Genomic DNA, 112,364 nt, shown 5'->3' on the forward strand with positions numbered 1-112,364 from the left:
CACGCCAACCGCGCCCGTCTGCTTTCCGACGGCTGGGAGGCCTGGTCGCGCGTGGTGCTGGACGACCTGGCGAAAGCCCACCCCGACCTGCCCGCCAAGGTGAAGCGCATCGACCTCATGCGCTATGGCCATGCGATGAGCATCCCCGTGCCGGGCCTGCGCGGCAGCGCGGCCCTGCAGGCCTTGTCACGCCCGGCCGGGCGGGTGCACTTCGCGCACAGCGATCTGTCGGCGTATTCGGTGTTCGAGGAAGCGTTCTTCCACGGCACGCGTGTCGGGAAGCGTCTCGCTGTCTAAGCCGCGCCGCGCATCAGCGCCTCGATCTCATCGGCCTGGACCGGCACACCGCGGCTGATCAGCTCACAGCCGTCTGCGGTGACCACCGCGTCGTCTTCGATGCGGATGCCGAGGTGCCAGTAGCGCTCGGGCACGCCCTCGGCCGGGCGCACGTAGAGGCCCGGCTCCAGCGTCACCACCATGCCGGGTTCGAGCTTGCGCGACGGGTGCTTGACCACACGGCCGCCCAGGTAGTCGGGCTGCTCGAACGGGGCTTCGTTGCGGGCGAGGTAGTCGCCGGTGTCGTGCACGTCGCGCCCGAGCCAGTGGCCGGTGCCGTGCATGTAGAACTGTCGGTAGCGGGCGTGTTCGATCACGTCGTCGAGCGTGCCGTGCCGGTCGTGGCTCAAGAGGCCGGTGTCGAGCAGGCCCTGGGCCAGCACACGCACCGCGGCGTGGTGGGCCTCGCGGTGGCGCAGGCCCGGCCGCGTGGCGGCAGCGGCGGCTTCCTGGGCGGCGACGACGATGTCGTACAGCTCGCGCTGCGGGGCGCTGTAGCGGCCACTGGCGGGGAAGGTGCGCGTCACGTCGCTCGCATAGCCCTCGACCTCGCAGCCTGCGTCGATCAGGCACAGCTCGCCCGCCTGCAGGCGGGCCGGGCCGGCGCTGTGGTGCAGCACGCAGGCGTTGGGCCCTGCTGCCACGATGGAGGGGTAGGCCGGCCCCGCCGCGCCGTGGCGGCGGAATTCGTGCAGCAGCTCGGCCTCGATCTCGTATTCGGCCACGCTGCCGGCCGGGTCGGCGCGGAAGCGTGCGGCACAGAAGCGCATCGCGCGCAGGTGGGCGCCGGCCGAGATGCTGGCGGCACGGCGCATCAGCGCGAGCTCGTCGTCGCGCTTGACGAGGCGCATCTCGTCGAGCAGCGCGGCGAGGTCGCGGTGCGCGGCAGGGGGTTCATGGCCGAAGTGCGAATGCGCCCGCACCTCGTCCAGCCAGCCCTCCAGGCGCTGCGCCAGTGCGCCGCCCCCGCCGAAGATCGTCCACACCGTGGGCGCGTGGTTGAGCAGCTCGGGCAGGCGCTTGTCGAGTTGCGCGTTGGGAAACGCGGCGTCGACGCCCAGGGTGTCGCGCGCCGCGTCGGGCCCGAGGCGCACGCCGGTCCACACCTCCTGCTCGGCGTGCTTTTCGCGGCAGAAGAGCTCGCAGCGGCCGTCGGCCTGCAGCACCAGCGTGGCATCCGGCTCGTCGAAGCCGGTGAGGTAGTGGAAGTAGCTGTCGGCGCGGAACGGGTGCTCGGTGTCGCGGCTGCGGGTCACCTCGGGAGCCGTCGTCACGATGGCGATGCCGCCGCCGGCCGCGCTCAGGCGCCGGGCCAACTCGGCGCGGCGTTCACGGGGTGGGGTGCGGCTCGCTTGCACGGAGGCGGCCGCGCTCATCGCGTCACGCCTTGCCGGAGCCTTCAATGTGCTTGACGGCCGGGGGCAGGTTGGGCGACTGGGCCTGTTTGCGCAGGCGGCGCAGCTCACGCAGCATTTCGCGGTCGGCCGTGGTGGGCTCGCGCGCGGCCCGCGCCGCGGCGGCGCTGCCTTCGTCGCCCGAGCGTTTGACGGCCTGACGGTCGCCGGCCAGCAGCTGGCGCGAGCGGATGTGGTTGGCCAGGGCTTCCACCGCCTCCACCTCGCCGTGTGCATCGGTCTTGGGCAGGGCCACCACGCGTTTGTCGTTCATGCGCATGGTGAGCCGGCAGGTGCGGTTGCGGTTGAGGTGGCGCAGCGTGTAGCCCGGGGCATCGGCCTCGACCACCGAGACGTCACGGATGTTCTCGATGGCCACCTGGTGCACCTTGTGACCGAAGCCTCGCTGGAACCACACATAGCTGGCGCTGACCGTGACCCGCTCCCAGCGCGCCATGTCGAGCGCCACCGCGCCCAGCAGCATCAGGAAGCCGAGAGCGCCGACCCAGCCGAGTTTCCAGGTCATGCCCACCCACATCACGACGCCCGAGGCCAGCACCAGGGCCACCACTTCGAGCATTGCGCGGTCGGCGGTGCCGTAGACCCGCCGCTCGTAGCCCACCGCTTCCGGCTCGCCGGTGGCCAGCGGGTAGACGGCCGAGGCCAGCGCCTTGGCGCCGCGGCTCAGCAGGATGTGGCCGGCCACCGCGATGGCCAGCAGGAACGGCAGGGCGAGAACATGGGTCACAGCCTGAAAGGTAGCGCGAACCTCCGCCCGGCGAAAGGCCTGCGCGCAAAGCGGTCAAAACCCGGGCGACGCACGGTTGATTCGGTCGCCCGAGCGGCCACACCGCGTGGCTAAGATGCTTCACCGAGACCTCCGCAGTACACCCGTCATGGCCCACACCCACGACCTGAAACCCTGGCAGCACGCGCATGTGTTCGACACGGGCAATCGCCAGGGCGAGCGCCGCACGCACTGGGTGCTGGCGATCACGCTGCTGACGATGGTGGTGGAGATCGCCGCCGGCTGGTGGACAGGCTCGATGGCCCTGCTGGCCGACGGCTGGCACATGGGCACCCACGCGCTCGCGCTCGCGGTGACGGCCGGTGCCTACTGGCTGGCTCGCCGCCATGCCCAAGACCCGCGCTACGCCTTCGGCACCTGGAAGATCGAGGTGCTGGGCAGCTTTGCGAGTGCGCTGGTGCTGGGGCTGGTGGGCGTGGGCATCGTCGTCGAATCGGCGGGCCGGCTGTGGCGGGCCGAGCCGCTGCAGGCGGACTCGGCGCTGGTGGTGGCAGTGATCGGCCTGGTGGTGAACCTCGCGTCGGCCTGGCTGCTGCACGGGGCGCAGGGCGGGCACGGCCATCACGACCACCACGGGCACCACGACCACGGGCACGACCACGACCATCACCACCACGAGCACGCCGACCTCAACCTGCGCGCCGCCTACGCCCACGTGCTGGCGGATGCGTTGACCTCGGTGTTCGCGATCGGCGCGCTGTCGGCGGCGCTGTGGCTCGGCTGGACCTGGCTCGACCCGGTGGTGGGCATCGCTGGTGCGGTGGTGATCGGCGTGTGGGCCTGGGGCCTGATGCGCCAGTCGGCGGCGGTGCTGCTCGACCGCGAGATGCACCTGCCGCTCACGCAGCAGGTGCGCGAGGCGATCGAGTCCGACGGCGACGCCCAGGTGGCCGACCTGCACCTGTGGCGCGTCGGCCGCGAGAAGTTCGCCGCCATCGTGTGCGTGGTGGCCGACGCACCGCTCGAGCCATCCGCCTACCGCGCGCGCCTGGCGGTGCACGAAGAGCTGGCGCATGTGTCGGTCGAGGTCAACCGCTGCCCGCACGCCGGGCGCTGAGCGTCGTCAGCGGCTGCGGCGCAGCGCTTCTTCCATGCCGGGCAAGGGAGATGCGCTCGGGTTGCGCCCCTGCAGCAGGTTCTGCATGCGGTGCTCGACCTGGCCCAGCCATTCCGGGTGCGTGAAGACGTAGAAGCGCCGCTCGCGGATCGCGCCCAGCACCTGCCGGCCCACGGCGAGCGGGTCCAGGCCCTGTTCGACCTGCTCGTTGAACCACTGCTTCATCGCCTGCGCAAGGGGCGACGAGGCCGGCGCCGACGCGTCGCCGAGCGTGGCCGGCCGGTTGCGCTCGGCGCTGAGGATGCGGGTGGCGACGAAGCCCGGGCACAGCAGCGAGACGTCGACGTTGGAGCGGCTGCGCTGCAATTCGAGGTAAAGGCTCTCAGACAGGCTCACCACGCCCGCCTTGCTTGCCCCGTAGACCGGGTTGCCACCCGCGCTCAGGCCGGCCATCGAGGCGGTGTTGACGATGTGTGCCGGCGTGCCCTGCTTGAGCAGGATGGGCATGAAGCTGCGGATGCCGTGCACCACGCCCATGAGGTTGACGCCCAGCACCCAGTGCCAGTCGTCGAGCGTGCTGTGCCAGCTGGGCATGGTGCCGGCGCCCACCCCGGCGTTGTTGCACAGGATGTCGATGCCGCCCCAGCGGTTGAGGGCCGCGTGCGCAAGGCGCTGCACCTGCTCGGGGTCGGAGACGTCGGCCACCACGGTGTGCACGTCGGCGCCGGCCGCGCGCAGGGCGTGTGCGGCGCCGTCCAGCGCATCGGTCTCGACGTCGCTCAGCACCACGCGGATGCCCGCTTCGGCGAAGGCTTGCGCCATGCCGAGGCCGATGCCGCTTGCGGCGCCGGTGATGACCGCGACTTTTCCGTCGAACGAATCCATCGTGCTCAGCCCGCGGACGGGTGGTTGAGGGCGTCGAGCCGCTCCACGGTGCCCACGTCGGTCCAGGGGCCGTCATAGGCGGTGGCGCCGATGCGGCCGGCATCGGCACCGGCGCGCAGCAGCGGGGTCAGCGGGAGCTTCTCGCCCACGGCCAGGCCGTCCACGATGGCGGCGCGGAAGAGGCCGACGCTGGCCCAGGTGCGCTTCGGCGTGGCCGTGCGCGAGGCGAGGCCCTGGGCGTCGATGCCGAAATCGCCTCCGGGGTGGTGCGGCGCGTTGGGCACGAGCCAGAGATGGGCGAGGGTAGGGCCTTCGGCGAAGCGCTGCGCCACGGCTGCGTCGAAGCGGAAGCCGGGGAGGAACACGTCGCCCGAGACGACCCAGAAACAATCCGTCGTGGCATCGGTCAGCAGCGGTAGCGCCTTGGCGATACCGCCGGCCGTTTCCAGCGCGCCGCCGTGGTCGCGGCCTTCGAGCGAATAACGGATCGACACGCCATACCGCGCGCCATCGCCCAGCGTGTCGACGATGCGCTCTTCCAGCCAGGCGGTGTTGATCACGACCTCGCGGATGCCATCGCGTGCCAGCGCCTCCAGGTGCCACACGATCAAGGGCTTGCCCTGCACTTCGAGCAGGGGCTTGGGCGTGTGGTCGGTGAGTGGGCGCATGCGCTCGCCGCGTCCGGCGGCCAGGATCAAGGCTTTCATGAGCTGGCACCTCGTTCGATGGTGTGGTGTTCGACCTGGCGCGGCGCGAATGCGGTCACCAGGCGGTCGAGCAGCGCACGCGCCTTGTGGGAGTTGTCGGCGCCGAAGTTGCACACGTAGACGTCAAGCGTCACCGCGCCGAGTTCGGGCCAAGTGTGCACGGCGAGGTGCGATTCGGCCAGCAGCACCACGCCCGTCACGCCGCCCGCGCCGGGGAAGGTGTGGAAGAGCTCGCCCACCGGCTGCAAGGCTGCGCCGGCCACCGCCGCGAGGCACAGGCGCCGCAGCGCGTGCGGGTCGGTGAACGCGGGAGTCTCCGTGGAGCATCCCCGTAAATCGGCGGTGAGGTGCAGGCCGTGCATCGGGGTCAATTATCGAGCCCCGTAAAATGCCGGGTTTCCCCCACACCACCCCAAGCGAGCCCATGACCGCGATCGCCTCCAACACTTCCTTGATGGCGAACGCCATCCGTGCCCTCTCGATGGACGCGGTCCAGCAAGCGAACTCCGGCCACCCCGGCGCGCCGATGGGCATGGCCGAGATCGCCGTCGCGCTGTGGGGCCGGCACCTCAAGCACAACCCGGCCAACCCGCACTGGGCCGACCGCGACCGCTTCGTGCTGAGCAACGGCCACGGCTCGATGCTCATCTACTCGCTGCTGCACCTCTCGGGCTACGACCTGCCGATGAGCGAGCTGCGCAACTTCCGCCAGCTGCACAGCAAGACGCCCGGACACCCTGAGGTCGGCATCACGCCCGGCGTCGAGACCACCACCGGCCCGCTCGGCCAGGGCTTCACCAACGCGGTGGGCCTGGCACTCGCCGAGAAGCTCTTGGCGAAGGAATTCAACCGCGACGGCCACGCGATCGTCGACCACCACACCTACGTGTTCCTCGGTGACGGTTGCCTGATGGAAGGCATCAGCCACGAAGCCGCCGGCCTCGCCGGCGCGTGGAAGCTCAACAAGCTGATCGCCCTCTACGACGACAACGGCATCTCGATCGACGGGAAGGTCGCCCCCTGGTTCGTGGACAACACGCCCAAGCGTTTCGAGGCCTATGGCTGGAACGTGATCGCCAAGGTCGACGGCCATGACGTCGACGCCGTCGACAAGGCCATCGCGCAAGCCAAGAAGAGCGACAAGCCGACCCTCATCTGCTGCCAGACCACCATCGGTAAAGGTTCGCCCAACCGCGCCGGCACCGCCAAGGCGCATGGCGAAGCGCTCGGCCCCGACGAGATCAAGCTGACCCGCGAAGCCCTCGGCTGGGGGCACGAGCCCTTCGTCGTGCCCGAAGAGGCCTACGAGCAGTGGGACGCCCGCCAGGCCGGCCTGCAGGCCGAGACGAAGTGGGTCGATGCCTTCGAGGCTTATGCCAAGGCCCACCCCGAGCTGGCCGTCGACCTCGTGCGCCGCCTCGACGGCGAGCTGCCCAAGAACTGGAAGCAGACGGTCGCCGACACCCTGGCCGCCACGCACGCCAAGGCCGAGACGGTCGCCAGCCGCAAGGCCAGCCAGCTCGCGCTCGAAGCCTTCACCAAGGCCCTGCCCGAGCTGCTCGGTGGCAGCGCCGACCTGACCGGCTCCAACCTCACCAACACCAGCAGCACGCCGGCGCTGCGCTTCGACGACAAGGGCGAATCGAACGGCGGCCGCCACATCAACTACGGCGTGCGCGAGTTCGGCATGGCCGCGATCATGAACGGCGTGGCGCTGCACGGCGGCTACCTGCCCTACGGCGGCACCTTCCTCACCTTCAGCGACTACAGCCGCAACGCCATCCGCATGGCCGCGCTGATGAAGCAGCGCGTGGTGCACGTCTTCACGCACGACAGCATCGGCCTCGGTGAAGACGGCCCGACGCACCAGTCGATCGAACACGCCGCCGCGCTGCGCCTGATCCCTGGGCTCGACGTCTGGCGCCCCGCCGACACCACCGAGACCGTGGTGGCCTGGGCCAGCGCCATCGAGAGCAAGAGCCGCCCGAGCGCGCTGCTGCTCTCGCGCCAGAATCTCACCTACTCGCCCAAGGCCAGCCTCGACGGCATCGCCAAGGGCGCGTATGTGCTGGCTGAGCCGAGCGAAGTGGGCCTGAAGAAGAAGGCGCAGGCGGTCATCATCGCCACCGGCTCCGAAGTGCAGCTTGCGCTGCACGCGCAGCTGCAGCTCGCGGTGCAAGGCATCGCGGTGCGCGTGGTGTCCATGCCGTCGAACTCTGTCTTCGACCGCCAGAGCGTCGACTACAAGGCCTCGGTGCTGCCTGACGGCCTGCCCCGCATCGCCGTCGAGATGGGCGTGACCGATGGCTGGTGGAAGTACGGCTGCGCTGCCGTCGTGGGCATCGACAGCTACGGCGAATCGGCCCCGGCCGGCGTGCTCTTCAAGCACTTCGGCTTCACCTCTGAAAACGTCGCCGACACCGTGCGTGCGGTGTTGCAGAAAAAGCGTTGAACTGACACGTTGAGCGAACAACAGGTTTTCGGTTTTCTACTTAGGAGCGAATGACATGACCATCAAGATCGGCATCAACGGCTTCGGCCGCATCGGGCGCATGGTGTTGCGCGCAGCTGTCGCCAACTTCAAGGACGTCCAGATCGTCGGCATCAACGACCTGCTGGAGCCCGACTACCTCGCCTACATGCTGCAGTACGACAGCGTGCACGGCCGCTTCGACGGCAGCATCGCCGTCGATGGCAACACCCTCATCGTCAACGGCCAGAAGATCCGCCTGACGCAAGAGCGCGACCCCGCCAACCTGAAGTGGAACGAGGTCGGTGCCGACATCGTCGTCGAGTCGACCGGTCTCTTCCTCACGAAGGAAACCGCGCAGAAGCACATCGACGCCGGTGCCAAGAAGGTCGTGATGTCGGCCCCGTCGAAGGACGACACGCCGATGTTCGTCTACGGCGTGAACGACAAGAGCTACAAGGGTGAGGCCATCATCTCCAACGCCTCGTGCACCACCAACTGCCTGGCACCGCTCGCCAAGGTGCTGAACGACAAGTGGGGCATCAAAAGAGGCTTGATGACCACCGTGCACGCTGCCACCGCCACACAGAAGACCGTGGACGGCCCGTCGAACAAGGACTGGCGCGGCGGCCGCGGCATCCTCGAGAACATCATCCCGTCGAGCACTGGCGCCGCCAAGGCCGTGGGCGTGGTGATCCCCGAGCTGAACAAGAAGCTGACCGGCATGTCGTTCCGCGTGCCGACCTCCGACGTCTCGGTGGTCGACCTGACCGTGGAGCTGGTGAAGGAAGCGACCTACAAGGAAATCTGCGCCGAGATGAAGGCGCAGTCGGAAGGCGCGATGAAGGGCGTGCTGGGCTACACCGAAGACAAGGTCGTCGCGACCGACTTCCGTGGCGACCCGCGCACCTCGATCTTCGACGCCGAGGCCGGCATTGCGCTCGACGGCACCTTCGTCAAGCTCGTGTCCTGGTACGACAACGAGTGGGGCTACTCCAACAAGGTGCTGGAGATGGTGCGTGTGATCGCGAAGTAAGTTGGCATCTCGCACTGCAACAAAAGGCCTCGCAAGAGGCCTTTTTTCTTGTCGGCCTGGACTTTGTTTGCAACTGGGCGTTTCCGTTGGGTGATTTGCCACGAGTCGTGACACGTGGCGCGGCGGGCCTTGCCTACACTTTGCGGTCACGCCGCCCATTGCCGTACCCACGGAATGGCGTGTTAGCGACCTTGATCCTTCGGAGTTCTGTTCATGCGCACATCCTGGCCCGCCGTGGTTGCCCTCGCCTTGCTGGCACCCCTGGGTCTTCATTCACCGGCACTGCAGGCGCAAAGCGTAGTGACGGTCGAGAACGCACGGGTCATCGTGAAATTCAAGGCGGGCTCACCGCTCCTGGGTGACAGGGCGCGGGCGGCGTCGGCGGGTGCCGAGCGTGCGCTGGTGCTGGGTCAGCGGGTGGGGGTGGCGCTGAGTGCCGGCGCGGCGGTGAGCGAGCGGGCGCAGGTGTTGAGTGCCACTGGCGTCAGCTCGGCCGAACTTGCGCGGCGTCTGGCCGCACAGCCCGACGTGGAATACGCCGAGCCCGATGTGCGCCACCGTCGCATGGCAGTGCCCAATGACCCTCGCTATTCCTCGGTGGCGTTGGGCTCCGGGGGGCCTGTGGCGGGCCAGTGGTACCTGAAACCACCAAATTCGACGCTGGTCTCGGCCATCAATGCCGAAACCGCCTGGGACACCACCACCGGCAGCAATTCCGTCGTGGTGGCGGTGCTCGACACCGGGGTGCGCTTCGACCACCCTGATCTGCTGGCTGCGGGCGTGGGCAACCTGCTGCAGGGCTACGACATGATCTCGGGCGACAGCGCCGTCGCGCTGGCGACCGCCAACGATGGCAACGGTCGTGACAGCGATCCTTCCGACCCGGGTGACTGGGTCAGCGCCAGCGACCTTCAGACCAGCAACTTCCCTCCGACGCAGTGCATCGAGGAAAACAGCAGCTGGCACGGCACCCAGACTGCGAGCCTGATCGGCGCGCTCACCAACGAGGGCATCGGCATGGCCAGCGTCGGGCGCACGGTGCGGGTGCTGCCGGTGCGGGTGCTCGGCAAGTGCGGGGGCTTCACCTCCGACATCGTGGCCGGTATGCGCTGGGCGGCCGGCATCCCGGTGACCGGTTTGCCCACCAATGCCAACCCGGCCAAGGTCATCAACATGAGTCTCGGCGGCAGCGGTGCCTGCTCCCCGACCTACCAGCAGGCGATTGACGAAGTCGTCGCACTCGGCGTCGTGGTCGTGGTGTCGGCCGGCAATGGCGATGGCCATGCCGTGTCGTCGCCAGCCAACTGCAACGGGGTCATCGCCGTCACCGCCGTGCGCCACGTCGGCACGAAGGTGGGGTTTGCCGACCTGGGCCCGGAGGTCGCCATCGCCGCACCTGGGGGCAATTGCGTCAACCCCATTGGTCAGCCGTGTCTGTACCCGATCATGACGGCGACCAACGCCGGCACCACCACGCCCTCGACGTCGACCTACACCGACGGGGTCGACGCCGCGGTCGGCACCAGCTTTTCCGCGCCGCTGGTGGCCGGCTCTGCAGCCCTGATGCTCTCGGTGCGCCCTGGCATGAGCGTCAACGAGATCCGCGCCGCCCTGCAGGGCAGCGCGCGTGTCTTCCCCGCCAGTGGTGGCGGCGCCTCTACCGCCGCATGCCGCGCGCCCGACAGCATCGACCAGGACGAGTGCTATTGCACCACCAGCACCTGCGGCGCCGGCATGCTCGACACCAACGCCGCCGTGCTCGGCGCGCAGCGCGGCCTGCAGGCCCGCATCACCCAGAGCGCGACCACGCCTCGCGCGGCCCAGGCGCTGACGCTGAGCGTGGCCAACAGCTATGTGCTGAGCCCGCGCACCCTCACCACCTACCAGTGGACGCTCGTCGATGGCGGCGGCATCGTGACCACCTTGGGTCCCGACACCGGGCCGACGGTCACGGTGACCCCGTCGGCCCAAGGGCGTTTCAGCGTCAGTGTCACGGTGACCGACAGCTCGGGTGCGCAATCGACCACGGCTCAGGCGGTGAACGTGGGTGCGCCTGCGCTCATCTCGGGAGGCGGTGGGGGTGGCGGAGGCGGAGGCGGCGGTGCCCTCGGCCTCGTCTGGCTGGCCGGCCTCGCGATGGCGGTGATCGCCCTGCAACTCCAGCGGAACCGCATTTGCCCCACGAAGGTGTCGCGCCGGCGGCAGTGAGTTCACGCTCCCCGCGGCGCTCCGTCTTGAGGAGGCAGCGTCATGGGGGTCTGGAGCAGGATCGGTCGGCAATTCGGGGTGGTGGTGGCGGTAGGGTTGACGTGCTGCGTCGCCGCCCGCGCTGCGCCGGTCGACGGTCTCATCGTCAAGCTGCGCGATGCGCCGGCCCACGAGCGGGCAGCACGCCTCGGCGCGGCCGAACAATCGCAGCACACCGAACGCCTGCAGCGCGTGCTGCAGACCGAGCGCATGACCGAAGCGCGCGTGCGCCCGGCGGGGCGTGACGCCCAGCACTTGAATTTCGGCCGGCGGCTCTCCGAAGGCGAAGCCGAGGCGCTCGCCGCGCGGCTGCGGGCCCGCCCCGATGTCGAATGGGTGGAGCCCAACACCCGCGAACGCCTGTTGCAGGCGCTGCCCACGCCCAACGATCCCTACTTCCGCTACGTCTCGCCGACCGACCTCGGCCAGTGGTGGCTGCGCCCCGATGGCGAAACCACCGGCGGCCAGCTGCCGAGTTACGGTGCCCCGGGGGTGCAGAACGCGTGGGCGTGGCAGACCGGCCGGCCGAGCGCGGTGGTGGCGGTGCTCGACACCGGCATCACCGCCCACGCCGACCTGGCCGGCCGCGTGCTGCCGGGCTACGACTTCGTCTCGGAACTCGAATACGCCAACGACGGCAACGGCCGCGACCCCGACCCGTCGGACCCCGGCGACTGGGTCTCCCAGGCCGACATCACCGGCAACCCCGCGGTCTTCGGCACCTGCCCCGAGCAGCCCAGCTCGTGGCACGGCACCATCATTGGCGGCATCGCCGCCGCCGCCACGAACAACAGCCAGGGCGTGGCGGGGGTGAATTGGAACGGGCGTGTGTTGCCAGTGCGTGTGGCGGGGAAGTGCGGCGCCACCGTGCTCGACATCACCGACGGCATGCGCTGGGCGGCCGGCCTCGCGGTGCCCGGGGCGCCCCTCAACCCGAACCCGGCGCGCATCGTCAACATCAGTTTCGGCGGCAGCGCCGCGTGCGGCGGGCTGTACCAGAGCACGGTCAACGAGCTGGCGAGCGTCGGCGTGGTGGTGGTCGCGGCGGCGGGCAACGAAGCGGCCGCCATCACGCGGCCGGCGAGCTGCAGCGGTGTGGTCGGCGTCGCGGCACTGGCGCGCGACGGCCTCAAGGCCTCGTATTCGAACTTCGGCCCCCAGGTCACGGTCGCCACCGTGGGCGGCGACCCCGATGCCGACGATGGCCTGCTCACCCTCATCAACACCGGCACGCAGGCGCCGGGAGCCGACAGCTACGGCAATGTGTTCGGCACGAGCTTCGCGACGCCGGTGGTGTCGGGGGTCGTGAGCCTCATGCTCAGCGTGAACGAACGGCTCACGGTGGCGCAGGTGATCGCCGGCCTGCGCGCCACGGCACGGCCGCATGTGCAGTCGGCGGGCGGGGTGCCGGCGTGTTCGTCGTCGAACCCGAACACCTGCGTGTGCACCACCAGCACCTGCGGCGCGGGCGTGCTCGATGCCGTGGGCGCGGTGCGTTATGCGGCGTCGCCGCCGCCGCCAGCGGGCGGGTCCGACGACGGCGGTGGCGGTGCGCTGGGCGCGCTCTGGTTGCTGGGCCTTGCGCTGGCGGTGGCCGCGCTGCAGTCGCTGCCGCAGGTCAGGGGCGGGCGCAGGGCGTGAAGCCCTTGCCGAGCAGCGCCTCGGCGCGCAGCCCGGCCAGGCGCGCCTGCAGCGTCGCGTCGGCGCGCTCCACGCGCAGGCTGTGCGTCACGGCGGGCGCGGAGAGCGGCATCACGCGGGCAGTGCGCACGCCGCGCTGCGTGACCTCGGCCAGCGCCTTGTCGGCCGCGGCGCGGTTGTCGTAGCGGCCGAGGGCGAGGCCATCGGCCAGCTCGGGCGGCACGTTGCGCAGTTCCTCGAAGCCGATCTTCAGGCGCTTGAGCTCGTCGGCCTTCTTCTGCAGCGCCTCGCGGTTGGGGTACTTGCCCATGTAGACGATCCACACGCCGGGCGATTCGGTCTTGAGGCTGGCCCAGCTGCCAGCCGGCAGCACGGTCTGCAGCACGCCTTCGGCGGGCCCGATCTGGGCGGGCGTGTAGGGGCCGGCTTCGAGGCAGACGGGCGGTGTCTCGCTGGCCGTGGTCGCGATGGCCACGGCCGACGCGGCCGGCAGCACGCGGATGGTCTCGGGCCTCACCTGGCGCGTGAGCCGGTCAGGCTCGCGGTCGCCCTGCGCGCGCACGCCGATCACGTTGTCGAGCAGGCCCTGCGTCCAGGCATAGAACGCGAGATTGGCCAGCAGCAGCACCACGACCAGCAGGCGCAGCATCAGCGGCTGTCTCCCGTGCCGCCGTCGTCGCGGGCGAGCCGCACGCTCACCTCGCCGCTGCTCACCTCGTGCAGCTCGTTCTCGTCGCGCACGAGCAGCGCGCCCGTGGGCGAGATGCCGGCGGCCACCCCGTTGGGCACGTTGGCCTGGGTGGTGGTGACGGTGCGGCCGCGCAGCAGGTCGCGGGCGGCGTAGCGCGCGGCGAAGGGGGCGAAGCCTTGCCGTTCGAAGCCTTTCAGCGCCCGCACCAGCGGCTCGGCCACCTGGGCCAGCGCACTCGGGGCGGTGACGTCGGGGTCGAGTTCCTGCAGGCAGGCATAGCCGCTGCTGAGGTCTTCGAGGGGCTGCGGCGTGATGTTGAGGCCGATGCCGATCACGGCCAGGCGGACCGGGCCCGCCGTCACCGTCTCGATGAGGATGCCGCCCAGCTTGCGGCCAGGGGGAGCGCCGGGGGTGGGCGCCGGGTCCATCAGCCAGAGGTCGTTCGGCCACTTGAGCCCCACACGCGCGCCCGCAGGGTCCAGCGCATCGGCGATCGCCACGCCGACGGCAAGCGACAGGCCCGACCAGTCGGCCGGGTTCATCGGCAACGACAGCGAAAACGTGAGCGAGGCGCCGATGCTCGCCTGCCAGGTGCGGCCCAGGCGGCCGCGGCCGCCCGTCTGGTGCTCGGCCACGAGCAGGCAGGGCTGCACGTCGGCAGCGCGGCGGCCGAAGGCGCCGCTCTCGATGCTGCGGCGCACCTGCACCAGCTCATCGGTGGGCGGCTCGGCACGCACCCGGGCGCGCTCGAGCAGCGCGCTGTTGGTGGAGACGCTGCGCGCCACCACCTCGACGCTCAAGCCGGGCAACAGCGGCTCCAGCCGCTGCCACAGCGACTCGGCTCCCCATTGCAATGCTTGGCTCATCGGTGGTGTGCTTTCAGCGTTTCGGCGAGAGCATGGTGCCGCGGCAGTTCTTCGCGCCGCAACGGCATTCGTACTCCTTCTTCAGCTTGGGCGTGTACGGCTCGTCGATGGTGAGGCCATAGTCGTAGAACAGTTCCTCGCCCGGCTTCAGGTTGCGCAAGGCCTTGATGAAGACACGGCCATTTTGCTCGTCTGCCTCGCAATTGGGGTTGCACGCGTGGTTGATCCAGCGGGCCGAGTTGCCGCCCACGTTGGCGTCGATCGCATCGCCACTGTCGAGCGAGAAATAGAAGGTGTGGTTGGGGTCGCTCGGGTCGTGCGGATGGCGGCGCAGGGCTTCGTCCCAGGAGATGGTCTCGCCCTTGTATTCGATGATGGTCTCGCCCTTGGCGATGGGCGCGATGGCGTAGACGCCCTTGCCGTGCACGCCGCTGCGGCGGACCTGGATGCGCTTGCCGCCAGCGGCTGCGGCGGACGTGGTGCGGGGCTTGGCGTGGGGCTTGGCGCCCTGGGCTTGCGTCATCGTGCTGATTGGGTACATTGAATTCATGGGTGCGCGTGCGTGTGTGCACGTACCTGCGTGCGCACGTGCATGCGCGCGAGAGACCCGGATTGTAGAGAGAGCGCCGGAGACACCGGCACAAGGAACACAGAAAGAGCCATGAGCAAGTCACTGATCATTGCGGAGAAGCCGTCGGTCGCGCAGGACATCGTGCGCGCGCTGACGCCGGTCGCCGGCAAGTTCGACAAGCACGACGAGTACTTCGAGGGCGAGCATCACATCGTGACGTCGGCCGTGGGCCACCTGCTGGAGATCAAGGCACCGGAGGAATACGACGTCAAGCGCGGCAAGTGGAGCTTCGCCAACCTGCCGGTGATCCCGCCGCACTTCGAGCTGAACCCGATCGACAAGAGCAAGGGCCGGCTGAACGCGATCGTCAAGCTCGTCAAGCGCAAGGACGTGAGCGAACTCATCAACGCCTGCGACGCGGGCCGTGAGGGCGAACTCATCTTCCGCCTGATCCAGCAGCACGCGAAGAGCAAGCACCCGGTCAAGCGCCTGTGGCTGCAGAGCATGACGCCCCAGGCCATCCGCGAGGGCTTCGAGCACCTGCGCTCCGACAAGGAACTGCAGGGCCTGGCCGAGGCCGCGCGCAGCCGTTCGGAAGCCGACTGGCTGGTGGGCATCAACGGCACCCGCGCCATGACCGCCTTCAACTCGCGCGACGGCGGCTTCTTCCTCACGACGGTCGGCCGTGTGCAGACGCCCACGCTCAGCATCGTGGTCGAGCGAGAAGAGAAGATCAGGAAGCACGTGGCGCGCGACTACTGGGAAATCAAGGCGAGCTTCGCCGCCCAGGCCGGCGAGTACGAAGGCAAGTGGTTCGACCCCAAGTGGAAGAAGAACGCCGACGACGCCGAGCTGCGCGCCGACCGTGTGTGGGACGCCAAGACCGCGCAGGCCATCGCCGATGCGGTGCGCGGCCAGCCGGCCACCGTCACCGAAGAGAGCAAGCCCAGCACCCAGAGTTCGCCCGGCCTGTACGACCTGACCACGTTGCAGCGCGAAGCCAACTCGCGCTTCGGCTTCAGTGCCAAGACCACGCTCAGCATCGCGCAGGCGCTGTATGAGAAGCACAAGGCGCTCACCTACCCGCGGACCGACAGCAAGCACCTGCCGGAAGACTATGTGGCCGTGGTGAAGAACACCATGGAGATGATCGCCAGCGAAGACATGCCGGGCCCGCTCAAGGCCCTGTCCACCCACGCGAAGACGGCGATCAAGAACGGGTACGTCAAGCCCAACAAGCGCATCTTCGACAACGCCAAGGTGTCGGACCACTTCGCCATCATCCCCACGCTCATCGCCCCCAAGAGCCTGACCGAGGTCGAGGCCAAGCTGTACGACATGGTGGTGAAGCGCTTCCTGGCGGTGTTCTTCCCGCCGGCCGAGTTCATGGTCACCACCCGCATCAGCACGGCGGCGGGCCACAGCTTCCAGACCAACGGCAAGGTGATGGTGAAGCCGGGCTGGCTTGCCATCTACGGCCGCGAGGTGCAGGAAGACGACGCCAACCTCGTGGCGGTGGCGCCGGGCGAGGTCGTGCGCACCGAGGCGGTCGACGTCAACGCGCTCAAGACCAAGCCGCCCGCGCGCTACACCGAAGCCACGCTGCTGTCGGCGATGGAAGGCGCCGGCAAACTGATCGACGACGACGAGCTGCGCGAAGCCATGCAGGAGAAGGGCCTGGGCACGCCAGCCACGCGCGCGGCCATCATCGAAGGCCTGATCCTCGAGAAGTACATCCACCGCGACGGGCGGGAGCTGGTCCCCACCGCCAAGGCCTTCCAGCTCGCCACGCTGCTGCGCGGCCTGGGCGTGGAAGACCTCACCAAGCCCGAACTCACCGGCAACTGGGAGTTCCAGCTGTCCGAGATGGAAAAGGGCAAGCTGAGCCGCGACACCTTCATGGCCGAGATCGCCGCGATGACGCAGCGCATCGTCGCCAAGGCCAAGGAATACGACCGCGACACCATTCCCGGCGACTACGCCACGCTCAAGACGCCGTGCCCCAACTGCGGCGGTGTGGTGAAGGAGAACTACCGCCGCTTCACCTGCACCGGCAAGTCGGGTGACGGCGAAGGGTGCGGCTTCTCCATCGGCAAGATCCCGGGCGGCCGCAGCTTCGAGTTGCACGAGGTCGAGGAATTCCTCGACAAGAAGCGCATCGGCCCGCTCGAAGGCTTCCGCTCCAAGGCCGGCTGGCCCTTCACCGCCGAACTCAGGCTGGTGTTCGACGACGAGATCAAGAACTGGAAGCTCGAGTTCGACTTCGGCGAAGACGCGAAGAAGGAAGGCGAGTCCGGCGAGCCGGTCGACTTCTCCGGCCAGGAGTCGCTGGGGGCCTGCCCCAAGTGCCAGGGCAAGGTGTTCGAGCACGGCACGAGCTATGTGTGCGAACACGCCGTGGGCGCGCACGTCACCTGCGACTTCAAGAGCGGCAAGATCATCCTGCAGCAGCCGGTGGCGCGCGAGCAGATGACCAAGCTGCTCGCCACCGGCAAGACCGACCTCCTGGAGAACTTCGTCTCCAACAAGACGCGGCGCAAGTTCAAGGCCTTCCTCGCCTTCGACAAGAAGGAAGGCAAGGTGAGCTTCGAGTTCCAGCCGCGTGCCGGCAAGGCGCCTCCCGCGAAGACGGCGGCCAGCAAGGCGTCCGCCAAGGAGGCCGCACCGGCCGAGGCGGCGCCCGCGAAGAAGGTGGCGGCGAAGAAGGCCCCGGCCAAGAAAGCCGCAGCGAAGAAGGCAGCTTGAGGGCTGCTGCAAAATGGCCGCGACCCGTGGTCCAACGCAAACCTGGAGGTGGTGCATGAAGACAAAACTCGCGCTTGCCGCGCTGGCGCTGGGCGCCGCACACGGTGCCTGGGCGCAGCCGGTGGTGCGCCCGCTGGTCGGCATGGGCTTCACGTTCGGTGGCGACACGGTGGCCCGTGTGGTCTACAGCGACGGGGACTCCGACAAGGTGCGCGCCGGCGGCCTGGTGGCGTTCACCACCGGCCTCGAGATGGCCTTCAGCCCGCTCGTGTCGGCGCAGGCCCTGATCGGCTACCACGTCGATGGCATCGCCGCCTCGAACGGCGACGTGAAGTTCGACCGCTACCCCGCCGAGCTGCTGGGCCACTTCCGCCTCACCGACACCTTCCGCGTGGGCGGCGGTGCGCGCTACACGGCGAAGGCCCGCACGCGCTCGTCGGGCGCGGCCAGCGGCACGGTGCCGAGCGAAGACTTCAAGCCCGCCTGGGGCACCGTGGTCGAAGGCGAGTTCACCATCGGCCGCAACCTGGGGATCAAGCTGCGCTACGTGTCGGAGAAGTTCGATTCCGACACCATCCCCGGCGCGCCCAAGCTCAAGGGCAATCACGGCGGCATCTACTTCGTCGGCTATTTCTTCTGAGGTTTTCTGACGGTTCCGGGCCGAGCGGCCTGGCGCAGTGAGGGCTGCGTCACGTCTTCGTTTTCACAACAACAGCGCAACAGGGAGGTTTGAATGAACAAGAACATCGCCATCGCCGCGGTGGCATGGGCCGCGGCCAGCAGCGTTCCGGCACAGGTGCTGGTCAAGCCAATGGTGGGCCTCGGCATCACCGCCGGCGGCGACACCATCGCCACCGTCTACTACCAGAACAGCAATGTCGACGAGAGCCGCGTGCACGCCGGAGCGCTCTTCGCCCTGCACGGCGGCATCGAGCTGCAATTCACGAGCCGGGTGTCGACGCAGTTCCTCGTCGGCTACCACGTCGACCAGGTGCGGGCGTCCAATGCCACCGTGCGCTGGAGCCGCACGCCCGTCGAGGCGCTCGGGCACTACTACCTCACCGACTGGTTCCGCCTTGGCGGTGGTGCGCGCTACTCGGCCAACGCCCGCCTGCATGCATCTGGCGTGGCGAGCAACACCATCCCCAACACCAGCTTCAAGGCGAGCGTGGGCGGTGTGGTCGAAGGCGAGTTCTTCCCCTACCGATCGGTGGGCATCAAGGTGCGCTACGTGAACGAGCGCTTCAAGGTCAACAGCAGCTTCAGCAACGAGACGCTCGACGGGTCGCACGGTGGCGTGTACGTGGGCTACTACTTCTGACGCATCTCCTGTAAACGCAACGCAGGCCGGGCCCGCCCGGCCGCTTTCCAGATGTACTCGGTCATCCTGCTCAAGCTCCTCGCCATCTTGCTGATGGTGGCCATCGGCTACGGGGCAGGGCGCATGCGCTGGCTGGGTGACCACGACCCGGCGCGGGTGCTGGGCTACGCGGCCTTCTACATCTTCGTGCCGGCGCTGCTCTTCCGCACCACCTCGCACATCGACTTCACCACGCTGCCCTGGGGCACGCTGGCCGCCTTCTTCGTGCCCATCGTGGTGCTGATGGTGGTGCTCTACGCGTGGCAGCGCCGCACGCCCTGCCTGCCCACCGCGGGCCCGAGCGTGCGGGCCATCACCGCGAGCTTCGGCAACACGGTGCAACTGGGCATCCCGATGGCGGCGGCGATGTTCGGCGAGCAGGGCCTGCCCATCCACGTGGCCATCGTGAGCCTGCATGCGCTCACGCTGCTCACCGTGCTCACGGCGCTTGTCGAGCTCGACCTCGCCCGCGAACGCGCCCGCAGCGGCGATGCCGAGGCGCACATCGGCCGCATGCTCTTCGACACCGCCCGCAAGACCATCATCCACCCGGTGGTGCTGCCCATCCTCGCGGGCCTGGTGTGGAACGCGCTGGGTGCGCCCACGCCCGCGCTCATCGACGAGGTGCTGGTGCAGTTCGGCAACGCGGTCGTGCCCTTGTGCCTGGTGCTGATCGGCCTCTCGCTTGCGCAGTACGGCCTGCAGGGCGCGCTGGCCGGTGCCGTGCGCCTGTCGCTGTGGAAGCTGGTGCTGCTGCCCGCGGTGGTGCTGGTGGTGGGGCACTGGGGCTTCGGCCTGTCGGGCCTGCCGCTGTCGGTGGTGGTGATGGCCGCCGCGCTGCCCACCGGCAACAACGCGCTCATCTTCTCGCAGCGCTACCACTGCCTCGAAGGCGAGACCACGGCCACCATCACCGTGTCGACCTTCGGCTTCGCCCTGACCGCGCCGGTGTGGCTGTGGATCGTGACGCACCTCTGATGCCATGACGGTTCTCGAAACCTCACACCGCCTCGTCGCCGACGACGGCCACCCCATCGACCTGCACGTGTGGGCCGACGATGCAGCCCCGGTGCGCGGCGTGGTGCAGATCGCCCATGGCATGGGCGAGCACGCGCGCCGCTACCGCGCGCTGGCCGAGGCGCTCGCGGCGACCGGCGTGGCGGTCTACGCCAACGAGCACCGCGGCCACGGCGAAGAGGCGCTGCGCCGCCACGAAAAAGGGGAGCTCGGCCCGCGTGGCTTCCCGGGGCTGGTGGCCGACATGCGACGCGTGAGCGCGTTCGCCCGCGAGCGCCACCCCGGCGTGCCGCTCATCCTCCTCGGGCACAGCATGGGCTCGTTCGCCGTCAAGGTGTACCTGCTCGACCATGCGCACGAGGTCGACGCCGCGGCCTTCACCGGCACCGTGGCGCTCGACCTGGCAGAGGCCGGCAACGCCTCGGCCTGGAAGCTGGCCGACAAGGCCGCGGCACCGGCCGTGGTGCGTCGCACGCCCTTCGACTGGCTGAGCCGCGACGAGGCGCAGGTCGACGCCTACATCGCCGACCCGCTGTGCGGCCACCGGCTCAACGTGAAGTCGCGCCAGTCGATGTATGCGGCCTACGCACGCACCACGCCGGCGGGGGCCTTCCGCGTGGTGCCGCCGTCGATGCCGCTCTTCTTCTTCGTCGGCGGTGACGACGCGATGCACCGCCAGCTCGCCTACTTCGAGCCGCTGGTGGAGCGCTTCCGCTCGGCGGGCGCGACCGACATCACGGTCAAGGTGTACCCCGGTGCGCGCCACGAGGTGCTGCACGAGACCCACCGCGACGAGGTGATCGCCGACGTGGTGGCGTGGGTGCAGCGGGTGCTGGGCGGCTAGTCGAGGCCGAGCGCCTGCTCGACCAGGCGCACGCGCGCTGCCACCGGCCCGCTGGCGCGCAGAGGCGTGATGCCGCGCTGCGCGAGTTGCGTCACGTACCAGTCGGTCTGCCGCTGCCGAAAGCCCGCGTCGCGCCGCGTGCCGTCCTGCACGAAGGGGAAGTCGGGCTCGCACAGCACCACGAGGTCGTAACGCCGCTCGGCGAGCGCCATCAGCGCCGGGTCGGCCCGGCCGAACTGGTCGAGCGCATAGAAGAGCGTGGTGAGCGGCGAGGTGTCGCAGGCGAGAAAGGGACCGGCCCGCGCCGCGGCCGCGTCTTCGCGCCGCACCTGCTCTTCAGCGATGTGCAGCAGGTCGGGCTCCAGCAGGACGCCGCCCTGGCGCTCCCACAGCTCGCGGCCGTATTCCGCGACGAAGGGCGTGCCGTGGCGTTCGGCGAGCGCTTGCGCCAGCGTGCTCTTGCCGCTGGACTCGCCGCCGAGCAGGCACACGCGTGGCACCCAGTCGGCCCACACCGGCGCGGGCAGGTGGTGGCGGTGGGCCACGGGCTGCTGGCGGATGCGCGTGGCGCTCACCGGCACCGTGCTGCGAGCGCGGTCGACCAGCACCGGCGTCACCTCGTGGCCGAAGACGCGCGACAGCAGCGCCGCACACGGCACGAGGTAGTCCTCGCTCGCGAACATCGCATCGGGCCTTTGCGGCAGCACCTCGGCCAGCAGCCACGCGAGAAAGCGCTGCTGCGTGAGGTCGTCGCTCGCATCGGGCGGCAGTGCCTGCGGCGCAAGGCCACGCTCGGCACAGCGCTGCGCGAGCGACGCGTCGTCGAACACCCAGGCCTCGTGCTGCGGCCGGCAAGCCTGCAGCCAGCGCTCGCGCGCCGCGGCCTCGCAGCGCGCGGGCTCGGGCTGGCACCAGCTCAGCAGCAGCACCCGCTCGCACTGCGCCGCCGCGGTGTCGATCAGGTGCAGGTGCCCGTGGTGCAGCGGTGCGAACTTGCCCACCACGAGGCCAAGCGCGAAGCGGCTCATCGTGCCCGCTCCCTTCGCCAGTGCCACCAGCCATGCCAGGCGTTGAACCAGTACACCGCGTACAGCGTGGCCGTGAGCCAGAGCCCTCGCGAGGCGAAGAGCGGCACCGAGAGCGTGTTCACCAGCAGCCATGCCGGCCAGGTCTCGATGCGCCGCTGCATCAGCAGCAGCTGCGCCACCACGCTGAAGGCGAGCACGGCCGAGTCGGTGAACGGTGCGTAGGCGTCGGTCCAGTGCTTGAGCAGGCTGCCATAGAGCGCGGTCACCGCCAGCGCCGCGACGGCGAGTGCCGCGAGCGTTCGCGGCGAGGTGCGACGCACGGGCGTGGGCGCACCACCCTGCCCGTGCCGCCACAGGTGCCAGCCCCACAGGCTGGTGGCGATGAAGAACACCTGCAGCGTGGCATCGGCGTAGAGCTGCGTCTTCAGGAAGAGCGCGCCGAAGAGCGCGCAGCCGACGATGCCCGTCCACCACAGGTGCACGTTGTTGCGCGCGGCCAGCCAGATCGACGCGGTGGCAAAAACGTTGGCCGCGATCTCGAGCGGCGTCATCGGGCGGTCTCGGCGCCGGCGAGGGCGCTCGTGTACTGGCGCACCTTGTCGTCGGCCCGCAGCGCGGCGATCTCGATCGGCGTGTCGCCGAAGGTGGCGGCCAGGGCCGCCCGCAGCCGCGCTGCCAGCGCCGGCAGCGGCTCGTGCGCATCCACACGCAAGACGAGGCTGGCGTCGGCACGCTGGTGCAGCGCAAAGCGGACGAGCGCAAATGGCGCCATCGCCCGCGTGACCTCGATGTTGTTGTGCCAGCGGCCATCGGCACCGCGGAAGCGCACCGGCGCCCGCCCCTCCAGCCCCTGCAGCATCAGGCCCTGCGGTGTGCGCACGATCGACGCGTGGTCGCCGGTGCGGTAGCGCAGCAGCGGCAGCCAGGGGTTGAAGCCGCCGGTGACCACGATCTCGCCACGCTCACCGGGCGGCAGGCTGCGGCCGGCGTCGTCGACCACCTCGATCAACAGGCGCGGCTGCAGCGGCACGAAGCCGCCGAGCGTCGGCACTTCGACCGCCACCGGCCCCACCTCGTTCAGCGAATAGAGGTTAAGCACGGGGCAGGCGAACGCGGCTTCCAGCTCGGCGCGCAGCCCGGCCGAGAGCGCCATCGAGGTCGACAGCAAGGCACGCGGCCGGTGCCGCAGGCCCAGGCGCAGCAGCTCGGCCAGCGACACCGGGTCGCCCGAGATCAGCTCGGGCGCCATCGCATCGAGGTACGCCGCGCGGTCGCCGGGATGCCGCCACTCGCCCGGGTGCAGGTTGATCTTGGCGAGCCCGCATTCGCGCTGCAGCGGGTTGACCGACACGTAGGTGAAGCAACGCTGCTGGAAGCCCGCCAGCACGATCCCCACGTCGCCCACGCCCGCCTTCGGCACGATGCCGAACAGCGCCAGCGCGCGCCGGTGGTGGGCGTAGTAGTCGCAGGCCACGCGCGGATGCGAGGGCACACGCAGCGGGTGGCCGGTGGTGCCGCTGGTGGAAAAGCAGATCAGCTCGTCGAGCGGCAGGCTGCGCGGAACGTGCGCAGCCAGCTGCGTGGCGAGCGCGTGGCGGTCCATCGTCGGCAGCTGTGCAAACGGCAGCGCGGCCTTGCCGGCATGTGCGTCGACGCCGTGCGCACACCGCGCGACGAACGGGCCGACCCACGCGGGCAGCGGCTCGCCGGCCAGCCAGTCGGGCGCTGCGCGGCGCTGCCACCACGCGTGGCGCGCACGCGCCTGCCAGCGCTCGGCCAAGCCGAGGCGGTGCCCGCTGAAATCGCGGAAGCGTGGCGCCTGCGGGTGCTCGCGCAGGTGGCGCAGCAGGGCGCGTCCGTGGGCCGACAGGCCGGGCAGGCGCGTGGGGGAGAAGAGCTCGCGCAGGTCGGTCACGGGGGCTTCAGTCGCGCGTGTACTTGTCGGCCGCTTCCTGCGCCGCGGCGCTGTCGAGCCGCTGTTGCAGCAGGTCTTCGCGCGGGACGGAGGGGGGTGCCGGTGGCGGTGGTGGTGGCTCGGGGACCGGCGTGCGCAACTGCTTCCACAGCCCGGCCGCCAGCATCGGCAGCGTGATGAAGAGCAGCGCGTCGTGCAGCCGGTGCAGGCCGGCGAGGCCGCCGAGCCAGAGCGCGATCAGCACGATCCAGCCATGCAGGGCCACGAGTGCCGACAACGCGAACACCATGAAGAGCGCGCGGCTCGCCGCGAGCGCCACCACGGCCAGCAGCGCCAGCACCACCGGCGCGCCCAGCCAGACGAAGAGCGGCAGCGGCCACTGCGCGAGGCCGTGCCGCGCGCCGCGCAGCATCAGCACCATCGTCACACCGCCCGCGGCACAGGTGAGCAGCTGGCGCCAGGGCCGCGAGAGGTCGGTGCGCAGCGCACCGCCGGCCGCCACCAGCGCGGCGAGCGGCAGCAGCACCCAGGCGAGCGTCCAGTGGAGGTGCTGGGCGATGTCCAAGGCGGCCGATCGAACGCCGGGGGTCAGAACCCGGCCTGCGCCAGCATCGCCTCGCTCACCGCCCACAGCCGGGCGGCGGCGTCACGGTCGCGCACGTGGGCCACGTAGCCATAGCGGCGCTCGCCTTCGGGCGAGGGCACGGCCTCGTTGCAGTCTTCGAGGTAGAGCCCGCCGTGGCCTTGCAGCTCGGGGGCGGTCGCGGCCCACACCGTGGTGGCCGCACCTTGCTCGGGCGTCTTGAAGCCGGGCGGGAGCTCACCCGGCGCCGCACCGGGCTTCACCCAGCCCATCGCTTCCATCTCTTCGCGCGTGATGTGGCGCGAGAGGCCCGTCCTGATCCCGCCCGGGTGCACCGCGTTGGCGGTGAGGCCGTCTTTCGCGTGCAGCGTGTCGAGGTGCAGCGCCATCAGCGCGTTGGCGGTCTTGGCCTGGCCGTAGGCCTTCCACTTGTTGTACTCGCGCGTCTGAAAGTGGATGTCGTCGAACACGATCGGGCTCAGCCGGTGGCCCGACGAGCTGAGCGCCACCACGCGGGGCGCCTCGCTCTGCAGGAGCACCGGCAGCAGCGCACGCGTCAGCGCGAAGTGGCCGAGGTGGTTGGTGGCGAATTGCGCTTCCCAGCCGAGGGTGTTGCGGCTGAGCGGGCAGGCCATGATGCCGGCGTTGTTGACGAGCACGTGCAGTGGCTCGCCGCGGGCGCGCCAGTCGTCGGCGAACTGCTTCACGCTCGCGAGGTCGGCCAGGTCGAGCCGGGCCACGCGGATGTTGGGGTTGCCGGTGTCGCCGCTCAGCGCCGTGGCGGCGGCGTCGCCCTGGGCCATGTCGCGCACGGCGAGCGTGAGCGTCGCACCGGCCTTGGCCAGGGCCCGCGAGGTCTCCAGGCCGAGGCCGGAGGCGCCGCCTGTCACGAGCATGTGGCGGCCGGCCAGCGACAGGCCTTCCACCACCTCCAGGGCGGTGCTCTTGCGGTTGAAACGCGAGGTGACGCGTGAGGTGTCGTTGCTCATGAAGCCTCTCCTGGTGTGATGTATTTGGGGGTGAACCGACTCTACCCCCGGCCCGTGTCGCCATTGTTCCGATAGCCGCACCGCGGCTTTCAGTTCGGGCCCCGGCCCGCCGATAAGGAGCGAACGAACCCGGCCCGACGGAGGTCCTCATGCGCTCTCGTTTCCTTTCCTGGTGTTTGCGCCCCGGCCTTGCTGCAATGCAGCGCCTGCGCCTGCCCGGCAAGCTCGTGCTGCTGGCCGTGCCGCTGCTGGCCGCGTCGCTGCTCACGATGCTCGGCCATCGGCTCGCGCTGCCGCTGGCCGGGGCCGCCGCGGTGCTGTGGCTCTACGTCGCGCTGTGCTTCCACCTGAGCCTGAGCCGCGCGATGCGGGCGCTCGACGAGATGGTGAACGCGCTGTGCGCCGGTGACCTCACGCAGTCGCGCGTGCTGCCCGGGCGCGACGAGCTGGCCGACATGGCGCGCAGCCTCGAGGCAATGACCCGCCGCTTCTCGCAGCTCGTCTCCACCATCCGCAGCGAAGCGCAACTCGTGGCAATGGCCGGCGACCGGCTCTCGGTCAGCGCCCATGAACTGCACGACCGCACCGAAGAGCAGGCCCGGAGCCTGCACCAGACCTCCGAAAGCATGGCCTCGCTCGTGACCACCGTGCAGGTGAACGCGAGCGATGCACAGGAAGCCGACGGCCTGGCCGCCAGCGTGCGCCACGCGGCCGAAGGCGGCACCGCCATCGTCGAATCGGCGGTGCACTCGATGCAGGGCCTGGAGAAACGCTCGGGCCAGATGACCGACATCATCGGCGTCATCAACGGCATCGCTTTCCAGACCAACATCCTCGCGCTGAACGCGGCGGTGGAAGCGGCCCGCGCCGGCGAGGCCGGCCGTGGCTTCGCGGTGGTGGCGAGCGAAGTGCGCACGCTCGCGCAGCGCTGCGCGCAGGCGGCCACGGAAGTGAAGACGCTGATCGAAGGCTCGGCCGCCGAGGTGTCGACGAGCATGGGCCGCATCCGCGAGGCGAGCCGGTCCTTGCAGTCGGTGATGCAGGGCATCTCGCAGGTGGCCGACAAGGCGCGCGTGATCTCCGAGTCGAGCGCGGCGCAGAAGAGCGGCCTGCAGGGCATGGAGCAGTCGGTGCAGAGCCTCGATGGCATCACCCGCAGCAACGCGCGCATGGTCGACAGCTCGGTGAAGTCGGCCGAAAAGCTGCGCGAGCAGGCACGCCAGCTGTCGGCGGCCGTCGTCTCGATGAAACTGCGCCAGGGCTGTGCCGACGAGGCGCGTGCGCTGGTCGACAAGGCGGTCGCCTTGATCCACAGCGCGGGTCTGCCGTCGGCCGCGAGCCGCTTCCATGCACGCGACGGCGGCTTCGTCGACCGCGATCTCTTCATCATCGTGATGGACCGCAAGGGCTACTTCCGCGCCTTCGGCATGGACCCGAAGAAGGCCGACAAACCAGCCGTCGCCGCCCCCGGCGTCAACATCGACGAGCTCAACGCCAAGACCTATGCCGCAGCCGATGCCGGCGGCGGCTGGATCGAGTTCAAGAGCCTGCACCCGCAGACCAAGCTGGCGGTGGAGAAGATGGCCTACGTGCAGCCCGCGGGCCCCGAGCTGGTGGTGATGTGCAGCGTCAACAAGACCGACGGTGCCGCTGCTCCCGCAGGCGCACCGCCGGCCGCTGCCCTGGCTACTGGCAGGTGAAGCTGGCCGCGAGGTTCACGTCACCCGTGCCGTCGTAGCGCGCCACCTTGGGGTAGGGGCACAGCGGGCGCGTGCGGCTCGCGCCCCAGGCGCCCGGCACTTCGGCGTTGGCGCCCGCGGCGTTGCCGGTGCCGCGCGCGGTGGCGGTGATGGCCTGCGGCTCGGTGCCTTGCTCCACCCACGCGACGAGCGGCGTCAGCATGTCGAACTGGTCGGTGGCGGGGCCGCCCGAGCAGTGGCCCATGCCGGGCACGCGGTAGAACTTCGCGAAGTTGCTGGCGTCACCGCCGTTGTTGGCGCGCAGGCCGTCGTACCAGGCCTTGGTGTCGTCGACCGAGAAGATCGGGTCGGCCACGCCGTGGTAGACCATGACTTTCGCGCCACGGTTCTTCAGCGTCGACAGCTGCGTCGGGTTGGGCGGCGTCATGAAGCTCATCGCCGACTCGGTGTAGGTGGCATTCGTGGTGTCGATCCACTGCAGCGCGAGGTCGATGTTCATGTTGAGCGCGAAGCTCGCGCCGTTGAAGCCGGCCACCGGCTCGGGCGGCACCTTCCAGATCTGGCCGACGCCGCCGGTGTCGAGCGCCACGGGCGCGATGAACTCCCAGAACGGGATGCCGGAGCTGGCGATGCCCGGGTCGTACGGGAAGCTCGCGTAGAACGAGCGACCCGTGCTGGTGGTGGCACCACTGAAGATCGGCGCGAAGGCGACCTTCTGGGAGGTGGTGAGGCATGACCCATCGCGGGCGCCGGGGCAGGTGGGCACGTCGGTCGCGAAGTTGAAGGCGCTGCGGCAGGCTTCCACGTCCTGCACGAGGCCGTCGGTCGCGCCGTCGAGCGCGTCGCACTTGGCAAGCACCGCGTTGGCCACCGTCGTGCGCTCGGCCGGCGTGAAGGCGTTGGCGAGGTTGGCCGGGTCGATCAGCGCATAACGCTGCGCGCCGAAGATGTTGGCGATGGCGGCCTTGGGCAGGTTGTAGCCCGGGGCGCCGGCGAGGAAGCCGTCGTACTGGTCGGCAAAGCGGCTCATCGCGACCATCGTGTGGCGCCCGCCGTTGGAGCAGCCGCCGAAGTAGGAGCGGTCGGGCTGCTTGCCGTAGGCGGTCTGGATCAGGCTCTTGGCCATGGGCGTGAGCTTCTGCACCGCCTGGTAGCCGTAGTCGAGGCGGGCCTGCGGGTCGATGCCGAAGTTGGGGCCGAGCGCGCCGCTGTGGCCGGCGTCGGAGCTGATCACCGCGAAGCCCATGTGCAGCGCATTCGTGAGGCCGGGGCCGCCGTTGACCGCGCCGGTGGCGGTGCCCACGTTGCCGTCGATGCCGCCGTTGGCCTGGTAGAAAAAGCGGCCGTTCCAGTTGTTGGGCAGACGCATCTCGAAGCCGATGGCGTAGGCGTTGCCGTCGATGCCCGTGCGCGGGTACATCGAGCCGACCACGCGGCAGTGCTGCGCGATCGGCTGGCCGCCAACGAGCAGCGTGCCGGCGGGCACGTCGGTGGTCGAGGTGATGGTCGTGTTGGCGAGCGTGAGGCGCGATGCGAGGTCGGCGCAGGTGCCCGACAGCGTGGCCGGTGTGGCAGCGGCGAGGCGCGGCAGGCCGCCCGGCTCGTCGTCGTTGCCGCCGCAGCCGGCGAGCGCGGCGAGCAGGGTGGTGGCCGCCAGCGCGGCCGGTGAAAGTCGTCTTGCGTTCATGCTGATGTCTCCTGGCAATGGCCGCTCGTGTGACGGCTCGAAGTCCCTAGGGCGTGCGTTCCGGCGTCGCCGAATTGCTTATTGAATTTAAGTAATGTGGTGGCGTCCGGTTTGCGGGCTATCCCGCAGTCGACCTGGTTCTGGGCGATCACCAGGAGACCCGCGCGCACAGCGGACGTTTTGGAGGCGGGGCCGCTTGATTGCTTATGGAACGACAGTGCTTTCGCGCCCCCCGCGTAATACCGGTAGGCGGCCTCCTTCCGCGGGGCTAAGTTCAAAGATCGAACAACCAACAAGGCCCGACGGGGCCGAAGGAGACAGCACCATGAAGACCTGGAAGGTACAGGCCGTCTCTGCCGCCAGCGCCTTGCTGCTGGCCGCATGTGGTGGCGGCGGCAGTGATGCCGGCGACAGCGAAGGCAGCGCCCGCGAGACGGCGCAGTCCGCGGGATCGAATGTGCAGGGTGATGGCGAACGCGGTGGCCTCGTCGACCGCCACGGGCCGGTCGATCTGACCGTGCTCTCCAGCCCGCCGCAGTACGTGTCGGGCGGCGATGCGCGCATCGCGGTGCGTGTGCCGCCGGGCCTGCGCGACAAGCTGGAGCTGCGGCTCAACGGCCGGCTCGTGCGTGGCGCGCTCGCGCCCACCGCCGACGGCCTGGAAGGCGTGATCACCGGCCTGGTGGATGGCCGCAACGTGCTGGAGGTGCGGCACAAGCACCTCGGCTTCCTGCTGCGCGACCGCCTCGTGCTGACGAACTACCCCATCACCGGCCCCATCTTCTCGGGCCCGCAGCAGGAGCCCTTCGTCTGCACCACCACGCAAGGCGCGGTGGGCCGGCAGCCGCTGGTCGAGTCGGCCACGCCGCCCGGCTTCCCGGTCTTCGACGCCAGCGGCGCGCGCATCGGCTACAGCAAGACCTGCTCGATCGAGACCTTCGTCAGCTACGTGTACCGCAGCACCACCAACCAGTGGCGCCCGCTGCCCACCGACGGCTCCACGCCCGTCGACATGGCGAAGACGACGCTGGCCGACGGCCGCGAGGTCGACTTCATCGTGCGCCAGGAGCGCGGCACCATCAACCGCTTCCTCTACAGCTTCGCGATGCTGGCGCCGCGCGGCGAGAACCCGGCGTCACCCGACCTGAGCCTGTGGAACAAGCGGCTGCAGTACTGGTTCCAGGGCGGCGTGGCGGTGGGCCACTCGCAGGGCACGCTGCATGGCGGCGCGATGAACGCCGACATCCTGCGCACCGGCACGGCCATCGTGCATTCGAGCGGCAACAACACCGGCACGCACTACAACATGACGCTCGCCGCGGAGACCGCGATGATGACCAAGGAGCGCTTCGTCGAGCGCTACGGCGTGCCGCTCTACACCTACGGCCTGGGCGGCTCGGGCGGCGCGATCCAGCAATACCTGCTGCAGCAGAACCAGCCGGGCATCCTCGATGCTGCGCTGCCGGTGCAGTCGTATCCCGACATGGTCACGCAGACCATCCACGTCGGCGACTGCGAGCTGCTCGAGCACTACATGGACGCCACCGACCGCGCCAACCCGAAGTGGCGCGTGACGAAGAACCGCACGTGGCTCGTCGGCATGAACGCCGAGGAAGGCTTCGCGCGTGTCAACGATGCGCTGGCGCCGCTCAAGACCGCGCTCGGCTACAGCACCGCGCCCGGCACCACCGAGTGCGTGCCGGCCTGGCGCGGGCTCACGCCGCTCGCGATGAACCCCTGGTACGGGCAGGCGCCCAACCAGCAGCTCTACGAGCCGCAGAGCGCCATCGCCGCCATCCGCTGGACGCACTACGACGACCTGCGCAACGTCTACGGTGTCGACGCCACCGGCGCGGCGCGCCCGACCTGGGACAACGTGGGCGTGCAGTACGGCCTGCGCTCGTTGAAGGAAGGCCGGATCACGCCCGACGAGTTCCTCGACCTCAACTTCAAGATCGGCGGCTGGAAGCACCCGAGCGACATGGTGCAGGAGGGCTTCCCCTTCTTCGGCACCTCGCAGGCCGAGATCAACCGGGCGCTCACCGAGCCTGGCTACTTCGACCCGTGGAGCCGTCGCAACATGCGCTTGAGCCCCACGCCCGACCAGCCGGCGCCTCGCACCAAGGGTGACCCGATCGCCACGCGTGCGGCCTACACCTCGGGCCACGTGTTCGACGGCGAGCTCACGCTCCCCACCATCGACCACCGCCAGTACATGGAGCGCGAGCTCGATATGCACAACTCGCACCAGTCGTTCGCGGTGCGAAAGCGTGTGCTGGACAAGATGGGCCGTGCCGATCACCTGGTGATCTGGTTCACCGACACGATGCCCGGCCAGCCCAAGGCCAGCCAGTCGTTCGACGCCATTGCGGTGATGGACGAGTGGATGGCCAACATCCGCGCCAACCCGAAGAAGGGCATCGCCCGCAACCGGCCCGCGCGGGCGGTCGACAGCTGCTTCGACGTGCATGGCCAGCTCATCTACGCCGGTGACGACGCGTGGAACGGGATCCTCGACTCGCTGCCGCCGGGCCCGTGCACGCAGCGCTTCCCGATCTACGGCACCTCACGCACCGTGGCCGGTGCGCCGATCGAAGGCGGCATCTACCAGTGCTCGCTCAAACCGGTCGAGCGGGCGCTGATGGATGGCACCTATGCGCCGTGGATGCCCAACGCGGCGGCGGTGGCGAAGCTCAAGCAGATCTTCCCCGAGGGGGTGTGCGACTACAGCCGGCCCGACCAGGCCCGGCCGCGCAAGCACCACCACTGAGCGCGGGTCACGTCAGCGGCCTGGCATGCCGCATCGCCTCTGCCAGGCCGCCCCATGTCTCCTGGAAGATGCCCGGGTCCATCGGGCGCACGTTCTTCATCACGGGCTTGAAGTCCATGTGCGCGAGCACGTCGCGCTCGAGGTCGATGCCGGGGGCGACCTCGGTCAGCTCCAGGCCTTCGGCGGTGAGGTGGAAGACGGCGCGCTCGGTGATGAAGAGCACCTGCTGCCGGCGCTGCACCGAGCCCGGGCCGCTGAAGGTGATCTGCTCGACCTGCGAGATGAACTTGCGGTGTGCGCCTTCCTTGGTCACCTTGAGCAGGCCGCCGCCGATCTCGAGCTCCAGCCCGTCGGCGGTGAAGGTGCCGCAGAAGACCAGCTTCTTCGCGCTCTGCGTGATGTTGATGAAGCCGCCGCAGCCGACCGGCCGGCCGCTGAACTTGCTGACGTTGACGTTGCCACTCGCATCGGCCTGCGCGAGGCCGAGGCAGCTCACGTCGATGCCGCCGCCGTCGTAGAAGTTGAACTGCAGCGGCTGCTCGATGATCGACTCGGCGTTGAGCGAGAGCGCGAAGTCGCCGCCCATCTGCGGCACGCCGCCATTGACGCCGGACTCCACGCTCAGCTCGAAGGCATCGCCCAGGCCTTCTTCATGGGCCACGGCGGGCACGCCCGCGGGCACGCCGATGCCGAGGTTCACCACGGCACCCTGGATCAGCTCGGCCGCGGCGCGTCGGGCGATCACCTTGCGGGCGTCGAGCGGCATGGGCTTCAACGCACTCACCGGCACGCGGATGTCGCCCGCGAGCGCCGGGTTGTAGGCCGTGCTGATGGTCTGCATGTGGTTCTCGGGTTTCGAGATCACCACATGGTCGACCACCAGCCCCGGCACCTTCACCGACTTCGGGTGCAACGAGCCGGCCTTCACGATGCGCTCGACCTGCGCGATCACGATGCCGCCATTGGCCTTCACCGCTTGCGCGACGGAGAGGGTTTCCAGCAGCACGCCTTCCTTGTCCATCGAGAGGTTGCCCTTCTCGTCGGCGAGCGTCGCGCGGATCAGCGCCACGTCGACCTTGGGCGACGGGTAGAAGAGCCACTCTTCGCCGGCGAACTGCACCACCTCGTTGAGGCTTGCGGTGGTGGCGCTGTTCATCTTGCCGCCCTCGATGCGCGGGTCGACGAAGGTGCCGAGGCCCACCTTGGTGAGCAAGCCCGGCGTGCGCGCCGCGATGTGCTTGGGCAGGTTGGCGAGCGACCCTTGCGGGAAGTTGTAGGCCTCGATCTCGCCGGCCATCACCATCTTCATGAGATTAGCGCCGCACTGGCCGTAGTGGCCCGCGATCATGCGTTTGAGCAGGCCGGGGTGGGCGAAGTGCACCATGCCGCCGTCCTTCGCGTTGCCGATCGCGCCCGAGGCCCAGGTGGTCAGGTTCTTCGGGTGGCCGCTCTCCAGGTAACGCGCCTCGATCGCCTTCGCGATCTCTTCGGCGAAACCCATCATCGCCAGACCGCCCAGCCACACCGTGGCGCCATCGGGGATCAAGCCGGCAGCGGCCTTCGCGTCTATCAGTTTGCTCATGGCGTCGTCCTCAAAGTCCGGAGTGGATTGCGTAAATGTTTATGGTATTGAACTATATAACGCCAAATCCTAGGGTAAACACTAGGGGTTCTGCCATAGCTGAAACTTGCGCGGCTGGGGTGCGGCTCCTAAGATGGCAACATCAAAAAGTAGTTTTATCTTTTAACTAAATTCTTGGCGATCACCCCCAAGACCCGCGCATGAGCACAGATTTCCGCCCCGCCACCGGCCTGCTCGCCTCGCTCGACCTGCTGCAGGTGAGCCAGGCCGGCCCGGTGCTGCACCTCCGCCTCAACCGCCCGGCCAAGCGCAACGCCATCTCCGACACGCTGATTCAGCAACTGCACACCGCCTTCGTCAACCTGCCCGATGACGTGCGCGTGGCCATCGTCAGCGGCGAGGGCGATCACTTCTGCGCCGGGCTCGACCTCTCCGAGCTCGTGGAGCGCGACGTGGGCGAGGGCGTGCTGCACTCGCGCATGTGGCATGCGGCCTTCGACCAGGTGCAGTTCGGCCGCGTGCCGGTGGTGGCGGTGCTGCACGGCGCGGTGGTCGGCGGTGGCCTGGAGCTGGCCTCCTCCACCCACATCCGCGTGGCCGAAGCCTCGGCTTACTTCGGCCTGCCCGAAGGCCAGCGCGGCCTCTTCGTCGGCGGCGGCGGCTCGGCGCGCATCCCGCGCCTGATGGGCGTGGCCCGCATGGCCGACATGATGCTGACCGGCCGTGTGTATGACGCGCAGGAAGGCCTCGCCGCCGGCCTCGTGCAGTACGTGGTGCCGCAGGGCGCCGGTTTCGCCAAGGCCTACGAGCTCGCGCAGCGCATCGCGCAGAACGCGCCGCTCTCCAATTACGCCGTCACGCACGCGCTGCCGCGCATCGCCGATCAGTCGCAGTCGGAAGGCCTCTTCACCGAGTCGCTGATGGCGGCGGTGGCCGAATCGACGCCCGAAGCGAAAGACCGCCTGCGCGCGTTCCTCGAAAAGCGTGCGGGGAAGGTGGTGAAGTCGTGAGCGCCAGGTACCGCGCGGCATCCGTCGGCGGCGCGATCAGCGCCACGCTGGAGACGCGCGCCGATGGCATCAAGGTGCTGCGCTCGACCGAGGCGTTGCAGCCTTACCCGGTGCGCCTCACCGATCGTCTGGAGCAGTTCGCTGCCGAGGTGCCCGAGCGCACCTTCGTCGCCAAGCGCGTGAACGGCGGTGACTGGAAGCGCATCTCTTACGCCGACATGCTGGCCCGCGCCAAGGCCATCGGCCAGGCGCTCGTCGACCGCCAGCTCTCGGTCGACCGGCCGGTGGTCATCCTCTCCGACAACGACCTCGAGCACCTCACGCTGGTGATGGGCGCGTTGTGGGTCGGCGTGCCGCACGCCACCATCTCGTCGGCCTACTCGGTTGTCGCGCAGGACTACGGCAAGCTGCAGTACATCCTCGACAAGCTGAACCCGGGACTGGTGTTCGCGAGCGATGCCAAGGCCTATGCCCGCGCCATCGACTGCTGCGTGCCGGCCGGCACCGAAGTCGTGTTGACGCAAGGCGAGCTGCCCGGCCGCAAGACCACGCGTTTCGACGCGCTGCTCGACACCGCCTATGGCGCCACAGGCGAAGCCGCGCACGCGACGGTCGACGCCGACACCATCGCCAAGTTCATGTTCACCTCGGGCTCGACCAAGCACCCGAAGGGTGTGGTCGTGACCCAGCGCATGTGGTGCGCCAACCAGCAGATGCTGCGCCAGAGCATGGCCTTCCTCGCGGAAGAGCCGCCGGTGCTCGTCGACTGGTTGCCCTGGAACCACACCTTCGGCGGCAACCACAACGTCGGCATCACGCTCTACAACGGCGGCACGATGTACATCGACGACGGCAAGCCCACGCCGAAGGGCATTGCCGAGACGTTGCGCAACTTGCGCGAGATCCAGCCCACCGTCTATTTCAACGTGCCCAAGGGCTTCGACGAGATTGCCTCGGCGATGAACACCGACGCCGCGCTGCGCGAGTCGCTGTTCAAGCGTGTGGCCGCCTTCATGTGCGGCGGCGCCGGCATCTCGCAGGCCACGTGGAACCTGCTCGACAAGCACGCCGAAGCGACGGCGGGCGAGCGCATCCGCGTGATCGGCGGCCTGGGCATGACCGAGACGGCGCCCTCGTGCACCTTCGTGCTCGGCACCGACGCGCGCGCCGGTTTCATCGGCCTGCCGTGCCCGGGTGTCGACGTGAAACTCGTGCCGCTGGGCGACAAGACCGAGGTGCGTTTCCGCGGCCCCAACGTCATGCCCGGCTACTGGCGTGACGAGGAGAACACCGCGAAAGCCTTCGACGAAGAAGGCTTCTACTGCACCGGCGATGCGGTGACCTGGGTCGATGCGGGCGATCACAACAAGGGCCTGATGTTCGACGGCCGCATCGCCGAGGACTTCAAGCTCTCCACCGCCACCTTCGTGAGCGTGGGCCCGCTGAAGGCGGCGGTGGTGTCGCACGGCGCGCCGCTGGTGCAGGACGTGGTCATCACCGGCCTCAACCGCGACGAAGTCGGCGCGCTCGTCTTCCCGCGCATGGAAGAGTGCCGCCACCTCGCCGGCCTGCCCGATTCGGCGTCGGTCGAAGACGTGCTCACGCACCCGAAGGTGCTCGACTTCTTCCAGGCGCTCGCCAACAAGCTCTGGGCCCAAGGCACCGGCAGCGCCAACCGCATCGCGCGCCTGCATGTGCTGCGCGAGCCCCCTTCCATCGACAAGGGCGAGATCACCGACAAGGGCTCGATCAACCAGCGCAATGTGCTGACGCACCGCGCCGCACTGGTCGATGCGCTCTACGACGGCAGCGTGGCAGGCCTGATCCTGCCGCGCACCTGAACCACTTTCAAGGAACACACCATGGCCAGCAAAGGCTTCTTCGGCGGCTTCGACGACATCTGGATGATCGACGGCGTGCGCACGCCGATGGTCGACTACTGCGGCGAGCTCGGCGCGGTGAGCGCTACCGACCTCGGCATCAAGGTCGCCCGCGAGGTGCTCGCCCGCACCGGCGTGCCGGCGGCCGACATCGGCTCGGTGATCGCCGGCAACATGGCGCCTAGCGACTTCTTCCAGTTCATGTACCCGCGCCTCGTGGGCCTCTACGCCGGCGTGCCGGTGGAGGTGCCCGCGATCATGGTGCAGCGCATCTGCGGCACCGGCTTCGAGCTCTTTCGCCAGGCCGGCGAGCAGATCAGCAACGGCTACTGCGATGCGGCGCTCGTCGTCGGCGCCGAGTCGATGACGCGCAACCCGATTGCCGCCTTCACCCACCGCACCGGCTTCAAGCTCGGCGCGCCGGTCGAGTTCAAGGACTTCATGTGGGAAGCGCTGATCGACCCCGCGCCGAACATCACCATGATCCAGACGGCCGAGAACCTGGCCAAGAAGTACGGCATCACGCGCGCCGAAGTCGATGCCTATGCGTCGCGCTCGTTCGCCCGCGCCGTGGCCGCGCAGGAAGAAGGTTTCTTCGCGGGTGAGATCGTGTCGGTCACGCCCGAGACCTTCAAGCTCGACGGCTACGCCGACCGCCACATCGAGCTGCCGCGCAAGGTGACGAGCCTGGACCGCGACACCCACGTGCGCCCTTCGCCGGTGGAAGTGCTGGCCAAGCTGCGCAGCGTGTACCCGAACGGCGTGCAGACCGGCGGCAACAGCTCGGCGCTGGTCGATGCAGGCGCGGCGGCGGTCGTCGCGAGCGGCTCGTATGTGAAAGCCCACCAGCACAAGCCCCTGGCCCGCGTGCTGGCCGCGGCCGCCGTCGGCGTGCCGCCCGAGATCATGGGCATCGGCCCGGCGCCGGCGATCCGCCTGCTGCTGGAGCGAACCGGCCTGAAGCTCGATGACATCGGCCGCTTCGAGATCAACGAAGCGCAAGGTGCGCAGACCCTCGCGGTCGCCAAGGAGCTCGGCCTCGACCAGGACCGGCTCAACGTCCACGGCGGCGCCATTGCGCTCGGCCATCCGCTCGCCGCGACCGGCGTGCGCCTGACCATCACCGTGGCCCGAGCGCTGCGCAAGAGCGGCCAGCGTTACGGCATCTCGTCGGCGTGTGTCGGTGGCGGCCAGGGCATCGCCCTCTTGCTTGAAAACCCTGACGCCGCGTGATCGGCTCTTACGTTCAACTCATACACCCATCATGAAGATCCAAGGACAAGCAGCCCTCGTCACCGGCGGTGCCTCGGGCCTCGGCGCGGCCACGGCGCGTGAACTCGCCCGCCGCGGCGCCAAGGTCGCGATCCTCGACCTCAACACCGCGCTCGGCGAGAAGGTCGCGGCCGAGATCGGCGGCATCGCGCTCAAGTGCGACATCACCGACACCTACTCCGTCACCGCCGCGCTCGACGCCGCCGAGAAGGCCCACGGCCCGGCGCGCATCGTGATGAACATCGCCGGCATCGGCACCGCCAAGCGCGTGGTGCAGAAAGACGGCTCGCCGGCGCCGCTCGAAGACTTCGAGCGTGTGATCCGCGTCAACCTGATCGGCACCTACAACGTGATCCGCCTCGCGGCCGCGCGCATCGTGGCGCTCGACCCGCTGGAAGATGGCGAGCGGGGCGTCTTCGTCAACACCGCGTCGGCTGCGGCCTTCGACGGCCAGGTCGGCCAGGAGGCGTACTCGGCCTCGAAGGGCGGCCTCGCCGCGATGACGCTGCCGCTCGCGCGCGACCTCGCCCAGTTCGGCGTGCGCGCCTGCACCATCGCCCCGGGGCTCTTCCTCACGCCGCTGCTCGCGGAGCTGCCGCAGGCCGTGCAGGAGTCGCTCGCGGCCAGCATCCCCTTCCCCAAGCGCCTGGGCAAGCCCGCGGAGTTCGGCCACCTCGCGGCCAGCATCGTCGAGAACCTCTCGCTCAACGGCGAGGTCATCCGCCTCGACGGCGCGCTGCGCATGGCCGCCCGCTGAACCGATTCGACACATGCCCCGCACCACCACCTACAGCGTGACCGTGCAGTTCGGCGATTGCGATCCCGGGGGCATCGTGTTCTTCCCGAATTTCTGCCGCTGGATGGACGCGGCCTCGCTGACCTTCTTCATGCAATGCGGCGTGAAGCCCTGGCGCATCCTGGAAAACGAGCGGGGCATCGTGGGAACGCCGCTGCTGGAGATCAACACCAAGTTCCACAAGACCGCGACCTACGGCGACACGCTCACCGTGCACACGCACATCGAAGAGTGGCGCCGCGTGGCCTTCACCCAGGTGCATCGCGTGATGCGCGGCGACGATCTGATCTGCGAAGGCCGCGACGTGCGCGCGTTCGTGAAGCGCGACGAGCACGACCGTGAGCGCCTTCGTGCGATCCCTGTTCCCGAGGACATCCAAGCCCTTTGCAGTTGAGTTGACCCACGACGTTCATCTTTCATCACTGGAGACAAGACACATGAAAGCCTTCCGACCCCTTGCCATTGCCATGGCTGCCCTGTTCGCTGCAGGTGCCGCGCAGGCCGACATCACCATCGGCGTGGTGCTCCCGCTCACCGGCCCGGGCAACGGCCTGGGCATCCCGGTCAACAACTACATCAAGCTGTGGCCGACCAGCATCGCCGGCGAGAAGCTCAACGTCATCGTGCTCGACGACGCGAGCGACCCCACCAAGGGCGTGCAGAACGCGAAGAAGCTCGTCACCGAAGACAAGGTCGACGTGCTGGTGGGCTCGGCGGTGACGCCGGTCGCGATCGCGATGGCCGGTGTGGCCGCCGAAGCGCAGACGGTGCAGCTGATGATGTCGCCGGCCAACCTGCCCGCGGGCAAGGACACCTGGTCGTTCCGCCTGCCGCAGAGCAACGCGGTGATGGCCCATGCGCTCATCGAGCACATGAAGAAGAAGGGCATCAAGCAGATCGGCTTCCTCGGCTACACCGACGCGTACGGCGAAGGCTGGCTCAACGACTTCAAGGCCGAGTCGGCCAAGCTCGGCGGCCCGCAGATCGTGGCGGTGGAGCGCTTCGCACGGCCCGACACCAGCGTGACCGCGCAGGCGCTGAAGCTCGTCTCGGCCAACCCGCCGGCCATCCTCGTCGTGGCCTCCGGTTCCGGTGCCGCCATGCCGCACAAGGGCCTGATCGAGCGTGGCTACAAGGGCACGATCTACCAGACCCACGCGGCCGCTTCGCGTGACCTGGTGCGCATCGGCGGCAAGGACGTCGAAGGCTCCTTCGTCGTCTCGGGCCCGGCGGTCGCGCCCGAGCAGCTGCCCGATTCGCACCCGTCGAAGAAGCTCGCGCTCGACTTCGTGCAGAAGTACGAGAAGGCCTACGGCGCCGGCAGCCGCAACCAGTTCGGCGCGCACGGCTACGACGCCGCGATCGTGCTCGAGAAGGTGGTGCCGGTGGCCCTCAAGGCCGGCAAGCCGGGCACGCAGGCCTTCCGCAGCGCGCTGCGCGATGCGATCGAGAACATGGGCCGCACGGTGCTGTCGCAAGGGGTGGTGACGTACTCGAAGGACAACCATTGGGGCTTCACGACCGAGACCGGCGTGATCCTTAAGGTGGTCAAGGGCGAGTGGGACGTCGAGAACTAAGCCCCCCGGTCGCTGCGCTCCTGCCCCCGAGGGGCGCCACCCCTGAGGCCCGGCAAAGCCGGTTCCTCGGGGCGTTGCTTGATGTGCGAGGCGCTGCGCGCTCGCGTCGCCTCGAGTTCGGGGCGTGCTCTTACAAGAATTCATCATGGACTTTTCCATTGCCAGCATCCTCACGCTAGACGGTGTCACCAACGGCGCCATCTACGCGCTGCTGGCCCTGGCCACCGTGCTGGTGTTTGCCATCACCCGGGTCATCTTCATTGCGCAGGGCGAGTTCGTCGCCTACGGCGCGATCACCCTCGCGATGCTGCAGAACGGCAACCCGGTCGGCAGCTTCTGGCAGCGCCACGGTGACCTGCCGGGCACGGTCTGGCTGTTGCTCGCGGTCGCGCTGATCGCGGTGGTGGTCGACTCGGTGCGCGGCAGCGGCCGTGGCCTCGGGGCCGACCAGCTGCTCAAGGATGCGGCCAAGACGCTCGCGGTGCCGGTGCTGGTGTTCGCCGTGGCCTGGTTCGCCGGCCCGCGCGGCTGGCCGCTGTGGGCGCAGAGCCTCTTCACGCTGGCGGTCGTCACGCCGCTCGGCCCGCTGGTGTACCGCCTGGCCTATGAGCCGGTGGCCGATGCGAGCGTGCTGGTGCTGCTCATCGTCTCGGTCGGCGTGCACTTCGCGCTCACCGGGCTCGGCCTCGTCTTCTTCGGTGCGGAAGGCTTCCGCAACCCCAGCTTCTGGGACGAGCGCTTCCAGATCGGCGCGATGACGGTGTCGGGCCAGGCCATCATCATCTTCATCGCATCGATCGCGCTGATGGCGGCGCTCTTCGTCTTCTTCGAGCTGACGTTGCGCGGCAAGGCGCTGCGTGCGACGGCGGTGAACCGCCTCGGCGCGCGGCTGATGGGCATCTCGACCTCGGGTGCCGGCAAGCTGACGCTCGGCCTCGCCGCCTTCATGGGTGCGCTGTCGGGCCTGCTCATCGGGCCGACGACCACGGTCTTCTACGACTCCGGTTTCCTCATCGGCCTGAAAGGCTTCGTCGCCGCGATCTTCGGTGGCCTCGCGAGCTACCCGGCCGCCGTGCTGGGTGCACTCTTCGTCGGCGTGCTGGAGAGCTTTGGTTCGTTCTGGGCGAGTGCCTTCAAGGAAGTGATCGTGTTCACCGTGATCATCCCGGTGCTCTTGTGGCGGTCGTTCCTGCATGGGCACGACGACGAGGAATAAGAAGAAAAGAAGAACGACATGAACATCCGTCGCACCTCCCTCATCGTCTTCCTGCTGGCGCTGGCCGTGCTGCCGCTGCTGCCGGTGCCCGAGTTCTGGATCACCCAGGCCAACTACATCGGCCTCTATGCGCTCGTCGCCCTCGGCCTGGTGCTGCTGACCGGCGTGGCCGGGCTCACCTCCTTCGGCCAAGCGGCCTTCGTCGGCATGGGCGCGTACACCACGGCCTACCTCTCCACCGCACATGGGTTCTCGCCCTGGGTCACGGTGTGGATCGGCCTCGTGATCACCGCCGTCTTCGCGCTGGTGCTGGCCTGGGTCACGCTGCGCATGTCGGGCCACTACCTGCCGCTGGCCACCATCGCCTGGGGCCTGAGCCTGTACTACACGCTCGGCAACATCGACGCGCTCGGCAAGTACGACGGCCTGCTCGGCCTGCCGGCGATCAACTTCTTCGGCACCGAGCTGAGGTCGGGGCGCAGCTTCTACTACCTGCTGTGGGTGATCGTGGTGCTGGCCTCGTTCGCCACGCTGCACCTGCTCGACTCGCGCGTCGGCCGCGCGCTGCGTGCGGTGAAGGGCGGCACGACGATGGCCGAGGCGATGGGCGTGAACACCTTCCGCACCAAGGTCATGGCCTTCGTGATCGCGGCGCTCTTCGCCGCGGTCTCGGGCTGGCTCTTCGCGCACTTCCAGCGCACGGTGAACCCGTCGCCCTTCGGCCTGAACAAGGGCATCGAGTACCTCTTCATGGCGGTGCTCGGCGGCGTGGGCCATGTGTGGGGCGCGATCGTCGGCGCCGGCATCGTGAAGATCCTGGAAGAGCAGTTGCAGGTCTGGCTCCCCAAGCTCATGGGCAGCAGCGGCAACTACGAGGTGATCGTGTTCGGCATCGTGCTCGTGCTGGTGCTGCACTACGCACGCGATGGCGTGTGGGCCTTCATCGAAGGCTGGCTGCCGCCGGTCAAGCGCAAGGTCGACTGGCTGGATGCCGCGCCGCTCGCCGAGCAAACCAAGCCGCCGCAAGGAGAGCTGGTGCTCGACGTGCAGGCGGTGCGCAAGCAGTTCGGCGGACTGGTGGCCGTCAACGACGTGAGCTTCCAGGTCAAGGCGGGCGAGATCGTCGGCCTGATCGGGCCCAACGGCGCGGGCAAGTCGACCACCTTCAACCTCGTGACGGGGGTGTTGCCGGCGACGAGCGGGGCTGTTTCCTTCCGCGGGCAGCGCATCGACGGGCTGGCCTCGCGCGACATTGCCAGGCGTGGCCTGTCGCGCACCTTTCAGCACGTGAAGATGATCCCCACGATGACGGTGCTGGAGAACGTGGCGCTGGGGGCGCACCTGCGTGGCTCGCGCGGGGTGGCGGCGGCGATGCTTCGGCTCGATCGGGCGGAGGAGCGGTCTCTTCTGCGCGAGGCCGAGCGGCAGTTGAAGCGCATCGGGATGGAGCAGTACCTGCATGAGCAGGCGGGGAATCTGGCGATGGGGCCGCAGCGCTTGATGGAGATTGCGCGGGCGCTGTGTGCCGATCCGGCGCTGCTGTTGCTCGACGAGCCGGCGGCCGGTCTGCGCCACAAGGAAAAGCAGGCGCTGGTGGAGGTGCTGCGGCAGCTTCGGTCTGAAGGCTTGTCGATTCTGCTGGTCGAGCACGACATGGATCTGGTGATGCAGGTGACCGATCGGATCGTGGTGATGGAGTTCGGGACGAAGCTGATGGAGGGCACGCCTTCTGAGGTGCAGGCGTCGCCGGCTGTGCGGGCGGCTTATCTTGGGACGGAGCACTGAGTGGTGGATGCAGGGGCACTGCGTGGTGGTTTGCCGGGATTTCGCCCCGGCGGGCGACCTTCTTTTCTTTGCTTGCCCAAAGAAAAGAAGGCAAAAGAAAGGGCCCCCCGTTCGCTCGGTCGGCCTAGGGCCGACTGCTCTGCGCTGCTCGGTCTTGGGGTGTCGGGCAGAACTCACTACGCGAGCTGCGCTCGCTGCGTTCAGACAGCTGCCCGAAGTCAGATGACGAAGCCTGCTTCGCACGCCACCCCAAGCCCTGCGCTGCTCGACGGCTCTCAAGGGCCCCGGGAAACCCTCGCCCGCTGCGCGGGCCTCGTACTCTCGGCTCGCTTCGCCTCGTGCTGGATGGGCGGGGCGCAAGGCGCCCCCGCCACTGATGGCGATGCGTTAGCGAGCCGTAGGGCCACCCGTGGGTGGCGTCGAGGAGCGCAGGGCTTGAGGGGCGCGCGCTTCAGCGCGCATCAAGAACTGACTTCGCGCCGCCTGTTTGAACGTAGCGAGCGCAGCTCGCGAAGTGAGTTCGGCGCGGCCCCTCAAGTCCGAGCACCGCAGAGCAGTCCGGCCTCCGGCCGGACCGCCACCGTCGGGTCGCCTTTTCTTGGTTACTTCTTTTGGCGAAGCAAAAGAAGTAACTCGCCCGCCGGGGCGAGACCCGGCATGCCGCCACGCAGTGCATAGGACATCCCCATGACAACCCCCTTGCTGAAAGTCAGCAACCTCCAAGCCGCCTACGGCCACGCCGAAGTCCTCCACGGCCTCACCTTCGAAGCCCAACGCGGCACCGTCGTCACCGTCATCGGCCCCAATGGCGCCGGCAAGAGCACCCTGCTCAACGCCCTGATGGGCGTGATGCCCTCGAAGGGCGAGATCGCTTACGACGGCAAGCCGATCGAGAAGCGCAGCCTCGAAGAGCGCGTGATGCAAGGCATCGCCCTCGTGCCGGAAACGCGAGCGCTCTTCTCCACCATGCCGGTTGAAGACAACCTCCTGCTCGGCGCCTACCGCCACGTGCGCCAGGGCCCGAAGGCGGCGCGCGACACGATGGAGGAAGTCTTCACCCGCTTCCCGCGCTTGAAGGAGCGCCGCAAGCAACTGGCCGGCACGCTCTCGGGCGGCGAGCGCCAGATGTTGGCCGTCGGCCGCGCGCTGATGAGCAAGCCGCAGCTCCTGATGCTCGACGAGCCGTCGCTCGGCCTCGCCCCGCTGATCGTGAAGGAGGTGTTCCGCACCATCGCCGACCTGCGCGCGACCGGCGTGACCATCCTGCTGGTCGAGCAGAACGCGCGCGCCGCGCTCGAAGTGGCCGACCACGGCTACGTGCTCGAGATGGGCGAGATCGCCCTCAGCGGCCCGGCCGCCGAGCTGGCGAAAGACCCACGGGTGATCGACACCTACCTCGGTGCCGCCCGCAAGAAGGCCGAAGCCTGAGCCGTCGACCATGTGGCAGTACCACCCCCCGCTGCGTGACATCCGCTTCGTCACCGAAGAGTTGCTGAACCTGCCCGCGCAGTGGGCGCAGATCCCGGCCTTCGCCGAGGTCGATGCCGACACCGCGCGCCAGGTGATCGAAGAGGCGGGCAAGTTCGCCTCCGAAGTCCTCGGGCCGCTCAACGCGGTGGGTGACGTCGAAGGCTGCACGCTGAAAGACGGCATCGTCACCACGCCCAAAGGTTTCCGCGAGGCGTACCAGGCCTTCGTGCAGGCCGGCTGGCCAGCGCTCGCGTGCGAGCCCGAAGTCGGTGGCCAGGGCCTGCCGCAGTCGCTCAACGCGGTGCTGCACGAGATGCTCAACTCGGCCAACCACGCCTGGAACATGTACCCGGGCCTGCTGCACGGCGCCTACGAGAGCCTGCTCGCGCATGCCACGCCGGAGCTCAAGGCGCGCTACCTGCCCAAGGTGGTGAGCGGCGAGTGGCTCTCCACCATGTGCCTCACCGAAGCGCACGCCGGCTCCGACCTCGGCCTCCTGAAGACCCGCGCCGAGCCGCAGCCCGACGGCAGCTACCGCGTGAGCGGCACCAAGATCTTCATCTCGGGCGGCGAGCACGACCTCACCGACAACATCGTGCACATGGTGCTCGCGCGCATCGCCGGTGCGCCGGCCGGCACGAAAGGGCTGTCGCTCTTCCTCGTGCCCAAGGTGATGCCCGATGGCTCACGCAACACGCTGCGTTGCGACGGCCTCGAAAAGAAGATGGGCATCAAGGGCAGCGCCACCTGCGTGATGAGTTTCGAGGGCGCGACGGGCTGGCTGGTGGGCGACGTGAACCGCGGCCTCGCGGGCATGTTCGTGATGATGAACGCGGCGCGCTTGCACGTCGGCCTGCAGGGCGTGGGCCACGCCGAGAGTGCGTACCAGAACGCGCTGGCCTACGCGCTGGAGCGGGTGCAGATGCGCGCGCCGCTGCGCTCGCCCGAGCGCAAGGTCGCCGAGGCCGACCCGATCGCGCTGCACCCGGCCGTGCGCCACAACCTGCTGCGCCAGCGGGCGCTGCTCGAAGGCGGCCGGCTGCTCGCCTATGAAACCGCGCACCTGCTCGACATCGCCGAGCGTCACCCCGACGAAGCCGTGCGCCACGTCGCGCACGACGAGGTCTCGTTGCTCACGCCGATCTGCAAGGCCTTCCTCACCGACAACGGCTTTGCCGCCGCGCAGGCGGCGCAGCAGGTCTACGGTGGCCACGGCTACATCCATGACTACGGCGTGGAGCAGTGCGTGCGCGACAGCCGCATCTCGCGCATCTACGAAGGCACCAACGAGATCCAGGCGATCGACCTGCTGGTGCGCAAGGTGGTGGCCGATGGCGGCGTGAAACTCGCCGGCCTCATTGAACGTTTGCAGCGCGAGCTGCCCACGGGCGAGCTCGCCGCGCGGGTGCAACCCTGGCTCGCCAACTGGCAGCAGGCCACACAGCAACTGCTGAAGCACTCGGCGAGCGACGCCGAATTGCCGTACCGCGTGGCCGACGACTACCTGCGCCTGGCCGGCCTCGTGCTGCTCGCGCAGGGCTGGGCGCGCGCCGAGGCGGTGGCCGCGTCTCACGCCACGCCGTTCCACACGGCCAAGCGCGAGACGGCGCAGTACTACCTCGACTACCTGCTGCCCGAAGCCGGCCTCTGCCTCGCGCGCATCCGCGCAGGGCAAAATCCGCTGCCTCAGCTCTCCGCCCCCTCCGCATGAACGCCCCCGAGCTTGCTGCCGACGAGACCCTGGAACCGCGCGCCCGCTCAGGCCCGCTCGACCAGGCCCGCCTCACGCACCTGATGGGCTATGCGGCCACGCGGGCGTCGGTCGCGTTGAAGAAGGTGTTCGCCAAGCACCTGGGGCCGCTGCAGCTGAAGGCGGTGGAGTTCTCCATCCTCGTGCTCGTGGCGTCGAACGAGAACGTGAACCAGAAGCAGCTCGGGCAAGCGCTCGATGTCTCGCCACCCAACCTCGCCGTCACGCTCGACCGCATGGTCGAGCGCGGCTGGGTCGAGCGGGTGCGCAGCACCGAAGACCGCCGCTCGCAGATCGTGGTGCTCACGAAGGCCGGCCAGCAGCTGGTGCAGCGTGCCGAGAAGATCGCCGCGACGATGGAGAACGAAGCCCTCTCCGTGCTCTCGCCGGCCGAGCGGCTGCTGCTGCTCGAACTGCTGCTCAAGGTCTCGCAGCCGCGCCCGCGCCGCGGCTGATCCGGCCGCGTTCCTCCCCACCGCGTTGCTCCTGAAGGCAAACCCGTATGGGCCGGGCTGCCGCATTGCCCTATAACGAAAACAAAAGATCAATAACGAAAAGAGAAGCGACAAGTACGAGCAAAATCGCAAATAAGCGAGCAGGGGTGGAGGGCAACACCAGGAGACAACCACCATGTTCACGCGATTCGCATCCCGCCCCTGGCGGGGCTTGATCGGCGCTGCGGCCCTGTGTGCCGCTGCCGGCGCCACGGCGGCCGGCACGCCGTTGCCGAGCGTCACCGGCCCGGTGCCGGCCACGGCCACGAGCTACCCCTTCGGCGCGGCCGACCACACCTTGAAGCCGCAGCAGCTGTGGAAGCTCGGCTACGTCGAAGAAGAGTTCTTCATCAGCGGCAAGGCCAACGTCTATGAGTGGCCGGCGCCCGGCCCGGCGGTCGTGCGCACGGCCGATGCGCCGTACACCACCCGCGCGCTGGTGCGCCGCCCGGCGCATGGGCACCGCTTCAGCGGCAACGTGATCGTCGAGCTGCTGAACCCGTCGAACCTCTTCGACCTCAACATCGGCTGGGGCCTCTCGGGCGACCACTTCGTGCGCCAGGGTGACGTGTGGGTGGGCGTGACGGTGAAGCCGGTCTCGATGGTGTCGCTCCAGACCTTCAACCCGACGCGCTACGCGCCGCTGTCGCTTGCCAACCCGCTGCCGCTGGACCACCCGGACAACTGCGCGACGGTCGCGGCCGACAGCTCGCGCAGCACCGAGAACGGCCTCGCCTGGGACATCTACAGCCAGACGGCCGCCTGGCTGCGCAGCCAGGACAAGAGCAACCCGCTGCGCCGCGCCCGGGGCTTCAAGGTCGAGCAGGTCTATGGCTTCGGCTACTCGCAGACCGGCGGCTACCTCTACAACTACATCAACGGCATCCACCCGATCGAGACCGCGCGCAACGGCGGCGTGCCGCTCTTCGATGGCTACATCGTCGCGGTGGCGGGCGGGGCCTTCGTCGGTGCGGTGCCCATCAACCAGTGCCGCGCTGCCCCGCCGCTCGGCGACCCGCGACGCCAGTTCAACCACGTGGGCGTGCCCATCATCCATGTGATGTCGCAGTCCGACTACCTGATCGGCATCGCCGCGCGCCGGCCCGACAGCGACGTGCAGACCGACCGCTACCGCCACTACGAGATGGCCGGCGCCGGCCACGCGACGCCCGACGAGCTGTACTCGGCGGCTGCACCGGCCGACATCGCCGCCGCCGGCCGTGCGGTGCCGCCGCTCGCCTGCAACGAAGGGCCACGCAGCCGCTTTCCCTCGGGCATCCACTTCAACGCGATCTTCCAGAACCTCGACCTGTGGGTGCGGCGTGGCATCGCGCCGCCACACAGCGAGCCCATCCTGGTCGAGAACGGGCAGCCGGTGCTCGACCAGTTCGGCAACGTGCAGGGCGGGCTGCGGTCGCCCTTCGTCGATGTGCCGACGGCGCGCTGGAACGGCTCGTCGACGGGTGCGAGCTTCTGCTTCATCGCGGGGCATGAAGTGCCGTTCGAAGCGGCGCTCCTGCAGCAGCTCTACCGCAACGACCTCGACTACGACCTGCGCGTGGCGGCCAACGTGAAGCGCCTGTTGCGCGAGCGCTTCCTCACGCGGGCCGATGCGTCGAAGCTGGTGGTCGACGCGGTGAGGCTCGACATTCCCTGACGCCTCGAAAAACATTTAACCCCGTTGCAGCGGCTTGGCCGTGGAAGGAAAGGTGTTCCACCTTCTTCTTCCACTGCCATGGCCACTGCCGCTCTGACCTCTGCCCCGCTCACCCGCCGCACCTGCCTCTCGGCGTTGCTCGGTGCTGCCGCCGCGCCCAGCGCGCTGGCGCTTGCGCCGCCGGCCCGGCCCTTCGAGCCGCCGGTGCTGCGCATGCGTCTGCAGGACCACGCCGCCGAGCCGGTGCGGGTGCAGCGTGCGAGCGTGCGCGCCGAGGTGGTCGGCCACGCGGCGCAGATGCGCGTCGAGCTGGTGTTCTTCAATCCCAATGGGCGTGTGCTCGAAGGCGAGCTGCAGTTCCCGCTCGGCCATGGCCAGTGGGTGAGCGGCTTCGAGCTCGACATCGATGGCGAGCTGCGCCCCGCGGTGGTGGTCGACAAGGCACGTGGCCAGCAGGTGTTCGAAGACGTGATCCGCGCGCGTGTCGACCCGGCGCTGCTGGAGGTGACCGAGGGCGACAACTACAAGCTGCGTGTCTACCCGCTGCCGGCGCAGGGCACACGCCGCGTGGTCCTGCACCTCGCACAGACGCTCGACACCGTGGGCCGCCTCGACCTGCCGCTGCGTTTCGGCGAGCGCCTGTCGCAGCTCGATGTGCAGGTGCGGGTGGCGGGTGTCACGGCCGAGGAGCTGACGGTCTCGGTGCAGGGCCTCTCCGCGCAGGCCCTCGAGCGCCGCCCGGCCCAGCAGGGTTGGGCCGAACTCTCGCTTTCGGCCCAGCAGCTGCAGGCGTCACCGTCGTTTGTCGTGACGCTGCCGCGCCGCAGCGCTCCGGTGGTGATGACGCAGCGCCACGCCGGCCGCGATCACTTCTATGCCGAGCTGCCGATGGACGATGCGGCCCTCACGCCCGCGCCCCGCGCCAAGCCGCGCCGCTTGGCCTTGCTGTGGGACGCCTCGGGCTCTGCTGCGCAGCGCGGGCGTGCGGGCGAGCTGGCCTTGCTCGACAACTACTTCCGTGCAATCGGCCAGGCCGAGGTGCTGCTCCATGTGGGGCGCGACGTGGTCGAACCCGAGCAGCGCTTCACCGTGCGTGGTGGCCAGTGGCAGGCGCTGCGGCGTGTGCTGGAGCTGCTGCCGTATGACGGCGCGAGCAACCTGCCGGCGCTGATCAAGACCGAAGGCTGTGACCTCGCGCTGCTGTTCTCCGATGGCCTGTCGAACTGGGGCACGAAGGGCTCGCTGCCGGCGAGCACGGTGCCGCTCTATGCACTCTCCTTCCGCACCGACCACGGCAACCACAGTGCGCGGCTGCGCCAGCTGGCCGAGCGCAGCGGCGGCGAATACCTCGACCTCACCCGCCGCGCCGATGCGCTGCAGGCCTTGCAGACGCGCAAGCCGCGGCTCGTGCGTGTCACCAGCCCGCAGGCGCGGGACGTGGTGATCGACGACCCCTATGCCGAAGACGGCTACTACCGCATCGCCGGCCTGCTGACGCAACGCGACGCCGAGCTGACGCTCGAATTCGAGCGCGCCGATGGCCGCCTCGAGCGCCGCCGCGTGAACGTGTCGCTCGGCGACGGTGCGTCGACGCAGGTCGCGCAGCGCTGGGCCGGCCTGCGCATGGCCGAACTCGAAGCGGCGGTGGGCGACACCCGCGCCGAAGTGCGCCGCCTCGGCCGCGCCTATGGCCTCGTCTCGCGCGAGACCTCGCTCATCGTGCTGGAGGCGCTCAACGACTACGTGCGCTTCGAGATCGAGCCGCCGCCCTCGCTGCGCAGCGCCTACGAGCGTGCAATGGCGCAGGGGGTGCAGCGCAAGCAGGTCGCGCAAGCGCAGCACCTCGACCAGGTGGCTGCACGCTTTGCCGAGCAGGTCGCATGGTGGGAGAAAGACTTCCCGAAGGACGGCGCCGGCGTGAAGCTGCTGCAAAAGCGCGAGCAGGCAGAACGCCAGCTCGCCGGCGCCGCCGGGCGGCAGGAAATGGACTCGGCGCGCCGCGACGATCTCCCGCGCATGGCGCCCGCCGCGGCCGCGCCGATCGTGGCGGCCGAGAGCCGCGAGCGGGGCCCGGCCGAGAGCACCGCCCGCAAGGCCAAGGCCGGGGCCCCGGGGCAGGACGCTCCGCCTGCCGCGGTGATCCGCCTGCAACCGTGGCAGCCCGATGTGCCGTATGCGCGCCGCCTGCGCGCAGCCCCGCCCGAAGCCGTCTACCGCCTCTACCTGGAAGAGCGCCCGCAGTACCTCGACAGCACCGCCTTCTTCCTCGACGCGGCCGACGTGCTCTTCGCCAAGAAGCTGCCGCAGCTTGCGATGCGCGTGCTGTCGAACCTGGCCGAGATGGACCTGCAGAACCGCCACATCCTGCGGGTGCTGGGCTACCGCCTGCTGCAGGCGCAGGCGCCGCAGTTGGCGGTGCCGGTGCTGCGCGAGGTGCAGCGCCTGAGCCCGCACGGGCCGCAGTCCTTCCGCGACCTGGGCCTCGCGCATGCCGAAGCCGGGCAGTGGCAGGAGGCGGTCGACCAGCTCTGGCAGGTCGTCTCGCGCCCGTGGGACGGCCGCTTCCCCGACATCGACCTCACCGCGCTCAACGAGATGAACATGGTGATCGCGCGCGCCGAGCGCCAGGGCCGCCCGGTGAAGACGAGCGGCTTCGACCGCCGCCTGCTGCGCAACCTGCCGCTCGACCTGCGCATCGTGCTCGGCTGGGACGCCGACAACACCGACATCGACCTCTGGGTCACCGACCCCGACGGTGAGCAGACGTACTACGGCAAGCGCCTGAGCTACCAGGGGGCACGCGTCTCGCGCGACGTGACCGGCGGCTACGGGCCGGAGGAGTTTGCGTTGAAGGTCGCCAAGCCCGGCCGTTACCGGGTGCAGGCGCGCTTCTACGGCCACCGGCAGCAGGTGGTCTCGCCCGCGACCACGCTGATGCTCGTGCTCAGCACGGGCTTCGGCCGCGCCGACCAGAAGGACGAGCGGGTGACGGTGCGCCTGTCGGGCCCGGCCGACATGGTGACCGTCGGCAGTTTCGAGGTGGGCACCCGCTGAAACGCGTGTTTGTCTGACATGGCGAGCCGGAGTGCGCCGCTACCATCGGCGCATTCCAAAAGAAGTGCCATGCGAGGGATGCAACCATGCCAGCGATGAAGCGGTTTCCCACCACAGTCCCAGGGCTCGACGAGATCCTGCACGGCGGGTTGTTCGAAGGCGGGGTCTACATCCTCGAAGGGCCGCCAGGGGCCGGCAAGACGACGCTCGCCAACCAGATCGCCTTCGCCCGCGCCGAGCGCGGTGGCAAGGCGCTCTACGTCACCATGCTGGCCGAATCGCATTCGCGCATGCTCCAGCACATGCTGGGCCAGAGCTTCTGCAAGCCCGAGCTCGTGAACGCCTCGGTGCTTTACCTCAGCGGCTACCGCGAGCTCGAAGAGCATGGCCTCAAGGCGGTGGTGCAGCTGCTGCGCGGCGAGCTCGCGCGGCACCAGGCCGGCCTACTGATCGTCGACGGCCTGGTGGTCGAGACCTCGCCCGAGCGCCCCGACGAAGGCGTGCGCCAGTTCGTGCATGAGCTGCAGAGCCTCGCCTCGGCGATGGGCTGCACCTGCCTGCTGCTCACCAGCGGCCACGGCCGCTCGATCGATGCCGAGCAGACGATGGTCGACGGCATCTTCTCGTTCGAGGACTACACCTACCAGTGGCGCAGCGAGCGGCGCATCCAGGTGCGCAAGTTCCGCGGCAGCGCCGTCGAGCGCGGCAAGCACACCTTCTGCATCACCGACCACGGCCTGCGCTTCTTCCCCCGGCTGGAAGGCCTGCCGTCGACGCAGCGCGAAGACCGGCATGGTGCACCCACGCTGCCCCTGGGCGTGCCCGACGTCGACGCAGCCCTGCTCGGCGGTGGGCTCGCGCGCGGCAGCAGCACCTTGCTGGTGGGGCGCAGCGGCTCGGGCAAGACGGTGCTCGGCCTGTCGTTCCTGCTCGCTGCCACACCCGAGGAGCCGTCGCTCATGCTGGCCGGCACCGAGACCGTGATCGAGCTGGTGCGGGCGGGGGCGCAATGCGGCCTGCCGGTGGCCGAGGCGGTCAAGCGCGGCGGGCTCGGCATCCATGTGCAGGGCTCCGAAGACGAAGCGCTCGACGAGATCGGCCACAAGCTTCTGCGGCTCGTGGACGAGCGCGGCGTGCACCGCGTGGTGGTCGACGGCTTGGCGGTGTTGGCCGACACGGTGGCCTTCCCCGAACGTGGCTACCGCTTCATCGGCCGCCTGCTGCGCGAGCTGAAGGTGCGCGGCGTGACCTCGGTGTTCACGCTCGACCCGGCCGCGATGGCCGCCGCCACCGGCAGCAGAGACCCCAACGGCGACGGTCTCGCAGCCTGGTTCGACAATGTCTTTCACCTCACCCGCCACGACGACGCGCCGGACCGCCGCCGGCTCACCGTCGGCAAGCTGCGGGCGGCGCGCGCCGAGCGCACCGCTTTCGACGTGAGGCTCGACACGTCGGGCCTGACGGTCGTGTGAGGTCCACCCGGTTGCGCAACATGAAACTCGTCCTGCTTGCCGAAGACGAATACGGAAACGCCGAGATCCTGAGCCTGCTGCTGGAGGCAGAGGGTTTTCGCGTGGCCTGTGCGTCCAACGGCAGGGTGGCGCTCGAGTTGCTCGCCGGCGAGAAGCCGGCGGTGATCCTCACCGATTTCATGATGCCCCACGTGACCGGCGGCGAGCTCGGCCAGGCGGTGCGCGCCAACCCGCTGCTGGAAGACATCCCCATCGTCGTGATGAGCGGCACCCACGAGAAGGTGGTGCGCGAATCGTTCACCGACTACGACGCCTTCGTCGAGAAGCCCTATGCGGCGGACAGCCTGCTGCAGCTCGTCGCCCACTTCTCGGTGCATGGCCGCGCGCAGCAGGCCGCGGGCGGCACGGGGGCTGCGGGGCCGAAGCTCGATGCGTCGTTGCAGCGATTTCTGCGCGGCCTCAAGGTCTAGCGGCTATGGCAGCGCCCGGGCCGCGCCGGGCGTCAACGCCGGCGCGCTCATCGGCGGCGGGTCGGGCGGCAACCAGCCGGTGTCGAGCGCCGACACCCGCGCGCGAGCAAACGCCTTCGCCTCGGCCAGGTAGTCCCAGCGTTCGACCAGGCACAGCCCGAGCGGCAGCACGCCGCCCCAGCGGATCACGTTCACCGAATTCGGGATGCCCTCGCGCACCCGGCTCGACACCGCCGTGCCCGCCTGCACCGCCCACATGCGGCGCTTGAGCCGCTCGGTCGGGCTGAAGAGCGGCAGCACGTAGGGCAGGTGGATGTGGCCGCCCAGCACCAGGTCGGCGCCGGCCTCGGCCCAGCGCTCCAACGCCTCGCGCAGCGGGCCGCGCAGCCGGTCGTGCGCGTCTTGCGCGCGCTCCACCGCGATCGGCTGGTGCATCGCCACGATGCGCAGCTGCCCGGGGCGCGCCTGGCGCAACTGCTCCACCACTTCATCGACCTGCGCGGGCGAGAGCACGCCGTTCTTGTGCCGGCTGGGCCGTGTGGTGTTGAGGGCGATCACCCGCAGGCGGCTCGAGTCGTGCAGCCCGGCCACCGCCGGAAACTCGCGCAGGTAGTTGGCATACGGCCAGAAGAGCCGTGCCGCGAGGTTGAAGAGAGGGATGTCGTGGTTGCCCGGGATCACGAGCGTGCGTGGCGTGTTGAGCCGGTCGACGAACTCGCGCGCCGCGCGGAACTGCGAGCGCCGGGCGCGCTGCGTGATGTCGCCCGACAGCAGCACCAGCTCCGGTCGGTGCGTGTCGGTCAGGCGCAGCAGCGCGTCCACCACCTCCGGCTGCTCGGTGCCGAAGTGCGGGTCAGAGATGTGCAGCAGCATGTTCGACGACGTCGGCTGCACCCGGGCGCACGGCCGGCTTGAGCAGGTACAGCGGCCGAGGCGACACGCGGAATTCCAGCGGCGCGCGCATCAGGCTCACCTCGCCGTCGGTGGCCACTTTCACGCGCCGCGAGCCGTAGGGCAGCCAGGGTTGCACCGTCATGTGCTGGAACTGGAAATGCTCCACCTCCTGCATCTCGGCCAGCTCGGCCCTCGCGCTGCGCCACATCAGGCGCACCAGGCCCCAGGTGCTGGTGGGCTTCAACATCACCGCGGCCACGCGGCCCTGGTCGATGGCGCGCGCTTCGGGCAGGCCCACCTGCTCCAGCTGCAGGCGGTTGTTGCCGACGAAGAGCGTGGCGCTGCGCACGTCGCGCACCGCGCCGCCGCGCTCGATGCGCAGGCGCAGCTGGCGATGCTCGCGCAGCAGCGTGGCGCCGGCGGCAAAGAGCGCCACCACACGGCTGCGGCCGAAGCGCTGCTTGTAGGCCTCGCGGTCTTCCAGCAAGTCGGGGTAGAGCCCGAGGCTCGCGTTGACGAGGAAGACCCGGTCGTTGATGAGCCCCACCTGCACCGGATGCGCCTGCGCGCCGAGCATCGCCTCGATGGCGGCGGCGGTGTCTTGCGGAATGCCGTGCGTGCGGCTGAAGTAGTTGAAGGTGCCTTGCGGCAGCACGCCCATCGGGCAGCCGGCGTCGTGTGCGGCCTGGGCCACGGCGTTGATCGTGCCGTCGCCCCCGGCCGCGACCACCACGCCGCCTTGCGCGGTGGCCTGGGAGGCCAGGCGTTGTGCGGTGCGCGGGATGTCTTCGCCGCGTTCCACCATCTCGATGCGGTAGCGCCGCCCCGACGCGGCCAGCTGCTGGCCGATCAGGGCGTAGGTTGCCTGGGCGTCATCGCGGCCCGAGGCCGCATTGAGCAGGACGAGAAGCGGGCTGTCGTGGAAGGAGCTGTGGCGCATCCTCCTTCCTGCGGCAATCCGTGTGCCGTTCAACTCAGGCGGGCGCGCGCGAGCGGGCCGAGCGCCGGGCCGCCCCAAGCCGGCCCGCATCCCCTCGGGGGATCGGTCGACGTACCCGTCGACCGAGGGGCTGTCATCCCCGCATGCGCGCTTCGCGTTCTGCCTGCGCTGCCGCGTCCCACACGTGGCGCGGGCCGATGAAGGCGCCACCGTCGACGAGCAAGTGCTCTCCCGTCACGAAAGCCGAGTCGTCGCTCGCGAAGAAGAGCACGGCATTGGCAATGTCTTCCGGAACGCCGGCTTTGTTGATGGGTTGCGCGTTGGGGGCGCCCTTGGCCATCGCGGCCTTCACCATCGGCGCGGCCGCGGGCGGCACACGCTCGGGGTTGGCGGTGAAGATGTTGGTGAGGATCAGCCCCGGGCACACCGCGTTGACGCGGATGCCGCTGCGCGCGAGTTCGGCCCCGGCGATGCGGGTGAGGTGGATCACGCCCGCCTTGGCCACCGAGTAGGCGATCGGCGCGGCGCCCGACTGCACGCCCGCGATGGAAGCGGTGTTGACGATCGCGCCGCCGCCACGCCGCTTCAGGTGCGGCACGGCGTAGGTGATGCCCAGCGCCACCGAGCGCAGCAGCAGGCTTTGCGTGCGGTCCCAGCCCTCGGGTGTCATCTCGGCGATGGTGGCCGGCGTGCCGCCGGCACCGGCGTTGTTGAAGACGATGTCGAGCCCGCCGAAGCGCGCCACGGCGGCCGCCATCAGCGCTTCGATCTGCGGCGCATCGGTCACGTCGCAATGCTGGTAGGCGACCTTGCCGGCAAAACGTGCTTCGAGCGCGGCGCCGTCGGCGTCGTTGATGTCACCCACCATCACCTGCGCGCCTTCGGCCACGAACTTTTCCACCGTGCCCAGGCCAATGCCCGAACAGCCCCCGGTGATCACGGCCACCTTGTTCTTCAAACGGTCCACCACGGCAAGCTCCTCCCGCTGCGCCCCCAAAGCACCGTGCCCCAGGCCGTGCGCGCGTCCATGCAGACGTCGTTTGTAGCACGCCGATCGAAGTTACTTGTCAGCCGACAAGTGTGTGCTGCGCTGCAGACCGGAGCCTCGAGCCGCGTGAATCTCCGCGGGCGGCCCTGCCGCTACTGGGCCACGTAGCGCCCGGGCCGGTGGTTGGTGGCGATCACGAGGTTGAGCACCACGGCAGCGGCGACCGAGAGGGCCACACGGTCGAGCGGCACGGTGGCGAGTGCGGCCAGCACGATGGCCGAGTCCATCGCCATCTGCACGTGGCCGGCGCGCCAGCCGCGCTTCTTCTGCGCCAGCAGCGCGAGGATGCCCAGGCCGCCCAGGCTCGCGTGGTGGCGAAAGAGCACCAGGAAGCCGTTGCCCATCAGCACGCCGCCGAGCAGGGCGGCGAGCCAGGCGTCGAGCGACGCGAGCACGAGGTGGCGTGGCAGCCAGTCGCTCATCACGGCCACCAGCACCACGGCCGCGAGCGTGCGCAGCGTGAAGCTGCGGCCCATGTGCCGCCAGGCCAGCCAGTAGAAGGGCAGGTTGATGACGAAGTACGCGACGCCGAACGACCAGCCGCCGAGGTAGTGCGCAAGGAAGGCGATGCCCGCGGTGCCGCCCGACAGCAGCCCGGCGTGCTGGAAGAGCGTGACGGCGAGCGACACGAGCAGCGTGCCGATCAGGAGCGCCTGCAGGTCTTCGAGCGGTGTGTGCTTGAGCGTCGAGGGGTCGGGGTCTTGCATCGCCCGATTCTCCATGCGGGCCGCGCACGCTTGCGAAATCGATATCGATGCTCGATTTCGTTCGTTGGCTCGCTGCAGGCTGCTGGCTATCGTGCAGCCATGAACATCGTCAGCATTTCCGGCAGCCCTTCGCAACGCTCGCGCTCGGGCTGGTTGCTCGAACTGGCCCAGGCGCGGCTCGAGACCGCGGCACACGAGCGCCACCGCGTCCAGGTGCGCGAGCTGCCCGCGCACGCGCTGGTCGCGGCCGACGCGCGGCACCCCGAGGTTGCGGCCAGCGTGGCGCGCGTGGCCGAGGCCGACGTGCTGATCGTCTCCACCCCCATCTACAAGGCGGCCTACAGCGGCCTTCTGAAACTCTGGCTCGACCTGCTGCCGCAGGACGCGCTGCGCGGCAAGACGGTGCTGCCACTCGCCACGGGCGGCAGCATCGCCCACCTGCTCGCGGTCGACTACGCGTTGAAGCCGGTGCTGTCGGCGCTCGGTGCCCGCAACATCCTCGATGGCGTCTATGCCACCGATGCGCAGCTGCCTTCGCTTCCGGCCGGCGGCTACGCACCCGACGACGCCCTGCTTGAGCGGCTCGACCGCGCGCTGCAGCCCTTGCTCTCGACACACGAGCGAATGCGTGTCGCCGAGCCGGCGCGATGTTGATCGGCTGAGCGGCTCGGGCCTCCTTCCTTCACCTTTGTCTCCTCGTCCTCACGGGCGATTCGGTGCCCGACGCCCCGTCGGGTCGGGCGCCCCTTTTCCTGACGAAAGCACACACCTCTCATGACCTCCTCGACCCCTCGCTCGTCGCGCCGCCGCTGGCTGCAACTCGCCACCGCCGCGCTGGCCACGTTGTCGCTCGCCGCCCACGCGCAGACCGCGCCGAAAGAGCTGCGCATCGGCTACCAGAAGTACGGCACGCTCACGATCCTGAAAGCACGTGGCGACCTCGATCGCCGCCTCGCCGCACAAGGCATCGCCGTCAAGTGGACGGAGTTCCCCTCCGGCCCGGTGCTGCTCGAAGGCCTGAACGTCGGCTCGCTCGACTTCGGCACCGTGGGCGAAGCGCCGCCCATCTTTGCGCAGGCCGCGGGCGCCGACCTCGTCTACGTGGCCAACCAGCCGCCCGCACCGGCCGGTGAAGCCATCGTCGTGCCCAAGACCTCGACGGTGAAGAGCGTGGCCGAGTTGAAGGGCAAGAAGGTCGCGCTCAACAAAGGCTCCAACGTGCACTTCCTCCTAGTGAAGGCGCTCGAGAAGGCCGGCCTCAAGTACAGCGACGTGCAGGTGGTCTTCCTGCCGCCGGCCGATGCGCGCGCTGCCTTCGAGCGCGGCGCGGTCGACGCCTGGGTGATCTGGGACCCGTTCCTCGCCGCTGCGGAGAAGCAGCTCGGTGCCCGCCAGCTCGCCGATGGCAAAGGGATCGTCGCCAACCACCAGTTCTATCTCGCCGCACGCGGCTATGCCGACAGGCACCCGCAGGTGATCCAGGCGGTGATCGACGAACTCGCGAAGCTCGACCGCTGGGCCACCACCAACGCCAAGGCGGTGGCCGAGCTGCTCGCACCGCAGATCGGCCTCGACCCGACGATCACCGAAGTCGCCGCCGGCCGTTTCGCCTACGGCATCGTGCCCATCAGCGCCCAGGTGGCCGCCGAGCAGCAGAAGATCGCCGACACCTTCTTCGAGCTGAAGCTCATCCCCAAGGCCATCCGCATCAGCGACGCGCTGCCGCGTGGCGTGGCGGTGGCGAAGAGCCACTGAGCGCGGAGGCGGCAATGAGCAACGTGACCAGCCTCAGCCGGCGTGCCGCCTTGGGCGTGCTGTCGGTGACCGCGGCCAGCTGGTGGCCGGTGTCGCGCGCCAACCCCTTGCCGCTGCGCATCGGCTTCCAGAAGGGCTCGATCAACCTCAACATCACCCGCTCGCTGAAGCTCGTGGAGCAGCGCCTGCCCGGCACGCCGGTGCAGTGGGTCGAGTTCCCTGCCGTGCCGCAGCTGCTCGAAGCGCTGGCGGTCGGCAGCGTCGACTTCGGTGCGGTGGGCGACTCGCCGCCCGTGTTCGCGCAGGCGGCCGGCAAGGACATCGTCTACGTCGGCGCCGAGCCGCCCAAGCCCGACACCTCGGCGCTGCTGGTGCGCGAGGGTTCACCGCTTCGCACGCTCGCCGAGCTCAAGGGCCGGCGCATCGCGCTGCAGAAGGGATCGAGCGCACATTTCCTGCTGGTGCAGGCGGTGAAGGCGGCCGGGCTCAAGTGGAGCGACATCCAGCCGGTGTACCTCGCGCCGGCCGATGCCCGCGCGGCCTTCGAGCGCGGTGCCGTCGACGCGTGGTCGATCTGGGACCCGTACTACGCCGCCGCCGAGATCGACGGCAAGGCGCGCCCGCTCGTCACCAGCCGCGGCCTCACGAGCAACAACTCCTTCTACCTCGCCTCGCGCGGCCTGGTGCAGCAGGAGCCGGTGCTGCGCCAGCTCTTCGCTGCACTCACCGACGCCGATGCGCACGTGGCGCGGCACCGCGCCGACTCTGCGAAGCAGTACGCCGAGTTCTCCGGCCTGGGCCTCGCGACCGTGCTGCGCGTGCTCGACCGCCGCCCGCGTTCGCCGGTGGGTCCGCTGAGTGCGGCGCTCGTCGCCGAGCAGCAGAAGGTGGCCGACGCCTTCCACGAACTCGGGCTGATCCCCAAGGCCATCCGCGTGGCCGACATCGTCTGGCAGCCCGCCTGACCTCCACCACCTTTCCACGAGCCCCTCATGAAGATCCTCTGGTTCATCCCTACCCACGGCGACAGCCGCTACCTTGGCACCAGCAAGGGCGCCCGCGCCGCCACCTTCGACTACTTCAAGCAGGTGGCCGTGGCCGCCGACACGCTGGGCTACGAAGGCGTGCTGCTGCCCACCGGCCGCTCCTGCGAAGACTCGTGGATCACCGCCGCGAGCCTGATCGACGCGACCCGGCGCCTGAAATTCCTGGTGGCGCTGCGCCCCGGCCTCGTGCAGCCGTCGCAATCGGCCCGCATGGCCGCCACGCTCGACCGTCTCTCGGGCGGCCGGCTGATCGTCAACCTGGTGACGGGCGGCGACGCGCACGAGCTCGCGGGCGACGGCCAGTTCCTGAGCCACGAGGCGCGCTACGAAGAGAGTGCCGAATTCCTCAAGATCTGGCGCGAGATCCTCGCGCGCAGCCACGACGGCGAGGAGTTCGACTACGAAGGCAGGCACCTCAAGGTGCAGGGCGCCAAGCTGCTCTACCCGCCGGTCAGCAAGCCCTATCCGCAGGTCTTCTTCGGGGGCTCGTCGGAAGCCGCGCACGACCTCGCCGCCGAGCAGGTCGACACCTACCTCACCTGGGGCGAACCGCCCGCGGCGGTGGCCGCCAAGGTGGCCGACGTGAGCGCGCGCGCGGCGAAGCACGGCCGCAAACTCTCCTTCGGCATCCGCCTGCACGTGATCGTGCGCGAGACCGAAGACGAGGCCTGGCGCGCCGCCGCCGAGCTCGTGTCGCAGCTCGACGAGAAGGTGGTCGAGGCCGCGCAGGCCAAGTTTGCGCAGATGGACTCGGTGGGCCAGCGCCGCATGGCCGAGCTGCACAAGGGCAAGTTCAACAAGGCCAACATCCGCGAAGGCCTGGAGATCTCGCCCAACCTGTGGGCGGGCGTGGGCCTGGTGCGCGGCGGTGCCGGCACGGCGCTCGTGGGCAACCCCGAGCAGGTGGCCGAGCGCATCAAGGAGTACGCGGCGCTGGGCCTCGACTACTTCGTGTTGAGCGGCTACCCGCATCTGGAAGAAGCGCACCGCTTTGCCGAACTCGTGTTCCCGCTCTTGCCGCTTTCCGTGCAGAGCAAGCTGCCCGGCCGCACGCTCACCGGGCCGTTTGGCGAGATCGTCGCCAACACCTTCGTGCCGAAGCACACCTTGGTGTCAAAGATTTCGCAGAGCTGATCATGAGCAGTCGATCCCACAACACGCCCTTCGTGCAGCGCGCGCTGCCGTGGCTGGTGCCGGTGCTGATCCTCGCGGTGTGGGAGCTTTCGTCGCGCGGCGGCTGGCTCTCCACACGCGTGCTGCCCGAGCCCTGGTCGGTGATCACAGCGTTCTGGAAGTTGCTCAGCTCCGGCGAGCTGTTGCAGCACGTGGCCGTGAGCACCGGCCGTGCGCTGGCGGGCCTTGCCATCGGCGGCGGCCTCGGCCTCTTGCTCGGTCTTTTCACCGGCACCTTCCGCATCGGCGAGACCCTGCTCGACACCACGCTGCAGATGGTGCGCAACATCCCGGCGCTGGCGCTCATCCCGCTCGTCATCCTCTGGTTCGGCATCGACGAGAGCGCCAAGCTCTTCCTCGTGGCGGTGGGCGTGTTCTTCCCGATCTACCTCAACACCTTCCACGGCATCCGTTCGGTCGACAAGGGGCTGATCGAGATGGCGCGCAGCTATGGCCTGTCGGGCTGGCAGCTCTACCGCCAGGTGATCCTGCCCGGCGCGCTGCCCTCGGTGCTGGTGGGCCTGCGCTTCTCGCTCGGCCTGATGTGGGTGCTGCTCATCGTGGCCGAGACCATCTCGGCGCAATCGGGCATCGGCTACCTCACGATGAACGCCCGCGAATTCCTGCAGACCGACGTGGTGCTGGTGGGCATCCTGCTCTATGCGCTGCTGGGCAAGCTGGCCGACGTGCTGGCCAAGGCACTCGAGCGCTGGTGGTTGCGCTGGCACCCGGGCTATCAATTGAAGGAGGCGTGATGGCACGCACCGAACTGTCTGCACCGCCCCTGCAGCACCGCTCGCCCAAGGCACCCCAAGGCCTCGCGCTCTCGGTGCGCGAGCTGCGCAAGGTCTATGGCGAGCGTGTCGTGCTCGACGACGTGAATTTCGAGGTCGCCCCGGGCGAATTCATTGCCATCGTCGGCCGCAGCGGCTGCGGCAAGAGCACGCTGCTGCGGCTCGTGGCCGCGCTCGAATCGGCGCAGGCCGGCTCGATCACGCTCGACGGCGAGTCGCTCGCGTCACACCGCGACGACGTGCGCATCATGTTCCAAGACGCGCGCCTCCTGCCCTGGAAGCGTGTGGTCGACAACATCGCGCTCGGCCTCGAAGGCCCCGACGCGAAAACGCGTGCGCTCGAAGCGCTTTCGCAGGTGGGCCTCGCCGACCGTGCCCACGAGTGGCCGGCGGTGCTGTCGGGCGGCCAGCGCCAGCGGGTGGCGCTCGCCCGTGCGCTGGTGCACCGCCCGCGGCTGCTGCTGCTCGACGAGCCGCTCGGCGCGCTGGATGCGCTCACCCGCATCGAGATGCACGGCCTGATCGAGCGGCTGTGGAAGGAACATGGTTTCACCGCCATCCTCATCACGCACGACGTGTCGGAAGCGGTGGCGCTGGCCGATCGCGTGATCCTGATCGAAGACCACCACATCACGCTCGACGAAACCATTGCGCTGGCACGCCCGCGCTCGCGCGGCAACCCCAGCTTCGCAGCGCTCGAAGAGCGGGTGCTGCTGCGCGTGCTGCAGCAGCCGGCGAACGAAACGCCTCATGAACCGCAAACCCACGTGCCGTCGGGCTTCGGCGGGTGGCGCTTCTCCACTTGAAACCCTCCAGAGGAAACACCATGAGCATCACCGCCATCAACGTGCGCAACCAGTTCCGCGGCAAGGTCAAAGAAATCATCGAAGGCCCGGTCGTCTCGGAGATCGACGTCGAGACGCCGGCCGGCCTGATCGTCACCTCGGTCATCACCACCCGCTCGGTCAAGGAACTCCGGCTCGAAGTGGGCCGCGAGGTCATCGCGCTCGTGAAGTCGACCGAGGTGTCGATCGCGGCACTCTGATGCCGCGCTCCGACCCCCGCCTGCTGATCGTGCCCGGCCTGCACGACAGCGGCCCAGCGCATTGGCAGACTTGGTTGCACACCCTGCACCCCGAGGCGCTGCGGGTGCGGCAGGACGATTGGTCGACCCCCGATCTCGCGCGCTGGGCCGAGCGCATCGGCGAGACGCTCGGCGATACGCCCGGCCCCGTGGTCGCCGTGGCACACAGTTTCGGCTGCCTGGCGCTGGCGCAGTGGCTGGGCTGGGGCGAGGCGCGCATCGCTGCCGCCCTGCTGGTGGCGCCCGCCGACCCTGAGCGCTTCGGCCTGCAGCGGCGCCTGCACGCGGCGCCGCTCACGCCGCGCACCACGCTCATCGCGAGCGACACCGACCCGTGGATGCGTGCCGCGGAGGCGCTGCGCTGGGCGCGCCGCTGGAATGCGCACTACCTGAACCTCGGCGACGCCGGCCACATCAACGCCGAGTCGGGCTTCGGCCCGCTGCCGCTCGCGGCGCATTGGGTGCAGCGCCAGCGGCAACACCATTCGCGTGAATGCAGGCCGGCGCGCGCCACCGTCGCGGAGTGGTCGTTCGCGGTGTACTGAGCCGGGGGTTGCGGGTGATGCGGCGGAAGGCCTTGCTCCACGCAAGGTCGCCCTGCGCATGCACGGCCGCGCCGCTATCGTGCGCCGCATGCACCGAGCCCTGCTGATGCTTCTCATGCTGTGCCTGTGCGGCCCCGCGCTTGCCGACGGCGCGGCGCTGCAGGTGGGCTCCAAGCGCTTCACCGAGTCGTACCTGCTCGGCGAGGTGATCGCGCAGACGGCGCAGCGAGCGGGCGTGGCGGCGCAGCACCGGCAGGGCCTCGGCAACACCGCCGTGGTATTCGAAGCGCTGAAGGCCGGCGCGATCGACGTCTACCCCGAATACCTCGGCACCATCGCCGCCGAGATTCTCAAGCAGCCGCAGCTGAACAGCGTCGACGCACTGCGGGCCGGTCTCGCGCAGCAGGGGCTCGGCGTGAGCGGCTCGCTCGGCTTCTCGAACGGTTACGCGCTCGCGATGCGCGAGGCCGAAGCGCAGCGCCTGGGCATCCGCCGGCTGAGCGACCTCAAGGCGCACCCCGGCCTCACGCTCGGCCTGTCGCACGAGTTCCTCGGCCGGCAGGATGGCTGGCCCGGCCTCGCGGCGCGCTACGGCCTCACGCAGCGTCCAGTGGGCATCGATCACGGCATCGCCTACGAGGCGCTCACGGGTGGCCGCATCGCCGCCACCGACATCTACACCACCGACGCCAAGATCGCGACGCTCGGCCTGCGCGTGCTGGAAGACGACCTCGCGTTCTTCCCGCGCTACGACGCGGTGCTGCTGTACCGGCTCGACGCGCCGCAGCGCTTCCCCGCCGCCTGGCAGGCGCTCACCGCACTGGAAGGGCGTATCGGCACCCAGCAGATGATCGAGATGAACGGCCAGGCCGAGCTGCAAGGCCGGCCCTTCGCCGACGTGGCGCGGGGCTTTCTCGCCCCCACCACGGGCGCCGCGGCGCAGGCTGGCCTGCTGCAGCGCCTCTTCGCCGACGACCTGGGCCGGCTCACCGCGCAGCACCTGCTGCTCGTCGCCACTGCGGTGCTCGCGGCCTGCGTCGTCGGCATCCCGCTCGGGGCGGCGGCTGCCGCGCTGCCGCGCGTGGAGCAGCCGGTGATGGCGGTGGTAGGGCTGCTGCAGACCGTGCCCTCGCTTGCGCTGCTGGCGATGTTGATCCCGCTGCTCGGGCGCATCGGCACCGTGCCGGCGCTGGTGGCGCTCGCGCTCTATGCGCTCTTGCCCATCGTGCGCAACACCGCCACCGGGCTGCAGCAGGTGCCCGCGGGCCTGCGCGCGGCGGGCACCGCGCTCGGCCTCACCGCGCCTCAGCGCTGGCGCAGCATCGACTTGCCGCTGGCCGCGCCGGTGCTGCTGGCCGGCATCAAGACCGCCACCGTCATCAGCGTGGGCACGGCCACCATCGCCGCCTTCATCGGCGCCGGCGGCTACGGCGAGCGCATCGTGACCGGCCTGGCGCTCAACGACCACATGGCGCTCCTGGCGGGGGCCATCCCGGCGGCGGTGCTCGCGCTGGCGGTGCAGCTGGCCTTCGAGCTGGCCGAGCGCGGGCTGCGGCGGCGGAAGTAGGGCCGGCATCCACCGCGTTTTCGGCGTTTTCCGCTTCACCGCCTTCGGCACACTGGCCGCACGGGGCAGTTCGCCCGTCGGGTCGTGGAGTGTCGTCGTGGTGAGCGTGGTGAGCGCGTTGTATGCGCTGTTCGGGGTGTTGTTCGTGGTCGGCTACGTGCCGCAGGTGCTCGCCGTGTGGCGCAGCCGCAATGGCGCGGCCGACGTGTCGCTGCCGACCTGGGGCCTGTGGTGCGCGTCGTCCACCGTGTCGCTGCTCTATGCGCACTTCGTCAGTGGAGACCCGAACTACACGCTGGTCTGCCTGGGCAACGTGGCCGGCTGTTATGCCGTCACAAGCGTGACGGTTTTCCGCAGGCTCGCACATTTCCCTCAACCGGCCTGAGCTACTCGCGCCGGACGCGCCGAAGCCGAATATTCTGAGGGGCCTGTTGTGACGAGGAGCCCCGATGAGTGACCCGCACGATCTGCAACGTTTTGTCGACGCCCAAGCGCCGGTGATGGCGCAGGTCGACGCCGAACTCTCCGCCGGTGCGAAGACAACGCACTGGATGTGGTTCGTCTTCCCGCAACTGAAAGCGCTGGGTCGCAGCGAGATGGCGAAGCGCTATGGCATCGCCTCGCAGCAGGAGGCCGCGGCCTACTGGGCGCACCCGGTGCTGGGGCCGCGGCTCAAGCGCTCGGTGCAGCGGGTGCTGGCGGTGCCCGGCAAGAGCGCGAACGAGATCTTCGGGTCGCCCGACGACGCCAAGTTCCGCTCCTGCCTCACGCTCTTCGAGACGGTGGCCCCGGGCGAGCCGGTGTGGTCGCTGGCCTTGCAGCGCTGGTACGGCGGCGAGCGCGATGCGCGCACGCTCGAGCTGCTCAGCGCCGAATGAGCCCGCGCGGCGCCGAGCCCGTCAGTCGCCCCAGACTTCGCGCGCCGTTTCCACCACCAGCTTGAGCTTGTTGCGCTGGGCCTCCACGGCAATGTTGTTGCCGTGCACGGTCGACGAGAACCCGCACTGCGGCGACAGGCACAGCTGCTCCAGCGGCGCGTACTGTGCGGCTTCGTCGATGCGGCGCTTCAGCGTGTCCTTGCTTTCCATCTCGCCGAACTTGGTGGTCACGAGGCCGAGCACCACGATCTTGCCCTTGGGCAGGTAGCGCAGCGGGCGGAAGTCGCCCGAGCGGTCGTCGTCGTATTCGAGGAAGTAGGCGTCGAGGTTCATCTCCGAGAGCAGCGCCTCTGCCACCGGCTCGTAGTTGCCGGCCGCGGCGTGCGTGCTCTTGAAGTTGCCGCGGCACAGGTGCATCGCGAGCGTCATGCCCTTGGGCTTTTGCGCGACCACGAGGTTGATGAACTTGGCGTAGCGGTGCGGCAGCTCGTTGGGGTCGTCGCCGCGGCTGCGGGCCGCTTCGCGCATCTTCTCGTCGCAGAGGTAGGCGAGGTTGGTGTCGTCCATCTGCACATAGGTGCAGCCGGCGGCGGCCAGCGAGCGCAGCTCGTCGCCGTAGGCGTTCGCCACGTCTTGGTAGAAGCTGGGTTCGAGCTCGGGGTAGGCCTCGCGGCTGATGCCCGCACGGCCGCCGCGGAAGTGCAGCATGGTCGGCGAGGGGATGGTCACCTTGGCGGTGCTGCCGGGCTTCAGCTGGCTCTTCAGGTACTGGAAGTCGGCGAGCTGGATGTCCTTCACGTGCTTCACCTTGTCGATCACACGCATGACCGGTGGGGCCAGCTCTTCGGTGCCATCGGGGCGGATCACGGTGACCGGGATGTCGGTCTTCACGCCGCCGATCTGCTCGAGGAAGTCGACGTGGAAATAGGTGCGGCGGAACTCGCCATCGGTGATCGACTTCAGGCCCACGTCTTCCTGGAACTTCACGATCTCGGTGATGCACTCGTCTTCGACCTTGCGCAGCTCCGCAGGGGAGATCTCGCCCTTGGCCTTCTTCTCGCGCGCTTCGAGCAGGCGTTTGGGGCGCAGGAAGCTGCCCACGTGGTCGGCGCGGAAGGGTGGGGTCGTGCGTGCGGTCATGGTGATCCTCCGGGAGACGGGAAAGAGGACGATGGTAGCGGCCGAGGCCTTCGAATGCATACAGGATCGCCCTCAAGGCGCGGGTTAACCCGATGTTTGAGCTGTTTGGCAGGCCGTTTAGACTGTTGCTGTATACAACGCGTATTCAGGAAGTCGCCTCATGAAGTCCGCCGCCAAGACCTTTCCCCTCAACGCCTGGTATGCCGCCGCCTACGACGTGGAAGTCAAACCGGCCCTGCTGAGCCGCACCATCTGCGGCCAGAAGATCGTCATGTTCCGCCGCAAGGACGGCACCGTGGCCGCACTGGAAGACGCCTGCTGGCACCGCCTGCTCCCCCTGAGCAAGGGCACGCTGCACGATGACGAGATCACCTGCGGCTACCACGGCCTGGTCTTCAACGGCGACGGCCGCTGCACCCACATGCCCTCGCAGGAGACGATCAACCCCTCGGCCTGCGTGCGCTCCTTCCCCGTGGTGCAGAAGCACCGCTTCGTGTGGATCTGGCCCGGCGATCCGGCGCTCGCCGACGAGAGCACCGTGCCCGACCTGCACTGGAACGACCACCCGGAATGGGCCGGCGACGGCAAGCTGATCCAGGTGAAGTGCGACTACCGCCTGGTGCTCGACAACCTGATGGACCTGACGCACGAAACCTTCGTGCACGGCTCGTCCATCGGCCAGCGCGCCGTGGCCGAAGCACCCTTCGTGGCCACCCACAGCGATCGATTCGCCACCGTCACCCGCTGGATGGAAGGCATCGACGCGCCGCCCTTCTGGGCCGGCCAGATCAAGCACGCCACCGGCTACGAGGGCCCTGTCGACCGCTGGCAGATCATTCGCTTCGAAGCGCCCTGCACCATCACCATCGATGTGGGCGTGGCCAAGGCGGGCACCGGCGCGCCGCAAGGGGATCGATCGCAAGGCGTCAACGGCTTCGTGCTCAACACCATCACGCCCGAGACCGAGACCACCTGCCACTACTTCTGGGCCTTCGCGCGCAACTACTGCCTGGGCGAGCAGCGCCTCACGCACGAGTTGCGCGAAGGCGTGGCCGGCATCTTCCGCGAGGACGAGCTGATCCTCGAAGCCCAGCAGCAGGCCATCGACGAACACCCGGGCTACAAGTTCTACAACCTCAACATCGACGCCGGCTCGATGTGGGCACGCAAGCTGATCGACAAGATGGTGGCGAAGGAGACGCCGCCCGATGCGCCGAAGGTGATCCCGCTGCGGACGGCCGCATGAGCGCGAAGCTCGACGACGACACCGGCACCTCGCAGACGGTGCGCGTGCAGTTGAAGCTGCGCGAGCTGATCGTCGGTGGCGAGTTGAAGGCCGGCAGCCGCATCGCCGAACTCACGCTCGTCGACCTGCTCGGCGCCTCGCGCACGCCGATCCGCATGGCGCTCGTGCGCCTGCAGGAAGAAGGCCTGCTCGAAGCGCTGCCCAACGGCGGCTTCGCGGTGAAGGATTTTTCCGAGGCCGACATCCACGACGCGATCGAAGTGCGCGGCACGCTCGAAGGCCTGGCCGCGCGCCTGGCCGCCGAGCGGGGCGTGACCTCGGTGCTGCTCGCCGAAGCGCGCGACTGCATCGCCCGCATCGACGAGCTGCTCGCGCAGCCCGAGCTGAGCGAAGACTCGTTCAACGGCTACGTCGAGCAGAACGGCCGCTTCCACGACCTCTTGAGCGAGATGGCCGGCAGCGACCTCGTGGCACGCCAGCTGGAGCGCGCCAAGACGCTGCCCTTCGCATCACCCAACGGCTTCGTGCTGGCCCGCTCCACCGGCCCCGACGCGCGCGACACGCTCGTCGTCGCGCAGGCCCAGCACCGCGCGGTGCTCGACGCCATCGTGCAGCGCGAAGGTGCCCGCGCCGAATCGCTGATGCGCGAACACGCTCGCATCGCCCACCAGAACCTGCGCGAAGCGCTGCAAAGCCACCAGAGCCTGCAGCGCCTGCCCGGCGCGAGCCTGATCCGCCGCCGCGCCACCCGCTAGCCCGACCTTGACGTAGCAAGACCATGAAAAGCAGCAACACCTGGCACCCCGCCCACATCCGCGCCCACCGCAACCTGAGCCCCACCGTGCGCGAGTTCGAGATCCGCCCCGAAGGGGGCGTGAAGCCGTGGACGGTGGGCAGCCACCTCAAGGTCAAGGTGATGATCGACGGGCGCGAAGAGACACGCTCCTATTCACTCGTCGGCCTGCACGACCCCGCCGTCTATCGCATTGCCGTCAAGCTGGCGGCCGAAGGCCACGGCGGCTCGCGCCACGTGTGGTCGCTGGAAGACGGCGAAGAGTTGACCATCGGCGAGCCCGACAACCACTTCGAACTCGCCTTCAACGCGCCGCAGTTCCTGCTCGTGGCCGGCGGCATCGGCATCACCCCGCTGGTCGGCATGGCGCAGATGCTGGCCGCCAAGGGCGCCGACGTGCGCATGCGCTATGCCGCGCGCAGTGCCGCCGAGCTCGTCTACGCCGACACGCTGCAACTCACGCTCGGCGAGCGGCTGCAAACCTACTGCAGCGATGCCGACGAACGTCTCAACCTGGAGCGTGAAATCGCCTCGCTCGCTCCCGGCGCGCAGATGCTCGTGTGCGGTCCGCTCGGCCTGCTCGACGCGGCGCGCGACGCCTGGGCCGCCGCCGGCCGGCCGCCTGCCGACCTGCGCTTCGAGACCTTCGGCAACAGCGGCCACCATGCGGCCGAGCCCTTCTGGGTGGAGCTGCCGCGCCACCAGCTGCGCATCGAGGTGCCGCCCGACCGCACGCTGCTCGACGTGCTGGCCGAGAACGGGGTGGAGACCTTGTCCGACTGCTGCAGGGGCGAGTGCGGCCTGTGCGCGATGGATGTGATTTCCGTGCAAGGCCAGATCGACCACCGCGACGTCTTCTTCAGCCCGCACGAGCACCGGGCCAACCAACGCCTGTGCGCCTGCGTATCGCGCGTGAGCGGCGGTGGGGTGGTGCTCGACACCGCTTACCGGGCCGACTGAAGTTCCCGGCGAGAGGCCAGGGTCTTCCCTGGCCGTCATGCCGCAGCGGCATAGCTGGTAGTCGAACTCCCTGATTGCCGAATAGCGCACGCATGGCGCACAGTCCGCACACTCTTCGATTCCCCCCGCCACCCGGAGACACACCATGCAAAAACGCCACGTCCTGAAAGGCGTCCTGCCTCTCGCGCTCGCTCTCACCGTTCCGCAGGCGTTCGCCCAGGCGGCGCCGTTCAAGATCGGCTTCATCCTGCCCATGACCGGCCAGTCGGCCTCCACCGGCCGGCAGATCGAAGCCGCTGCCAAGCTCTACATGGCGCAGAACGGCGCCACCGTGGCCGGCCGCAAGATCGAGCTCATCATCAAGGACGATGCCGGCGTGGCCGACTCCACCCGCCGCCTGGCGCAGGAGCTGGTCGTCAACGACAAGGTCGACGTGCTGGCCGGCTTCGGCCTCACACCACTCGCGATGGCCACCGCGCCCATCGCCACGCAGGCCAAGGTGCCGATGGTCGTGACGGCCGCCGCCACCTCCGTCATCACCACCGCGTCGCCCTACATCGTGCGCACGAGCTTCACGCTGCCGCAGGCGGCCGTGGCGATGGGCGAATGGGCCGGCAAGAACAAGATCAAGAAGGTCGTCACGCTCGTCACCGACTACGCCCCCGGCATCGACGCCGAGAAGTTCTTCAAGAGCCAGTTCCAGCTCAACGGTGGCGAGATCGTGGCCGAGATCCGCTCGCCGCTGAAGAGCCCCGACTTTGCGCCCTTCCTGCAGAAGGTGCGCGACGCCAAGCCCGATGCGGTGTTCGTCTTCCTGCCCTCGGGCCAGGGCGCAGCGTTCATGAAGCAGTTCGCCGAGCGTGGCCTGGACAAGTCGGGCATCAAGCTCATCGGCACCGGCGACATCACCGACGACGACCAGTTGAACGACATGGGCGACGTGGCGCTCGGCGTGGTCACCGCCCAGCACTACTCCGCTTCGCACAATTCGCCGATGAACAAGAAGTTCGTGCAGTCCTTCGAGGCCGCCAACAAGTTCCGCCCCAACTTCATGGCAGTGGCCGGCTACGACGGCATGCGCGTGATCTACAAGGCGCTCGAAGCCACCAAGGGCAAGGGCGGCGGCGACGACCTGCTGGCCGCGATGAAGGGCCAGGTCTTCGAGAGCCCGCGCGGCCCGGTGATGATCGACGCGCAGACGCGCGACGTGGTGCACGACATCTACATCCGCAAGGTCGAACGTGTGGGCGGCCAGCTGTGGAACCAGGAATTCGACGTGCAGAAGGCCGTGAAGGACCCGGGCAAGCTCGGGGCCAAGTAAGGTTCTCCAGCCTTCTGTGCGCGCCGCCTGCCGGAAGGCAGGGGCGCGCATCGTGTTGCCCATTCCTTCCGCCTGCAACCTCGTCGCAGCATGCTGACCCTTCTCTTCGACGGCATCGCCTACGGCATGCTGCTGTTCGTCCTGTCCGTCGGCCTCGCGGTCACGATGGGCCTGATGAACTTCATCAACCTCGCGCACGGTGCGTTCGCGATGGCCGGGGGCTACACCACCGTGCTGCTGATGAACAAGCTCGGCGTCCCCTTCCTGGCCACGCTGCCGCTGGCTTTCCTCTTCACCGCCGTGCTCGGCGCCGCCTTCGAGCGCACGCTGTACCGGCCGATGTACAACCGGCCGCACCTCGACCAGGTGCTCTTTTCCATCGGCCTCGTCTTCATGGCCGTGACGGGGGTCGACTACATCATCGGCTCGCAGCAGCAGATGATCTCGGTGCCCTCGTGGCTGCAGGGCCGCTTCGACCTCGCCGATGTCGGCATCGGCAAGTACCGCCTCTTCATCATCGTGGTGTGCGGCTTGCTGACAGTGGCGCTGCAGATGATCCTGAGCCGCACGCGTTTCGGCAGCCGCTTGCGCGCAGCGGTCGATGACCCGCGCGTCGCGCGCGGCCTCGGCATCAACGTCAACCAGGTCTTTCTGCTCACCTTCGCGGTGGGCTCGGGCCTCGCCGGCCTGGGCGGTGCGTTGGGTGCCGAAGTGCTGGGCCTGGAGCCGATCTTCCCGCTCAAGTTCATGGTGTATTTCCTGATCGTGGTGTCGGTCGGCGGCACCACCACCATCACCGGCCCGCTCTTGGCCGCGCTGCTGCTCGGCATTGCCGACGTGTTCGGCAAGTACTACGCGCCCAAGCTCGGCGCCTTCATCGTCTACGCGCTGATGATCGCGATCCTGACCTGGCGTCCGCAGGGCCTCTTCGGCCAGAGGGGCTCGAAATGAGCGCGCCAGATCGTCAAGCCATCTCCTTGGAGAAGGTGCAGGCCTCGCTGCGCGCCGCCTCGGGCTGGCGCTGGTGGGAGATCGCGCTCGCGGTGGTGGCCATCGCCTCGGTGTTCCTGTCGGGCCGCCACGCGCTGCTGCTCAATGAGATCGCGATCCTCGCGCTCTTCGCGTTGTCGCTCGACCTCATCCTCGGCTACGCCGGCATCGTGTCGCTCGGCCATGCGGCCTTCTTCGGCTTCGGCGCCTACACGGCCGCGCTCTTCGCCAAGCACGTGATGCCCGACCCCCTGGTGGGCCTGGCGGTCGCCGTCGCCGGCACCGCGGTGCTGGGGGCGCTGTGCAGCGTGCTCATCATGCGGGGCTCCGACCTCACGCGGCTCATGATCACGCTCGGCGTGGCAGCGGTGCTCTATGAACTCGCCAACAAGCTCGACTGGCTGACGGGCGGTGCCGACGGCCTGCAAGGCGTGGTGATGGGCAAGCTGCTCGGCACCTTCGAGTTCGACCTCTTCGGCAAGACCGCGTACGCCTACAGCTTGGCGGTGCTCGCGGTGTGCGTGCTGATCACGCGCCGCATCGTGCACTCGCCCTTCGGCTATTCGCTGAAGGCGCTGCGCGACAACCGCCTGCGCACACAGAGCATCGGCTTGTCGGTGCACCTGCGGCTGGTGGCGGTCTACACGCTGGGCGCGGCGGTGGCCGGTGCAGCCGGCGCGCTGATGGCGCAGACCTCGGGCTTCGCCTCGCTCGACGGCTTCGAGTTCCACCGAAGCGCCGACCTCGTACTCGTGCTCGTGATCGGCGGCACCGCGTACCTCTATGGCGGCATCTTCGGCGCCATCATCTTCAAGCTGCTGCACGACCTCGTCTCTGCGTGGACGCCGCAGTACTGGACCTTCTGGCTGGGGCTCTTCCTCGTGGTGCTGATGCTGGTGGGGCGTGAGCGCCTGGTCCGCCCGTGGACGTGGTTCAAGCGGGGAGGGCAGGCATGAGCCAGGTCGTTCTCGAAACCCACAACTTGCTGAAACGATATGGCGGCATCACGCCGACCAACGACGTGTCGATCAAGGTCGAGAAGGGCGCACGCCACGCGCTGATCGGCCCCAACGGCGCCGGCAAGACCACGCTCGTGAACCTGCTCACCGGCGTGGTGGAGCCCACCTCCGGCCGCATCTCGCTCGACGGGCAGGACATCACCCAGCTCGCGCCGCACCAGCGGGTGCGCCGCGGCATCGTGCGCACCTTCCAGATCAACCAGCTGTGGAACGAGCTCACGCCGCTGCAGTCGCTCGCCCTCACGGTGAGCGCACAGCTCGGCATCAGCCACACCTGGTGGAAGCCTCTGGGCAGCGACCCGCGCGTGGCCGAGCGCTGCGCGGTGCTGCTGAAGCAGTTCCGCCTCGATGACGTGATGGACCAGAAGGTCAGCGTGCTCGCCTACGGCAAGCGCCGCCTGCTCGAGATCGCGACCGCCATTGCCAGCGAGCCGCGCGTGCTGCTGCTCGACGAGCCGGTGGCCGGCGTGCCCGAAGGCGAGCGCCAGGAGATCTTCGACACCATCAACGCGCTGCCGCCGGAGGTGACGATCCTCCTGATCGAACACGACATGGACCTCGTCTTCAACTTCGCCCGCACGGTGACCGTGCTCGTCAACGGCACGCTCTTCGCTGAAGGCGACGTGGCCAGCATCTCGACCGACCCGCGCGTGAAAGCGGTCTACCTCGGGGAAGGCCATGGCTGAGCTGCTCAAGGTCGAAGGCTTGAAGTCAGGCTATGGCGAGGCGGTGGTGGTGCAAGGCATCGACCTCACGCTGGAAGCCGGCCAGTCGCTCGCGCTGCTGGGCCGCAACGGCACCGGCAAGACGACCCTCATGAACACGCTCGTGGGGGTGACGCGCCGCCACGCCGGCCGCATCTCGCTCGCCGGGCAGGACATCACGAACCTGCCTGCCCACTTGCGCGCTGGCGCCGGCATCGGCTGGGTGCCGCAGGAGCGCAACATCTTCAAGTCGCTCACGGTGCACGAGAACCTCACCGCGGTGGCGCGGCCCGGCCCGTGGACGGTGGAGCGCGCCTACGAGATGTTCCCGCGCCTCGCGGAGCGCAAGTCGAACATGGGCAACCAGCTGTCGGGCGGCGAGCAGCAGATGCTCGCGGTGGCGCGCGCGCTGGTGCTCAACCCCAAGCTCCTGCTGCTCGACGAGCCGCTCGAAGGCCTCGCACCCATCATCGTGGAAGAGCTGCTGCGCTCGATTGCGCGTGTGGTGCGGGATGAAGGCATGTCGGCCATCATCGTGGAGCAGAACCCGCGCATGATCCTGCCGATCACGCACACGGCCGTGGTGCTCGACCGCGGCCAGGTGGTGCACCGCGACAGCAGCGAAGCGCTGCTGGCCGCGCCCGATCAGCTCGACCGCTGGCTGGCCGTCGCGAAGGCCTGAGGCTTCGAGGCGTCAGCGCGCACAGGGCCCGGTGCTGGCATCGGCGCCGGTGCGCAGCACGTTGCCGGCCTGCGTGTAGGTGCCGGCGTTGATGGCGGAGATGAGCTGGCTGCCGCCCGAGAAGTAGGTCGAGCACATCGTGTTATTGCGCACGATGGCGCCGTTGTCGACATCGTCGCCACCGGCGCCTTGCGAACCCACGTTGGCGCCGAGCACCACGCCGCTCATCCAGCTGTTGTTGCGGTTGATGAGCAGGTTGTTCTCGATCAGCGGGCCCACCGAGGCCCCCGCGCAGATGGCGCAGCCGCCGAGGTTGATGACGGTGTTGTGGCGCACCGTGAAGTTTCGGAAGAACTCGGCCGAGGTGTAGCCCGGCGTGATCGAGAAGCCGTAGCAGCTGCCGACCGAGGCCACCTGCTGGATGGTGTTGCCTTCGATGAGCATGCCGTCCCACTGGCCGTGGATGGTCACGTTGCCGCCGCGGCAGACGTTGGGGTCGACCGGGTTGCCGTCGGCACAGGGCGCGCGGGTGCACACCGAGTTGTGGGTGAAGGTGTTGTTGCGGATGACGCCGTTGCGGCCGCTGCCGCCCAGGTAGATGGCGTGGTTGAAGCCGCTGCCCGAGAAGTTGTTGGCTTCGAAGAGGTTGCCTTCGATGACGAGGTTGTCGGCCTCGCCGAGCAGGCCCATCTCGGAGTTGTGGTGGATGTGGCTGTTGCGCAGCGTCACGTTGCCGATCGGGCTTTCGTTCTGCGAGTGCAGCGCGATCTCGAAGCCGGTGATCTCGAGGTTGTCGAGCAAGATGTCGTGCGCGCGGTTGCGCAGGTGGATGCCCCAGCCGTTGCTGCCGCGGCCGTCGAGCGTGAGGTTGCGCAGCACGTAGCCGCCGGTGTCTTCGCTGCGGCCGAAGACGCTGGTCTGGAACACGAAGAAGGCGCTGCCGGGGTTCAACACCGGGCGCGCGCTGCCGCCTGCGGGCGGTGTGTAGGCGTCGAACACGAGCGGGGCCGCCGTGGTGACGTTGAGGTTGTGCAGTTGCAGGCTGAAGTTGGCCCAGGCGCCCCCACGGGCGAAGAGCAGGCGGCTGCCCGCGGCCAGTGCGTTGACGTCGATGCCGGCCAGCGTGCGCTTGGGAGCGGCGGCGCTGGTGCCGGCGTTGGCGTTGTCGCCGGGCACGCAGCCGCTGGTCGCTCCCGTCTGGCAGTCGGAGAAGTAGTAGGTCACCGCGGTGCCGGGGGGCGGTGCGGGGGCCGGGCTGGGGGCGGGCGCTGGTGCCGGCGCCGGGGCGGGCGAGGGCACGCTGGGCGCTGCCGCTTCGTTGTGGACCGAGTCGGTGCCGGCGCCGCAGCCGGCGAGGAGGGCGGTGGCGGCGATCGACAGGCTCAAGCTGCGCAGGGCCGAGCGGCCGTGGTGTGCGAGTGTCATGTTGTGTTCTCCCTTTGGCCCGGCATGCTGCCTGAGCCCCGCGTACAGAAGGCGTTACCAACTGCAAGCGATGGGAGGGCCGCGTAAGCACGCGGCACGAAGTCGCACTCCGACCGGCCCCTTTTAGGGGCCGGGCTTCACACTTCGTAAGGCAGGCCCACGTAGTTCTCGGCGAGCGAGGTCATGGCCGCTTGCGAGCCCAGCAGGTAGTCGATCTCGGCTTCCTGGATCTTCTGGCTGATGGCGCCGGTGTCGCCCGCGGCGGCGGGGAACTTGTGCATCAGCGCGGTGAACCACCACGAGAAGCGCACCGCCTTCCACACGCGGCGCAGCGCGCGGCCGGAGTAGGCGTCGAGGCCGGCCACGCTTTTCTCCTGGTAGTGCTCGATGAGACCGTGCGCGAGGTAGTGCACGTCGCTCGCGGCGAGGTTGAGGCCCTTGGCGCCGGTGGGCGGCACGATGTGCGCCGCATCGCCCACGAGGAAGAGGCGGCCGAAGCGCATCGGCTCGGCGACGAAGCTGCGCAGCGGCGCAATGCTCTTCTCGATCGACGGGCCGGTGACCATGCTCGCGGCGGCTTCGGGGTCGAGGCGTTTGCGCAGTTCGTCCCAGAAGGCCTGGTCGCTCCATTGCTCGACCTTGTCGTCGAGCGAACACTGGATGTAGTAGCGGCTGCGCGTCTTCGAGCGCATGCTGCACAGGGCGAAGCCACGCTCGTGGTTGGAATAGATGAGCTCGTGCGCCACCGGCGGCACGTCGGCCAGCACGCCCAGCCAGCCGAAGGGGTAGACCCGCTCGTAGTGCTGGATGCTCTGCGCCGGCACGCTTGCGCGGCTCACGCCGTGGAAGCCGTCGCAGCCGGCGATGTAGTCGCACTGCACCTCATGCGTCTTGCCGTCCTTCGTGTACGTGACCGACGGCGTGTTGCCGTCGAAGCCGTGGATGCGCACGTTCTCGGCTTCGTACACCGTCTTCGCGCCCCAGGCGGCGCGGGCGTCCATCAGGTCGCGTGTGACTTCGGTCTGGCCGTAGACCATCACGTTGTTGCCGGTGAGCGCGTGCAGGTCGATGCGGTGGTGGGTGTTGCGGTAGCCGAGGTTGAAGCCGCCGTGCACCAGGCCTTCGGCGTGCATGCGCGCCCCGAGGCCCAGGCTGTCCATCATGTCGACGCAGCCCTGCTCCAGCACCCCGGCGCGGATGCGGCCGAGCACGTAGTCGGCGCTGCGTTGTTCGATGACGATGGCATCGATGCCGGCCTGGTGCAGCTTGGCACCTAACAACAAGCCTGATGGGCCTGCTCCGATGATGGCGACTTGAACTCTCATGGGCTGTCTCCTTGTGTTCTAGAGCGTGCTGCGCAGGCGGGCCTGTGCCTGCAGCAGGGCCGGCAGGCATTCGCTGACGAGCTGCTCCATGCTCATGCGCGAGGCCTGGGCGCTCACGTTGATGGCGGCGAGCACCTCGCCGCGGTAGTTCTTCAGCGGCACCGAGATCGTGCGCAGGCCGAGTTCGAATTCCTGGTCGACGGCGGCATGGCCGCGCAGGCGGATCTGCGCGATCTCCGCAGCGAGCTTGTCGCGGTCGATGATCGTGTGCGGCGTGCGGGCCTCGAAGCTCTGGCGCGCGAGCCAGGCCTCCACCTCGGGCTGCGGCATCGCGCTCAGCAGCACACGGCCGTTGGCGGTGCAGTAGGCCGGCACCCGCGTGCCGGGTTGCAGGGTCGACGAGACCAACCGGCCGGCCTCCGTGGCGGCGATGCAGATCACGTCGTTGCCGTCGAGCACGCCGGCCGACGAGGCTTCCTTGAGGGTGTAGGCGAGCTTGTGCAACTCGGGCGCCACGATGCGCGGCAGCCGCGCCGAGTGCATGTAGCTCTGGCCCAGGCGCAGCACCTTGGGGCTCAGCGAATACATGCGGCGGTCGCTCGTCACGTAGCCCAGGTACTCGAGGGTGATGAGGTAGCGGCGGGCGGCGGCGCGGGTCAGCCCGCAACGCGTGGCGACCTCGCTGATGGTCAGACGCGGGCGGTCCTGGTCGAAGGCCTCGATGACGGCCAGGCCCTTCTCCAGGCCGGCGATCAGGTCACGCTTGTGCGGGCCGGCAGCGCCCTCGCCCTGTGCAGCGGAAGCGTCGTCGGGCTCGGATTCGGAGAGGGCAAACGCGTTCATGGGCGGTTTTGCTTCGTGGAATGATCTACTCAATATAGTTATTGAACATCATCAATACCATTGCTAATCGCCGCAGTTGTGCGATTGGTGGACTTGGCGGGCTACAAATCGACCGGCAAGGGCGAAGGCGCTTTCACCTCCTCCAGGCAGATCATCGAGCGCACGTCGTCCACGCCGGGCACCTGCATCAGCTGGTCCGTGAGGAACTGGCTCAGGCTCCGGAGGTCTCGCGCCACCACTTTGAGCAAGTAGTCACTGTCGCCAGAAACCGTGTGGCACTCGAGGATCTGCGGAAAGGCGCGGATGTCGCGCTCGATTTCGCGCACCCGGCCGAACTGGCCGCCGTCGATGTTGAGGCTGACGTAGGCCATCACGCCCAGGCCCAGCGCCTCGGGCTGCACCAGGGCCCGGTAGCCGCGCAGCACGCCGCGCTCTTCCAGTGCCCGCACGCGGCGGAAGCACTGAGGCGCCGACAGGTGCACCTGCGCGGCCAGCTCCACGTTGCTGGCCCGGCCGTCGGCCTGCAGGGCCGTGAGAATCTTGCGGTCGAGCTTGTCGATTTCTGTCTCTGGCATCTCGTTCTCCGATTGGATGAACGAATCGTGCGCCTCAGGGACGTCTGGTGCAACAAGTGGCATGCACCTTTCGTGCTGCCCGGCCTAGAGTGAACCAGTTGCCATCCGGAGCTGCCCATGACCACCGCCGCCCGCGCCGCCGCACTGCGCCACACCGTTCCCACGCCGCCGTCGCCGCTTCACCTCGAAGCCGCCTACGGCGCACACAACTACCACCCACTGCCCATCGTGCTCACGCGCGGCGCCGGAGCCTACCTGTTCGACGACGCCGGCCGCCGCTACCTCGACATGATGTCGGCCTACTCGGCGGTGAGCTTCGGCCACAGCCACCCGGTGCTCGTCCAGGCGCTGACCGAACAGGCCGGGCGCCTCGCCGTCACGAGCCGCGCCTTTCACACCGACCGGCTCGGCCCCTTCCTGCAGAAGCTGTGCCGCATGACCGGCATGGCCCGCGCGCTGCCGATGAACAGCGGCGCCGAGGCGGTCGAAACCGCCATCAAGGCGGCGCGCAAGTGGGCCTACAAGGTGAAGCACGTGCCCGAGGGGCAGGCGCAGATCCTGGTGGCCGAAGGCAACTTCGCCGGGCGCACCACCACCATCGTCGGCTTCTCCAGCGAAGCGCAGTACCGCGACGGCTTCGGCCCCTTCGCGCCCGGTTTTGCGAGCGTGCCCTTCGGCGATGCGCCGGCGCTGGAGGCGGCGATCACGCCGCACACCGCGGCCTTCATCGTCGAGCCGATCCAGGGCGAGGCGGGCATCGTCGTGCCACCCGCGGGCTACCTGGCGGCGGTACGCGAGATCTGCACCCGGCACAACGTGCTCATGATCTGCGACGAGGTGCAGACCGGCCTCGGCCGCACCGGCGCACTGCTCGCCTGCGACCACGAAGGCGTGAAGCCCGACGGGCTCACCCTCGGCAAGGCGCTCGGTGGCGGCCTGCTGCCGGTGAGCGCCTTCCTCGCGCGCGACGACGTGATGGCGCAGTTCACCCCCGGCGACCACGGCAGCACCTTCGGCGGCAACCCGTTGGCTGCGGCGGTGGGCCATGCGGCCTTGTTGTTATTGGAGCGAGAGCACCTGGTGCAGCGCGCCGCCGAGCAGGGGGCGTATTTGATGGCGCAAGTGCAGGCGATCGCGCACCCGGCGATCACCGAGGTGCGCGGGCGTGGCCTGCTGGTGGGCGTGGAGATCGACCCGGCGTTCGCGAGTGCCCGCGCAGTGTGCGAAGCGCTCATGCACGAGGGCGTGCTGACCAAGGACACGCACCACACCGTGGTGCGCCTCGCGCCGCCCCTCGTGATCGAGCGCGAGCAGATCGACGCCGCGGTGCAGGCGCTGGCCAGAGCGCTGCGGAGGCTGAAGGCCTGATCGCGCAGGCCCGACCGCTCAGACCGATCCCACGAAGGCCGCGAAGAGCTCGCTCTTGAAGTGCAGCCCCATGCGCTCGAAGGCGCGGCGGCGGTAGGTCTTCACCGTGGCCACCGAGAGGCCCAGGTCGGCGGCGATGCCGTCGTAGCTCAGGCCCTGCAGCAGCCGCGCGCACACGTCGAGTTCGCGCGTGGGCATCTCGGGGTGGCGGCGTTGCAGCGCAGCCCGCAGCTGCGCCGCATCGGGCCGCGGCGTGGCGGCTTCGGTGAGCTCGATGTGGCGGCGCACGGTGGCGAGCAGCCCCACCGCGAGTTGCTCGAAGTTCTGCAGCTCGCCATCGGCAAACGCGCCCTGGTGCTCGTGGTGATAAAGGTTGACCGCCAGCACGCCGCCATCGGGCTGCGGCTCCGCGATCGACAGTCGCTCGCTCACGCCGTGCCGCTTGTAGATCGCCTCGCGGTGCTCGGGGTTGGGGATGTCGTGCGCGCTCAGGCGCAGCAGCGTCGTGCCGGCCTGGGCGATGTCGAACGTGCGGTCGCGGCGGTACAGGCCGTCGAGGTAGGCGGCGAAGCAGTCGCGCGTCGTGTCGCGCAGGCCGTGTGCCGATGAGAGGTGCAGCACCGGCGCCTTGTCTTTCCAGACCCGGTAGACCGCCCACGAGCCGGCGTGCAGCGCGCGGTTGACGTGACCGAGCGCAGTCTGCGCAAACGCGTCGCTCCCCACCGTGCCGATCAGGCCGGCAAGGCTCGTCTGCACGTCGTGACGGGGGCCGCTCTGCGGCGCGAGGCGCCAGGTCTGCATGGGGCTGGGTCAATGGCGGTCGGGAGGCAGCCAGTCTAGGGATCCCGCCCGGCGCTGCCATCGGGGCTGACCATGCCGCGGCGTGGCGCCGGGCCACAAATGGCCGGGCGTTCAGTTTGTGCATTTGATAGCTTTTCTCAACCGGCTTGCTGCAGTGCATCGACGCACTCTTTGTCAGCGCACACTTTCTTACACAGTCGCAGCAGAAAGCGCTCCAAAGACGCTCTTCTTTCCCAGATCACGGTTCAAGGGCACTTCGGATGATGTCGATAGCCCTACACCATGACGACCGTTTCCATGACCTCCTCAGAACTCGTGGCCGAACCCGCCCAGCGGCCCGACACGCCCCGGCCGTGGCGCCTGGGCTGCGCCCTGCGGGCCTTCTGCGCCGCCTGGTCGGGCCGGCTTCTGGGTCTCGCGGGTGCCGTGGCGTGCATCGCCTTCGGTGCGGGTGCATCGCCTTGGGTGGTCGCCGCCGCCTTGCTCGCCGCCGGCGTGTGGCTCGACCGACACCACGCCGCCCGCGAGCGACAGGCCCGCCTCGACACTGCGCGCTATCTCGAAGGCAGCGGCCAGCTCGGCCGCCAGCTCATGCCGGTCTGGAGCGGCCACATCGAAACCTCGCGCCTGCAGATGGAAAGCGCCATCTCCGCCTTGAGCGAGCGTTTCGCCGGCATCGTCGACCGGCTCGACCACGCGATGAAGGCATCCGACAGCGCGGCCGGCGCCGACCACGATTCCGGTGGCATGGCCGCCATGTTCGCGAGCAGCCAGCAGGAGCTGCAGGGCGTGCTCGCCTCGCTGCGCCAGGCGACCGAAAGCAACAACGCCATGCGCGGCGACGTGCAGGGCCTGAGCCGCTTCATCGAAGAGCTGCGCCAGATGGCCACCGACGTCGCCAAGATCGCCGCGCAGACCAACCTGCTCGCCATCAACGCCGCCATCGAGGCCGCGCATGCGGGCGAATCCGGCCGCAGCTTCTCGGTGCTCGCGCAAGAGGTGCGCAAGCTCTCGGCCGAGTCGGGCGAGACCGGCCGGCGCATGGCCGAGAAGGTCGCCGTGGTGGCCGACGCCATCGCCCAGGCGCGCGAGAGCGCCGAGGCCTCGGCCTCGCGTGAAGCGGCCTCGATCAGCGGCTGCGAGTCCTCGATCAACAGCGTGCTCGACGGCTTTCGCGGCGTGACCGAAGCGCTCGCCGAGTCGGCCGACGTGCTCAAGCGCGAGAGCCTGGGCATCCAGGCCGACGTGTGCGAGGCCCTGGTGCAGCTGCAGTTCCAGGACCGCGTGAGCCAGGTCATGACGCACGTGCGCCAGAACATCGACATGCTGCCCGGGCAGCTCTCGCAGGGCAGCGAGATCTACGAACGCGAAGGCCGGCTGGTGCCGCTCGACGTGCCCGGCCTGCTGGCCGAACTCGAGAAGACCTATGCGATGGCCGAAGAGCGCAGCACCCACGGCGGTGGCGGCTCGGCCGGCGCACCCAAGAACGAAGAGATCACCTTTTTCTGAACCATCGGACATCCAGCGGAGGCCATTACAAACATGGGCAAGAGCATCCTGATCGTCGACGACTCCGCCTCGGTGCGGCAGGTCGTGAGCATTGCGCTCAAACAAAAAGGCTATGACGTGATCGAGGGCAGCGACGGCAAGGACGCGCTCGCCAAGCTCACCGGCCAGAAGGTGCACCTCATCATCAGCGACGTGAACATGCCCAACATGGACGGCATCAGCCTGGTGAAGGCGGTGAAGGCCATGCCGGCCTACAAGTTCACCCCCATCGTGATGCTGACCACCGAGTCGCAGGAGGCCAAGAAGAAGGAAGGCCAGATGGCCGGCGCCAAGGCCTGGATCGTCAAGCCCTTCCGCCCCGACCAGCTGCTGGACGTGGTGCAGAAGCTCGTGCTGCCCTGACCGACGCGGGGGGCCACATGGCATCGAAGAAGAAGACCGCCGCCGTGCAGACGCTGCGCATCGAAGGCGAATTCAGCATCTACCGCGCCGCCGAGCTCAAGCCGGTGATCCTGCAGGCCGTCGAGTCGTCGCCGGCGCTCGAGATCGACCTGTCCGGTGTCGCCGAGTTCGACACCGCCGGCGTGCAGCTCCTGCTGCTTGCCAAGCGCGTGGCCGCCGAGCGTGGCCACGAGCTGCGCCTCGTGCGCCACAGCGCCGTCGTCGTCGACGTGCTGCAGCTGCTCGACCTGGCCGCCCACTTCGGCGACCCGCTGGTCGTGGCGGCCTGATCGCATCCCGAGGGAGAACACCACATGGACATGAACGACGCTCTGCAGACCTTCTTTGCAGAGAGCCGGGAGCTGCTCGACGACATGGAGGCCGCGCTGCTGGGCCTGCACCAGAGCGACGACCCCACCGAGACCGTCAACGCGATCTTCCGCGCCGCGCACACCATCAAGGGCTCGGCCGGCCTCTTCGGGCTCGACCCGCTGGTCGCCTTCACCCACGTGGCCGAAAGCGTGCTCGACGAAGTGCGCGACGGGCGCGTCGACATCGGCGAGGCGCTGGTCTCGCTGCTGCTGGCCTGCGCCGACCACCTGCGCTCGCTCGTCGACGCGGCCGAGGCCGACCCGGTGAATGCCGACGCCGCCCTCATCGCCCGCGGCGAGCCGCTGCTCGCGCAGCTGCGCACCTACCTCGCGCCCCGGCACGAAGTCGCCGAGGTCGAGGTGCCGGTCGAACGCCTTGCGTCCGCGCAGGCCGATGGTGACGACGCCTGGCACATCTCGCTGCGCTTCGGCCCCGACGTGCTGCGCAATGGCATGGACCCGCTGTCCTTCCTGCGCTACCTGGGCACGCTCGGCACGATCGTCGGCATCGTCACGCTGCCCGAAGCGCTGCCCGCGGCCGACGAGATGGACCCGGAGTCCTGCTACCTCGGCTTCGAGATCGCGCTGCGCAGCAAGGCCGACAAGGCCACCATTGAAAGCGTCTTCGACTTCGTGCTCGACGACTGCAAGCTCCTCATCGTGCCGCCGCGCAGCCGCATCGAGGAATACATCGCCGTGCTCAAGCAGATGCCCGACGAAGGTGTGCGCCTGGGCGAGATGCTGGTCAACGCCGGCACCGTGACCGCGCACGAGCTCGAAGCGGCGCTGCAACGCCAGGCCGACGTGCGCACCGCTGCCGCCGTGCTGGAGCCCACTGCCGCCACGCCGCTGCTGGGCGACATGCTGGTGCAGCAGGGCAGCGCCCCCGCCAACGTGGTGGAAGCCGCGCTCGACAAGCAGAAGCGCGCCCGCGACAGCAAGGCCCAGGAAGGCCAGTCGATCCGCATCGACGCCGACAAGCTCGACCGCCTCATCAACCTCGTGGGCGAACTCATCATCGCCTCGGCCGGCGCCAACCTGATCGCACGCGCCACCCGCAACGTCGAGCTGCAAGAGGCGCACTCGGTGCTCGGCAACCTGGTGGAAGAAGTGCGCGACAGCGCGCTGCAGCTGCGCATGGTGAAGATCGGCGGCACCTTCAGCCGCTTCCAGCGCGTGGTGCACGATGTCTCGCGCGAGCTGGGCAAGGACATCGCCCTCGTCGTGAGCGGCGAAGACACCGAGCTCGACAAGACGGTGGTCGAGAAGATCGGCGACCCGCTCACGCACCTGGTGCGCAACTCGATGGACCACGGCATCGAATCGCCCGAGCTGCGCGCCCAGCGCGGCAAGCCGGCGCGCGGCACCGTGAAGCTCAACGCGTACCACGACTCCGGCAGCATCGTGATCGAAGTCAGCGACGACGGCGGTGGCCTGAATCGCGACCGCATCCTCGCCAAGGCGGTGGAGCGCGGCCTGGTGGAGGCCGGCAAGACCTTGAGCGATGCCGAGATCTACGACCTCGTGTTCGAACCGGGCTTCTCCACCGCCGAGAAGGTGACCAACCTCTCCGGCCGCGGCGTGGGCATGGACGTGGTCAAGCGCAACATCACCGCGCTGCGTGGCAGCGTGAGCATCGGCAGCGAGCTCGGCCGCGGCACCACCGTCACGGTGCGGCTGCCGCTCACGCTGGCCATCATCAACGGCTTCCAGATCGGCGTGGGGCGCGCGGTGTTCGTGGTGCCGCTCGACGTGGTCGAGGAGTGCGTGGAGTTCAAGGACGACGGCGGCCAGCACGACTACGTGGACTTGCGCGGCCAGGTGCTGCCCTTCATCCGCATGCGCGAGTTCTTCGGTGTGAGCGGCCCCAGGAGTGCACGGCCCAACATCGTGGTGGTCAAGCACGCCGGCCTCAAGTTCGGGCTGGTGGTCGACACCCTGCTCGGCGAAGCGCAGACCGTCATCAAGCCGCTTTCCAAGATGTTCGGGCAGGTGCGCGGCATCAGCGGCTCTTCCATCCTGGGCAGCGGCGACGTGGCCCTCATCCTCGACGTGCCGGCGCTGGCCCAGCACGCTTCGCCCCCCGCTCGTGCCAGCACCTCGGCCCAGATCACGGCAGCGTCCGCCGACTGAGCCCGATACGTGAAGCAAGGGAGATCCAAGAAATGTTTTCCAACCTCAAGATCGGTGTGCGGCTGATTGCGGGCTTCGTGCTCGTGGCCAGCATCAGCGCCGTGGTGGGTGCCATCGGCATCAACAACACCGGCCGCATGAACGACATGGCCGAAGACATGTACAGCCGCGAGCTGATGGGGCTGTCGTACATCCAGGAAGCCAACGTCAAGCTGATCTACATCGGCCGCGCGCGCTCGAACTACCTGCTCGCCACGAGCCAGGCCGAGCGCGACAAGCACCTGGAATCGATCAACAAGAACACCGTCTCGATGAAGGAGCAGATCGAGAAGGCCAAGCCGCTCTTCGTCACCGAGCGTGCGAAGGAGATCTTCGCCGCCTTCTCGACGCTCTCGGCCGAGTACGAGCGTGAGATGCAGCGTGCGCTCTCGATGGCCGCCACGCGCAAGCTGGCCGACCGCGACGAAGCGCTGAGCCAATCGCTGGAGGTCGTGCGCGAGAAGGCCAACAGGCTCGACGAGATGCTCGACGAACTGGTGGCGCAGAAGCAGGCGCGTGCCAAGAAGGCGTCGGAAGAAACCGAGGCGCTGTACCGCAGCAGCCGCCAGCTGATGCTGGGCGCGATCGGTGGCGGCGTGCTGCTGGGCGTCGTGCTCGGCTGGGCGATCAGCCGCAGCGTGAGCCGCCCGCTGGCCCGCGCCGTGGAGGCCGCCAACCGCCTGGCCGAAGGCGATCTGTCGGTCACGGTCGAGTCGACCAGCCGCGACGAGACCGGCCAGTTGCTGAGCGCCATGCAGAACATGATCGCCAAGCTCTCGGGCGTGGTGAACGAAGTCAAGAGCAGCGCCGAGGCGCTGGCCGGGGCCGCCGAAGAGGTGAGCGCCACGGCGCAATCGCTGTCGCAGGCGAGCAGCGAGCAGGCGGCGGGTGTGGAAGAGACGAGCGCCTCCATCGAGCAGATGACGGCCTCGATCTCGCAGAACACCGACAACGCCAAGGTCACCGACGGCATGGCCACCAAGGCCTCCGCCGAAGCGGCCGAGGGCGGCGAGGCGGTGAAGGCGACCGTCAGCGCGATGAAGCAGATCGCCCAGAAGATCGGGATCATCGACGACATCGCCTACCAGACGAATCTGCTGGCGCTGAATGCCGCGATCGAGGCGGCGCGTGCGGGTGAGCACGGCAAGGGCTTCGCGGTGGTGGCCGCCGAGGTGCGCAAGCTGGCCGAGCGCAGCCAGGTCGCCGCGCAGGAGATCGGCGACGTGGCCGGCTCCAGTGTGGAGCTGGCCGAGAAAGCGGGCCGCCTGCTCGACCAGATGGTGCCCAACATCAAGAAGACGAGCGACCTGGTGCAGGAGATCACCGCCGCCTCGGAAGAGCAGAGCTCCGGTGTCGCCCAGATCAATTCCGCCGTCGGCCAGCTGAGCCAGACCACGCAGCAAAACGCCAGCAGCTCGGAAGAACTCTCGGCCACGGCCGAGGAGATGAGCAGCCAGGCTGAACAGCTTCAGCAGACCATGGCCTTCTTCAAGGTCGCCGGCCACGGTGTGCCGGCTGCGTCTGCGCCCACCCCGCCTGCCCGCCGCAAGCCCTTGCGCCCGTCGCGTGAGACGCGGTCCGCCTCGGACCGCGGCCTCGCGCTCGGCGGCCTCGGCATGGCCGCCATGGCGGTCGATGAAACCCAATTCGCGAAGTTCTAAGGAGCGTCAGACCATGAATGCAATGGTGGAAGTCGAAGCCCAGGCGGTTGCCGCCGCGGCCGTGACCCGCAAGGCCGCCGAAGCCGGCCAGTACCTCACCTTCGTGCTCGGAGGCGAGGCGTATGCCATCGGCATCCTCGCGATCAAGGAAATCATCGAGTACCACGAGCTGACCGAAGTGCCGATGATGCCGGCCTGCGTGCGCGGGGTCATCAACCTGCGCGGCGCGGTGGTGCCGGTGGTCGACCTGCAGGCGCGCTTCGGGCGCAAGACGGGCGAGGTGACCAAGCGCACCTGCATCGTGATCGTGGAAGTGGCCTCGCAGGGCGAGCGCCAGGTGATCGGCGTCGTGGTCGACGCGGTCAGCGAGGTGCTGGACATCGAGGCTTCGGCCATCGAGCCGGCGCCGAGTTTCGGGGCGGGCATCCGCACCGATTTCATTCAAGGCATGGGCAAGGTGCGCGGCAAGTTCGTGATCCTGCTCGATGTCGATCGGGTGCTGTCGTTGAACGACCTCAGCGCCATGTCGGGCGCTCTCGGTGCCACGCAAGACTGAACCGGGCTTCGGTGGCAGGTCGCAACTCCAATCACACGTCTTTCAAGTGAGCGCATAAATGAACTGGTTCTCTCGCCTCAAGCTGGCGCACAAGCTCTCGATCACCTTCCTCGTCTGCTCGGTGCTGACCGCGGCCGTGGGGGTGTACGGCCTCACCCGCATGAGCCTCCTGGGCGACATGCTGAGCTACACCTACGAGAACAACGTGGTCTGCCTGCAGCAGATCGGCGAGGCACAGATCCGCCTGTCGTCCCACGCACGCTCGTATGTGCGCCTGCTGTCGATGAAGAAGGCGGAAGACATGAAGTCGACCGTCGATCGCGCCAAGGGCCACATGGACAAGTTCCACAAGTCCATCGAGGCCTACCGCGCCACCACGCTGAGCGCGAAGGAAGCGGCGATCCAGAAGGAGCTCGACGCGCAGTTGCCCGTCTACCTTGGCTACATGGAAAAGGTCTACCAGCTGGCGGCGGCCGGCAAGATCGAAGAAGGTGTGGAGCTTTCGAATGGCGCGGCCCGCAAGGCGACCGACGACATGGAAAAGATCATGGACCGCGCGGTCGAGGAGCTGAGCGCGCAGGCGAAGGCGTCCAACGATCAGGGCGCCGCGACCCTCGCGCAGGCCAAGCTCATCACCACCACCGTGGTGGTGGTCTCGGTGCTGCTGGCCATCGGCCTGGGCCTCTTCGTCACGCGCCTCATCACCCGCCAACTCGGCGGTGAGCCCGACTACGCGGCCCGGCTGCTCACGCAGGTCGCCCACGGCGACCTCTCGGTGCAGGTGGAGACGCGTGCCAGCGACGACAGCAGCATGCTCTTCGCCGTCAAGCAGATGGTGGGGCGCCTGCAGCAGGTGATCTCGGGCCAGCGCCAGGTGGTCGAAGCGGCCAACCGCGGCAACTTCGATGCGCGCGTCGACCTGAACGGCCTGGAAGGCTTCCAGAAGGAAATGGGCGAAGGCCTGAACCAGCTGGTGACGACCACCGGACAGAGCATCGACGACGTGGTGCGCGTGATGGGGGCGATGTCCGAAGGCGACCTCACGCAGACCATCGACAAGGACTACGACGGCGCCTTCGGCCAGATGAAGGAATACGTCAACAACACCGTGGGCAAGCTCTCGCAGGTGGTGCAGGAAGTCAACAGCAGCGCCGAGGCGCTGGCCGGGGCCTCCGAAGAGGTGAGCGCCACCGCGCAGTCGCTGTCGCAAGCGAGCAGCGAGCAGGCGGCGGGTGTGGAAGAGACGAGTGCGTCCATCGAGCAGATGACGGCCTCGATCTCGCAGAACACCGACAACGCCAAGGTCACCGACGGCATGGCCACCAAGGCCGCGGCCGAAGCGGCCGAAGGTGGCGAGGCGGTGAAGTCGACGGTGGTCGCGATGAAGCAGATCGCCCAGAAGATCGGGATCATCGACGACATCGCCTACCAGACGAACCTGCTGGCGCTGAACGCTGCGATCGAAGCGGCGCGTGCCGGCGAGCACGGCAAGGGCTTCGCGGTGGTGGCCGCCGAGGTGCGCAAGCTGGCCGAGCGCAGCCAGGTCGCCGCGCAGGAGATCGGCAACGTGGCCAGTTCCAGCGTCGAGCTGGCCGAGAAGGCGGGCCGCCTGCTCGACCAGATGGTGCCCAACATCAAGAAGACGAGCGACCTGGTGCAGGAGATCACTGCCGCGTCGGAAGAGCAGTCGTCCGGCGTGTCGCAGATCAACTCGGCCGTGAGCCAGCTGAGCCAGACCACGCAGCACAACGCCAGCAGCTCCGAAGAGCTGGCCGCCACCGCCGAAGAGATGAGCGGCCAGGCCGAGCAGTTGCAGCAGACGATGTCGTTCTTCAAGGTGTCGTCCGGTGCGGTGCGCGTTGCGGCCCGGCCGGTGGCTGCGCCAGTGGCCGCCCCCGCGCCGCGCCGCGCCAAGGCGCCCGTGCGCGGCCGTGAATCCAAGGCCGCCAGCGCACTCGCGATGGCGGAAGTCGACGAAGCACATTTCGCCAAGTTCTGAGGGTGCCTCAGCAGTCCATCAGCTAGCAGTACAGCAGTACGGTAGGGAGAGAAGACCATGTTGCAGATCAAGACCCAGGGCCGCGTCCGCGAGGAAGAAGCGGCCTACGCCGAGTTGATCGATGCACGCTTCAACCAGGTGCTGGCGGCCGCGGCCGACGGCGACCTGTCGAAGCGTCTCGATGCACATGCCCTGCCGGCGCCGCTGCGCTCGGGCGCGGAGTCGATCAACAAGCTGCTGCGCAGCGTGCAGGCCCTGCGCGAAGACCTGCTGCGCATGCATGCCGAGCACACGCGTGGCGACATCGACGTGGTGATCGACCCGCATCGCCATGCCGGCGAGCTGCGCGAGATGGCCGTGGGCGTGAACGACCTCGTCAATGCGCACATCGCGGTGAAGAAGCTCGCGATGGGCGTGGTGGCCGAGTTCGGCCGCGGCAACTTCGAGGCGCCGCTGGCACCGCTGCCAGGCAAGAAGGCGTTCATCAACGACACCATCGAGAAGGTGCGCGGCAACCTGAAGGGGCTGATCGCCGAGATGAACCACATGTCGGGCGAGCATGAGAAGGGCGACATCGACGTGGCGATCGACACCCAGCGCTTCGACGGCGACTTCCGTGTGATGGCGCGCGGCGTCAACGAGATGGTGGCAGCGCACATCGCGGTGAAGAAGCTCGCGATGGGTGTGATCGCGGAGTTCGGCCGCGGCAACTTCGAAGCGCCGCTGGCGCAACTGCCCGGCAAGAAGGCGTTCATCAACGACACCATCGAGAAGGTGCGCGGCAACCTGAAGGGGCTGATCGCCGAGATGAACCGCATGTCGAGCGAGCATGAGAAGGGTGACATCGACGTCGTGATCGACGTCAACCGCTTCGACGGCGACTTCCGCACCATGGCGATGGGCGTGAACGACATGGTCAATGCGCACATCGGGGTGAAGAAGCTCGCGATGGGCGTGGTGGCCGAGTTCGGCCGTGGCAACTTCGAAGCGCCGATGCCGCAGCTGCCCGGCAAGAAGGCCTTCATCAACCAGATCATCGAGCAGGCACGCGGCAACCTGCGCAGCGTGCGCGACGTGGTCGAGCTGATGGGCGCGATGGCCGAGGGCGACCTCACACGCCAGGTCGAGGGTGAGTACCAGGGCACCTTTGCCGACCTGCAGCGCTACGTGAACGCGATGGTCGACAAGCTCTCCGAGGTGGTGGGCGAGGTGAATGGCGGCGCCGAGGCGCTGGCCGGTGCCGCCGAGGAGGTGAGCGCCACCGCGCAGTCGCTGTCGCAAGCCAGCAGCGAGCAGGCCGCCGGGGTGGAGCAGACGAGCGCCTCCATCGAGCAGATGACGGCCTCGATCTCGCAGAACACCGACAACGCCAAGGTCACCGACGGCATGGCCACCAAGGCCTCCGCCGAAGCGGCCGAGGGCGGCGAGGCGGTGAAGGCGACCGTCAGCGCGATGAAGCAGATCGCCCAGAAGATCGGGATCATCGACGACATCGCCTACCAGACGAATCTGCTGGCGCTGAATGCCGCCATCGAAGCCGCCCGTGCCGGCGAGCACGGCAAGGGCTTCGCGGTGGTGGCGGCCGAGGTGCGCAAGCTGGCCGAGCGCAGCCAGGTGGCGGCGCAGGAGATCGGCGCGGTCGCCGGGTCCAGCGTCGAACTGGCCGAGAAGGCCGGTCGCCTGCTCGACCAGATGGTGCCCAACATCAAGAAGACGAGCGACCTGGTGCAGGAGATCACTGCTGCGTCGGAAGAGCAATCGTCGGGCGTGGCCCAGATCAACTCGGCCGTGATCCAGCTCAACCAGACCACGCAGCAGAACGCCAGCAGTTCCGAAGAGCTGGCCGCCACCGCCGAAGAGATGAGCGGCCAGGCGGAGCAACTGCAGCAGACGATGTCGTTCTTCCGCCTGAGCAGCGTCGAGGCCGCACCGGCCCGTCCGCCGGCGCGTGCGAAGGGTGGTGCTGCGCGCCCGGCGCCTGCTGCACGCAAGGGGGAACGCAAGAACGGCAGCGACCTTGCCAAGGCCAATGGCTTCAGCCTTGCGCCGCCCGACGAAACCCAGTTCACCCGCTATTGATTCCGAGCGGCACGATCGCCGCCCCGCGCCATGCACGTCATCACCGACACCGAGTTCGGCCACTTCCAGCGCTTCATCTACGACGCGGCAGGCATCAGCCTCTCGCCGGGCAAGAAAGCACTGGTGAGCGGCCGCCTGGCCAAGCGGCTGCAGGCCCGCCAGCTGCAGAGCTTCTCCGACTACTTCAAGCTGCTCAAAGGCGGCGATGCCGGTGAAGTGCAGATGGCGGTGGACCTGCTCACCACCAACGAGACCTACTTCTTCCGCGAGCCCAAGCACTTCGAGCTGCTGCGTGCGCTGGCGCAGCAGCATCGCGGGCGCGGCCAGCCGCTGCGCGTGTGGAGCGCAGCCTGCTCCAGTGGCGAAGAGCCGTACAGCATTGCGATGGTCTTGGCCGATGTGATCGGCGAGACGGGCTGGGAGCTCATCGGCTCCGACATCAGCACCCGCGTGCTGGAGCGCTCGCGCCTCGGCCACTATCCGCTGGAGCGCACGCGGCACATCCCGCCGAGCTACCTCAAGCGCTTCTGCCTGCGCGGCGTGGGCGAGCAAGACGGCACGCTGCTCGTCGAGCGCTCGCTGCGCCAGAAGGTGCAGTTCCGCCAGATCAACCTCAACGAGCCGCTGCCCCACACGCAGCCGTTCGACGTGATCTTCCTGCGCAACGTGATGATCTATTTCAACGCCGAGACCAAGCGTCAGGTGGTCGCGCGCATCGTGGCGCAGCTCAAGCCCGGCGGCTACTTCCTGATCGGCCACTCCGAGAGCTTGAACGACATCAGCAACGCGGTGGTGCCGGTGGCGCCGTCGATCTACCGCAAGCCGTGATGGCCTCCTGCCACGCCATGTCCGTCAGGCCCCACCCTGCTCAGCCGACCGTTGTCGAGCGTGTGCTCAGGCCGGGCGAGTTCGCCGTGGGCGACGCCGGCACGCGCATGCGCACGCTGCTCGGCTCCTGTGTCTCGATCGTGCTGTGGCATGCGCGTTTCCGGGTGGGCGCGATGTCGCACTTCCTGCTGGCGGCGCGGGGCCAGGCCGCACACGGCCCGCTCGACGCCCGTTATGGCGACGAAGCCCTCACGCTCATGATCGCCGGCCTCGCCCGTTACGGTGTGGCCCCGGCCGACTGCGAGGCCAAGATCTTCGGCGGCGGCAACATGTTCCCCGACCAGGTGCACCTCGGGCCGCTGCACGTGGGGCGGCGCAATGGCGAAGCGGCGCGCGAGATGCTGCGCGGCCGAGGCATCGCCGTCGCCAGTGAAAACCTCTTCGGCGTGGGCCACCGGCAGATCGTGTTCGAGGTGGCCACCGGCGACGTGTGGGTGCGGCAAAGCGGCGTGCCCCCCGGCTTCTCGCCCCTGGAGCCCCGATGACGAGGGCGGCCGACAACCCGATCCGGGTGATGGTGGTCGACGACTCGGCGGTCGTGCGCCAGGTCGTGACGGGCCTCTTGCAGGCCGCGCCCGACATCGAGGTGATGGCCGCCGTCTCCGACCCGGTGCTCGCCATCGAGCGCCTCAAGACGGCATGGCCCGACGTCATCGTGCTCGACGTGGAGATGCCGCGCATGGACGGCATCACCTTCCTGCGCATGATCATGTCGCAGCGGCCCACGCCGGTGGTGATCTGCTCCACGCTCACCGAGAAGGGTGCGAAGACCACGCTCGAAGCCATGTCGGCCGGCGCGGTGGCCATCGTCACCAAGCCCAAGCTCGGGCTGAAGCAGTTCCTGCAGGATGCGTCGGACGAACTCGTCTCGACCGTGCGCGCCGCGGCGCGCGCCAACGTGCGGCGCCTCGCGCCCGGCAGCGGCGCGGCGCCGGTCGTGGCATCGGCCAAGCACACGGCCGATGCCATCCTGCCGGCGGCCACGCGCGCGATGACCACGACCACCGAGCGGGTGGTCGCGCTCGGCACCTCGACCGGCGGCACGCAGGCGCTGGAAGAAGTGCTCACCGCGCTGCCGCGTGTCTCGCCCGGCATCGTGATCGTGCAGCACATGCCGGAGAAGTTCACCGCCGCGTTTGCGGCGCGGCTCGACACGCTGTGCCACATCACGGTGAAGGAAGCCGAACACAACGACCGTGTGGTGCCTGGCCGCGCGCTCATCGCGCCGGGCGGCCGCCACATGCTGCTCAAGCGCAGCGGCGCTCAGTACCACGTGGAGGTGGTCGACGGGCCACTCGTGAACCGGCACCGGCCTTCGGTCGACGTGCTCTTCCGCTCGGTCGCGAAAAGCGCGGGCGCGAATGCCCTCGGCGTCATCATGACCGGCATGGGCGACGACGGCGCGGCCGGCCTGCTCGAGATGCGCAACCAGGGCGCCCGCACGCTGGCGCAGGACGAAGAGAGCTGCGTGGTGTTCGGCATGCCCAAGGAAGCGATCAAGCGCGGCGGGGCCGAGCGCGTGGTGGCGCTGTCGGGCATTGCGAGCGAGATCCAGCGGCAGCTGCTCTGAAATGAAAAACGCCCGCGCGAGGCGGGCGTTTTCAGTCAGATCAAAGCGTCAGACGCGTTCCACGATCAGGGCGATGCCCTGACCCACGCCGATGCACATGGTGCACAGCGCGTAGCGGCCGCCCGTCTTGTGCAACTGGTTGACCGCGGTGCCCACGAGGCGGGCGCCGCTCGCGCCCAGCGGGTGGCCGAGCGCAATCGCGCCGCCGTTCGGGTTGACGCGCGGGTCGTCGTCCTTCAGGCCCAGGTCGCGCAGCACGGCGAGGCCCTGCGCGGCGAAGGCTTCGTTGAGCTCGATCACGTCCATCTGGTCGAGCTTCAGGCCGGTGAGCGCGAGCACCTTGCGGGTGGCCGGGGCCGGGCCGATGCCCATGATGCGCGGCGCGACGCCAGCGGTGGCCATGCCCACGATGCGGGCGCGCGGCGTGAGGCCGTACTTGCCGGCGGCGGCGTCGTTGGCGAGCAGCAGGGCCACCGCGCCGTCGTTCACGCCCGAGGCGTTGCCGGCGGTCACGCTGCCGTCGGGGCGCACCACGCCCTTGAGCTTGGCCAGCGCCTCGAGGCTGGTCTCGCGCGGATGCTCGTCCTGCTTCACCACGATCGCATCGCCCTTCTTCTGCGGGATGGTGACGGGCACGATCTCGGCGTCGAAGAAGCCGCTCTTCTGCGCGGCCACGGCCTTCTGCTGCGAGGCGAGCGCCATGCGGTCTTGCGCCTCGCGCTCGATCTTGAAATCGGTGGCCACGTTCTCGGCCGTCTCGGGCATCGAGTCGACGCCGTACTTCTCCTTCATCAGCTTGTTGACGAAGCGCCAGCCGATGGTGGTGTCGTACACCGCGTTGCTGCGCGAGAAGGCGCTCTCGGCCTTGGGCATCACGAAGGGCGCGCGGCTCATGCTTTCCACGCCACCGGCCAGCATCAGCTGCGCTTCGCCCGACTTGATGGCGCGCGCGGCGGTGCCCACTGCATCCATGCCCGAGCCGCAGAGGCGGTTGATGGTGGCGCCGGGCAACTCGATCGGCAGGCCCGCCAGCAGGGACGACATGCGCGCCACGTTGCGGTTGTCTTCGCCGGCCTGGTTGGCGCAGCCGTAGATCACGTCGGCCACCGCGGCCCAGTCGACCTTGGCATTGCGGTCCATTAACGCCTTGAGCGGGATGGCGCCGAGGTCGTCGGTGCGCACCGACGAAAGTGCGCCGCCGTAGCGGCCGAAGGCGGTTCGCGCGTAGTCGCAGATGAAGGCTTGGGTCATGCGGTGCTCCCGGTGGAAAAAGTGAAAACGTGTTGCCTCGGATTATCGTCAGCGGGCTCCGTGCGCACCGCCTGCACAGCGGAATTGGGCGCAGTTGAAACAGGGGTCAAGCTTCGGCCGCTTCGCGCCGAAATCAGCCAGTGGCGTGCTGCCCGTTCTGTGTTGTCCTCCGTGAGTTCGCCCGCCTCCCGTTCACCGTCCACCGCCAACGTCGCCATGCACCGGCGCCGCGTGAAGCGCATGCTGCTGCTGGGCTGCGGCGTGGCCCTGGCCACCTGCGTCGGCTGGGGGACTTTCTTCACCTTGCGTGGCGACTGGTTCGTGGTCGGTTTCGATGTCGTGACCGCCCTGCTGGCCACGGCGATCGGGGCGATCACCTGGCGCGGGTACACGCGCACCGCGTCGTACCTGCTGGTCGCGACGATGTACGTCGTGCTGTGCGTGAATGCCGCGCTGCTCGACATCCCGACGCCCGCCATCCCGCGCTCGGCGCATTCCTTTCTCATCGCGCTCGGTGTGGTGTCGTGCCTGCTGATGCGTGACGAGCCGCCGTGGCTGCGGCATGGCGTGCCACTGCTCTGCCTGGCGACCTATGTGGTGTTCGGGAGCACGCACGTGGGCTGGGTGTCGCCTCATGCGCTGCCTGACAGCGTGCGGGCGAGCGGCGTGTGGCTCAACCACGGCGTGGCGATGTTGACGGTGTTGCTGGTGTTGCACGTGATCCAGAACGACGCGGCCGAACGCAGCCGCCTGGAGGGCGAGCTGCGCGATGCGCTCGTGCGTGGCGAGTTGCTGCTGCACTACCAGCCGCAGGTCACGGCCGACGGCCGCATCGTCGGGGCCGAGGCCCTCGTGCGCTGGCAGCACCCGCAGCGCGGCATGGTGCCGCCGAGCGAGTTCGTGCCGGTGGCCGAGCGCACCGGGCTGATGCTGCCGATGGGCGACTGGGTGCTCAAGACCGCGTGCCACCAGCTGGCCCTGTGGCAGCGGCGGGCTGACACGGCAGGGCTCGTCGTGGCCGTCAACGTGAGCGCGCTGCAGTTCGCCCAGGCCGATTTCGTGGCGCGGGTGCTCGCCTGCGTGGCGCAGTCGGGGGCCGACCCCGCGGGCCTCAAGCTCGAGCTGACCGAGACCATGCTCGCGCACGACGTGGAAGACATCATCGCCAAGATGACCGCACTCAAGGCGCATGGCATCGGCTTCTCGCTCGATGACTTCGGCACCGGCTATTCGTCGCTGAGCTACCTGCGCCGCTTGCCGCTCGACCAGTTGAAGATCGACCAGTCGTTCGTTGCCAACATGCTGCAGTCGCCCTAGGAGGCGGCCATCGTGCAGGCGCTGATCTCGCTCGGCCGCAACCTCGGCATCGCGCTCATCGCCGAGGGGGTGGAGACGGCCGAGCAGCGGCGCGTGCTGCACGAGCAGGGCTGCAGCGTCTACCAGGGCTACCTCTTCAGCCGGCCGGTCGCCAGCGCCGCCTTCGAGGCGCTGCTGATGCCGGCGCCAGCGCCGATACCGGCACCCGAAGCACCGACTCAGGCCGCGCGGGCCATCGCCTCGGTGGCGTAGACGCGGCCGTGGCGGTTGGCGAGGAAGTCGTCGAGCCGCAGGTCTTCCTGCCGCACGAAGCCCTGCTGGGGCAGGCGGCCTTCGGCCAGCAGGTCGAGCATGGCGCACAGGCTGCTCGCGGTCGTCACCTGGATGGCGCTGCGCAGCCGGCCGCCCAGCACCTGGCTGTAGATCTTGCGGGCGTAGGTCTCCTGCTGAAGATGACCGTCCCGCAGGCCGCTCACCGTCACGAAGACGATCACGACGTCTTGCAGCGTGGCGGGCAGGGCGTTTTCGAGGATGTCTTTCAGCACCTCGCGCCGGTCTTTCAGGCGCAGGTCGTGCAGCAGCGCTTTCATGATGGCCGCGTGGCCGGGGTAGCGGATCGTGCGGTAGTTGAGCGTGCGCACGCGGCCGGCGAGCGATTCGCAGAGCGTGCCCAGCCCGCCCGAGGTGTTGAAGGCTTCGTAGAGCACGCCGTCGAGCGAGAACTCCTCGCGCTCTTCGAGCGCCGGCACGCTCGTGAGGCGGCCGTCGACGATGGCCTCGCAGGGCTCGCAGTATTCGTTGATGACGCCCTCGGTGCTCCAGGTCAGGTTGTAGTTCAGCGCGTTGCTCGGGTAGGCGGGCAAGGCGCCCACGCGCATGCGCACGCTGTCGAGGCGGTCGAAGCGGCTCGCGAGGTCGGCCGCCACGATCGAGATGAAGCCGGGGGCCAGGCCGCACTGCGGGATGAAGGCGCTCGTGGCCCCCTCGGCCAGCTCGCGGATGCGGCGGGTGCTGGCCACGTCTTCGGTGAGGTCGAGGTAGTGCACGCCCGCAGCCCGTGCGGCCTCGGCCACCTTCACCGTCAGGTGGTAGGGCGCGGCGCTGAGCACCGCATACCGGCCGTGCAGCGCCGCGCGCAGCGCCGCCGGGTCGTGCACGTCGAGCACCAGGGTGTCGATGTCGGCGTTCGGCGTCTCTCGCTTCAGCTCGGCCAGTGATTCGGCGGATCGGTCGGCCACCGTGACCCGGTAGCGCAGGGGGCCGGTGGCCTGGGCCGGCAGGGCGGCGACCACCGAGCCGATCTTGCCGCCGCCGATGACGAGGATGGAATGGGTGGGCATCGTGGGGCTCCGGTGAGGTGGGTGTACCTGGATTTTCGGCAGCCGCTGCGCAATCTGCAGCTGGTGTTTCGACGATCCAGAGCCCATAGTTCGGCAATCTGACGAGACTAATCTGCACATATGACCAACTCTGCCCTCGACGCCACCGACCGCGCCCTGCTCGCCCTGCTGCGCGAGAACGCCCGCACGCCTGTCGCCGAGCTGGCCAGGGCCCTGAAGCTCTCGCGCACCACGGTGCAAAGCCGCATCGAGCGCCTGGAGCGGCAGCGCGTGGTGGTCGGCTACACGGTCGTTGTGCCCGATGCGGCCGAGGCGGCGCTGGTGCGCGCTCACATTTTCATCACCGTGGCGCCTCGGCAGAGTGCGGCCATCGAGCAGGCGTTGCGGCGCATTGCCGAGGTGCGGGTGCTGCATTCGGTCAGCGGGCCCTTCGACTTGATCGCCGTGGTCGCGGCCCACTCGATCGGTGAGCTCGATGCGCTGATCGACCGCATCGGCGCACTCGACGGCGTGGAGCGCACCACCTCGGCCATCGTGCTGTCGACGCGGATCGAGCGTTAGGCCGTTTCGGGCGGGGCGGCATCCGGGCTCTCACGTAGCCCGCAAAAGCGCTTTGCGCAATAACGCACACAGTGTGCGTCTCGCACCGCAGCACTGTCAGAACTAGCAGGTGCGGCGCCGAAGCCGCTGAACATAATCGGTTCAAGTTCAGGGGGCTGGCGGCCGAAAAGTCGCACAAGCAATGCAGATTCACGGGGCCACGAGCCACCGTCATGAAAGAAGTACCTACACCCACACTGATCGACGTGGCACAGCTGCGCATCGGGATGTTTGTGCATCTCGATGGTGGATGGATGTCGCACCCGTTTCCCCTCAGCAGCTTCAAGATCGGTTCTGCTGCGCAGATCGCCACCATTCGCTCGCTCGGCAAGCAGCGTGTGCGCTGGAGCCCGGAGAAGAGCGACCCGGCGGCCGTCGAAAGCCTCACCCACCCGGGCCCGGCAGAAGACCCGTCGGTGCCGGACACCGTGCCCGCCGAGGCGCTCGTGGCGCCGCTCACCGAAACCGCCGAAGCGCAGGAGCGCCGCCGCCTGCGCGAAGCCCTGCTGGCGCAGCGCGAGGCGCTGCAGCTGTGCGAGGCCCAATTCGCCGAGGCGACGACTGCCTGCAAGCGGGCGTCGGAGATCGTGCTGACGCAGCCGCAGGTGGCGCGCGAGCAGACCGAAGCGCTGGCCCAGGCCTTCGTCGACAAGATGATCGGCCAGCAGGAGATGTGCATCCGCCTGCTCACCGAAGCGGCGGGCGACAAGGCCTCGCTGCACGCGGTGAACGTTGCGGTGATCTCGCTGCTGATGGGCAGGACCTTCGGCCTGTCGCCCCAGGAGATGCTCGACCTGGGCGTGGGCGCGATGCTGCACGACATCGGCAAGATCGAGCTGCCCGAGCGTGTGCGCCACCGCGAAGAGCACTTCACCCCGGCCGAGAACCAGTTCTATCAAGAGCACGTGGCCCACGGCGTGACCATCGCCAAGAAGATGGGCCTGGCCGCCGGTGCCACGCTCGTGATCGCGCAGCACCACGAGCATGCCGACGGCAGCGGCTTCCCGCTGCGCCTGAACAGCGACCGCATGACGATCGCCTCGCGCATCGTCTCGCTCATCAACCGCTACGACAACATGTGCAACCCGCACGTGCCCTCGCGTGCGCTCACGCCGCACGAGGCGCTGTCGCTGCTCTTCGCACAGGGCAAGAACCGCTACGACACCGCCATCCTCGGCGGCTTCATCAAGATGATGGGCGTGTACCCGCCGGGTTCGGTGGTGCAGCTCACCGATGACCGTTATGCGATGGTCGTCTCGGTCAACTCCTCGCGCCCGCTCAAGCCGCGCGTGATGGTGCACGAGCCGCGTGTGCCGCGCGACGAAGCGCTGCTGCTCAACCTGGAGCTGGAGCCACGCCTGGGCATCCGCCGCAGCCTGAAGCCGCAGCAACTGCCGACGGAGTCGCTCGACTACCTGTCGCCGCGCACGCGTGTCGCTTATTTCTTCGAGCCTTACGCCGCTCCTCTGGAGGAAGCGGCGTGAGCGCCGCGGCGAGGGCCGCAACGCTTGAACACTGGTCGGCCCTGATCGAGGGGCTGCTCGACCCCGTCTGGCTGGTCGACGCGATTGACCTCACCATCCTGGCCGCCAACACGGCGGCCGGCGAGTTGCTGGGCATCGACGCCTGGTCGCTGCGTGGCCGCGCGGCCACCGACCTCAGCGCGACCGCCGAAGACATCGCGTTCTGGGCCGAGGCGGCCGCGGGCCTGTCCGAAGCGATCCTCTCGGACACGGTGGTGCGCCGCTTCGACGGCAGCATCGTGCCCGTCACACGTCGGGTGAGCCGCATCGGCCAGATGAGCGACTGCGAGGTGCTGATCGTCACCCTGCGCGACCTCACGCAGCAGCGCGCCGCCGAAGAAGAGCTCGACACGCGCGTGGCCGAGTTGCGCGCCACGCTGGAGTCGAGCGCCGACGGCATCCTCGTCACCGACCTGTCGGGTGGCATCCGCAACTTCAACCGCCGCTTCGCCACGATGTGGGGGCTGCCCGACGAGTTGCTGATGCAACGCGACGACCGCGCCGTGCAGGACTGGATGCGCCGCAGCGTCACCGACGGCGACCAGTACGTGCGCCGGCTCGGTGCCATCCTCGATGCCGCGCTGCTGCAGGCGAGCGACGTGCTCACGCTGCACTCGGGCAAGGTGCTCGAGCGGGTGACGCTGCCGCAGTGCAGCCGCGGCCAGCCGATCGGGCGGGTCTTCTCCTTCCGCGACGTGACCGAGCAGCTGGCGGCGCAGCAGCGCATCGAGCAGCTGTCGCACACCGATGCGCTCACCGGCCTGCCCAACCGCCGCCTGCTCGAAGACCGCGTTGAATTCGCGCTCGCGATGGCGCAGCGCAACGGCCAGCCGTTTGCGCTGATGGTGTTCAACCTCGACCGCTTCAAGCATGTCAACGACACGCTCGGCATGGGCGCGGGCGACAAGGTGCTGCTCGAAGTCACCGAGCGCATCAAGTCCTGCCTGCGCAACGTTGACACCGTGGCCCGCCTGGGCGGTGACGAGTTCGTGCTGCTGGTGCACCAGGCCGATGCGGCGGGCGCCGAGGCCACCGCACGGCGCCTGCTCGACGCGATGGGCCAGCCCTTCACGCAAGGCGGCGAAAGCTTCACCGTGACCTGCAGCATCGGCGTGGCGCTGTGCCCGTCGGACGGCAACGCGCTCGACGAGTTGATGCGCGGCGCCGCCACCGCGATGCAGCGCGCCAAGGAATCGGGGCGTGCCAGCTTCCGCTTCCACCAGGCCCAGACCGAAGGCGTGCGCCGTTCGCGCATGCAGATGGACCATGCCATGCGCCAGGCGCTGGTGAGCGGGCTCTTCCGCCTGCATTTCCAGCCGCAGGTCGACCTGAAGACGGGCGCGGTGATCGGCGCCGAGGCGCTTATCCGCTGGCGCGACCCGGTGCTGGGCGAGGTGTCGCCCGGGGAGTTCATCCCGGTGGCCGAGGAGAGCGGCTTCATCATCCCGATCGGCGACTGGGTGCTCTCGCAGGCGGTGCGCCAGGCGGCGGCGTGGCGCGCGCGCGGCATCGTGATGCCGGTGTCGATCAACGTCTCGGCGCTGCAGTTCCAGCAGACCGATTTTCTGCAGCGGGTGCAGCACGAGCTCACCAGTGCCGCCCTGCCGCCCGAGCTGCTGGAGCTCGAGCTGACCGAAAGCATCCTGATCCGCGATTCGGAAGACGCGTTGCACCGGCTCGAAGGCCTGCACGCGCTGGGCGTGGGCCTGGCCATCGACGACTTCGGCACCGGCTATTCGAGCCTCGGCTACCTGAAGCGCTTCCCGATCCACCGGCTCAAGATCGACCGCAGCTTCGTGAGCCACCTGCCAGGCGATGCGAGCGACCAGGCCATCGTCAACGCCATCATCCAGCTCGGCCGCGCGATGAACCTCAAGGTGATCGCCGAGGGCGTGGAGACCGAGCCGCAGCGGCAGTTCTTGCTCGACGCCGGGTGCGACGAGTTCCAGGGCTACCTGTATGCCGCGGCGCTCGACAGCGCGTCGTTCGAGGCGCGCGTGGGCGTGGCCGCAGCACCGGCGGCCGCCAAGGCGCCGGTGCGGCTCATCAGGTCATAGGGACGTCACCACCACCTGCCGCTGCTCGCCGAGGCCGGCGATGCCGAGCGTCATCACGTCGCCCTCCTGCAGGAACTGCGGCGGCTTCATGCCCATGCCCACGCCGGGCGGCGTGCCGGTGCAGAGGATGTCGCCGGGCAGGAGCGTCATGAAGCGGCTCACGTAGCTCACGATCTGCGCCACGCCGAAGATCATGGTGGCGGTGCTGCCGCTCTGGCGGCGCACGCCGTTCACGTCGAGCCACATGTCGAGGGCCTGCGGGTCGGGCACGTCGTCGGCCGTCACGAGCCAGGGGCCGATGGGGCCGAAGGTGTCGCAGCCCTTGCCCTTGTCCCAGGTGCCGCCGCGCTCGATCTGGTATTCGCGCTCGGAGACGTCGTTCACCACGCAGTAGCCGGCCACGTGTGACAAGGCCTCGCTTTCGGCGACGTGGCGGGCGGTGCGGCCGATCACCACGCCCAGCTCCACCTCCCAGTCGGTCTTCACGCTGCTGGGCGGCAGCAGCACCGGGTCGTTCGGGCCGGTGATGCACGTGGTCGCCTTGAGGAAGACGATCGGCTCCTTGGGCAGCGGCAGGCCGGCTTCGGCGGCGTGGTCGGCGTAGTTGAGGCCGATGGCCACGAACTTGCTGATGCCCGTGTACGGCACGCCCAGCCGGGGCTGGCCGCGCACCAAGGGGTAAGCCTCGGGCTTGAGCTTCGACAGGCGCTTCAGGCCGTCGAGCCCGAGGGTGGGCAGGTGCAGGTCGGGCACGTCGGCCGACAGGTCCCTCAGTTGCCCGGACGCGTCCAAGGCCCCGACGCGTTCATGCCCTTCCGGGCCAAAGCGAAACCATTTCATGGCATTCCGATCAGGATTGAGGTGGTGGCAGGCGATGCGATTTTCATACCATTGCCGGAGCTGAGCGAGCGAGGTGGCGAACGATGCAAGCAATCGAACGAGCCCTTGAACAACGGCTGGCACCGCAGGGGGTGCCGCTGGCGGTGGTGCTGCCCGGCGGGCGGCGCCTCGGGCAGGCGGACGCGGCGGTCACGCTGCGCCTGCACGAGCTGGCCCCACTGGCCCACCTGGCCACCGGCCAGATCGGGCGGGTGGCCGAGGCGTATGTCGAGGGCCGGCTCGACATCGACGGCAGCATGCGCGACCTGATGCACGTGGCCGCCTTGATGGTGGGCGATGCCGCGCTCGAAGGTGACGGCGCACGCCCCCTCACTTGGTGGAGCAACCTCACGCGCACCGTGAAGTCGCGCGTGCGGCACCAGCTCGATGCGGATGCGCGGCAGGTGCAGTTCCACTACGACGTGTCCGACGACTTCTATGCGCTGTGGCTCGATGAGCGGCGCGTCTACTCCTGCGCCTACTGGAAAGACCCGGCGATGACGCTCGACGGCGCCCAGGCCGCCAAGCTCGACCACATCTGCAGGAAGCTCATGCTGCGTGAGGGCGAGCGCTTCCTCGACATCGGCGCCGGCTGGGGTGGCCTGCTGCTGTGGGCGGCCGAGCACTACGGCGTGCGGGCCGATGGCATCACGCTCTCGAAGAACCAGCATGCGCACGTCAACCGGCTGATCGACGAGCGCGGCGTGCGAGGGCGCGTGACCATGACGCTGTGCGACTACCGCGACCTGCCTGAGGCGGAGCCCTACGACGCCATCGCCTCGGTCGGCATGTTCGAGCATGTCGGGCATGCGAACCTGCCGGTGTATTTCCACCAGGTGCGCCGGCTGCTCAAGCCCGGCGGACTCTTGATGAACCACGGCATCACCGCCGGCGGCACGCGCAACCACCAGCTCGGTGCCGGCATGGGCGACTTCATCGAGCGCTACATCTTCCCGGGCGGCGAGCTGGTGCACCTGTCGCACGTGCTGAAGGTGACGAGCGAAGCCGCGCTCGAGCCGGTCGACGTGGAAAACCTGCGCCCGCACTACGCGCGCACCCTCTGGGCCTGGAGCGACCGGCTGGAAGCCCACCTGGCGCGTGCCCGCGAGTTCACGCGCGAGAGCGTGGTGCGCGCCTACCGGCTCTACCTCGCCGGCAGCGCGATGAGCTTCGAGCAAGGGTGGATCTCGCTGCATCAGGTGCTGGCGACCCGGCCCGACCACGACGTCGCCTCGGGCCCGATGCGAGGCGCACAATCCCGTTTTCCCTTCAACCGCGAGTACATCTACCGATGATCTACAAGTTCAAGTCGAAGGCCGCTGGCGATGTGATCATGATGGGGCCGAGCGGTGACCAGGTGCTGCGCCTGATCGGCAAGGAGCCGTCGGCCAAGGGCATCATCGAGCCGGCGCAGATGCCGGCCGCGATGCAGGCCATCGAAGCGGCCATCACCGCCGACGAAGCCGCGCGCAAGGAAGCCGAGGCCGAAGACGGCAAGGCGCCGAAAGGCGACGGCGTCTCGCTGCGCCAGCGCGCCTGGCCGCTGGTCGAGATGATGAAGCGCGCCCTGGCGGCCAACGAAAACATCGTGTGGGGAGTCTGATCGCATGAAACTCACGAGCACCAGCTGGAAGAACGGGGCGCGCATCCCCACCCGTTACGCCGCCGGCAAGCCGGGTGACAGCGGGCCCACGATGTCCGACAACGTGAACCCGCAGTTCACCTGGAGCGAGGTGCCCGAGGGCACGAAATCGTTCGCGCTGATCTGCCACGACGGCGACGTGCCGAGCCGCGGCGACGACGTCAACAAGCCCGACCGCGAAGTGCCGAGCGACCTGCCGCGCACCGACTTCTTCCACTGGGTGCTCACCGACCTGCCCGCGAGCCTGCGCGAGATCAAGGAAGGCGAGTTCAGCTCGGGCGGCCTCACGCCCAAGGGCAAGCCTGGCCCCGCCACGCTGCACGGCGCACGCCACGGCCTCAACGACTACACCGGCTGGTTTGCCGGCGACCCGGCGATGGCCGGCCAGTACTTCGGCTACGACGGCTGCTTCCCGCCGTTCAACGATTCGCTGCTGCACCAGTACGTCTTCACGCTGTACGCGCTGTCGGTGCCGAAGGCGCCGGTCGAGGGCAGCTTCACCGGCGCGCAGCTGCGCGAGGCCATCGCCCCGCATGTGCTCGCACGCGCCTCGCACGTCGGCATCTACACCCTCAACAAGAACCTGCTCGCCTGATGAACCACGTCACCCGGGTGCTCGCCATCCGCCACGGCGAGACGGCCTGGAACGTCGACACCCGCATCCAGGGCCAGCTCGACATCCCCCTGAACGACACCGGCCGCTGGCAGGCCGAGCGCCTGGCCGCCGCCGTGGCCGACGACGACCTGCACGCGATCTACGCGAGCGACCTGCAGCGTGCGCACCAGACCGCGCAGGCCATCTCGCGCGCGACCGGGCTGCCCATCACCGCCGAGCCGGGCCTGCGCGAGCGGGGTTTCGGCAGCTTCGAGGGCCACACCTACCAGGAAATCGAATCACGCTGGCCCGAGGAATCGCTGCGCTGGCGCAAGCGCGAGCTCGACTTCAGCCCGGGCGGCGTGGGCGAGTCGCTGCGCGTGTTCTACGAGCGCTGCGTGCGCACGGCCGAGCGCCTCGCGGCGGCGCACCCGGGGCAGACGATCGCCATCGTGGCGCACGGTGGCGTGATGGACTGCCTCTACCGCGCCGCCTCGCGGCTCGACCTGCAGGCCGCCCGCTCCTGGCAGCTCGGCAACGCCAGCATCAACCGCCTGCTCTACACGCCGGAAGGCTTCACGCTCGTCGGCTGGAGCGACACCTCGCACCTCGAGCAGGGCTCGCTCGACGAGAGCAACGACCGCGTCGGCCACGCGGCGTGAGGTCACGGGTCTAGAGGGGCGTCTCCAACCCGGGGATGCCCCGCTTGCGGCAGCCGCTTCGGGCGGCCCACCATCGCAGGATGCTGACCCCTTCGCAAGTGATCGTCCTCGCCACGCCGGTCTTCCTCCTGTTGATCGGCATCGAGTTCCTCGTCGGACTCAAGCGTGGCCGCAACACCTACCGGCTCAACGATGCGATGAACAGCATCGGCCTGGGCATCATCAGCCAGCTCGTCAACCTCTTCGCCGCGCTCTTCACGGTGTGGCTGTACGCGCTCGTGTTCGAGCACGCGTCGCTCTGGAAGCTGTCGGCGAAGGACGTGTGGGTGTGGGTCGCAGGCCTCGTGCTCTACGACTTCTGCTACTACTGGCACCACCGCCTCGGCCACACGGTGGCGCTCTTCTGGGCCGCGCACGTGGTGCACCACCAGAGCGAGGACTACAACCTCAGCACGGCGCTGCGGCAAACCGGCAGTGGCTGGGTCGGCGGCTGGCTCTTCTACCTGCCGATGGCGGTGCTCGGCTTTCCGCCGCTCGTCTTCGGCGTGGTGGCGTTGATCGACCTGCTCTACCAGTACTGGGTGCACACGCAGCACATCGGCAAGCTCGGCTGGTTCGACCGCTGGTTCTGCGCGCCGAGCAATCACCGCGTGCACCATGCGGTCAACGACCGCTACCTCGACAAGAACTACGGCGGCATCTTCATCGTGTGGGACCGCCTCTTCGGCAGCTTCATCGAAGAAGACGACCGCGAGCCCATCGTCTACGGCACCCGCGGCCCGCTGCGCAGCTGGAACCCGGTGTGGGCCAACCTGCAGTACTACGCCGAGCTCTTCAAGGACTCGTGGCACGCGAAGCATTGGGGCGACAAGCTGCGCGTGTGGTTCATGCACCCCGGCTGGCGCCCGGCTGACGTGGCGGCGCGCTTCCCCAAGCCGGCGTTCGACATCGCGCAAGTGCAGCGCTACGACCCGCCGATGTCGCGCGGCGCGCAGTGGGTGTCGGCGGGTCTCTTCGTCGCCTTGCTCGGCGCGACCTCGCTGCTGCTGTGGAACGCCCACCGGCTCAGCCTGCCCGAGCAGCTGGCGGGGGCTGGGGGTGTCGTGCTGGGGCTGTGCGTAGTCGGCTGGGTCAGCGAGCGGCCCGAGCTTCGCTGAGCCGCGCCGGTCGCGGCACCTTGATGCCGGCGACGCTTCTCCTACGGCGGGATGCGCGGGACTCCGACATCGCCGGCGCGGCGCGCGGCGTACCGTGCCGCATCGCCCACCACAGGAGACCCGCATGTCTGACAGCAAGCAGCAAGCCGGCGGCCAGGACCGCGAACGCATCAACGTGCACCAGGACTACGAGCTCAACGACTGGGCCCGCAAGTACGGTGTCACGAAGGACGAACTGAAGAAGGCCGTCGCCAAGGTCGGCGACCGCGCGAAGGACGTCGAGGCGCACCTCAAGCGTGGCGAGCGCGGCTAGGCCGGAACCCGCCCGGCCGTCCGGAGTCGAACCACGGACGCGAGGGCGCCATGCCGTACCTGCCTTTCCATTCGCTGCTGTATCGCTATCTATTCTACGGCTGGCTGTTCTTCGACGCCAGCCGGGGTGATGTCTTCGCGCGTGCGGCGGCGCTGCGCCACAACCGCGCGCAGGCACGTTGGCTGCCCACCTACATGCGGCGCTGGCTCGTCCTCGGCAGCCTCCTCTTCATCGTGGCGTACTTCTGCGAGCTCGTGCTCGCCAGCCCGCGGTTGTCGGCGTTCTTCTACGTGCCGAGCGTGCTCACCATGCCGATGAACCTGGTGACGGCGGTGTGCTGGTTCGGCCTCGTCACAGGCTGGGGTGATTAGCGGATTGAAATGAACGATCGGTCGCCTATGGTTGAAGCATCCGGTGTTTCCGCAGGAGGCATTCATGGCGATCAAGCGCATGACCAAGGCCGATCGGCCGCAGTCGCTCGGCACCTACAACCCGGTCGGGCATGTGCTGCTGGCCTTTCCCGACGACGCCACCGCGCGGCAGGCGATGCAGGCCCTGTACGACGCGGGCTTCGATGCCGACGACGTGCTCTTCTACGACCATGACGAAGAGCGCGAGCAGATGGACGCGATGCTGCCGCGCGCCAGCCAGCTCGCCGGCTTCGGCTACGAGGTGACGCTGATGCGCCGCTACCAGCAGCTGGCCAGCGAAGGCTGCGGCTGGCTGCTCGTCTACGCGCCCGACGGCCCGCACACCGACCGCGCGATGGACATCGCCCGCCACCTCGGCGCACGCAGCGCCGTGAAGTACCACTGGCTGGTGGTCGAAGACCTGCTCTGAGGCCAGTCGCCCGCGGCTCAGGCCGCGGCGGGCACCTGTGCGCGGAAAAGCCGCCGCAGGCGGTCCACCAGGCTGAGGCCCGCCGGCGCGGCTGGGTGGAAGGCATCGGCCGCGATGTGCTGCGCATCGAGCCCGGCGGCGAGCGCGTGGGCGCGCACCGCCTCCACCATCGGCGGTGGGCCCGCGGCGTAGAGGGCGGCGGTGTCGAGCCGGGGGAAGTCGCGCGCCAGCACCTCGTGGACGAAGCCGGTGCGGCGCGGCGTGGCCGCACCCGGGGCCGACAGCACCGGCGTGTAGCGCAGGCGCTGTGCGGCGTGCAGCGACATCAGGATGTCGCTGTCGTAGAGGTCGCGTTCGTCGCGCACGCCGTGGTAGACGTGGATGTCGGGGTGCCCGTCGTCGAGTGCCGCCCCGAGGATGGACATGATCGGCGCGAGCCCCGTGCCCCCCGCCACCAGCAGCAGCGGGCCGGGCTGCACCCCCTGCCAGGTGGCGCTGCCGAACGGGCCTTCGAGACGCAGCGTGTCGCCCACGTCGAGGTGCTGCGCGATGTGCCCGCTCACGAGCCCCTGCGGCACCAGGCGGATGTGGAACTCCAGCTCGCCCTCGCCCGGCAGGTTGGCCATCGAATAGCTGCGCGCCGGCAGCCGCCCCACGCGCAGGCGGGCGTACTGGCCGGGCACGAAGTGCAGAGCGTGGCCCTGCACCGCGACCCGCAGGCGGATCACGTCGTGCGAGGCGCGGGTCTTGTCGGTCACGCGCACCTTGAGGTGGCGCGGCGGCGGCAGCGCCTGGCGCACCCGCTCGGGCACCAGCCACTCCACCGCCACCGGCCCGCGGGCCCGCGAGCGGCAGGCGAGCACCAGGCCTTGTGCTCGCTCGTCGGCGCTCAGCGCCTCGGGCAGGTGCGGGTCGTGCTCCACCTGGCCGTCGAGCACGCGGCACTTGCAGGCGCCGCATTCGCCGCTCATGCAGTTGTGAGGGAAGGGCACACCGGCGGCCAGGGCGGCCTCCAGCAGCGTCTGCTTGTCGCGCAGCGTCACTGGTGCGGCCCATTGGCGGATGGACAGTCGAGTCGTCATGTCGGTGCTCCTGCGCCGGGTCAGTCGAGCACCAGGCGCACCGGGTGCGTGTGCCGCGTGTGGCGGGCCTGGCTGTGGTCGAAGGCCGAGACCCACACCGACAGGCCGGTCTCGAAGGGCAGGTCGTAGGCGGAGTGCGTGTCGAGCTTGCGACGGGCTTCGAGTCGCCAGCGGCCGTCTTTCCAGGTGCCCACGGCCGCCACGTCGCCGCGGTCGCCGGTGAAGGGCGCTTCCAGCACCACCGAGGGCAGCACCGTGCCCACGGGGTAGGTGTCGAGCTCGGCGCTGTAGGGCACCGTCTCGGCCTTGCTCATCGCCAGCAGCTGGGTGTCGCCGTGGGTGGGGCTCAGGTCGATCGGGCCGACGCGGGCCTGCAGGGCGGCCATGTCGCGCGGCAGGAACTTGGGCCGCACGTAGGGGCTGCCGGGGATCTTGTCCCAGTTCTGGTCGAAGCCGCCCGACTGCTTGGGGTCCTGCGTGTAGCCGCCGGTGTAGCGCTTGCCGGTTTCGGCGGGCAGGGGCGGGCCGAAGTAGTTGTCGTCGATCTGGCCGAGGCCGCCCGAGCGCACGCTCTTCCAGTGCCACACGTCGACGATGCTGCCGTCGGTGGTGGCGTGCAGGCCGCGGCCGGCCGTCGGCGCGGGCTTGCCGGGCAGCGGGTGCGAGCCGAGCTGGGCCGCGCCACCGCCCATGCTGGCCAGGCGCGAGAACATCACGCCGAACTTGTCTTCGTAGTAGTCGTCTTCATCGTTCTTCGCGTAGCGCGACTCCTTCACCTGCCAGCCCTGCGCCGTCTTCACGAGCGGCAGGTGCTTGTGGCTGCGGGTGCTGTCGGGCCACTCGAAGAGGAAGACCGCGTCGGTCGCGTCGCGCACTGCGCGGATCGTCACCGCCGTCTCGCCCTGCGGGAAGTTGGCGCCGCGCGTGGTGTGCACCGTCACGGCGGGGGCGTCTTTCCAGGCCGCGTCGTCGGGCAGGCCGTCGACCACCGGCAGCACCGCCACGCGGCGCATGTGCAGCTCGGAGGTGGCGACCCGCTCGCCGCCCGCCAGCACCGCCCACGCGGCACCGGCCACGCCCATCGCCGCGAGACCTGCCGCGCCGTAGGCCATGCGCGGGCGCAGGATCTTCAGCAACTGCGCCACGCCGCCCAGCCACAGCTGCGCCGCCACGTGCAGGCCGACGTAGGCGACGAAGCCCCAGGCGGCGGCCTGGTGCACGTTGGCCACCAGCGGCTCGGGCAGGCGGCCGGCCGCGAAGTACATCAGCGCGCCGCTGGCGCCGGCCACCGCGAGCAGGGCGAAGGCGACCCAGTAGAGCAGCCGGTTCCAGCCACGGCGGCGCTGTGCCGGGTCGGCGGCGGTGAGGCTCGCCGGCATCAGCTTCACCCGCCCGCCGAGCGCGCCGCGCCACAGCAGCGCCACGTAGGCCGAAGCGGCCCCCAGCAGCAGGTAGGCGCTCCACACGTGCCAGCGGCCCACGTCGCCTTGCAGCAGCAGCGGCTCGATCCAGCGCCAGCCGAGGCGGCCGTCGCTGTCGGCGATGCGCAGGCCGGTCAGGAGGCTCACGGCCAGGCCGACGACCATCAGCCAGTGGATGACGAAGGTGGGGGTGTCGCTGCGGGGCGAGGCCTCGGTGGAGGGGCCTGGCGGGGTCTCGGCGGACGTGGCTTGGCGGGTCATGGTGGTCTCCTGCACGGCGTGCTTTTTTGTGGAAGGAAAGGGGCCGCGCGGACCCCCTTCACCCAGGAAGGCCGCTCAACTTTTCGCTCGGACGGGCCCCTGTCGGATTTAATCTAGGGTAGAAGTGCACATGCGTGCATTAGTGGTCGGCGCGCCGCGGTTTCATAAACGTAACTGGCTGTAACTCGGTGTGCCAGGAGGCTCGCCTATCCGAAGGAGGCACTGGACATGCGTGTTTTGCTCGCCGAAGACGACCCGGTGCTCGGCCAGGCGCTGCGGGTCGGCCTGAGCCGCGAAGGCCTCGACGTGGCCTGGACGCGCGATGGCATCGACACCTACACCGCCTTCCGGCAGGGCGACTACGCCGCCTTGGTGCTCGACCTCGACCTGCCCGGCCTGCCCGGGCTCGACGTGCTGCACCGCATCCGCCAGACCGACTGGCGCGTGCCGGTGATCATCGTCACCGCCCTGAGCGACGTGCCGCACCGCGTGCGTGGGCTCGACCTCGGCGCCGACGACTACCTCGGCAAGCCCTTCGACCTCGACGAGCTGCTGGCCCGCCTGCGCGCCGTCACGCGGCGTTCGCATGGCGTGCCCGGCGCGGTGCTGGCGTGCCGTGGCGTCGAGATCGACCTGCGCGACCACCGCGCCACCCGCGACGGCCTGCCGCTGTGGCTCACCGGGCGCGAGTTCACCGTGCTGCGCCTGCTGATGGAATCGGCCGGCAAGCCGGTGCCGCGCCAGCGCATCGAAGAGCAACTGGGCGCCTGGGGCGGCGAGGTCGAAGGCAACTCGGCCGAGGTCTACATCCACAAGCTGCGCAAGAAACTCGGGCGCGACTTCATTCAGACCCTGCATGGCAACGGCTACCTCCTCCCCCTCTGAGGCCGTGCCGCCGGCACAGCGCGCGCAGCCTGAGAGCGCCTGGCGGCGCTTCCTCGCTGCGCCGCGTAGCCTGAAGTACCGCTGCCTGCGCAGCATCGCGCTGGTGTCGGGCCTGACCTGGCTGGTGGTCACGCTCGCCATCGTGGCGCTCGCACGGCATGAGTCCGACGCGATGTTCGACGCCTCGCTGCGCGAGCTGGCGCACATGGCGCTCGCCTTCGCCGACCACGAGCTGGCCGAGATCCAGCGCACCGGCGGCGGCGACGTGAGCGACGACACCGACGAGGTCTTCAGCGACAAGATCGTCTACCAGGTCTGGCAGCAGGGCGGGGTGCTGGGCTACCGCAGCGCCAACGCACCGGCCCGCACGCCGCTGGCACCGGGCGCGGCCGGCTTCGGCGACACCGTGCTCGACGGCCAGCCGCTGCGCACCTACAACACCTGGAACCGCGAGCACAGCTTCCAGATCCAGATGGCCGCGAGCCCCGAGCGCCACCAGCACTACGGGCTGTGGGTGTCGCTCGCGCTGTGCATTGGCATGCTGTCGGCGCTGTGCGTGTTCCTGCTGCTCATCCGCCGCCAGCTCGACCAGGCCTTCGCGCCGCTCCACGACACCGCCGAGGCGCTGGCGGGCAAGTCGGCGGCCGACCTGTCGCCGGTCGAGCTGGAAGGGCAACCAGCCGAGCTCGCCCCGGTGATCGGTGCCTTCAACGGACTCATGCGGCGCATGAGCCAGACGCTGCGCTACGAGCAGCGTTTCACGAGCGATGCGGCGCACGAGCTGCGCACGCCGCTGTCGGGCCTCAAGATCCTGGTGCGCAACGCGCAGCGGGCGCGC

101 protein-coding genes and 2 pseudogenes (2 of these 103 only partly in view) are annotated in these 112,364 nt (G+C 69.0%); 73 read left to right on the top strand and 30 right to left on the bottom strand.

All coding sequences use genetic code 11. The features are described 5' to 3' along the window. Positions 1-297 carry the 3' portion of a flavin monoamine oxidase family protein gene (locus RXV79_RS01895; RefSeq protein WP_316701685.1) on the top strand. The gene continues 1,305 nt to the left of window position 1, outside the view, so the window shows 297 of its 1,602 coding nt (coding positions 1,306-1,602); the start codon falls outside the window, past its left edge; it ends in the stop codon at positions 295-297. On the opposite strand, the gene RXV79_RS01900 is transcribed toward RXV79_RS01895, so the two are convergent. Further along, positions 294-1,712, bottom strand: a complete 1,419-nt coding sequence (locus RXV79_RS01900; RefSeq protein WP_316701687.1) for an aminopeptidase P N-terminal domain-containing protein — start codon at positions 1,710-1,712, stop codon at positions 294-296. The two genes, RXV79_RS01895 and RXV79_RS01900, sit on opposite strands and share 4 nt — an antisense overlap. A 4-nt stretch (positions 1,713-1,716) precedes the next feature. Then, positions 1,717-2,478 carry a hypothetical protein gene (locus RXV79_RS01905; RefSeq protein ID WP_316701688.1) on the bottom strand — a complete coding sequence of 254 codons (762 nt, stop codon included), beginning with the start codon at positions 2,476-2,478 and terminating at the stop codon, positions 1,717-1,719. A gap of 148 nt (positions 2,479-2,626) precedes the next feature. On the opposite strand from RXV79_RS01905, the gene dmeF reads away from it, so the two are divergent. Further along, complete coding sequence (dmeF, locus tag RXV79_RS01910; RefSeq protein ID WP_316701689.1) at positions 2,627-3,595, top strand: CDF family Co(II)/Ni(II) efflux transporter DmeF; 969 nt, start codon at positions 2,627-2,629, stop codon at positions 3,593-3,595. Positions 3,596-3,601: 6 nt separating this feature from the next. Here the strand turns inward: dmeF and RXV79_RS01915 are convergent, their stop codons facing one another. From RXV79_RS01915 to speD, 3 genes are read right to left on the bottom strand one after another with little or no spacing between them, the layout of a single operon-like run. Continuing rightward, positions 3,602-4,480: an SDR family NAD(P)-dependent oxidoreductase gene (locus RXV79_RS01915; RefSeq protein WP_316701691.1), complete on the bottom strand. Its 879-nt coding sequence runs from the start codon at positions 4,478-4,480 to the stop codon at positions 3,602-3,604. 5 nt (positions 4,481-4,485) lie between these two features. Further along, a complete protein-coding gene (gene murU, locus RXV79_RS01920) occupies positions 4,486-5,187 on the bottom strand; it encodes an N-acetylmuramate alpha-1-phosphate uridylyltransferase MurU (RefSeq protein WP_316701693.1) in 702 nt (233 codons plus the stop codon). Continuing rightward, the gene (gene speD / locus RXV79_RS01925) at positions 5,184-5,549 is read right to left on the bottom strand and encodes an adenosylmethionine decarboxylase (protein WP_316701694.1); all 366 of its coding nucleotides are present in this window, start codon (positions 5,547-5,549) and stop codon (positions 5,184-5,186) included. Before speD ends, murU begins: the two co-directional genes overlap by 4 nt. Positions 5,550-5,611: 62 nt before the next feature. On the opposite strand from speD, the gene tkt reads away from it, so the two are divergent. From tkt to RXV79_RS01945, 4 genes are all read left to right on the top strand, one after another. Further along, entirely contained in the window at positions 5,612-7,639 is a 2,028-nt protein-coding gene (gene tkt / locus RXV79_RS01930) for a transketolase (protein ID WP_316701695.1), read from the top strand. A gap of 55 nt (positions 7,640-7,694) precedes the next feature. Next, a complete protein-coding gene (gene gap / locus RXV79_RS01935) occupies positions 7,695-8,693 on the top strand; it encodes a type I glyceraldehyde-3-phosphate dehydrogenase (protein WP_316701696.1) in 999 nt (332 codons plus the stop codon). Positions 8,694-8,906: 213 nt separating this feature from the next. After that, the gene (locus RXV79_RS01940; protein WP_316701697.1) at positions 8,907-10,901 is read left to right on the top strand and encodes a S8 family serine peptidase; all 1,995 of its coding nucleotides are present in this window, start codon (positions 8,907-8,909) and stop codon (positions 10,899-10,901) included. 42 nt (positions 10,902-10,943) lie between these two features. Continuing rightward, on the top strand, positions 10,944-12,581 hold the full coding sequence (locus RXV79_RS01945; RefSeq protein ID WP_316701698.1) for a S8 family peptidase: 1,638 nt from the start codon (positions 10,944-10,946) through the stop codon (positions 12,579-12,581). Here the strand turns inward: RXV79_RS01945 and RXV79_RS01950 are convergent. From RXV79_RS01950 to RXV79_RS01960, 3 genes are read right to left on the bottom strand one after another with little or no spacing between them, the layout of a single operon-like run. Beyond that, on the bottom strand, positions 12,559-13,230 hold the full coding sequence (locus tag RXV79_RS01950) for a hypothetical protein (RefSeq protein WP_316701699.1): 672 nt from the start codon (positions 13,228-13,230) through the stop codon (positions 12,559-12,561). The genes RXV79_RS01945 and RXV79_RS01950 overlap by 23 nt on opposite strands. Continuing rightward, complete coding sequence (locus RXV79_RS01955; RefSeq protein ID WP_316701701.1) at positions 13,230-14,138, bottom strand: biotin--[acetyl-CoA-carboxylase] ligase; 909 nt, start codon at positions 14,136-14,138, stop codon at positions 13,230-13,232. Before RXV79_RS01955 ends, RXV79_RS01950 begins: the two co-directional genes overlap by 1 nt. Positions 14,139-14,151: 13 nt before the next feature. Then, a complete protein-coding gene (locus RXV79_RS01960; RefSeq protein WP_316701702.1) occupies positions 14,152-14,661 on the bottom strand; it encodes an SET domain-containing protein in 510 nt (169 codons plus the stop codon). Positions 14,662-14,799: 138 nt separating this feature from the next. Between RXV79_RS01960 and RXV79_RS01965 the strand changes: the two genes are divergently transcribed. The 5 genes from RXV79_RS01965 (at position 14,800) to RXV79_RS01985 (ending at position 20,675) form a co-directional block, all read left to right on the top strand. Beyond that, positions 14,800-17,454, top strand: a complete 2,655-nt coding sequence (locus tag RXV79_RS01965; RefSeq protein WP_316701704.1) for a DNA topoisomerase III — start codon at positions 14,800-14,802, stop codon at positions 17,452-17,454. 55 nt (positions 17,455-17,509) lie between these two features. Next, positions 17,510-18,094 (top strand): outer membrane beta-barrel protein, encoded by a 585-nt coding sequence (locus tag RXV79_RS01970; protein WP_316701705.1) that lies wholly within the window; start codon positions 17,510-17,512, stop codon positions 18,092-18,094. Positions 18,095-18,187: 93 nt separating this feature from the next. Beyond that, the gene (locus tag RXV79_RS01975; protein WP_316701706.1) at positions 18,188-18,775 is read left to right on the top strand and encodes a hypothetical protein; all 588 of its coding nucleotides are present in this window, start codon (positions 18,188-18,190) and stop codon (positions 18,773-18,775) included. A gap of 51 nt (positions 18,776-18,826) precedes the next feature. Next, positions 18,827-19,792 (top strand): AEC family transporter, encoded by a 966-nt coding sequence (locus RXV79_RS01980; protein ID WP_316701707.1) that lies wholly within the window; start codon positions 18,827-18,829, stop codon positions 19,790-19,792. 4 nt (positions 19,793-19,796) lie between these two features. Continuing rightward, positions 19,797-20,675: an alpha/beta fold hydrolase gene (locus RXV79_RS01985; protein WP_316701708.1), complete on the top strand. Its 879-nt coding sequence runs from the start codon at positions 19,797-19,799 to the stop codon at positions 20,673-20,675. Here RXV79_RS01985 and RXV79_RS01990 read toward each other — a convergent pair. Genes RXV79_RS01990 through RXV79_RS02010 form a run of 5 tightly spaced genes read right to left on the bottom strand, consistent with a single transcriptional unit; the run spans position 20,672 to position 25,190 of the window. Further along, positions 20,672-21,703, bottom strand: coding sequence for an AAA family ATPase (locus RXV79_RS01990; RefSeq protein WP_316701709.1), 1,032 nt, complete (start codon positions 21,701-21,703; stop codon positions 20,672-20,674). The two genes, RXV79_RS01985 and RXV79_RS01990, sit on opposite strands and share 4 nt — an antisense overlap. Further along, a complete protein-coding gene (pnuC, locus tag RXV79_RS01995) occupies positions 21,700-22,254 on the bottom strand; it encodes a nicotinamide riboside transporter PnuC (protein ID WP_316701710.1) in 555 nt (184 codons plus the stop codon). The genes RXV79_RS01990 and pnuC overlap by 4 nt, the downstream gene beginning before the upstream one ends. Then, entirely contained in the window at positions 22,251-23,618 is a 1,368-nt protein-coding gene (locus RXV79_RS02000; protein WP_316701711.1) for an AMP-binding protein, read from the bottom strand. The genes pnuC and RXV79_RS02000 overlap by 4 nt, the downstream gene beginning before the upstream one ends. A 7-nt stretch (positions 23,619-23,625) precedes the next feature. Next, positions 23,626-24,183 carry a hypothetical protein gene (locus RXV79_RS02005; protein ID WP_316701712.1) on the bottom strand — a complete coding sequence of 186 codons (558 nt, stop codon included), beginning with the start codon at positions 24,181-24,183 and terminating at the stop codon, positions 23,626-23,628. 23 nt (positions 24,184-24,206) lie between these two features. After that, positions 24,207-25,190 (bottom strand): oxidoreductase, encoded by a 984-nt coding sequence (locus RXV79_RS02010; protein WP_316701714.1) that lies wholly within the window; start codon positions 25,188-25,190, stop codon positions 24,207-24,209. A gap of 149 nt (positions 25,191-25,339) precedes the next feature. Between RXV79_RS02010 and RXV79_RS02015 the strand changes: the two genes are divergently transcribed. Further along, complete coding sequence (locus RXV79_RS02015; RefSeq protein WP_316701715.1) at positions 25,340-26,890, top strand: methyl-accepting chemotaxis protein; 1,551 nt, start codon at positions 25,340-25,342, stop codon at positions 26,888-26,890. Here RXV79_RS02015 and RXV79_RS02020 read toward each other — a convergent pair. Next, complete coding sequence (locus tag RXV79_RS02020) at positions 26,877-28,577, bottom strand: tannase/feruloyl esterase family alpha/beta hydrolase (RefSeq protein ID WP_316701716.1); 1,701 nt, start codon at positions 28,575-28,577, stop codon at positions 26,877-26,879. The genes RXV79_RS02015 and RXV79_RS02020 overlap by 14 nt on opposite strands. Before the next feature lie 325 nt (positions 28,578-28,902). On the opposite strand from RXV79_RS02020, the gene RXV79_RS02025 reads away from it, so the two are divergent. Further along, the gene (locus RXV79_RS02025; RefSeq protein WP_316701717.1) at positions 28,903-31,347 is read left to right on the top strand and encodes a DUF6351 family protein; all 2,445 of its coding nucleotides are present in this window, start codon (positions 28,903-28,905) and stop codon (positions 31,345-31,347) included. Positions 31,348-31,354: 7 nt separating this feature from the next. Here the strand turns inward: RXV79_RS02025 and RXV79_RS02030 are convergent, their stop codons facing one another. Then, positions 31,355-32,929 carry an acyl CoA:acetate/3-ketoacid CoA transferase gene (locus tag RXV79_RS02030; RefSeq protein ID WP_316701718.1) on the bottom strand — a complete coding sequence of 525 codons (1,575 nt, stop codon included), beginning with the start codon at positions 32,927-32,929 and terminating at the stop codon, positions 31,355-31,357. A 200-nt stretch (positions 32,930-33,129) separates the two neighbouring features. Here RXV79_RS02030 and RXV79_RS02035 point away from each other — a divergent pair, with 200 nt between their 5' ends. The 15 genes from RXV79_RS02035 (at position 33,130) to RXV79_RS02105 (ending at position 52,832) form a co-directional block, all read left to right on the top strand. Then, complete coding sequence (locus RXV79_RS02035; RefSeq protein ID WP_316701719.1) at positions 33,130-33,939, top strand: crotonase/enoyl-CoA hydratase family protein; 810 nt, start codon at positions 33,130-33,132, stop codon at positions 33,937-33,939. Continuing rightward, positions 33,936-35,780 (top strand): feruloyl-CoA synthase, encoded by a 1,845-nt coding sequence (locus RXV79_RS02040; protein WP_316701720.1) that lies wholly within the window; start codon positions 33,936-33,938, stop codon positions 35,778-35,780. Before RXV79_RS02035 ends, RXV79_RS02040 begins: the two co-directional genes overlap by 4 nt. A gap of 21 nt (positions 35,781-35,801) precedes the next feature. Then, entirely contained in the window at positions 35,802-37,052 is a 1,251-nt protein-coding gene (locus tag RXV79_RS02045; protein WP_316701721.1) for a thiolase family protein, read from the top strand. Between the two features lie 31 nt (positions 37,053-37,083). Beyond that, complete coding sequence (locus RXV79_RS02050; protein ID WP_316701722.1) at positions 37,084-37,848, top strand: SDR family NAD(P)-dependent oxidoreductase; 765 nt, start codon at positions 37,084-37,086, stop codon at positions 37,846-37,848. A 13-nt stretch (positions 37,849-37,861) separates the two neighbouring features. Continuing rightward, positions 37,862-38,281, top strand: a complete 420-nt coding sequence (locus RXV79_RS02055) for an acyl-CoA thioesterase (protein ID WP_316701724.1) — start codon at positions 37,862-37,864, stop codon at positions 38,279-38,281. Between the two features lie 73 nt (positions 38,282-38,354). Further along, on the top strand, positions 38,355-39,464 hold the full coding sequence (locus tag RXV79_RS02060; RefSeq protein WP_413816659.1) for an ABC transporter substrate-binding protein: 1,110 nt from the start codon (positions 38,355-38,357) through the stop codon (positions 39,462-39,464). Between the two features lie 145 nt (positions 39,465-39,609). Beyond that, positions 39,610-40,680, top strand: a complete 1,071-nt coding sequence (locus RXV79_RS02065) for a branched-chain amino acid ABC transporter permease (protein WP_316701728.1) — start codon at positions 39,610-39,612, stop codon at positions 40,678-40,680. 18 nt (positions 40,681-40,698) lie between these two features. Next, on the top strand, positions 40,699-42,465 hold the full coding sequence (locus RXV79_RS02070) for a branched-chain amino acid ABC transporter ATP-binding protein/permease (RefSeq protein ID WP_316701730.1): 1,767 nt from the start codon (positions 40,699-40,701) through the stop codon (positions 42,463-42,465). A 687-nt stretch (positions 42,466-43,152) separates the two neighbouring features. Beyond that, positions 43,153-43,893, top strand: coding sequence for an ABC transporter ATP-binding protein (locus RXV79_RS02075; protein WP_316701732.1), 741 nt, complete (start codon positions 43,153-43,155; stop codon positions 43,891-43,893). A 10-nt stretch (positions 43,894-43,903) separates the two neighbouring features. Continuing rightward, positions 43,904-45,646, top strand: a complete 1,743-nt coding sequence (locus RXV79_RS02080) for an acyl-CoA dehydrogenase family protein (RefSeq protein WP_316701734.1) — start codon at positions 43,904-43,906, stop codon at positions 45,644-45,646. Then, positions 45,643-46,140, top strand: a complete 498-nt coding sequence (locus tag RXV79_RS02085) for a MarR family winged helix-turn-helix transcriptional regulator (protein WP_296723761.1) — start codon at positions 45,643-45,645, stop codon at positions 46,138-46,140. Before RXV79_RS02080 ends, RXV79_RS02085 begins: the two co-directional genes overlap by 4 nt. 175 nt (positions 46,141-46,315) lie before the next feature. Then, on the top strand, positions 46,316-47,836 hold the full coding sequence (locus RXV79_RS02090) for an alpha/beta hydrolase domain-containing protein (protein WP_316701736.1): 1,521 nt from the start codon (positions 46,316-46,318) through the stop codon (positions 47,834-47,836). Between the two features lie 78 nt (positions 47,837-47,914). Further along, positions 47,915-50,890: a DUF2135 domain-containing protein gene (locus tag RXV79_RS02095; RefSeq protein ID WP_316701738.1), complete on the top strand. Its 2,976-nt coding sequence runs from the start codon at positions 47,915-47,917 to the stop codon at positions 50,888-50,890. 95 nt (positions 50,891-50,985) lie between these two features. Continuing rightward, positions 50,986-52,362 carry an RAD55 family ATPase gene (locus tag RXV79_RS02100; RefSeq protein WP_316701739.1) on the top strand — a complete coding sequence of 459 codons (1,377 nt, stop codon included), beginning with the start codon at positions 50,986-50,988 and terminating at the stop codon, positions 52,360-52,362. A gap of 20 nt (positions 52,363-52,382) precedes the next feature. Then, positions 52,383-52,832, top strand: coding sequence for a response regulator (locus RXV79_RS02105; RefSeq protein ID WP_316701740.1), 450 nt, complete (start codon positions 52,383-52,385; stop codon positions 52,830-52,832). Positions 52,833-52,835: 3 nt separating this feature from the next. On the opposite strand, the gene RXV79_RS02110 is transcribed toward RXV79_RS02105, so the two are convergent. The 4 genes from RXV79_RS02110 to RXV79_RS02125 form a co-directional block, all read right to left on the bottom strand. Beyond that, positions 52,836-53,705, bottom strand: a complete 870-nt coding sequence (locus tag RXV79_RS02110; protein WP_316701742.1) for a metallophosphoesterase family protein — start codon at positions 53,703-53,705, stop codon at positions 52,836-52,838. Beyond that, positions 53,686-54,666, bottom strand: a complete 981-nt coding sequence (locus tag RXV79_RS02115) for a diacylglycerol/lipid kinase family protein (RefSeq protein ID WP_316701744.1) — start codon at positions 54,664-54,666, stop codon at positions 53,686-53,688. The genes RXV79_RS02110 and RXV79_RS02115 overlap by 20 nt, the downstream gene beginning before the upstream one ends. Positions 54,667-54,799: 133 nt before the next feature. Further along, complete coding sequence (locus RXV79_RS02120; protein WP_316701745.1) at positions 54,800-55,636, bottom strand: SDR family NAD(P)-dependent oxidoreductase; 837 nt, start codon at positions 55,634-55,636, stop codon at positions 54,800-54,802. Between the two features lie 170 nt (positions 55,637-55,806). Beyond that, a complete protein-coding gene (locus tag RXV79_RS02125; protein ID WP_316701746.1) occupies positions 55,807-56,421 on the bottom strand; it encodes a YitT family protein in 615 nt (204 codons plus the stop codon). A 99-nt stretch (positions 56,422-56,520) separates the two neighbouring features. Between RXV79_RS02125 and ssuE the strand changes: the two genes are divergently transcribed. From ssuE to RXV79_RS02180, 11 genes are all read left to right on the top strand, one after another. Beyond that, on the top strand, positions 56,521-57,075 hold the full coding sequence (gene ssuE / locus RXV79_RS02130; RefSeq protein ID WP_316701747.1) for an NADPH-dependent FMN reductase: 555 nt from the start codon (positions 56,521-56,523) through the stop codon (positions 57,073-57,075). Positions 57,076-57,195: 120 nt separating this feature from the next. After that, positions 57,196-58,176, top strand: a complete 981-nt coding sequence (locus tag RXV79_RS02135) for a sulfonate ABC transporter substrate-binding protein (RefSeq protein ID WP_316701748.1) — start codon at positions 57,196-57,198, stop codon at positions 58,174-58,176. A gap of 14 nt (positions 58,177-58,190) precedes the next feature. Next, on the top strand, positions 58,191-59,141 hold the full coding sequence (locus tag RXV79_RS02140; protein ID WP_316701750.1) for an aliphatic sulfonate ABC transporter substrate-binding protein: 951 nt from the start codon (positions 58,191-58,193) through the stop codon (positions 59,139-59,141). Positions 59,142-59,168: 27 nt separating this feature from the next. Beyond that, positions 59,169-60,356, top strand: coding sequence for an FMNH2-dependent alkanesulfonate monooxygenase (gene ssuD / locus RXV79_RS02145; protein ID WP_316701751.1), 1,188 nt, complete (start codon positions 59,169-59,171; stop codon positions 60,354-60,356). 2 nt (positions 60,357-60,358) lie between these two features. After that, positions 60,359-61,150 carry an aliphatic sulfonate ABC transporter permease SsuC gene (gene ssuC, locus RXV79_RS02150; protein ID WP_316701753.1) on the top strand — a complete coding sequence of 264 codons (792 nt, stop codon included), beginning with the start codon at positions 60,359-60,361 and terminating at the stop codon, positions 61,148-61,150. Beyond that, positions 61,150-61,995, top strand: a complete 846-nt coding sequence (locus RXV79_RS02155) for an ATP-binding cassette domain-containing protein (RefSeq protein WP_316701754.1) — start codon at positions 61,150-61,152, stop codon at positions 61,993-61,995. Before ssuC ends, RXV79_RS02155 begins: the two co-directional genes overlap by 1 nt. A gap of 20 nt (positions 61,996-62,015) precedes the next feature. Next, entirely contained in the window at positions 62,016-62,234 is a 219-nt protein-coding gene (locus RXV79_RS02160; RefSeq protein WP_316701755.1) for a TOBE domain-containing protein, read from the top strand. After that, positions 62,234-62,818, top strand: coding sequence for an RBBP9/YdeN family alpha/beta hydrolase (locus tag RXV79_RS02165; RefSeq protein ID WP_316701756.1), 585 nt, complete (start codon positions 62,234-62,236; stop codon positions 62,816-62,818). Before RXV79_RS02160 ends, RXV79_RS02165 begins: the two co-directional genes overlap by 1 nt. 106 nt (positions 62,819-62,924) lie before the next feature. Next, entirely contained in the window at positions 62,925-64,385 is a 1,461-nt protein-coding gene (locus RXV79_RS02170; protein ID WP_316701757.1) for an ABC transporter permease/substrate-binding protein, read from the top strand. Positions 64,386-64,494: 109 nt separating this feature from the next. Beyond that, a complete protein-coding gene (locus RXV79_RS02175; protein WP_316701759.1) occupies positions 64,495-64,770 on the top strand; it encodes a hypothetical protein in 276 nt (91 codons plus the stop codon). A 64-nt stretch (positions 64,771-64,834) separates the two neighbouring features. Beyond that, a complete protein-coding gene (locus tag RXV79_RS02180; RefSeq protein ID WP_316701761.1) occupies positions 64,835-65,263 on the top strand; it encodes a DUF1810 domain-containing protein in 429 nt (142 codons plus the stop codon). 21 nt (positions 65,264-65,284) lie between these two features. Here the strand turns inward: RXV79_RS02180 and RXV79_RS02185 are convergent, their stop codons facing one another. Then, positions 65,285-66,403 (bottom strand): 5-methyltetrahydropteroyltriglutamate--homocysteine S-methyltransferase, encoded by a 1,119-nt coding sequence (locus RXV79_RS02185; protein WP_316701762.1) that lies wholly within the window; start codon positions 66,401-66,403, stop codon positions 65,285-65,287. 160 nt (positions 66,404-66,563) lie between these two features. On the opposite strand from RXV79_RS02185, the gene RXV79_RS02190 reads away from it, so the two are divergent. The 8 genes from RXV79_RS02190 to RXV79_RS02225 all read left to right on the top strand — a co-directional run bounded on the left by RXV79_RS02190 (position 66,564) and on the right by RXV79_RS02225 (position 74,118). Further along, positions 66,564-67,649 (top strand): aromatic ring-hydroxylating dioxygenase subunit alpha, encoded by a 1,086-nt coding sequence (locus RXV79_RS02190; RefSeq protein ID WP_316701763.1) that lies wholly within the window; start codon positions 66,564-66,566, stop codon positions 67,647-67,649. Further along, positions 67,646-68,404, top strand: a complete 759-nt coding sequence (locus RXV79_RS02195) for a GntR family transcriptional regulator (protein ID WP_316701764.1) — start codon at positions 67,646-67,648, stop codon at positions 68,402-68,404. The genes RXV79_RS02190 and RXV79_RS02195 overlap by 4 nt, the downstream gene beginning before the upstream one ends. Positions 68,405-68,427: 23 nt before the next feature. Beyond that, complete coding sequence (locus tag RXV79_RS02200) at positions 68,428-69,402, top strand: PDR/VanB family oxidoreductase (RefSeq protein ID WP_316701765.1); 975 nt, start codon at positions 68,428-68,430, stop codon at positions 69,400-69,402. A gap of 145 nt (positions 69,403-69,547) precedes the next feature. Then, positions 69,548-70,723 carry an ABC transporter substrate-binding protein gene (locus RXV79_RS02205; protein ID WP_316701766.1) on the top strand — a complete coding sequence of 392 codons (1,176 nt, stop codon included), beginning with the start codon at positions 69,548-69,550 and terminating at the stop codon, positions 70,721-70,723. Between the two features lie 90 nt (positions 70,724-70,813). Next, positions 70,814-71,674: a branched-chain amino acid ABC transporter permease gene (locus RXV79_RS02210; RefSeq protein WP_316701767.1), complete on the top strand. Its 861-nt coding sequence runs from the start codon at positions 70,814-70,816 to the stop codon at positions 71,672-71,674. Continuing rightward, entirely contained in the window at positions 71,671-72,669 is a 999-nt protein-coding gene (locus RXV79_RS02215; RefSeq protein ID WP_316701768.1) for a branched-chain amino acid ABC transporter permease, read from the top strand. Before RXV79_RS02210 ends, RXV79_RS02215 begins: the two co-directional genes overlap by 4 nt. Then, complete coding sequence (locus tag RXV79_RS02220) at positions 72,666-73,418, top strand: ABC transporter ATP-binding protein (RefSeq protein WP_316701769.1); 753 nt, start codon at positions 72,666-72,668, stop codon at positions 73,416-73,418. Before RXV79_RS02215 ends, RXV79_RS02220 begins: the two co-directional genes overlap by 4 nt. After that, on the top strand, positions 73,411-74,118 hold the full coding sequence (locus tag RXV79_RS02225) for an ABC transporter ATP-binding protein (RefSeq protein WP_316701770.1): 708 nt from the start codon (positions 73,411-73,413) through the stop codon (positions 74,116-74,118). Before RXV79_RS02220 ends, RXV79_RS02225 begins: the two co-directional genes overlap by 8 nt. 12 nt (positions 74,119-74,130) lie before the next feature. On the opposite strand, the gene RXV79_RS02230 is transcribed toward RXV79_RS02225, so the two are convergent. From RXV79_RS02230 to RXV79_RS02245, 4 genes are all read right to left on the bottom strand, one after another. Then, entirely contained in the window at positions 74,131-75,543 is a 1,413-nt protein-coding gene (locus RXV79_RS02230) for a right-handed parallel beta-helix repeat-containing protein (protein WP_316701771.1), read from the bottom strand. 137 nt (positions 75,544-75,680) lie between these two features. Beyond that, a complete protein-coding gene (gene pobA / locus RXV79_RS02235; RefSeq protein WP_316701772.1) occupies positions 75,681-76,868 on the bottom strand; it encodes a 4-hydroxybenzoate 3-monooxygenase in 1,188 nt (395 codons plus the stop codon). Between the two features lie 18 nt (positions 76,869-76,886). Beyond that, positions 76,887-77,711 (bottom strand): IclR family transcriptional regulator domain-containing protein, encoded by an 825-nt coding sequence (locus RXV79_RS02240; protein ID WP_316701773.1) that lies wholly within the window; start codon positions 77,709-77,711, stop codon positions 76,887-76,889. Between the two features lie 101 nt (positions 77,712-77,812). Continuing rightward, positions 77,813-78,286: an Lrp/AsnC family transcriptional regulator gene (locus RXV79_RS02245; RefSeq protein ID WP_316701774.1), complete on the bottom strand. Its 474-nt coding sequence runs from the start codon at positions 78,284-78,286 to the stop codon at positions 77,813-77,815. A 117-nt stretch (positions 78,287-78,403) separates the two neighbouring features. Between RXV79_RS02245 and rocD the strand changes: the two genes are divergently transcribed. Further along, complete coding sequence (gene rocD / locus RXV79_RS02250; protein WP_316701776.1) at positions 78,404-79,654, top strand: ornithine--oxo-acid transaminase; 1,251 nt, start codon at positions 78,404-78,406, stop codon at positions 79,652-79,654. 18 nt (positions 79,655-79,672) lie between these two features. Here rocD and RXV79_RS02255 read toward each other — a convergent pair whose 3' ends face one another. Next, positions 79,673-80,455 (bottom strand): helix-turn-helix transcriptional regulator, encoded by a 783-nt coding sequence (locus RXV79_RS02255; RefSeq protein ID WP_316701777.1) that lies wholly within the window; start codon positions 80,453-80,455, stop codon positions 79,673-79,675. Positions 80,456-80,752: 297 nt separating this feature from the next. Between RXV79_RS02255 and RXV79_RS02260 the strand changes: the two genes are divergently transcribed. From RXV79_RS02260 to RXV79_RS02310, 11 genes are read left to right on the top strand one after another with little or no spacing between them, the layout of a single operon-like run. Next, the gene (locus RXV79_RS02260; protein WP_316701778.1) at positions 80,753-81,964 is read left to right on the top strand and encodes a methyl-accepting chemotaxis protein; all 1,212 of its coding nucleotides are present in this window, start codon (positions 80,753-80,755) and stop codon (positions 81,962-81,964) included. A gap of 33 nt (positions 81,965-81,997) precedes the next feature. Next, positions 81,998-82,366, top strand: a complete 369-nt coding sequence (locus tag RXV79_RS02265; RefSeq protein WP_316701780.1) for a response regulator — start codon at positions 81,998-82,000, stop codon at positions 82,364-82,366. Positions 82,367-82,383: 17 nt separating this feature from the next. Continuing rightward, positions 82,384-82,695 (top strand): STAS domain-containing protein, encoded by a 312-nt coding sequence (locus RXV79_RS02270; RefSeq protein ID WP_316701781.1) that lies wholly within the window; start codon positions 82,384-82,386, stop codon positions 82,693-82,695. A gap of 24 nt (positions 82,696-82,719) precedes the next feature. Then, entirely contained in the window at positions 82,720-84,909 is a 2,190-nt protein-coding gene (locus RXV79_RS02275; RefSeq protein WP_316701783.1) for a chemotaxis protein CheA, read from the top strand. A gap of 32 nt (positions 84,910-84,941) precedes the next feature. Next, complete coding sequence (locus RXV79_RS02280) at positions 84,942-86,609, top strand: methyl-accepting chemotaxis protein (protein WP_316701784.1); 1,668 nt, start codon at positions 84,942-84,944, stop codon at positions 86,607-86,609. Between the two features lie 22 nt (positions 86,610-86,631). Further along, positions 86,632-87,165 (top strand): chemotaxis protein CheW, encoded by a 534-nt coding sequence (locus RXV79_RS02285; RefSeq protein ID WP_316703959.1) that lies wholly within the window; start codon positions 86,632-86,634, stop codon positions 87,163-87,165. A gap of 58 nt (positions 87,166-87,223) precedes the next feature. After that, positions 87,224-89,164, top strand: coding sequence for a HAMP domain-containing methyl-accepting chemotaxis protein (locus RXV79_RS02290; RefSeq protein ID WP_316701786.1), 1,941 nt, complete (start codon positions 87,224-87,226; stop codon positions 89,162-89,164). A 57-nt stretch (positions 89,165-89,221) separates the two neighbouring features. Further along, on the top strand, positions 89,222-91,243 hold the full coding sequence (locus RXV79_RS02295; RefSeq protein ID WP_316701787.1) for a methyl-accepting chemotaxis protein: 2,022 nt from the start codon (positions 89,222-89,224) through the stop codon (positions 91,241-91,243). 30 nt (positions 91,244-91,273) lie between these two features. Then, complete coding sequence (locus RXV79_RS02300) at positions 91,274-92,071, top strand: CheR family methyltransferase (protein WP_316701789.1); 798 nt, start codon at positions 91,274-91,276, stop codon at positions 92,069-92,071. A 17-nt stretch (positions 92,072-92,088) separates the two neighbouring features. After that, positions 92,089-92,616, top strand: coding sequence for a chemotaxis protein CheD (locus tag RXV79_RS02305; RefSeq protein ID WP_316701791.1), 528 nt, complete (start codon positions 92,089-92,091; stop codon positions 92,614-92,616). Further along, positions 92,613-93,701: a protein-glutamate methylesterase/protein-glutamine glutaminase gene (locus tag RXV79_RS02310; protein ID WP_316701792.1), complete on the top strand. Its 1,089-nt coding sequence runs from the start codon at positions 92,613-92,615 to the stop codon at positions 93,699-93,701. The genes RXV79_RS02305 and RXV79_RS02310 overlap by 4 nt, the downstream gene beginning before the upstream one ends. Positions 93,702-93,749: 48 nt before the next feature. Here RXV79_RS02310 and pcaF read toward each other — a convergent pair whose 3' ends face one another. After that, complete coding sequence (pcaF, locus tag RXV79_RS02315) at positions 93,750-94,952, bottom strand: 3-oxoadipyl-CoA thiolase (protein WP_316701794.1); 1,203 nt, start codon at positions 94,950-94,952, stop codon at positions 93,750-93,752. A 534-nt stretch (positions 94,953-95,486) separates the two neighbouring features. Between pcaF and RXV79_RS02320 the strand changes: the two are divergent. Next, a pseudogene (locus RXV79_RS02320) lies at positions 95,487-96,521 on the top strand (putative bifunctional diguanylate cyclase/phosphodiesterase). Here RXV79_RS02320 and RXV79_RS02325 read toward each other — a convergent pair. After that, positions 96,488-97,609, bottom strand: coding sequence for a saccharopine dehydrogenase family protein (locus RXV79_RS02325; protein ID WP_316701796.1), 1,122 nt, complete (start codon positions 97,607-97,609; stop codon positions 96,488-96,490). The pseudogene RXV79_RS02320 and the gene RXV79_RS02325 sit on opposite strands and share 34 nt — an antisense overlap. Before the next feature lie 120 nt (positions 97,610-97,729). On the opposite strand from RXV79_RS02325, the gene RXV79_RS02330 reads away from it, so the two are divergent. The 3 genes from RXV79_RS02330 to RXV79_RS02340 all read left to right on the top strand — a co-directional run bounded on the left by RXV79_RS02330 (position 97,730) and on the right by RXV79_RS02340 (position 101,789). Continuing rightward, entirely contained in the window at positions 97,730-98,170 is a 441-nt protein-coding gene (locus RXV79_RS02330; RefSeq protein WP_316701798.1) for an Lrp/AsnC family transcriptional regulator, read from the top strand. Positions 98,171-98,382: 212 nt separating this feature from the next. Beyond that, positions 98,383-99,693 (top strand): cyclic di-GMP phosphodiesterase, encoded by a 1,311-nt coding sequence (locus RXV79_RS02335; RefSeq protein WP_316701800.1) that lies wholly within the window; start codon positions 98,383-98,385, stop codon positions 99,691-99,693. Continuing rightward, positions 99,690-101,789 (top strand): putative bifunctional diguanylate cyclase/phosphodiesterase, encoded by a 2,100-nt coding sequence (locus tag RXV79_RS02340; RefSeq protein ID WP_316701802.1) that lies wholly within the window; start codon positions 99,690-99,692, stop codon positions 101,787-101,789. Before RXV79_RS02335 ends, RXV79_RS02340 begins: the two co-directional genes overlap by 4 nt. On the opposite strand, the gene RXV79_RS02345 is transcribed toward RXV79_RS02340, so the two are convergent. Beyond that, positions 101,784-102,629 carry a fumarylacetoacetate hydrolase family protein gene (locus RXV79_RS02345; RefSeq protein WP_316701804.1) on the bottom strand — a complete coding sequence of 282 codons (846 nt, stop codon included), beginning with the start codon at positions 102,627-102,629 and terminating at the stop codon, positions 101,784-101,786. The genes RXV79_RS02340 and RXV79_RS02345 overlap by 6 nt on opposite strands. A gap of 83 nt (positions 102,630-102,712) precedes the next feature. Between RXV79_RS02345 and RXV79_RS02350 the strand changes: the two genes are divergently transcribed. The 8 genes and pseudogenes from RXV79_RS02350 (at position 102,713) to RXV79_RS02385 (ending at position 107,877) form a co-directional block, all read left to right on the top strand. Then, positions 102,713-103,963: a class I SAM-dependent methyltransferase gene (locus tag RXV79_RS02350; protein ID WP_316701805.1), complete on the top strand. Its 1,251-nt coding sequence runs from the start codon at positions 102,713-102,715 to the stop codon at positions 103,961-103,963. Beyond that, positions 103,960-104,271 (top strand): DUF1840 domain-containing protein, encoded by a 312-nt coding sequence (locus tag RXV79_RS02355; RefSeq protein ID WP_316701806.1) that lies wholly within the window; start codon positions 103,960-103,962, stop codon positions 104,269-104,271. The genes RXV79_RS02350 and RXV79_RS02355 overlap by 4 nt, the downstream gene beginning before the upstream one ends. A gap of 4 nt (positions 104,272-104,275) precedes the next feature. Beyond that, entirely contained in the window at positions 104,276-104,905 is a 630-nt protein-coding gene (locus RXV79_RS02360; RefSeq protein WP_316701808.1) for a YbhB/YbcL family Raf kinase inhibitor-like protein, read from the top strand. Then, positions 104,905-105,567 carry a histidine phosphatase family protein gene (locus tag RXV79_RS02365; protein WP_316701809.1) on the top strand — a complete coding sequence of 221 codons (663 nt, stop codon included), beginning with the start codon at positions 104,905-104,907 and terminating at the stop codon, positions 105,565-105,567. Before RXV79_RS02360 ends, RXV79_RS02365 begins: the two co-directional genes overlap by 1 nt. A gap of 80 nt (positions 105,568-105,647) precedes the next feature. After that, positions 105,648-106,637 (top strand): annotated as a pseudogene (locus RXV79_RS02370) (sterol desaturase family protein); the annotation flags it as partial. Positions 106,638-106,848: 211 nt separating this feature from the next. Next, complete coding sequence (locus RXV79_RS02375; RefSeq protein ID WP_316701811.1) at positions 106,849-107,037, top strand: DUF3606 domain-containing protein; 189 nt, start codon at positions 106,849-106,851, stop codon at positions 107,035-107,037. A gap of 50 nt (positions 107,038-107,087) precedes the next feature. Beyond that, positions 107,088-107,408, top strand: a complete 321-nt coding sequence (locus tag RXV79_RS02380) for a hypothetical protein (protein WP_316701812.1) — start codon at positions 107,088-107,090, stop codon at positions 107,406-107,408. A gap of 64 nt (positions 107,409-107,472) precedes the next feature. Further along, positions 107,473-107,877 carry a hypothetical protein gene (locus RXV79_RS02385; RefSeq protein WP_316701815.1) on the top strand — a complete coding sequence of 135 codons (405 nt, stop codon included), beginning with the start codon at positions 107,473-107,475 and terminating at the stop codon, positions 107,875-107,877. Positions 107,878-107,894: 17 nt separating this feature from the next. Here the strand turns inward: RXV79_RS02385 and RXV79_RS02390 are convergent, their stop codons facing one another. Continuing rightward, on the bottom strand, positions 107,895-108,959 hold the full coding sequence (locus tag RXV79_RS02390) for a 2Fe-2S iron-sulfur cluster-binding protein (protein ID WP_316701817.1): 1,065 nt from the start codon (positions 108,957-108,959) through the stop codon (positions 107,895-107,897). A 20-nt stretch (positions 108,960-108,979) separates the two neighbouring features. Beyond that, positions 108,980-110,641: an ethylbenzene dehydrogenase-related protein gene (locus RXV79_RS02395; RefSeq protein ID WP_316701818.1), complete on the bottom strand. Its 1,662-nt coding sequence runs from the start codon at positions 110,639-110,641 to the stop codon at positions 108,980-108,982. A gap of 228 nt (positions 110,642-110,869) precedes the next feature. On the opposite strand from RXV79_RS02395, the gene RXV79_RS02400 reads away from it, so the two are divergent. Both RXV79_RS02400 and RXV79_RS02405 read left to right on the top strand, forming a co-directional pair. After that, positions 110,870-111,526, top strand: coding sequence for a response regulator transcription factor (locus RXV79_RS02400; protein WP_316701820.1), 657 nt, complete (start codon positions 110,870-110,872; stop codon positions 111,524-111,526). Between the two features lie 4 nt (positions 111,527-111,530). Next, a protein-coding gene (locus tag RXV79_RS02405; protein ID WP_316701822.1) for a sensor histidine kinase crosses the window boundary here: on the top strand, positions 111,531-112,364 show its 5' portion. Its footprint extends 582 nt past the window's final position; 834 of the gene's 1,416 nt are visible here — the first part of the coding sequence; it begins with the start codon at positions 111,531-111,533; its stop codon lies beyond the right edge, outside the window.

The sequence above is a fragment of the Piscinibacter gummiphilus genome (genome assembly GCF_032681285.1).
GTDB lineage: Bacteria > Pseudomonadota > Gammaproteobacteria > Burkholderiales > Burkholderiaceae_C > Rhizobacter > Rhizobacter gummiphilus_A.

Bases quoted from the DNA above. Each gene is read 5' to 3' on its own strand.
- RXV79_RS01900 (WP_316701687.1), bottom strand. From the start codon at position 1,712: ATGAGCGCGGCCGCCTCCGTGCAAGCGAGCCGCACCCCACCCCGTGAA.
- dmeF (WP_316701689.1), top strand. From the start codon at position 2,627: ATGGCCCACACCCACGACCTGAAACCCTGGCAGCACGCGCATGTGTTC.
- RXV79_RS01915 (WP_316701691.1), bottom strand. From the start codon at position 4,480: ATGGATTCGTTCGACGGAAAAGTCGCGGTCATCACCGGCGCCGCAAGC.
- murU (WP_316701693.1), bottom strand. From the start codon at position 5,187: ATGAAAGCCTTGATCCTGGCCGCCGGACGCGGCGAGCGCATGCGCCCA.
- speD (WP_316701694.1), bottom strand. From the start codon at position 5,549: ATGCACGGCCTGCACCTCACCGCCGATTTACGGGGATGCTCCACGGAG.
- tkt (WP_316701695.1), top strand. From the start codon at position 5,612: ATGACCGCGATCGCCTCCAACACTTCCTTGATGGCGAACGCCATCCGT.
- gap (WP_316701696.1), top strand. From the start codon at position 7,695: ATGACCATCAAGATCGGCATCAACGGCTTCGGCCGCATCGGGCGCATG.
- RXV79_RS01940 (WP_316701697.1), top strand. From the start codon at position 8,907: ATGCGCACATCCTGGCCCGCCGTGGTTGCCCTCGCCTTGCTGGCACCC.
- RXV79_RS01945 (WP_316701698.1), top strand. From the start codon at position 10,944: ATGGGGGTCTGGAGCAGGATCGGTCGGCAATTCGGGGTGGTGGTGGCG.
- RXV79_RS01950 (WP_316701699.1), bottom strand. From the start codon at position 13,230: ATGCTGCGCCTGCTGGTCGTGGTGCTGCTGCTGGCCAATCTCGCGTTC.
- RXV79_RS01955 (WP_316701701.1), bottom strand. From the start codon at position 14,138: ATGAGCCAAGCATTGCAATGGGGAGCCGAGTCGCTGTGGCAGCGGCTG.
- RXV79_RS01960 (WP_316701702.1), bottom strand. From the start codon at position 14,661: ATGACGCAAGCCCAGGGCGCCAAGCCCCACGCCAAGCCCCGCACCACG.
- RXV79_RS01965 (WP_316701704.1), top strand. From the start codon at position 14,800: ATGAGCAAGTCACTGATCATTGCGGAGAAGCCGTCGGTCGCGCAGGAC.
- RXV79_RS01970 (WP_316701705.1), top strand. From the start codon at position 17,510: ATGAAGACAAAACTCGCGCTTGCCGCGCTGGCGCTGGGCGCCGCACAC.
- RXV79_RS01975 (WP_316701706.1), top strand. From the start codon at position 18,188: ATGAACAAGAACATCGCCATCGCCGCGGTGGCATGGGCCGCGGCCAGC.
- RXV79_RS01980 (WP_316701707.1), top strand. From the start codon at position 18,827: ATGTACTCGGTCATCCTGCTCAAGCTCCTCGCCATCTTGCTGATGGTG.
- RXV79_RS01985 (WP_316701708.1), top strand. From the start codon at position 19,797: ATGACGGTTCTCGAAACCTCACACCGCCTCGTCGCCGACGACGGCCAC.
- RXV79_RS01990 (WP_316701709.1), bottom strand. From the start codon at position 21,703: ATGAGCCGCTTCGCGCTTGGCCTCGTGGTGGGCAAGTTCGCACCGCTG.
- pnuC (WP_316701710.1), bottom strand. From the start codon at position 22,254: ATGACGCCGCTCGAGATCGCGGCCAACGTTTTTGCCACCGCGTCGATC.
- RXV79_RS02010 (WP_316701714.1), bottom strand. From the start codon at position 25,190: ATGAGCAACGACACCTCACGCGTCACCTCGCGTTTCAACCGCAAGAGC.
- RXV79_RS02015 (WP_316701715.1), top strand. From the start codon at position 25,340: ATGCGCTCTCGTTTCCTTTCCTGGTGTTTGCGCCCCGGCCTTGCTGCA.
- RXV79_RS02020 (WP_316701716.1), bottom strand. From the start codon at position 28,577: ATGAACGCAAGACGACTTTCACCGGCCGCGCTGGCGGCCACCACCCTG.
- RXV79_RS02025 (WP_316701717.1), top strand. From the start codon at position 28,903: ATGAAGACCTGGAAGGTACAGGCCGTCTCTGCCGCCAGCGCCTTGCTG.
- RXV79_RS02030 (WP_316701718.1), bottom strand. From the start codon at position 32,929: ATGAGCAAACTGATAGACGCGAAGGCCGCTGCCGGCTTGATCCCCGAT.
- RXV79_RS02035 (WP_316701719.1), top strand. From the start codon at position 33,130: ATGAGCACAGATTTCCGCCCCGCCACCGGCCTGCTCGCCTCGCTCGAC.
- RXV79_RS02045 (WP_316701721.1), top strand. From the start codon at position 35,802: ATGGCCAGCAAAGGCTTCTTCGGCGGCTTCGACGACATCTGGATGATC.
- RXV79_RS02050 (WP_316701722.1), top strand. From the start codon at position 37,084: ATGAAGATCCAAGGACAAGCAGCCCTCGTCACCGGCGGTGCCTCGGGC.
- RXV79_RS02055 (WP_316701724.1), top strand. From the start codon at position 37,862: ATGCCCCGCACCACCACCTACAGCGTGACCGTGCAGTTCGGCGATTGC.
- RXV79_RS02060 (WP_413816659.1), top strand. From the start codon at position 38,355: ATGGCTGCCCTGTTCGCTGCAGGTGCCGCGCAGGCCGACATCACCATC.
- RXV79_RS02065 (WP_316701728.1), top strand. From the start codon at position 39,610: ATGGACTTTTCCATTGCCAGCATCCTCACGCTAGACGGTGTCACCAAC.
- RXV79_RS02070 (WP_316701730.1), top strand. From the start codon at position 40,699: ATGAACATCCGTCGCACCTCCCTCATCGTCTTCCTGCTGGCGCTGGCC.
- RXV79_RS02075 (WP_316701732.1), top strand. From the start codon at position 43,153: ATGACAACCCCCTTGCTGAAAGTCAGCAACCTCCAAGCCGCCTACGGC.
- RXV79_RS02080 (WP_316701734.1), top strand. From the start codon at position 43,904: ATGTGGCAGTACCACCCCCCGCTGCGTGACATCCGCTTCGTCACCGAA.
- RXV79_RS02085 (WP_296723761.1), top strand. From the start codon at position 45,643: ATGAACGCCCCCGAGCTTGCTGCCGACGAGACCCTGGAACCGCGCGCC.
- RXV79_RS02090 (WP_316701736.1), top strand. From the start codon at position 46,316: ATGTTCACGCGATTCGCATCCCGCCCCTGGCGGGGCTTGATCGGCGCT.
- RXV79_RS02095 (WP_316701738.1), top strand. From the start codon at position 47,915: ATGGCCACTGCCGCTCTGACCTCTGCCCCGCTCACCCGCCGCACCTGC.
- RXV79_RS02100 (WP_316701739.1), top strand. From the start codon at position 50,986: ATGAAGCGGTTTCCCACCACAGTCCCAGGGCTCGACGAGATCCTGCAC.
- RXV79_RS02105 (WP_316701740.1), top strand. From the start codon at position 52,383: ATGAAACTCGTCCTGCTTGCCGAAGACGAATACGGAAACGCCGAGATC.
- RXV79_RS02110 (WP_316701742.1), bottom strand. From the start codon at position 53,705: ATGCTGCTGCACATCTCTGACCCGCACTTCGGCACCGAGCAGCCGGAG.
- RXV79_RS02115 (WP_316701744.1), bottom strand. From the start codon at position 54,666: ATGCGCCACAGCTCCTTCCACGACAGCCCGCTTCTCGTCCTGCTCAAT.
- RXV79_RS02125 (WP_316701746.1), bottom strand. From the start codon at position 56,421: ATGCAAGACCCCGACCCCTCGACGCTCAAGCACACACCGCTCGAAGAC.
- ssuE (WP_316701747.1), top strand. From the start codon at position 56,521: ATGAACATCGTCAGCATTTCCGGCAGCCCTTCGCAACGCTCGCGCTCG.
- RXV79_RS02135 (WP_316701748.1), top strand. From the start codon at position 57,196: ATGACCTCCTCGACCCCTCGCTCGTCGCGCCGCCGCTGGCTGCAACTC.
- RXV79_RS02140 (WP_316701750.1), top strand. From the start codon at position 58,191: ATGAGCAACGTGACCAGCCTCAGCCGGCGTGCCGCCTTGGGCGTGCTG.
- ssuD (WP_316701751.1), top strand. From the start codon at position 59,169: ATGAAGATCCTCTGGTTCATCCCTACCCACGGCGACAGCCGCTACCTT.
- ssuC (WP_316701753.1), top strand. From the start codon at position 60,359: ATGAGCAGTCGATCCCACAACACGCCCTTCGTGCAGCGCGCGCTGCCG.
- RXV79_RS02155 (WP_316701754.1), top strand. From the start codon at position 61,150: ATGGCACGCACCGAACTGTCTGCACCGCCCCTGCAGCACCGCTCGCCC.
- RXV79_RS02160 (WP_316701755.1), top strand. From the start codon at position 62,016: ATGAGCATCACCGCCATCAACGTGCGCAACCAGTTCCGCGGCAAGGTC.
- RXV79_RS02165 (WP_316701756.1), top strand. From the start codon at position 62,234: ATGCCGCGCTCCGACCCCCGCCTGCTGATCGTGCCCGGCCTGCACGAC.
- RXV79_RS02170 (WP_316701757.1), top strand. From the start codon at position 62,925: ATGCTTCTCATGCTGTGCCTGTGCGGCCCCGCGCTTGCCGACGGCGCG.
- RXV79_RS02180 (WP_316701761.1), top strand. From the start codon at position 64,835: ATGAGTGACCCGCACGATCTGCAACGTTTTGTCGACGCCCAAGCGCCG.
- RXV79_RS02185 (WP_316701762.1), bottom strand. From the start codon at position 66,403: ATGACCGCACGCACGACCCCACCCTTCCGCGCCGACCACGTGGGCAGC.
- RXV79_RS02190 (WP_316701763.1), top strand. From the start codon at position 66,564: ATGAAGTCCGCCGCCAAGACCTTTCCCCTCAACGCCTGGTATGCCGCC.
- RXV79_RS02195 (WP_316701764.1), top strand. From the start codon at position 67,646: ATGAGCGCGAAGCTCGACGACGACACCGGCACCTCGCAGACGGTGCGC.
- RXV79_RS02200 (WP_316701765.1), top strand. From the start codon at position 68,428: ATGAAAAGCAGCAACACCTGGCACCCCGCCCACATCCGCGCCCACCGC.
- RXV79_RS02205 (WP_316701766.1), top strand. From the start codon at position 69,548: ATGCAAAAACGCCACGTCCTGAAAGGCGTCCTGCCTCTCGCGCTCGCT.
- RXV79_RS02210 (WP_316701767.1), top strand. From the start codon at position 70,814: ATGCTGACCCTTCTCTTCGACGGCATCGCCTACGGCATGCTGCTGTTC.
- RXV79_RS02215 (WP_316701768.1), top strand. From the start codon at position 71,671: ATGAGCGCGCCAGATCGTCAAGCCATCTCCTTGGAGAAGGTGCAGGCC.
- RXV79_RS02220 (WP_316701769.1), top strand. From the start codon at position 72,666: ATGAGCCAGGTCGTTCTCGAAACCCACAACTTGCTGAAACGATATGGC.
- RXV79_RS02225 (WP_316701770.1), top strand. From the start codon at position 73,411: ATGGCTGAGCTGCTCAAGGTCGAAGGCTTGAAGTCAGGCTATGGCGAG.
- RXV79_RS02230 (WP_316701771.1), bottom strand. From the start codon at position 75,543: ATGACACTCGCACACCACGGCCGCTCGGCCCTGCGCAGCTTGAGCCTG.
- pobA (WP_316701772.1), bottom strand. From the start codon at position 76,868: ATGAGAGTTCAAGTCGCCATCATCGGAGCAGGCCCATCAGGCTTGTTG.
- RXV79_RS02240 (WP_316701773.1), bottom strand. From the start codon at position 77,711: ATGAACGCGTTTGCCCTCTCCGAATCCGAGCCCGACGACGCTTCCGCT.
- RXV79_RS02245 (WP_316701774.1), bottom strand. From the start codon at position 78,286: ATGCCAGAGACAGAAATCGACAAGCTCGACCGCAAGATTCTCACGGCC.
- rocD (WP_316701776.1), top strand. From the start codon at position 78,404: ATGACCACCGCCGCCCGCGCCGCCGCACTGCGCCACACCGTTCCCACG.
- RXV79_RS02255 (WP_316701777.1), bottom strand. From the start codon at position 80,455: ATGCAGACCTGGCGCCTCGCGCCGCAGAGCGGCCCCCGTCACGACGTG.
- RXV79_RS02260 (WP_316701778.1), top strand. From the start codon at position 80,753: ATGACCTCCTCAGAACTCGTGGCCGAACCCGCCCAGCGGCCCGACACG.
- RXV79_RS02265 (WP_316701780.1), top strand. From the start codon at position 81,998: ATGGGCAAGAGCATCCTGATCGTCGACGACTCCGCCTCGGTGCGGCAG.
- RXV79_RS02270 (WP_316701781.1), top strand. From the start codon at position 82,384: ATGGCATCGAAGAAGAAGACCGCCGCCGTGCAGACGCTGCGCATCGAA.
- RXV79_RS02275 (WP_316701783.1), top strand. From the start codon at position 82,720: ATGGACATGAACGACGCTCTGCAGACCTTCTTTGCAGAGAGCCGGGAG.
- RXV79_RS02280 (WP_316701784.1), top strand. From the start codon at position 84,942: ATGTTTTCCAACCTCAAGATCGGTGTGCGGCTGATTGCGGGCTTCGTG.
- RXV79_RS02285 (WP_316703959.1), top strand. From the start codon at position 86,632: ATGGTGGAAGTCGAAGCCCAGGCGGTTGCCGCCGCGGCCGTGACCCGC.
- RXV79_RS02290 (WP_316701786.1), top strand. From the start codon at position 87,224: ATGAACTGGTTCTCTCGCCTCAAGCTGGCGCACAAGCTCTCGATCACC.
- RXV79_RS02295 (WP_316701787.1), top strand. From the start codon at position 89,222: ATGTTGCAGATCAAGACCCAGGGCCGCGTCCGCGAGGAAGAAGCGGCC.
- RXV79_RS02300 (WP_316701789.1), top strand. From the start codon at position 91,274: ATGCACGTCATCACCGACACCGAGTTCGGCCACTTCCAGCGCTTCATC.
- RXV79_RS02305 (WP_316701791.1), top strand. From the start codon at position 92,089: ATGTCCGTCAGGCCCCACCCTGCTCAGCCGACCGTTGTCGAGCGTGTG.
- RXV79_RS02310 (WP_316701792.1), top strand. From the start codon at position 92,613: ATGACGAGGGCGGCCGACAACCCGATCCGGGTGATGGTGGTCGACGAC.
- pcaF (WP_316701794.1), bottom strand. From the start codon at position 94,952: ATGACCCAAGCCTTCATCTGCGACTACGCGCGAACCGCCTTCGGCCGC.
- RXV79_RS02325 (WP_316701796.1), bottom strand. From the start codon at position 97,609: ATGCCCACCCATTCCATCCTCGTCATCGGCGGCGGCAAGATCGGCTCG.
- RXV79_RS02330 (WP_316701798.1), top strand. From the start codon at position 97,730: ATGACCAACTCTGCCCTCGACGCCACCGACCGCGCCCTGCTCGCCCTG.
- RXV79_RS02335 (WP_316701800.1), top strand. From the start codon at position 98,383: ATGAAAGAAGTACCTACACCCACACTGATCGACGTGGCACAGCTGCGC.
- RXV79_RS02345 (WP_316701804.1), bottom strand. From the start codon at position 102,629: ATGAAATGGTTTCGCTTTGGCCCGGAAGGGCATGAACGCGTCGGGGCC.
- RXV79_RS02350 (WP_316701805.1), top strand. From the start codon at position 102,713: ATGCAAGCAATCGAACGAGCCCTTGAACAACGGCTGGCACCGCAGGGG.
- RXV79_RS02355 (WP_316701806.1), top strand. From the start codon at position 103,960: ATGATCTACAAGTTCAAGTCGAAGGCCGCTGGCGATGTGATCATGATG.
- RXV79_RS02360 (WP_316701808.1), top strand. From the start codon at position 104,276: ATGAAACTCACGAGCACCAGCTGGAAGAACGGGGCGCGCATCCCCACC.
- RXV79_RS02365 (WP_316701809.1), top strand. From the start codon at position 104,905: ATGAACCACGTCACCCGGGTGCTCGCCATCCGCCACGGCGAGACGGCC.
- RXV79_RS02375 (WP_316701811.1), top strand. From the start codon at position 106,849: ATGTCTGACAGCAAGCAGCAAGCCGGCGGCCAGGACCGCGAACGCATC.
- RXV79_RS02380 (WP_316701812.1), top strand. From the start codon at position 107,088: ATGCCGTACCTGCCTTTCCATTCGCTGCTGTATCGCTATCTATTCTAC.
- RXV79_RS02385 (WP_316701815.1), top strand. From the start codon at position 107,473: ATGGCGATCAAGCGCATGACCAAGGCCGATCGGCCGCAGTCGCTCGGC.
- RXV79_RS02390 (WP_316701817.1), bottom strand. From the start codon at position 108,959: ATGACGACTCGACTGTCCATCCGCCAATGGGCCGCACCAGTGACGCTG.
- RXV79_RS02395 (WP_316701818.1), bottom strand. From the start codon at position 110,641: ATGACCCGCCAAGCCACGTCCGCCGAGACCCCGCCAGGCCCCTCCACC.
- RXV79_RS02400 (WP_316701820.1), top strand. From the start codon at position 110,870: ATGCGTGTTTTGCTCGCCGAAGACGACCCGGTGCTCGGCCAGGCGCTG.